At 68.8% G+C, this 111,939-nt stretch carries 118 protein-coding genes and 1 riboswitch (1 of these 119 cut by a window edge); of the genes, 28 read left to right on the plus strand and 90 right to left on the minus strand.

The window, feature by feature from the left end:
• Positions 1–127 precede the first annotated feature (127 nt).
• Positions 128–931, minus strand: a complete 804-nt coding sequence (locus ACQG07_RS03445) for a hypothetical protein (protein WP_426737152.1) — start codon at positions 929–931, stop codon at positions 128–130.
• A gap of 4 nt (positions 932–935) precedes the next feature.
• Complete coding sequence (locus ACQG07_RS03450; protein WP_138946570.1) at positions 936–1,547, minus strand: TetR/AcrR family transcriptional regulator; 612 nt, start codon at positions 1,545–1,547, stop codon at positions 936–938.
• A 106-nt stretch (positions 1,548–1,653) separates the two neighbouring features.
• Between ACQG07_RS03450 and ACQG07_RS03455 the strand changes: the two genes are divergently transcribed.
• A complete protein-coding gene (locus ACQG07_RS03455; protein WP_426737155.1) occupies positions 1,654–3,150 on the plus strand; it encodes an MFS transporter in 1,497 nt (498 codons plus the stop codon).
• 81 nt (positions 3,151–3,231) lie between these two features.
• On the opposite strand, the gene ACQG07_RS03460 is transcribed toward ACQG07_RS03455, so the two are convergent.
• A complete protein-coding gene (locus ACQG07_RS03460) occupies positions 3,232–3,588 on the minus strand; it encodes a DUF2200 domain-containing protein (protein WP_426737157.1) in 357 nt (118 codons plus the stop codon).
• A 117-nt stretch (positions 3,589–3,705) separates the two neighbouring features.
• Here ACQG07_RS03460 and ACQG07_RS03465 point away from each other — a divergent pair, with 117 nt between their 5' ends.
• The gene (locus ACQG07_RS03465; protein ID WP_426737159.1) at positions 3,706–4,809 is read left to right on the plus strand and encodes a CPBP family intramembrane glutamic endopeptidase; all 1,104 of its coding nucleotides are present in this window, start codon (positions 3,706–3,708) and stop codon (positions 4,807–4,809) included.
• Here ACQG07_RS03465 and ACQG07_RS03470 read toward each other — a convergent pair.
• Entirely contained in the window at positions 4,751–5,266 is a 516-nt protein-coding gene (locus tag ACQG07_RS03470) for a YbaK/EbsC family protein (protein WP_274499556.1), read from the minus strand. The genes ACQG07_RS03465 and ACQG07_RS03470 overlap by 59 nt on opposite strands.
• Positions 5,267–5,343: 77 nt before the next feature.
• The gene (locus tag ACQG07_RS03475) at positions 5,344–6,156 is read right to left on the minus strand and encodes a DeoR/GlpR family DNA-binding transcription regulator (RefSeq protein ID WP_426737162.1); all 813 of its coding nucleotides are present in this window, start codon (positions 6,154–6,156) and stop codon (positions 5,344–5,346) included.
• An 83-nt stretch (positions 6,157–6,239) separates the two neighbouring features.
• Here ACQG07_RS03475 and galT point away from each other — a divergent pair, with 83 nt between their 5' ends.
• From galT to ACQG07_RS03490, 3 genes are all read left to right on the plus strand, one after another.
• The gene (gene galT, locus ACQG07_RS03480; protein WP_426737163.1) at positions 6,240–7,391 is read left to right on the plus strand and encodes a galactose-1-phosphate uridylyltransferase; all 1,152 of its coding nucleotides are present in this window, start codon (positions 6,240–6,242) and stop codon (positions 7,389–7,391) included.
• Positions 7,388–8,548, plus strand: coding sequence for a galactokinase (gene galK / locus ACQG07_RS03485; RefSeq protein ID WP_274499554.1), 1,161 nt, complete (start codon positions 7,388–7,390; stop codon positions 8,546–8,548). Before galT ends, galK begins: the two co-directional genes overlap by 4 nt.
• Before the next feature lie 133 nt (positions 8,549–8,681).
• A complete protein-coding gene (locus ACQG07_RS03490; RefSeq protein ID WP_426737166.1) occupies positions 8,682–9,599 on the plus strand; it encodes a hypothetical protein in 918 nt (305 codons plus the stop codon).
• 26 nt (positions 9,600–9,625) lie between these two features.
• On the opposite strand, the gene ACQG07_RS03495 is transcribed toward ACQG07_RS03490, so the two are convergent.
• Together ACQG07_RS03495 and glyA are read right to left on the minus strand one after the other, a co-directional pair.
• Entirely contained in the window at positions 9,626–10,498 is an 873-nt protein-coding gene (locus ACQG07_RS03495) for a bifunctional methylenetetrahydrofolate dehydrogenase/methenyltetrahydrofolate cyclohydrolase (RefSeq protein ID WP_159878033.1), read from the minus strand.
• Between the two features lie 11 nt (positions 10,499–10,509).
• Complete coding sequence (gene glyA, locus ACQG07_RS03500) at positions 10,510–11,781, minus strand: serine hydroxymethyltransferase (protein ID WP_192004707.1); 1,272 nt, start codon at positions 11,779–11,781, stop codon at positions 10,510–10,512.
• Between the two features lie 42 nt (positions 11,782–11,823).
• Positions 11,824–11,942, minus strand: a riboswitch (ZMP/ZTP riboswitch).
• 158 nt (positions 11,943–12,100) lie between these two features.
• On the opposite strand from glyA, the gene ACQG07_RS03505 reads away from it, so the two are divergent.
• Positions 12,101–13,603, plus strand: coding sequence for a family 20 glycosylhydrolase (locus tag ACQG07_RS03505; protein ID WP_426737170.1), 1,503 nt, complete (start codon positions 12,101–12,103; stop codon positions 13,601–13,603).
• A 404-nt stretch (positions 13,604–14,007) separates the two neighbouring features.
• The gene (locus ACQG07_RS03510; protein WP_426737172.1) at positions 14,008–16,245 is read left to right on the plus strand and encodes a sigma-70 family RNA polymerase sigma factor; all 2,238 of its coding nucleotides are present in this window, start codon (positions 14,008–14,010) and stop codon (positions 16,243–16,245) included.
• Positions 16,246–16,284: 39 nt separating this feature from the next.
• Here ACQG07_RS03510 and ACQG07_RS03515 read toward each other — a convergent pair whose 3' ends face one another.
• Positions 16,285–17,511 (minus strand): MFS transporter, encoded by a 1,227-nt coding sequence (locus tag ACQG07_RS03515; RefSeq protein WP_426737174.1) that lies wholly within the window; start codon positions 17,509–17,511, stop codon positions 16,285–16,287.
• A 184-nt stretch (positions 17,512–17,695) separates the two neighbouring features.
• Here ACQG07_RS03515 and ACQG07_RS03520 point away from each other — a divergent pair, with 184 nt between their 5' ends.
• Genes ACQG07_RS03520 through ACQG07_RS03540 form a run of 5 tightly spaced genes read left to right on the plus strand, consistent with a single transcriptional unit; the run spans position 17,696 to position 21,918 of the window.
• Complete coding sequence (locus ACQG07_RS03520) at positions 17,696–18,088, plus strand: MerR family transcriptional regulator (protein WP_161578547.1); 393 nt, start codon at positions 17,696–17,698, stop codon at positions 18,086–18,088.
• A 27-nt stretch (positions 18,089–18,115) separates the two neighbouring features.
• Positions 18,116–19,012: a formyltetrahydrofolate deformylase gene (gene purU / locus ACQG07_RS03525; RefSeq protein WP_425313575.1), complete on the plus strand. Its 897-nt coding sequence runs from the start codon at positions 18,116–18,118 to the stop codon at positions 19,010–19,012.
• A 40-nt stretch (positions 19,013–19,052) separates the two neighbouring features.
• Positions 19,053–19,409 (plus strand): YrdB family protein, encoded by a 357-nt coding sequence (locus ACQG07_RS03530; RefSeq protein ID WP_234993927.1) that lies wholly within the window; start codon positions 19,053–19,055, stop codon positions 19,407–19,409.
• Positions 19,406–20,560 (plus strand): N-acetylglucosamine-6-phosphate deacetylase, encoded by a 1,155-nt coding sequence (gene nagA, locus ACQG07_RS03535; RefSeq protein ID WP_274499549.1) that lies wholly within the window; start codon positions 19,406–19,408, stop codon positions 20,558–20,560. Before ACQG07_RS03530 ends, nagA begins: the two co-directional genes overlap by 4 nt.
• Before the next feature lie 2 nt (positions 20,561–20,562).
• Entirely contained in the window at positions 20,563–21,918 is a 1,356-nt protein-coding gene (locus tag ACQG07_RS03540; RefSeq protein WP_079706244.1) for an FAD-binding oxidoreductase, read from the plus strand.
• Positions 21,919–22,090: 172 nt separating this feature from the next.
• Here the strand turns inward: ACQG07_RS03540 and ACQG07_RS03545 are convergent, their stop codons facing one another.
• The 6 genes from ACQG07_RS03545 to ACQG07_RS03570 all read right to left on the minus strand — a co-directional run bounded on the left by ACQG07_RS03545 (position 22,091) and on the right by ACQG07_RS03570 (position 27,668).
• Entirely contained in the window at positions 22,091–23,245 is a 1,155-nt protein-coding gene (locus tag ACQG07_RS03545) for a mannitol-1-phosphate 5-dehydrogenase (RefSeq protein ID WP_274499548.1), read from the minus strand.
• The gene (locus tag ACQG07_RS03550) at positions 23,245–23,679 is read right to left on the minus strand and encodes a PTS sugar transporter subunit IIA (protein ID WP_064296632.1); all 435 of its coding nucleotides are present in this window, start codon (positions 23,677–23,679) and stop codon (positions 23,245–23,247) included. The genes ACQG07_RS03545 and ACQG07_RS03550 overlap by 1 nt, the downstream gene beginning before the upstream one ends.
• 118 nt (positions 23,680–23,797) lie before the next feature.
• A complete protein-coding gene (locus tag ACQG07_RS03555; RefSeq protein WP_079705307.1) occupies positions 23,798–25,384 on the minus strand; it encodes a PTS mannitol transporter subunit IICB in 1,587 nt (528 codons plus the stop codon).
• Positions 25,381–27,060 (minus strand): phosphoenolpyruvate--protein phosphotransferase, encoded by a 1,680-nt coding sequence (ptsP, locus tag ACQG07_RS03560; protein WP_426737179.1) that lies wholly within the window; start codon positions 27,058–27,060, stop codon positions 25,381–25,383. The genes ACQG07_RS03555 and ptsP overlap by 4 nt, the downstream gene beginning before the upstream one ends.
• A 4-nt stretch (positions 27,061–27,064) precedes the next feature.
• Positions 27,065–27,340, minus strand: coding sequence for an HPr family phosphocarrier protein (locus ACQG07_RS03565; protein WP_064296634.1), 276 nt, complete (start codon positions 27,338–27,340; stop codon positions 27,065–27,067).
• A gap of 4 nt (positions 27,341–27,344) precedes the next feature.
• Positions 27,345–27,668 carry a PTS sugar transporter subunit IIB gene (locus ACQG07_RS03570; protein WP_124768857.1) on the minus strand — a complete coding sequence of 108 codons (324 nt, stop codon included), beginning with the start codon at positions 27,666–27,668 and terminating at the stop codon, positions 27,345–27,347.
• A gap of 124 nt (positions 27,669–27,792) precedes the next feature.
• Between ACQG07_RS03570 and ACQG07_RS03575 the strand changes: the two genes are divergently transcribed.
• Entirely contained in the window at positions 27,793–29,778 is a 1,986-nt protein-coding gene (locus ACQG07_RS03575; protein ID WP_354002407.1) for a BglG family transcription antiterminator, read from the plus strand.
• 76 nt (positions 29,779–29,854) lie between these two features.
• Here the strand turns inward: ACQG07_RS03575 and ACQG07_RS03580 are convergent, their stop codons facing one another.
• Complete coding sequence (locus ACQG07_RS03580) at positions 29,855–30,427, minus strand: helix-turn-helix domain-containing protein (RefSeq protein ID WP_426737182.1); 573 nt, start codon at positions 30,425–30,427, stop codon at positions 29,855–29,857.
• A 66-nt stretch (positions 30,428–30,493) separates the two neighbouring features.
• Here ACQG07_RS03580 and ACQG07_RS03585 point away from each other — a divergent pair, with 66 nt between their 5' ends.
• Positions 30,494–31,183, plus strand: a complete 690-nt coding sequence (locus ACQG07_RS03585) for an AzlC family ABC transporter permease (protein WP_426737185.1) — start codon at positions 30,494–30,496, stop codon at positions 31,181–31,183.
• Positions 31,180–31,503: an AzlD domain-containing protein gene (locus tag ACQG07_RS03590; RefSeq protein WP_124768854.1), complete on the plus strand. Its 324-nt coding sequence runs from the start codon at positions 31,180–31,182 to the stop codon at positions 31,501–31,503. The genes ACQG07_RS03585 and ACQG07_RS03590 overlap by 4 nt, the downstream gene beginning before the upstream one ends.
• Before the next feature lie 4 nt (positions 31,504–31,507).
• Here ACQG07_RS03590 and ACQG07_RS03595 read toward each other — a convergent pair whose 3' ends face one another.
• Together ACQG07_RS03595 and ACQG07_RS03600 are read right to left on the minus strand one after the other, a co-directional pair.
• Positions 31,508–32,287, minus strand: a complete 780-nt coding sequence (locus ACQG07_RS03595) for a glucosamine-6-phosphate deaminase (RefSeq protein ID WP_191940656.1) — start codon at positions 32,285–32,287, stop codon at positions 31,508–31,510.
• Positions 32,280–33,191: an ROK family protein gene (locus ACQG07_RS03600; protein ID WP_426737189.1), complete on the minus strand. Its 912-nt coding sequence runs from the start codon at positions 33,189–33,191 to the stop codon at positions 32,280–32,282. Before ACQG07_RS03600 ends, ACQG07_RS03595 begins: the two co-directional genes overlap by 8 nt.
• Before the next feature lie 259 nt (positions 33,192–33,450).
• Between ACQG07_RS03600 and ACQG07_RS03605 the strand changes: the two genes are divergently transcribed.
• A complete protein-coding gene (locus ACQG07_RS03605; RefSeq protein ID WP_064296639.1) occupies positions 33,451–33,864 on the plus strand; it encodes a hypothetical protein in 414 nt (137 codons plus the stop codon).
• A 68-nt stretch (positions 33,865–33,932) separates the two neighbouring features.
• Here the strand turns inward: ACQG07_RS03605 and ACQG07_RS03610 are convergent, their stop codons facing one another.
• The 4 genes from ACQG07_RS03610 to ACQG07_RS03625 all read right to left on the minus strand — a co-directional run bounded on the left by ACQG07_RS03610 (position 33,933) and on the right by ACQG07_RS03625 (position 38,498).
• The gene (locus ACQG07_RS03610; RefSeq protein WP_228501806.1) at positions 33,933–34,757 is read right to left on the minus strand and encodes a carbohydrate ABC transporter permease; all 825 of its coding nucleotides are present in this window, start codon (positions 34,755–34,757) and stop codon (positions 33,933–33,935) included.
• Between the two features lie 89 nt (positions 34,758–34,846).
• Positions 34,847–35,800, minus strand: coding sequence for a carbohydrate ABC transporter permease (locus tag ACQG07_RS03615; RefSeq protein ID WP_370582582.1), 954 nt, complete (start codon positions 35,798–35,800; stop codon positions 34,847–34,849).
• A complete protein-coding gene (locus ACQG07_RS03620; RefSeq protein WP_426737192.1) occupies positions 35,797–37,134 on the minus strand; it encodes an ABC transporter substrate-binding protein in 1,338 nt (445 codons plus the stop codon). The genes ACQG07_RS03615 and ACQG07_RS03620 overlap by 4 nt, the downstream gene beginning before the upstream one ends.
• Before the next feature lie 149 nt (positions 37,135–37,283).
• Positions 37,284–38,498, minus strand: a complete 1,215-nt coding sequence (locus ACQG07_RS03625; RefSeq protein ID WP_079705296.1) for an NADP-dependent isocitrate dehydrogenase — start codon at positions 38,496–38,498, stop codon at positions 37,284–37,286.
• A gap of 281 nt (positions 38,499–38,779) precedes the next feature.
• Here ACQG07_RS03625 and ACQG07_RS03630 point away from each other — a divergent pair, with 281 nt between their 5' ends.
• Entirely contained in the window at positions 38,780–39,232 is a 453-nt protein-coding gene (locus ACQG07_RS03630) for a GNAT family N-acetyltransferase (protein ID WP_079705295.1), read from the plus strand.
• A gap of 4 nt (positions 39,233–39,236) precedes the next feature.
• Positions 39,237–39,557, plus strand: a complete 321-nt coding sequence (locus ACQG07_RS03635) for an MGMT family protein (RefSeq protein ID WP_064296644.1) — start codon at positions 39,237–39,239, stop codon at positions 39,555–39,557.
• Between the two features lie 16 nt (positions 39,558–39,573).
• On the opposite strand, the gene ACQG07_RS03640 is transcribed toward ACQG07_RS03635, so the two are convergent.
• The 12 genes from ACQG07_RS03640 to sucC all read right to left on the minus strand — a co-directional run bounded on the left by ACQG07_RS03640 (position 39,574) and on the right by sucC (position 53,667).
• On the minus strand, positions 39,574–41,352 hold the full coding sequence (locus ACQG07_RS03640; protein ID WP_426737195.1) for a sensor histidine kinase: 1,779 nt from the start codon (positions 41,350–41,352) through the stop codon (positions 39,574–39,576).
• A complete protein-coding gene (locus ACQG07_RS03645; protein ID WP_426737197.1) occupies positions 41,345–42,022 on the minus strand; it encodes a LuxR C-terminal-related transcriptional regulator in 678 nt (225 codons plus the stop codon). Before ACQG07_RS03645 ends, ACQG07_RS03640 begins: the two co-directional genes overlap by 8 nt.
• 94 nt (positions 42,023–42,116) lie before the next feature.
• Positions 42,117–43,937, minus strand: a complete 1,821-nt coding sequence (locus ACQG07_RS03650; protein ID WP_426737198.1) for an ABC transporter ATP-binding protein — start codon at positions 43,935–43,937, stop codon at positions 42,117–42,119.
• Positions 43,934–45,766, minus strand: a complete 1,833-nt coding sequence (locus tag ACQG07_RS03655; RefSeq protein ID WP_426737200.1) for an ABC transporter ATP-binding protein — start codon at positions 45,764–45,766, stop codon at positions 43,934–43,936. The genes ACQG07_RS03650 and ACQG07_RS03655 overlap by 4 nt, the downstream gene beginning before the upstream one ends.
• Positions 45,767–45,925: 159 nt before the next feature.
• Complete coding sequence (locus tag ACQG07_RS03660; RefSeq protein ID WP_256377204.1) at positions 45,926–46,051, minus strand: hypothetical protein; 126 nt, start codon at positions 46,049–46,051, stop codon at positions 45,926–45,928.
• A gap of 180 nt (positions 46,052–46,231) precedes the next feature.
• Positions 46,232–46,546, minus strand: coding sequence for a hypothetical protein (locus ACQG07_RS03665; protein ID WP_426737343.1), 315 nt, complete (start codon positions 46,544–46,546; stop codon positions 46,232–46,234).
• 88 nt (positions 46,547–46,634) lie between these two features.
• A complete protein-coding gene (gene ddaH / locus ACQG07_RS03670) occupies positions 46,635–47,846 on the minus strand; it encodes a dimethylargininase (RefSeq protein WP_426737203.1) in 1,212 nt (403 codons plus the stop codon).
• 109 nt (positions 47,847–47,955) lie between these two features.
• On the minus strand, positions 47,956–49,563 hold the full coding sequence (purH, locus tag ACQG07_RS03675) for a bifunctional phosphoribosylaminoimidazolecarboxamide formyltransferase/IMP cyclohydrolase (RefSeq protein WP_159877997.1): 1,608 nt from the start codon (positions 49,561–49,563) through the stop codon (positions 47,956–47,958).
• Positions 49,560–50,186 carry a phosphoribosylglycinamide formyltransferase gene (purN, locus tag ACQG07_RS03680; protein ID WP_085510275.1) on the minus strand — a complete coding sequence of 209 codons (627 nt, stop codon included), beginning with the start codon at positions 50,184–50,186 and terminating at the stop codon, positions 49,560–49,562. The genes purH and purN overlap by 4 nt, the downstream gene beginning before the upstream one ends.
• Positions 50,187–50,195: 9 nt before the next feature.
• On the minus strand, positions 50,196–51,473 hold the full coding sequence (locus ACQG07_RS03685) for a cell division protein PerM (RefSeq protein WP_124768843.1): 1,278 nt from the start codon (positions 51,471–51,473) through the stop codon (positions 50,196–50,198).
• 125 nt (positions 51,474–51,598) lie between these two features.
• Entirely contained in the window at positions 51,599–52,489 is an 891-nt protein-coding gene (gene sucD / locus ACQG07_RS03690) for a succinate--CoA ligase subunit alpha (protein ID WP_064296653.1), read from the minus strand.
• A 14-nt stretch (positions 52,490–52,503) separates the two neighbouring features.
• A complete protein-coding gene (sucC, locus tag ACQG07_RS03695; protein WP_426737206.1) occupies positions 52,504–53,667 on the minus strand; it encodes an ADP-forming succinate--CoA ligase subunit beta in 1,164 nt (387 codons plus the stop codon).
• Between the two features lie 160 nt (positions 53,668–53,827).
• Here sucC and ACQG07_RS03700 point away from each other — a divergent pair, with 160 nt between their 5' ends.
• Both ACQG07_RS03700 and ACQG07_RS03705 read left to right on the plus strand, forming a co-directional pair.
• Positions 53,828–54,628 (plus strand): oxygenase MpaB family protein, encoded by an 801-nt coding sequence (locus ACQG07_RS03700; RefSeq protein WP_426737208.1) that lies wholly within the window; start codon positions 53,828–53,830, stop codon positions 54,626–54,628.
• Positions 54,629–54,732: 104 nt separating this feature from the next.
• On the plus strand, positions 54,733–56,307 hold the full coding sequence (locus ACQG07_RS03705; RefSeq protein WP_079705285.1) for a hypothetical protein: 1,575 nt from the start codon (positions 54,733–54,735) through the stop codon (positions 56,305–56,307).
• On the opposite strand, the gene ACQG07_RS03710 is transcribed toward ACQG07_RS03705, so the two are convergent.
• The 3 genes from ACQG07_RS03710 to ACQG07_RS03720 form a co-directional block, all read right to left on the minus strand.
• Positions 56,234–57,223: an SseB family protein gene (locus ACQG07_RS03710; RefSeq protein ID WP_411558013.1), complete on the minus strand. Its 990-nt coding sequence runs from the start codon at positions 57,221–57,223 to the stop codon at positions 56,234–56,236. The two genes, ACQG07_RS03705 and ACQG07_RS03710, sit on opposite strands and share 74 nt — an antisense overlap.
• 70 nt (positions 57,224–57,293) lie before the next feature.
• On the minus strand, positions 57,294–59,762 hold the full coding sequence (locus ACQG07_RS03715) for an ATP-dependent helicase (protein WP_426737211.1): 2,469 nt from the start codon (positions 59,760–59,762) through the stop codon (positions 57,294–57,296).
• 13 nt (positions 59,763–59,775) lie between these two features.
• Positions 59,776–60,855, minus strand: a complete 1,080-nt coding sequence (locus tag ACQG07_RS03720) for a glycerophosphodiester phosphodiesterase family protein (protein WP_229939848.1) — start codon at positions 60,853–60,855, stop codon at positions 59,776–59,778.
• A 194-nt stretch (positions 60,856–61,049) separates the two neighbouring features.
• Here ACQG07_RS03720 and ACQG07_RS03725 point away from each other — a divergent pair, with 194 nt between their 5' ends.
• Complete coding sequence (locus ACQG07_RS03725; RefSeq protein ID WP_426737214.1) at positions 61,050–61,907, plus strand: Bax inhibitor-1/YccA family protein; 858 nt, start codon at positions 61,050–61,052, stop codon at positions 61,905–61,907.
• A gap of 252 nt (positions 61,908–62,159) precedes the next feature.
• Here ACQG07_RS03725 and guaA read toward each other — a convergent pair whose 3' ends face one another.
• The 7 genes from guaA to ACQG07_RS03760 form a co-directional block, all read right to left on the minus strand.
• Positions 62,160–63,764 (minus strand): glutamine-hydrolyzing GMP synthase, encoded by a 1,605-nt coding sequence (gene guaA, locus ACQG07_RS03730; protein ID WP_426737216.1) that lies wholly within the window; start codon positions 63,762–63,764, stop codon positions 62,160–62,162.
• Positions 63,761–64,204 (minus strand): DUF3817 domain-containing protein, encoded by a 444-nt coding sequence (locus tag ACQG07_RS03735; protein WP_056778703.1) that lies wholly within the window; start codon positions 64,202–64,204, stop codon positions 63,761–63,763. Before ACQG07_RS03735 ends, guaA begins: the two co-directional genes overlap by 4 nt.
• Before the next feature lie 37 nt (positions 64,205–64,241).
• Positions 64,242–65,018: an SURF1 family protein gene (locus tag ACQG07_RS03740; RefSeq protein ID WP_426737218.1), complete on the minus strand. Its 777-nt coding sequence runs from the start codon at positions 65,016–65,018 to the stop codon at positions 64,242–64,244.
• Positions 65,019–65,082: 64 nt separating this feature from the next.
• Positions 65,083–66,459, minus strand: coding sequence for a cation:proton antiporter (locus ACQG07_RS03745; protein WP_079705280.1), 1,377 nt, complete (start codon positions 66,457–66,459; stop codon positions 65,083–65,085).
• 2 nt (positions 66,460–66,461) lie between these two features.
• Entirely contained in the window at positions 66,462–66,989 is a 528-nt protein-coding gene (locus tag ACQG07_RS03750) for a cation:proton antiporter regulatory subunit (protein WP_056008027.1), read from the minus strand.
• 109 nt (positions 66,990–67,098) lie between these two features.
• Positions 67,099–68,832, minus strand: a complete 1,734-nt coding sequence (locus ACQG07_RS03755) for a glycerol-3-phosphate dehydrogenase/oxidase (RefSeq protein ID WP_191940639.1) — start codon at positions 68,830–68,832, stop codon at positions 67,099–67,101.
• A 140-nt stretch (positions 68,833–68,972) separates the two neighbouring features.
• A complete protein-coding gene (locus tag ACQG07_RS03760) occupies positions 68,973–70,091 on the minus strand; it encodes a GuaB3 family IMP dehydrogenase-related protein (protein ID WP_064296664.1) in 1,119 nt (372 codons plus the stop codon).
• A 140-nt stretch (positions 70,092–70,231) separates the two neighbouring features.
• On the opposite strand from ACQG07_RS03760, the gene ACQG07_RS03765 reads away from it, so the two are divergent.
• A complete protein-coding gene (locus ACQG07_RS03765; protein WP_426737222.1) occupies positions 70,232–70,777 on the plus strand; it encodes a hypothetical protein in 546 nt (181 codons plus the stop codon).
• A gap of 279 nt (positions 70,778–71,056) precedes the next feature.
• Here ACQG07_RS03765 and guaB read toward each other — a convergent pair whose 3' ends face one another.
• The gene (gene guaB, locus ACQG07_RS03770) at positions 71,057–72,559 is read right to left on the minus strand and encodes an IMP dehydrogenase (RefSeq protein ID WP_079705279.1); all 1,503 of its coding nucleotides are present in this window, start codon (positions 72,557–72,559) and stop codon (positions 71,057–71,059) included.
• 315 nt (positions 72,560–72,874) lie between these two features.
• Here guaB and ACQG07_RS03775 point away from each other — a divergent pair, with 315 nt between their 5' ends.
• The 5 genes from ACQG07_RS03775 (at position 72,875) to ACQG07_RS03795 (ending at position 78,242) form a co-directional block, all read left to right on the plus strand.
• The gene (locus ACQG07_RS03775) at positions 72,875–74,092 is read left to right on the plus strand and encodes an ABC transporter permease subunit (RefSeq protein ID WP_426737346.1); all 1,218 of its coding nucleotides are present in this window, start codon (positions 72,875–72,877) and stop codon (positions 74,090–74,092) included.
• Positions 74,093–74,102: 10 nt separating this feature from the next.
• Positions 74,103–75,083, plus strand: a complete 981-nt coding sequence (locus ACQG07_RS03780) for a branched-chain amino acid ABC transporter permease (RefSeq protein ID WP_086474449.1) — start codon at positions 74,103–74,105, stop codon at positions 75,081–75,083.
• Positions 75,073–76,044, plus strand: coding sequence for an ABC transporter ATP-binding protein (locus tag ACQG07_RS03785; protein ID WP_064296668.1), 972 nt, complete (start codon positions 75,073–75,075; stop codon positions 76,042–76,044). The genes ACQG07_RS03780 and ACQG07_RS03785 overlap by 11 nt, the downstream gene beginning before the upstream one ends.
• A complete protein-coding gene (locus ACQG07_RS03790) occupies positions 76,041–76,817 on the plus strand; it encodes an ABC transporter ATP-binding protein (protein ID WP_064296669.1) in 777 nt (258 codons plus the stop codon). The genes ACQG07_RS03785 and ACQG07_RS03790 overlap by 4 nt, the downstream gene beginning before the upstream one ends.
• 480 nt (positions 76,818–77,297) lie before the next feature.
• Positions 77,298–78,242 (plus strand): hypothetical protein, encoded by a 945-nt coding sequence (locus tag ACQG07_RS03795; RefSeq protein ID WP_426737225.1) that lies wholly within the window; start codon positions 77,298–77,300, stop codon positions 78,240–78,242.
• A 336-nt stretch (positions 78,243–78,578) separates the two neighbouring features.
• On the opposite strand, the gene ACQG07_RS03800 is transcribed toward ACQG07_RS03795, so the two are convergent.
• From ACQG07_RS03800 to groES, 3 genes are all read right to left on the minus strand, one after another.
• A complete protein-coding gene (locus ACQG07_RS03800; RefSeq protein WP_079705276.1) occupies positions 78,579–79,856 on the minus strand; it encodes an ABC transporter substrate-binding protein in 1,278 nt (425 codons plus the stop codon).
• Between the two features lie 187 nt (positions 79,857–80,043).
• Positions 80,044–80,982, minus strand: coding sequence for an EamA family transporter RarD (gene rarD, locus ACQG07_RS03805; protein ID WP_426737348.1), 939 nt, complete (start codon positions 80,980–80,982; stop codon positions 80,044–80,046).
• 195 nt (positions 80,983–81,177) lie between these two features.
• Complete coding sequence (groES, locus tag ACQG07_RS03810) at positions 81,178–81,474, minus strand: co-chaperone GroES (protein WP_056008047.1); 297 nt, start codon at positions 81,472–81,474, stop codon at positions 81,178–81,180.
• A gap of 158 nt (positions 81,475–81,632) precedes the next feature.
• Here groES and ACQG07_RS03815 point away from each other — a divergent pair, with 158 nt between their 5' ends.
• On the plus strand, positions 81,633–82,838 hold the full coding sequence (locus tag ACQG07_RS03815; protein WP_426737228.1) for a class I SAM-dependent methyltransferase: 1,206 nt from the start codon (positions 81,633–81,635) through the stop codon (positions 82,836–82,838).
• A 39-nt stretch (positions 82,839–82,877) separates the two neighbouring features.
• On the opposite strand, the gene ACQG07_RS03820 is transcribed toward ACQG07_RS03815, so the two are convergent.
• The 43 genes from ACQG07_RS03820 to rplC all read right to left on the minus strand — a co-directional run.
• Positions 82,878–83,639, minus strand: coding sequence for a DUF4190 domain-containing protein (locus ACQG07_RS03820; protein ID WP_426737230.1), 762 nt, complete (start codon positions 83,637–83,639; stop codon positions 82,878–82,880).
• A gap of 93 nt (positions 83,640–83,732) precedes the next feature.
• Positions 83,733–84,791 carry a tRNA (adenosine(37)-N6)-threonylcarbamoyltransferase complex transferase subunit TsaD gene (gene tsaD / locus ACQG07_RS03825; RefSeq protein WP_426737232.1) on the minus strand — a complete coding sequence of 353 codons (1,059 nt, stop codon included), beginning with the start codon at positions 84,789–84,791 and terminating at the stop codon, positions 83,733–83,735.
• On the minus strand, positions 84,788–85,324 hold the full coding sequence (rimI, locus tag ACQG07_RS03830; RefSeq protein ID WP_426737234.1) for a ribosomal protein S18-alanine N-acetyltransferase: 537 nt from the start codon (positions 85,322–85,324) through the stop codon (positions 84,788–84,790). The genes tsaD and rimI overlap by 4 nt, the downstream gene beginning before the upstream one ends.
• A complete protein-coding gene (gene tsaB, locus ACQG07_RS03835; RefSeq protein ID WP_192004676.1) occupies positions 85,321–85,950 on the minus strand; it encodes a tRNA (adenosine(37)-N6)-threonylcarbamoyltransferase complex dimerization subunit type 1 TsaB in 630 nt (209 codons plus the stop codon). The genes rimI and tsaB overlap by 4 nt, the downstream gene beginning before the upstream one ends.
• Before the next feature lie 10 nt (positions 85,951–85,960).
• Complete coding sequence (gene tsaE / locus ACQG07_RS03840; protein ID WP_274499530.1) at positions 85,961–86,461, minus strand: tRNA (adenosine(37)-N6)-threonylcarbamoyltransferase complex ATPase subunit type 1 TsaE; 501 nt, start codon at positions 86,459–86,461, stop codon at positions 85,961–85,963.
• Positions 86,458–87,618, minus strand: coding sequence for an alanine racemase (alr, locus tag ACQG07_RS03845; RefSeq protein ID WP_426737237.1), 1,161 nt, complete (start codon positions 87,616–87,618; stop codon positions 86,458–86,460). The genes tsaE and alr overlap by 4 nt, the downstream gene beginning before the upstream one ends.
• Positions 87,615–87,971, minus strand: coding sequence for a holo-ACP synthase (locus ACQG07_RS03850; RefSeq protein WP_426737239.1), 357 nt, complete (start codon positions 87,969–87,971; stop codon positions 87,615–87,617). Before ACQG07_RS03850 ends, alr begins: the two co-directional genes overlap by 4 nt.
• 74 nt (positions 87,972–88,045) lie before the next feature.
• A complete protein-coding gene (gene glmS, locus ACQG07_RS03855; RefSeq protein WP_079706234.1) occupies positions 88,046–89,893 on the minus strand; it encodes a glutamine--fructose-6-phosphate transaminase (isomerizing) in 1,848 nt (615 codons plus the stop codon).
• A 126-nt stretch (positions 89,894–90,019) separates the two neighbouring features.
• Positions 90,020–90,973 (minus strand): type I pantothenate kinase, encoded by a 954-nt coding sequence (gene coaA / locus ACQG07_RS03860; RefSeq protein ID WP_064296681.1) that lies wholly within the window; start codon positions 90,971–90,973, stop codon positions 90,020–90,022.
• Between the two features lie 46 nt (positions 90,974–91,019).
• Complete coding sequence (glmM, locus tag ACQG07_RS03865) at positions 91,020–92,381, minus strand: phosphoglucosamine mutase (RefSeq protein WP_079705270.1); 1,362 nt, start codon at positions 92,379–92,381, stop codon at positions 91,020–91,022.
• 25 nt (positions 92,382–92,406) lie between these two features.
• A complete protein-coding gene (gene rpsI, locus ACQG07_RS03870; protein ID WP_064296683.1) occupies positions 92,407–92,892 on the minus strand; it encodes a 30S ribosomal protein S9 in 486 nt (161 codons plus the stop codon).
• Between the two features lie 28 nt (positions 92,893–92,920).
• Positions 92,921–93,367: a 50S ribosomal protein L13 gene (gene rplM / locus ACQG07_RS03875; RefSeq protein WP_071259493.1), complete on the minus strand. Its 447-nt coding sequence runs from the start codon at positions 93,365–93,367 to the stop codon at positions 92,921–92,923.
• A gap of 176 nt (positions 93,368–93,543) precedes the next feature.
• Complete coding sequence (truA, locus tag ACQG07_RS03880) at positions 93,544–94,488, minus strand: tRNA pseudouridine(38-40) synthase TruA (RefSeq protein WP_192004672.1); 945 nt, start codon at positions 94,486–94,488, stop codon at positions 93,544–93,546.
• Positions 94,478–95,491 (minus strand): GNAT family N-acetyltransferase, encoded by a 1,014-nt coding sequence (locus ACQG07_RS03885; protein WP_426737243.1) that lies wholly within the window; start codon positions 95,489–95,491, stop codon positions 94,478–94,480. The genes truA and ACQG07_RS03885 overlap by 11 nt, the downstream gene beginning before the upstream one ends.
• 94 nt (positions 95,492–95,585) lie before the next feature.
• Positions 95,586–96,143: a 50S ribosomal protein L17 gene (rplQ, locus tag ACQG07_RS03890; RefSeq protein WP_064296687.1), complete on the minus strand. Its 558-nt coding sequence runs from the start codon at positions 96,141–96,143 to the stop codon at positions 95,586–95,588.
• Positions 96,144–96,187: 44 nt separating this feature from the next.
• Complete coding sequence (locus ACQG07_RS03895; protein WP_056008091.1) at positions 96,188–97,180, minus strand: DNA-directed RNA polymerase subunit alpha; 993 nt, start codon at positions 97,178–97,180, stop codon at positions 96,188–96,190.
• A 157-nt stretch (positions 97,181–97,337) separates the two neighbouring features.
• Positions 97,338–97,736, minus strand: coding sequence for a 30S ribosomal protein S11 (gene rpsK, locus ACQG07_RS03900; protein WP_056008094.1), 399 nt, complete (start codon positions 97,734–97,736; stop codon positions 97,338–97,340).
• 41 nt (positions 97,737–97,777) lie between these two features.
• Positions 97,778–98,152 (minus strand): 30S ribosomal protein S13, encoded by a 375-nt coding sequence (gene rpsM, locus ACQG07_RS03905; RefSeq protein WP_064296688.1) that lies wholly within the window; start codon positions 98,150–98,152, stop codon positions 97,778–97,780.
• Between the two features lie 162 nt (positions 98,153–98,314).
• Entirely contained in the window at positions 98,315–98,428 is a 114-nt protein-coding gene (rpmJ, locus tag ACQG07_RS03910; RefSeq protein WP_021759549.1) for a 50S ribosomal protein L36, read from the minus strand.
• Between the two features lie 80 nt (positions 98,429–98,508).
• On the minus strand, positions 98,509–98,730 hold the full coding sequence (infA, locus tag ACQG07_RS03915; protein WP_017885304.1) for a translation initiation factor IF-1: 222 nt from the start codon (positions 98,728–98,730) through the stop codon (positions 98,509–98,511).
• Positions 98,731–98,879: 149 nt separating this feature from the next.
• Positions 98,880–99,764 carry an aminodeoxychorismate lyase gene (locus tag ACQG07_RS03920; RefSeq protein ID WP_426737249.1) on the minus strand — a complete coding sequence of 295 codons (885 nt, stop codon included), beginning with the start codon at positions 99,762–99,764 and terminating at the stop codon, positions 98,880–98,882.
• Between the two features lie 57 nt (positions 99,765–99,821).
• Positions 99,822–100,661, minus strand: a complete 840-nt coding sequence (gene map, locus ACQG07_RS03925; protein WP_426737251.1) for a type I methionyl aminopeptidase — start codon at positions 100,659–100,661, stop codon at positions 99,822–99,824.
• A 21-nt stretch (positions 100,662–100,682) separates the two neighbouring features.
• Complete coding sequence (locus tag ACQG07_RS03930) at positions 100,683–101,291, minus strand: adenylate kinase (RefSeq protein WP_192004669.1); 609 nt, start codon at positions 101,289–101,291, stop codon at positions 100,683–100,685.
• Positions 101,288–102,616 carry a preprotein translocase subunit SecY gene (secY, locus tag ACQG07_RS03935; protein WP_064296691.1) on the minus strand — a complete coding sequence of 443 codons (1,329 nt, stop codon included), beginning with the start codon at positions 102,614–102,616 and terminating at the stop codon, positions 101,288–101,290. Before secY ends, ACQG07_RS03930 begins: the two co-directional genes overlap by 4 nt.
• A gap of 93 nt (positions 102,617–102,709) precedes the next feature.
• The gene (rplO, locus tag ACQG07_RS03940) at positions 102,710–103,306 is read right to left on the minus strand and encodes a 50S ribosomal protein L15 (RefSeq protein WP_079705265.1); all 597 of its coding nucleotides are present in this window, start codon (positions 103,304–103,306) and stop codon (positions 102,710–102,712) included.
• Positions 103,306–103,488 carry a 50S ribosomal protein L30 gene (rpmD, locus tag ACQG07_RS03945; protein WP_079001710.1) on the minus strand — a complete coding sequence of 61 codons (183 nt, stop codon included), beginning with the start codon at positions 103,486–103,488 and terminating at the stop codon, positions 103,306–103,308. Before rpmD ends, rplO begins: the two co-directional genes overlap by 1 nt.
• Positions 103,488–104,156, minus strand: a complete 669-nt coding sequence (gene rpsE / locus ACQG07_RS03950; RefSeq protein WP_229939737.1) for a 30S ribosomal protein S5 — start codon at positions 104,154–104,156, stop codon at positions 103,488–103,490. The genes rpmD and rpsE overlap by 1 nt, the downstream gene beginning before the upstream one ends.
• Before the next feature lie 38 nt (positions 104,157–104,194).
• Positions 104,195–104,554 (minus strand): 50S ribosomal protein L18, encoded by a 360-nt coding sequence (gene rplR / locus ACQG07_RS03955; RefSeq protein ID WP_064296693.1) that lies wholly within the window; start codon positions 104,552–104,554, stop codon positions 104,195–104,197.
• Positions 104,555–104,556: 2 nt separating this feature from the next.
• Positions 104,557–105,093: a 50S ribosomal protein L6 gene (gene rplF / locus ACQG07_RS03960; protein ID WP_064296694.1), complete on the minus strand. Its 537-nt coding sequence runs from the start codon at positions 105,091–105,093 to the stop codon at positions 104,557–104,559.
• 6 nt (positions 105,094–105,099) lie between these two features.
• Entirely contained in the window at positions 105,100–105,498 is a 399-nt protein-coding gene (rpsH, locus tag ACQG07_RS03965) for a 30S ribosomal protein S8 (protein ID WP_064296695.1), read from the minus strand.
• 145 nt (positions 105,499–105,643) lie between these two features.
• On the minus strand, positions 105,644–106,228 hold the full coding sequence (gene rplE / locus ACQG07_RS03970; protein WP_056008119.1) for a 50S ribosomal protein L5: 585 nt from the start codon (positions 106,226–106,228) through the stop codon (positions 105,644–105,646).
• On the minus strand, positions 106,228–106,587 hold the full coding sequence (gene rplX, locus ACQG07_RS03975) for a 50S ribosomal protein L24 (RefSeq protein WP_056008121.1): 360 nt from the start codon (positions 106,585–106,587) through the stop codon (positions 106,228–106,230). The genes rplE and rplX overlap by 1 nt, the downstream gene beginning before the upstream one ends.
• A 3-nt stretch (positions 106,588–106,590) precedes the next feature.
• Complete coding sequence (rplN, locus tag ACQG07_RS03980) at positions 106,591–106,959, minus strand: 50S ribosomal protein L14 (RefSeq protein ID WP_064296696.1); 369 nt, start codon at positions 106,957–106,959, stop codon at positions 106,591–106,593.
• A 31-nt stretch (positions 106,960–106,990) separates the two neighbouring features.
• On the minus strand, positions 106,991–107,311 hold the full coding sequence (gene rpsQ / locus ACQG07_RS03985; protein ID WP_056008125.1) for a 30S ribosomal protein S17: 321 nt from the start codon (positions 107,309–107,311) through the stop codon (positions 106,991–106,993).
• A 2-nt stretch (positions 107,312–107,313) separates the two neighbouring features.
• A complete protein-coding gene (gene rpmC, locus ACQG07_RS03990; RefSeq protein ID WP_079705264.1) occupies positions 107,314–107,649 on the minus strand; it encodes a 50S ribosomal protein L29 in 336 nt (111 codons plus the stop codon).
• Positions 107,649–108,068, minus strand: a complete 420-nt coding sequence (gene rplP / locus ACQG07_RS03995; protein WP_056008131.1) for a 50S ribosomal protein L16 — start codon at positions 108,066–108,068, stop codon at positions 107,649–107,651. The genes rpmC and rplP overlap by 1 nt, the downstream gene beginning before the upstream one ends.
• Before the next feature lie 2 nt (positions 108,069–108,070).
• The gene (rpsC, locus tag ACQG07_RS04000; RefSeq protein WP_064296699.1) at positions 108,071–108,859 is read right to left on the minus strand and encodes a 30S ribosomal protein S3; all 789 of its coding nucleotides are present in this window, start codon (positions 108,857–108,859) and stop codon (positions 108,071–108,073) included.
• On the minus strand, positions 108,859–109,251 hold the full coding sequence (rplV, locus tag ACQG07_RS04005; RefSeq protein ID WP_056008137.1) for a 50S ribosomal protein L22: 393 nt from the start codon (positions 109,249–109,251) through the stop codon (positions 108,859–108,861). The genes rpsC and rplV overlap by 1 nt, the downstream gene beginning before the upstream one ends.
• A gap of 26 nt (positions 109,252–109,277) precedes the next feature.
• Entirely contained in the window at positions 109,278–109,559 is a 282-nt protein-coding gene (gene rpsS, locus ACQG07_RS04010; RefSeq protein WP_064296700.1) for a 30S ribosomal protein S19, read from the minus strand.
• Positions 109,560–109,571: 12 nt separating this feature from the next.
• Complete coding sequence (gene rplB, locus ACQG07_RS04015) at positions 109,572–110,411, minus strand: 50S ribosomal protein L2 (protein WP_064296701.1); 840 nt, start codon at positions 110,409–110,411, stop codon at positions 109,572–109,574.
• A gap of 28 nt (positions 110,412–110,439) precedes the next feature.
• Positions 110,440–110,739: a 50S ribosomal protein L23 gene (gene rplW / locus ACQG07_RS04020; protein ID WP_056008147.1), complete on the minus strand. Its 300-nt coding sequence runs from the start codon at positions 110,737–110,739 to the stop codon at positions 110,440–110,442.
• Positions 110,736–111,401, minus strand: coding sequence for a 50S ribosomal protein L4 (gene rplD / locus ACQG07_RS04025; protein WP_079705263.1), 666 nt, complete (start codon positions 111,399–111,401; stop codon positions 110,736–110,738). The genes rplW and rplD overlap by 4 nt, the downstream gene beginning before the upstream one ends.
• 4 nt (positions 111,402–111,405) lie before the next feature.
• Positions 111,406–111,939: the 3' portion of a 50S ribosomal protein L3 gene (rplC, locus tag ACQG07_RS04030; protein ID WP_056008154.1), read on the minus strand. It continues 120 nt past the right edge of the window; only the last 534 of its 654 coding nucleotides appear in the window; the start codon falls outside the window, past its right edge; its stop codon occupies positions 111,406–111,408.

Below are 111,939 nucleotides of genomic sequence, written 5' to 3' on the forward strand. Positions count from 1 at the left end.
CCGTGCCGCCGTCGGCACCGTGTCGTCTTCAGCGCGGTCTGCGTCCTGCGAAGTCTCGCATGGGCACGACCTGGCGGCGTCGGGGCGAACCCCTCACCGCGTGCTGGTCACTGCACGACGGAGAGCGTCAGCGCGCGAGCATCTCCGGGAGGCCCACCACCAACGCCTCGTCCGCGAGGCTCGCGTCGATCGAGACGAACGACAGGACCGTGATCGCGACCCCGAGACGCGCGGCTGCTTCGAGCTTGTGGTGGCCGTCGAGCACGAAGTGCACGAGACCCGCGTGGGCGTCGGCGCTGTCGAACGGCTGTGTCCGGTCCAGCACGGAGACCGCGAGCACGGTCGCCGCTCCCCCGGTGCGAAGCCGCTCCTCATACGAGGCCACGCGCTCGCGGTCGTTCCAAGCGGGCGGCACCATCGGCACCAGGAACTCGAAGAGGGTCTCGTGCTCGCCGGTCGTCCGGGTCGGGCCGCGGTAATAGCCGGTCGCCGGGTCCTCCGGCGCCCCGAGCGTGGGGTCGATCCCGCGGTGCGCGACCTGCTCCCGCGAGAAGTAGTCGTGATCGTCACCCGGAGCGACCAGGACGGACTCGATGGACAGCAGGAGCGGCAGATAGGTCCCCTCGGGGAGGATCGTCGACACGAGGCCACGTAATGACGGATCGTCGATCGCGGGCACGCCCTCGTCGAGGTGATCGTGCAGTGCGTCTGCGGCGAGCGCCCGAGCGCCCTCGTCCAGACGACGGAACAGCAGCGCGCAGGTTCCGCAGGGGAAGCTCAACTCGAACGCCTCCGCGCCATCGACGATGAGGTGGCGTCCGCCCGGCTCACGGAAGCCGGAGAAGCGCAGTGCGGCGTCGGGCGTCCCGAGGCGGACCGGCGCGGCGTGATCGAGCAGCCCGGTTCGAGATCGGGCGGATCCGTCGGTCATCGAGCTACTTCCGGACGGCCGGGATGATGACGCCGTCGATCACCGAGATGAGGAAGTCACGTGTCACCGGCTCCCGCAGCATGAGCACGCGATAGCTCACCATCGCCTGACTCACGAGGGACAGCGTCTCAACATCGGCGTCCGCGCGGATCTCACCGCGGTCGATCGCACGCTGCAACAGGAAGCGGTTGACCGCCATGCGCGGCTCCACGATCGCCGCATGGATGGACTCGGTGAGCTCCGGGGCATCCGAGATCATCGACATCACGCCGGCGAACACGCGCATCTTGCGCTCACCCTCGGCGATGGACGGCGCCTTGATCATCGCGACGAGGTCGCCGCGGAGTGAGCCGGTGTCGGGCAGCTTCGAGAAGTCGGGATCGATCTGCTTCATGCAGGCGACCGCGTCGATCACGAGTTCGGACTTCGACGCCCATCGGCGGTAGAGCGTCGCCTTGCCGGCCTTCGCCCGCGCGGCGACCATGTCGACCGTCATCCCGGCGTAGCCCGTGTCGGCGAGGACGTCGAGCGCGGCGTCGAGGATCTCAGCGTCCCGCGTGTGGTCGCGCTTCCGGCCGAGCTTCGGCGCTGCGGGTGGGGTCTCGAGCTGCGTCATCGCGGCTCACCTCCCTTTCGTCTCCGGGAACAGCATAGTTCAGGAACTCGAACGTTCTGGAACTATTCGGTTCCGAAACTACTCAGTTCCGTATAGAGTCCTCAGCATGACTTCGAATCTCGCCGCCGGAACCCCGGCAGTCTCCTCACGCCGCTGGTGGACGCTCGTCACCGTCGGCCTCGCGCAACTCATGGTAGTGCTCGACGCCACCGTCGTGAACATCGCGATGCCCGCCGCACAGGCCGACCTCGGGTTCTCCGACGGCGATCGCCAGTGGATCGTCACCGCCTACTCCCTCGCCTTCGGCAGCCTGCTGCTGCTCGGCGGACGCCTGTCCGACCTCATGGGCCGGAAGCGGGCCTTCATCATCGGGCTCGTCGGGTTCGCGATCGCCTCGGCCCTCGGAGGCGCAGCGGACTCGTTCGGCACCCTCGTCGCCGCGCGGGCACTCCAGGGCGTCTTCGCCGCCCTCCTCGCACCGACCGCGCTCGCGATGCTCACGACCACCTTCACGATCCCGAAGGAGCGCGCCCGCGCGTTCGGCGTCTTCGGTGCGATCGCCGGCGCAGGTGGCGCGGTCGGTCTCCTCCTCGGCGGATTCCTCACCGAGCAGTTCGACTGGCGCTGGAACCTGTACATCAACGTCGTGATCGCCGTGATCGCCATCGTCGGGGCGGTCCTCTTCATCACCACCCCGAAGACGACCGGCCCCCGCCCCAAGCTCGACGTTCCGGGCACCGTCCTCGTCTCGGGTGCGTTGTTCAGCCTCGTCTACGGCTTCGCCAATGCCGAGACCGACGGGTGGGACTCGCCGCTCAGCTGGGCCTTCCTCGCCGCCGCAGCCGTGCTCCTCGTCGTGTTCGTCCTCTGGCAGCGCCGGGCCGCGCACCCGCTCCTCCCGTTGTCGATCATCCTCGACCGCAACCGCGGTGCCGCGTTCATCTCGGTCATGATCGCCGGAGCCGGGATGTTCGGCATCTTCCTCTTCGTCACCTACTACCTGCAGGCCTCGCTCGGGTACTCACCACAGCAGACGGGCTTCGCCTTCCTCCCGATGATCGCGATGCTCGTGCTCGCCGCGCAGCTGGGGACCAACCTCCTCGTCCCCCGCTTCGGGCCGAAGGTCATGGTGCCGTTCGGCATGACGCTCGGTGCGATCGGCATGCTCCTCCTCACCCGACTCGACCTCGACAGCTCCTATGTCGGCAACGTCATGCCCGCGCTCATGGTGCTCGGCTTCGCGATGGGATCGATCATGCCCGCCTCGATGCAGACCGCGACGCTCGGTGTCGACCGGGCGTTCGCCGGGGTCGCGTCGGCGACGGTCAACACGAGCCAGCAAGTCGGCGGGTCGATCGGTGTGGCGCTGCTCAACACCCTGGCGGCGAGCGCCGCCACGGCCTACGTGACCGACAACGCGCCGCCCACCCCCGAGGTGCTCGCGCAGGCCGCGATCCAGAGCTACCAGACCGCCTACTTCTGGGGTGCCGGGTTCTTCGCGGTCGGCGCGGTGACGGCGGCACTGCTGTTCCGCCGACGCAACCAGGGACTCGCCCTGCACCACGCCCCGGAGGCGTCCGCAGAGCCGGTGCTCGCGCACTGATCCCACCGGGTTCCGAGCACACGGCCGTCGCGCACTCGCGCGGCGGCCGTCTGCGTCATGGGAGGGCCACGCGGTCGGCGGTCAGGCGGAGACGCGGAGGATCGACGTCATCTTCTTCCCCTTCGCGACCTCGTCCACGAGCTTGTCGAGCTGACGGACGCGCTGCATGAGGGGATCCTCGATCTCCTCGACGCGGATGCCACAGATGAGGCCCGTGATGAGCGACGCGTTGGGGTGCATCGCCGGCGCTCCGGCGAAGAAGGTCTCGAAGTCCGTGCCATCGGCGAGCACCCGTTCGATCGCGGCGTCGTCGTAGCCCGTGAGCCAGGTGATGACCTGGTCCACCTCGTCCTTCGTGTGACCCTTCCGCTCCGCCTTCGCGACGTAGAGCGGGTACACGCTGGCGAAGCTCGTCGTGAAGATGCGGTGTCCGGCCATACCGGTCAGTCTCCCACCGTCGAGCGTTCGGGACCAGGCCGATCGCGGGCTATCCGTCGCTCGTCGTCCATCGCTCGGGGGACGCGTCCTGCCGCGACGGCTGCCTACCCTGGCAGCATGACGAATCCCGGACAGCACCCGCAGACGCCTTCGCCATCGCCATCGCCATCACCCTCGACGGCACCGGCCTCGACGCCCGTCGATCGAGCCGTGCCCCAGCCGCAGCTCGCGACCTACGACCACGCCCTCCGCGCCGCACCGGCGTGGTGGCGCGGCGCCCTCGCCCTCCTCCTCCTCGTCGTCGGGTTCCTGATCCTCTCGATCGTTCTCGGCGGCATCGCGCTCATCGTGGACGTGGCCACCGGGGCCTACACACTCGACGACGTCGCGAACGGCCTCATGACGCTGACGCCGGTGACGATGCTCGCGAACAACCTGTCGCTCGCCGCGCTCATCCCGGTGTCGATGCTCATCCAGTGGGCGCTCTTCGGCGTCCGGCCGCGGTGGCTGTCCTCGGTGGAGGGTCGCTTCCGCTGGCGCTGGTTCGGGCGTCTCGCGCTCATCATCGTCCCGGTGTGGATCGTGTACGTCGGCGCCTCCGTCCTGCTCTCCCCGCTCGATCCCATCGTGGTCGACGGCACCATGATCGCGATGCTCGCCGTCGTGATCCTCACGACGCCGCTGCAGTCGGCCGGCGAGGAGTACGGTGCGCGCGGCCTCATCCAGCGTTCCGTCGGATCCTGGTTCAGTCGACCGATGACGGCGTTCCTCGTCGGCACGGTGGTCTCCGGCGCGGTCTTCGCCTCGGTGCACTTCGCCGGCGACCCCTGGCTCATCGCCTACTACTTCGTGTTCGGCGCCTCGATGTCCTTCGCCGCACGCGGGACCGGTGGCCTCGAGGCTCCGGTGCTCATCCATGCGACGAACAACGTCCTGCTCCTCGTCCCCACGGCCCTCATGTCGCAGACCGACCAGGTCTTCGAGCGAGGCGAGGGCGCTGGCGGACCGTTCATGCTCATCCCGATGGCGCTCTGCGTGGCCGCAGCCGTCGTGAGCACCTGGTGGGGGCGCAGGAACGGCGTGACCGCGGCGGCTCCGCTGCCGCCGAGCCGGGTGACGAAGCAGCGGGGGACGCCGCCGGCCGCCATGGCCGCTCCGGTGGCTACACCGACGCAGCTGCCGACGACCCCGCAGGATCCGTCGGCGGCTCCACCGCGATGACCTGCCCGCCGGTCACCCGCACGAGCTCCTCGAAGGTCGTCGGGAACACCGTGTGCGCATGGCCGGCTGCGGCCCAGACCTCCGGGTAGGCGGCGAGCGCCTCGTCCACGTAGGTGCGGATCGGTTCCGGGTGACCGACGGGCGCGACGCCACCGATCACCTGCCCCGTCGCCGCCTTGACGACGTCGGCGTCAGCACGCTTCAGCCGTCCACCGAGCCGCTCACCGACCCAGGCGGTGTCGACACGGTGGGCGCCGCTCGTGAGGATCAGCGTCGGCTCGCCGTCGAGCGAGAACACGAGGGAGTTCGCGATCGCCCCGACCTCGATCCCCAAGGCCTCCGCTGCGAGCGCGGCCGTGCGCGCAGCGTCGTCGAGCCAGGTGATCTCGCCCTGGGCCCCGCGATCACGCAGCGTCTGCTCGACGATGGACACGGCAGGATGCACTCGATCACTCATGCGACCATGCTGCCGCATCGGGCCGTCGGCGCGCGAGTGCCGGGACGCCGCGCGGGACGGCAGGACGCGGCGCGAGGTCAGTCGCCGAGTGGGACGAGCGTAACCCCGAGTCCCGCTTCTCGGAGGAGCGCGATGGTCTCGGGCGCGGCCCCGTCGTCGGTCAGGAGGGCGTCGAAGGCCTCCAGCCCGGCGATCCGGCCGAGCTGCCGCACCCCGAGCTTCGAGGCATCGGCGACCACGACCACCCGCTCGGCCGCGCGCACCATCCTGGCCTTCACCTCGGCTTCGGGCAGGTTGACGTTGGTCACGCCATGGCCGGCGTCGACACCATTGCACCCGATGAAGGCGAGATCAGCGTGGACCTGGCCGAGCAGCGACCCGGAGAGCGGATCGACGAGCGAATGCTGCAGCGGTCGGAGCGACCCACCCGTGACGATCACCGAGAACCTCGGGATCTCCGACTCGAGTTCGAGAGCGATGGTCAGACCGTTCGTGATGACCACGACGTCGGCGAGGTCGCGGCGAGCCTTGAGCGCGCGCGCGAGGGCGAGGCCGGTGCTGCCGACGTCGACGATCACGCTCTGACCGGAGCGCACCATCGCGGCCGCCGCCTCACCGATCCGCTGCTTCGCATGGGCCGAGGTCGCGGTCGCGAGTTCGATCGGCGACTCCACGGCGCCGCGTCCCTGCACGGGCATCGCACCTCCGTGCACGCGGACGGCGTCGCCCTGGTCGACGAGGGTGTCGAGGTCCGTCCGGGCGGTCACCCGGGAGACACCGAAGTCGTCGGAGATGTCGGCCACGCGCACGAAGCCGCGCTCGTCGAGGAGCTCGCGGATGCGGTCGCGTCGCAGTGGGGCGGGCAACTGCATCGGCTCGTCGTCGGACATGCTTGAATCTTCGCTGACTTGCCTATACTTTTCAAGGCGAAACGTTGTACGTTTCCTTTCGACAACCCGTTCTGAGGATCCCCATGACCCCACTCGACGACACCTTCGTCATCGACCCGGCGATCGCGAGCTCGACCCAGCGCCTCGCCGACGGTCGCGAACTCATCTACTTCGACGACGTCGACACGACGCTGCCCGCGGAGCGCCTGCCCGACGCACGCGAACTCGCGCCACGACCACCGACCGCGTCCATGCGCCAGGACCCGCTGACGGGTGAGTGGATCTCGATCGCCGCCGCCCGCCAGAACCGCGTGATGCTGCCACCCGCGAACCTCGACCCGCTCGCGCCCGCGAGTCCCTCGAACCCCTCCGAGATCCCCGACCAGTACGACGTCGCGGTCTTCGAGAACAAGTCGCCGTCCTTCGGACCGCTGCTCGAAGACGAGAACGCACCGGTCGATCTCGCCGACCTCGAGACGATCGGGATCGGCCGGACGCGCACCTCGGTCGGCCGCTGCGAGGTCGTGAGTTTCAGCCCGTCGAGCACCGGCTCCTTCGGTTCGCTGTCCCGCACCCGTGCGCGCACGGTCATCGAGGCGTGGGCCCGCCGGACGCACGCGCTGTCGCAGATCGACTCGATCCAGCAGGTGTTCCCCTTCGAGAACCGCGGGGAGCAGATCGGTGTCACCCTCCACCACCCGCACGGACAGATCTACTCCTACCCCTACGTGACCCCGCGCACGCAGCGACTCATCGCCGCGAGCGAGGCATACGGTCCCGGACTCTTCGCCGACATCCTCGCCGCCGAGCAGGCTGACGAGCGAGTCGTCCTCGCCGGCGAGCACTGGACGGCGTTCGTCCCGTTCGCGGCGCGCTGGCCTATCGAGGTGCACCTGCTCCCCCACCGGCACGTGCCCGACTTCGCCGCGACCTCGCTCGAGGAACGGGATGAACTCGCCGTCCTCTACCTGCGGCTGCTGCGCGGCGTCGACGCCCTGTACGACACCCCGACCCCGTACATCGCCGCCTGGCACCAGGCCCCGACCCGTGTCCACCGCGACGAGCTCCGACTCCACCTGCAGCTCACCTCCCCGCGTCGTGGAGCCGACCGCTTGAAGTACCTGGCCGGCTCCGAGGCGGCCATGGGCGCTTGGATCGGCGACGTCCCACCGGAGACCACCGCCACCGCCCTGCGCGCCGCGATCGCCGCAGCCGACGAGGAGAACCCCGTATGACCGACCTGCAGCGCACCGCCACGAGCGGATTCGAGAACGCCTTCGGCAGCGAGCCGCACGGCCTCTGGACCGCGCCCGGCCGCGTGAACATCATCGGCGAGCACACCGACTACAACGACGGCTTCGTGTTCCCGATGGCGATCGACCGCCGCACCGTCGCAGCCGTCCGGCGTCGCGACGACGACCGCATCCGCGTGTCGAGCAGCTTCTCACCCGAGATCGTCGAGGTCTCGGTGCGCGCGCTCGATCCCGACGCCTTGCACGGCTGGTCCGCCTACCCGCTCGGGGTCGCGTGGGCGCTCGGCCAGTTCGGCGCTCCCTTGCAGGAGGTGCCCGGGGTCGACATCTACATCGACTCCGACGTCCCGGTCGGGGCCGGCCTCTCCTCCTCCGCGGCCATCGAGGCCTCGGTCGCCGTCGCACTCACCGAGATCTGGCACCTCGACCACGACCGCCGGACGCTCGCGAAGATCTGCCAGCTCGCCGAGAACCGGGCGGTCGGTGCGCCGACCGGCATCATGGACCAGTCGGCGTCGCTCCTCGGCCAGCGTGACTGCGGCGTCTTCCTCGACTGCCGCTCGCTCGAGACCGACGTCATCCCCCTCGGCTTCGAGGAGCACGACCTCGAGCTGCTCGTCATCGACACGCGCGTCGAGCACGCCCACGTCTCGGGCGGGTACGCGGCACGTCGGGCGTCCTGCGAGGCGGGGGCCGCAGCGCTCGGCGCCGACTCGCTTCGCGACGTCACGGTCGGCGACCTCGACCGCGCTCGTGAGCTGCTCGACGACGAGACCTTCCGTCGCGTCCGTCACGTCGTGACGGAGAACCAGCGTGTCCTCGACACCGTCCGGACCCTGCGCGAGCACGGCCCGACGTCGATCGGCGAGCTGCTCGTGGCCTCGCACGCGTCGATGCGTGACGATTTCGAGATCTCGGTTCCGGAACTCGACCTGGCCGTCGAGACGTCGATGGCGGCCGGTGCGATCGGTTCGCGCATGACCGGTGGTGGCTTCGGGGGTGCGGCGATCGCCCTGGTCCCGGTCGCCCTGGCCTCGTCCGTGGCCGAGGCGGTCACGGCGGCCTTCGCCGAGGCATCCTTCACCGCCCCGACCATCTTCCCCGTCCGCCCCGCCGCCGGCGCCACCCGAGAATCCTGACCCTCCCCTCCCCTGCCCGCGAACTGTCACTTCCGGCTAGTCCCGGCCGCTCGGACTAGCGTCGAGTGACAGTTCGCGGGCAGGGTGTGGAGAACTTCCGACGCCGAAGCGCCGCAGTCGGCACCGTGGTGGGATGGTCCGCCGACGTCCCCTCCCCCTCGAACTCAGCAAGCAGCCGTTCTCCATGGCCGAAGCCGACGACCTCGGCGTGCCTCGATCGCGGCTACGAGCAGGCGACCTCGCCACGCCGCACCGAGGCGTCCGGGCACCGCTCGACCAGCCCACGGACATCGCCGGACGCTGTCACGCCTATGCCCCGCTCCTGCACGACGGGCAGTTCTTCAGCCACGTGAGCGCGGCGGCCTTGCACGGCCTCCCCGTGCCCACCTGGGAACACCAGGCACCACTCGATGTCGCCTCCATCGCGCCGGCACGCGCGCCTCGAGGAGCGGGCGTGCGCGGGCATCAACTCGACGGGGACCACTGGGAGGTCGTCGCCGTCGAAGGACTGCCGGTACTGACCGCCGTCGACGCCTGGTGTCAGCTCGGAACCCGGCTCCCCGTGGACGACCTGGTGGTCGCCGGCGACGTGCTGCTCCGCCGCAAGCGACCACTGGCCTCGGAGCAGCAGATCGTCCGCGGGCTGGCACGGATGAACGGCCGTCGCGGCGCGAAACGGCTGCGGCTCGCGTTCTCGATGATGCGGCCTCGGACGGATTCGCCGATGGAGACCGCCTTGCGCTTGCTGATCGTCCGCGCGGGCCTTCCGGAACCGCTCGTCAACGAGGTCATCTCAGACGCCCACGGACGGTTTCTGGCCTTGGGCGACCTGGTGTATCCCGAACAGCGGGTCCTCGTCGAATACGACGGCGGCACCCACTTCACGGATGAACGGCAGATCTTCCACGACATCGATCGCCCCGACCGAGTCATGGCAGCGGGCTGGCGGGTCATCCGGGTGAATCGCTCGCACCTGACGGACCCGTCGCCCATCCTCACCGCCCTGGCTCGCGAACTGTCACTTCCGGCTAGTCCCGGCCGCTCGGACTAGCGTCGAGTGACAGTTCGCGGGCTGGGTTAGGGGGTGGCCATGCGGACGACGTTGGCGAGGAGACCAACGCGGGTCATGGGGCCGACACCACCGGGGTTCGGACTGATCCACGAGGCGACCTCGGCCACGTCGGGGGCGACGTCGCCGACGACCCGGGACTTGCCGGTCTCGGGGTCGGTCTCGCGGCTCACACCGACGTCGAGGACGATCACGCCCGGCTTCACGGCATCGCGCGTGACGATCCCGGGGACACCCGCCGCGGCGACGATCACGTCGGCGGTGCGGAGGATGTCGTCGAGTCCGATCGTTCCCGTGTGCGTGAGCGTGACCGTCGCGTTGTATTCGCGACGGGTGAGCAGCGGGCCGATCGCGCGACCGACGGTGACCCCGCGGCCCACGACGACGACGTGCTTGCCCGCCCAGCTGATCCCATGGCGTTCCACCAGCTCGATGACGCCCTTCGGCGTGCACGGCAGCGGCGTGTGGATCGGGCGGTTCACGTTGAGCACGAGACGACCGAGGTTGGTCGGGTGGAGGCCGTCGGCGTCCTTCTCCGGGTCGATGCGCTCGAGAATGGCGTCGGTGTCGATGTGCTTCGGCAGCGGCAGCTGCACGATGTAGCCGGTGCAGCTCTCGTCGGCGTTGAGCTCGTCGAGGACGGCCTCGAGCTCCTCCTGCGAGACCGTCTCGGGCAGGTCGCGTCGGATCGACTCCATGCCGACCTCGGCGCAGTCGCGGTGCTTCCCGGCGACGTACCACTGCGAACCCGGGTCGGACCCGACGAGGACGGTGCCCAGCCCGACCGAGATGCCGCGCTCCTTGAGCGCGGCCACCTCGATCGCGAGTTCGGACTTGATGGCGGCGGCCGTGGCCTTACCGTCGAGGATCTGTGCGGTCATGCTCCCGCGCCCTACTGCTGGAGGCCGGGGTAGAGCGGGAAGCGCTCGGCGAGCGCCGTGACACGCTCCCGGAGGGCTCCGGCCTCGGCACCGTTGCGCAGCGCGAGAGCGATGATGTCGGCGACCTCGGCGAACTCGGTGTCGCCGAAGCCACGCGTCGCGAGTGCCGGGGTACCGATCCGCAGCCCGGAGGTGACCATCGGCGGGCGCGGGTCGAACGGCACCGAGTTGCGGTTGACCGTGATGCCGACCTCGTGGAGGAGGTCTTCGGCCTGCTGGCCGTCGAGCTCGGAGGTGCGGAGGTCGGCGAGCACGAGGTGCACGTCGGTGCCGCCGGTGAGGACGTCGATGCCGGCTGCCTTCGACGCCTCGGAGGTGAGCGCCTCGGCGAGGAGCTTGGCACCGCGGAGCGTGCGCTCCTGGCGGTCCTTGAACTCCGCCGTGGCGGCGAGCTTGAACGCCGTCGCCTTGGCGGCGATGACGTGCATGAGCGGTCCGCCCTGCTGGCCGGGGAACACGTTCGAGTTGAGCTTCTTGGCGAGCTCCATGTCGCGGCTCACGATGAAGCCGGAGCGCGGGCCGCCGATGGTCTTGTGCACGGTGGAGGACACGACGTCGGCGAACGGCACGGGCGACGGGTGGACCCCTGCGGCGACGAGGCCGGCGAAGTGCGCCATGTCGACCCAGAGCTTCGCGCCGACCTCGTCGGCGATCGCGCGGAACGCGGCGAAGTCGAGCTGGCGCGGGTAGGCGGACCAACCGGCGATGATGACCTGCGGCTTGTGCTCGAGTGCCTTGTCGCGGACGACGTCCATGTCGACGAGGAAGGTCTCGGGGTCGACGCCGTAGGAGACGGCGTTGTAGAGCTTGCCGGAGAAGTTGAGCTTCATGCCGTGGGTGAGGTGACCACCGTGGGCGAGCTCGAGACCGAGGATGGTGTCGCCGGGGGTGGCGATCGCCGAGAGGACCGCGGCGTTGGCCGTGGCGCCCGAGTGCGGCTGGACGTTCGCGTACTCGGCACCGAAGAGGCTCTTGGCCCGCTCGATCGCGAGGGACTCGGCGATGTCGACGAACTCGCAGCCGCCGTAGTAGCGACGACCCGGGTAGCCCTCGGCGTACTTGTTGGTGAGGACGCTGCCCTGCGACTGCAGGACGGAGACGGGCACGAAGTTCTCGCTCGCGATCATCTCGAGGGTGTTGCGCTGGCGACCGAGCTCCTGCTCGAGGACCGCTGCGATCTCGGGATCGACCTCGGAGAGTGGCGCGTTGAAGGTGTCGGACAAGACTGGCTCCCTTTTGTGACAGAACGGATGTCGGTGATGTGCCGTTTCGGCCCAGGCGTGCGGCCGAATCCGCCCTTGTCTTCAAGGTGCAGGGTCGCTCCCCGATGGTGAACCATCTGAGGCGGAGCGGAACTCCGTCTATACGCCAGTTGCGACTGCTAGCAGCATAGCAACGGGACGCCCGACGCGCACCGTCCTGTGGAGAGGTCGGGCAGCGGTGGGGGCCGGTGTGTCAGGATGGCCCGACGCTTGTTCACCCTCCGAACAAACCCGTTCCAGCCCCCACGATCCCGCGTCGCCGACGCCGAAGGAACCGCGCATGAGCCTGCTGCCCCGCCCCGTCTCGCAGACCACGGACGCCTCCGCTCCCCCGTTCCGGTTGTCGACGGAGTCGGTGATCCGTACCGACCCGTCGGTGGCGACCACGGCTCGGATCCTCGCCGACGCCCTGCGCACCTCGACGGGGTTCGCCCTCCCGGTCGAGACCACCGGCATGGAGCAGACCGTGGACTCCGCGGGCACGGACATCACGCTGTCGGTCGACCCCCGTCTGTCGACGACGACCGGGGCCTACCGATTGACCGCCGCGGTCTCCGGTGTCGAGATCGTCGGCACGGACGCCGACGGGGTCCACCACGGCACGCAGACGCTCAGGCAGCTCCTCCCGCCGGCCAACTGGGCACCGACGGCCGGCGCACAGGACTGGATCGTCTCCGCGACCGTCATCGACGACGCTCCACGCTTCGCATACCGCGGCGCGATGCTCGACGTCGCAAGGCACTTCTTCACGGTCGCGCAGGTGCAGCGGTTCATCGACCAGATCGCCGCACTCAAGCTCAACCACCTGCATCTGCATCTCACCGACGACCAGGGGTGGCGCCTCGAGATCGCCGGGTGGCCGGAGCTCACCGGGATCGGTGCGGCGACCGCCGTCGGTGGAGGCTCGGGCGGCTCGTACAGCGCCGACGACTACCGGGCGATCATCGAGTACGCCGCCGACCGCCGCGTCACGATCGTCCCCGAGATCGACGTCCCCGGACACACGAACGCGGTCCTCGCGGCGTATCCCGAACTCAACCCGGACGGCGTCGCCCGCCAGCCCTACACCGGCACGGAGGTCGGCTTCTCGAGCCTCGACATCCATGCCGAGTCCACCTACACGTTCCTCGAGGACGTGTTCACCCAGCTCGCCGCGATGACCCCGGGCCCCTACCTCCACCTGGGCGGCGATGAAGCGCTCGCCACCACTGAGGCGGACTTCCTCCACTTCGCCCGTCGGGTGTCCGAGTTGGTCGCCGCGACCGGGAAGACCGCCATCGCCTGGCACGAGTTCGGCGCGTCACGCGACCTCGCCCCCGGCACCATCGGCCAGTACTGGAACTACGTCTCCCCCGAGGACGGTCACGCCGACAAGCTGCGCTCGTTCGTGGATCAGGGCGGGCAGGTCATCATGTCTCCGGCGGACGCCGCCTACCTCGACATGCAGTACCCCGACGTCGCGACGGCCGGCCTCACCTGGGCGGACGGGCCCACGAGTGTCGAACGCTCCGCCGTCTGGGAGCCGACCGAGATCGTCGAAGGCGTCGGTGAGCCGGACATCCTCGGCGTCGAGGCCCCGCTCTGGACGGAGACCGTGGCCGACGTGCAGACACTCGAGTTCCTCGTCTTCCCCCGGGTCGCGTCCATCGCGGAGATCGGATGGTCGGAGCGACGCGCGCCGGACTGGAGCGGCTTCCGGGTCCGACTGGCCGAGCTTGCCCAGGGCTGGTCGGCCGCGGGCATCGCCTTCCACCGCTCCCCCGAGGTCAGCTGGCTCGACTGATCCGAGCGACGGTCGGAAAAGCGGCCGGGAGTGATGCTCGCCCCCGAGCACCACTCCCGGCCTGTCGACGGGTACGCACGAAGGCGCCCCCTCCCGTCGAGATCTGCAACGTTTCGGGTCCGTTGCCCGATGCACACCGGCCGTGGCGCGCATCGTGGCCGTCCGAGGACGACCCAGCAGGGTCCCCGTCGCCGGGAATCCTGCTCTTCATCCTGAGAGAGTGCCTCCCGAGCAGGTCATGACGCGGTTTCCCAGAACATCCGAAACGGATCTTCCTCGGCGCCAGCGGCTGTCCGCGAGACACCTCGTGCCAAGATGAGGAATCGGCGTCATGATCCCGCTTCACCCGACTCTCTTGAGCGGGCACGGTGCCCGGTAGTGCGCAGCTCGCAGACGGAGGCATCATGAGCCTGGACACATCCCCGGCTTCATCGCTCACCGAGCGATCGGATGCCGAGCTCATCGAGCGCACCCGAACGGGCTCGCAGGACGCCTACGCGGAGCTGTGGCGACGGCACTCGAACGCCGGACGGACCGTCGCCCGGTCCGTCACCTCGAGCCTCGATCCCGACGACCTCGTCTCGGAGTCCTTCGCACGCATCTATCAGGCGGTCCGCCGCGGGAAGGGACCCACCGGCGCCTTCCGCCCGTACCTGTTCACCACCATCCGGAACACGGCGGCCGCATGGGGCCGCTCGCGTCGGGAGACCTCGCTCGACACCCTGGACTCATTCGAGGACCCGGACACGAACGAGGCCTCCTCGATCGAGGCCCTCGATCGCAGCCTGAGTGCCCGAGCGTTCCGGAGCCTGCCGACCCGGTGGCAGGAGGTGCTCTGGTACACGGAGATCGAGGCGATGACGCCTGCGGAGGTCGCGCCGCTCCTCGGGATGAAGGCCAACTCGGTGGCCGCGCTCGCTTACCGAGCACGCGAGGGGCTGCGCGAAGCGTGGATCCAGGCGCACCTGCAGGCCGTCGACGACGATTCGGAGCACGCCTTCACGATCAGCAGGCTCGGATCGTACGCGCGCGGGAACCTCTCCGCGCGGGACACGGCCAAGGTCGAGTCGCACCTGGACGCCTGTCAGCGGTGCACCATCGTGGCCGCTGAGGCGAAGGAGGTCGGCTCGCGCATGGCGCTCGTCCTCCTCCCCCTCGTCGCAGGCGCCGCCGGTGCGGCCGGCTACACCGCGTGGTTGCAGACGAACGGTGCGTCGACGACCGCGGTCGCCGCGATGCCGGCCGGCGTCACCGGCGGGGTCGCACTGACGGCGCACCTGAGCACCTCGGTGGCGGCCTCAGGCGGAGCAGCGGCTTCCGGTGCAGCCGGTTCCAGTGGCGCCGCATCCGGTGTCGGCGTCGCGTCGGGTGCGGGCGTCGCGGGTGCTGCGACGGCAGGTCTCTCCGGTGGCATCATCGCCGCGATCGGCGTCGGCGTCGTCGCGGCGGTGACCGCCGCCGCGCTCGTCCTGGGTCCGGTGGTGTTCCCGCCCGCAGCCGACTCGGCGACCTCCGTCTCCGTCGGCGAGACCAGTGACCCCGCCGCCGTGCCGACACCGGGCGCGACTCCGACCACGGGTCCGACGACGTCGCCGTCCGCGCCGACGACCCCGACACCCTCGGGACCGATGCCCACTCCCTGGCCGACGCCCGGCACGGGCGCAACGCCGCCTCCGGTCGCCGAGCCGCAGGTCCCGTCGCCGACGGCGCCGCCCGTCGCCCCTCCCGTCGATCCCGTCGACCCGGTGGACCCCGTGGATCCGACCGACCCCGAGGAGCTCCCGGCGCCGACGATGGCCGCCGACACCGGTGGCGGCTTCCTGTGGCCCGCCTTCAGCGGCACCGCAGCGGCCGGCGCCACCGTCGACATCCTCGACGGCGACGTGGTCGTCGCGTCGACGGTCGTGCCGGCCTCCGCTCGGCGGGCGTCCGCGACAGCCCCTCCCGAGACCGGGACCTGGTCGACCGGCCCGGTCGACCTCGGCCGCACGGGCACCTTCGTCCTGACTGTCCGCCAGACCCTCGGCGACGAGGTCTCCGTGTCCGCCGAACCGGCCACCATGTCGATCAGCGGGCCGGCCGTCACCGGGCTCCGGACGGTGCTGTCGGTGCAGTTCCTCGATCCGACCGGCCCGCTCGTGATCGTCGGTGCTCCCAATGGCGCGGTCGGATACACGGTCGACGGTGGTGACGAGCAACGCGTCGCGCTCGACGCCGACGGTCGAGCGACGCTCACCGGCGCCGCCGTCGCCGTCGGGTTCCACGAGCTCAGCGTCTGGAGCGTCGACCCGTCCGACCCATCGCGCGTGGGACCTGCGACCTCCGTCGAGTACCTCTCGCTGACCGGACTCCTGAGTACCGACGCCGCCGTCGATCCGGCGACGGCCCCGCTCCCGGAAGCGGTTCTGGACACCGTACCGGAGGCGGTTCCCGCTCCGGCCCCGGTTCAGGCCGTCGTCGACCCGATCGCGAAGCAGACCCCGGCCGAAGCGGATCCGGCGACGGAGACGGACGTGCCGAGTCCGACCGAGCAGGATCCGGCGACGGAGACGCCGGTGGAGACCGCGCCCGACGTCACCGCGCCGACCGATGGCGCAGACACCTCACCGGCGCCGACGACGGACGAACCGGCTGTACCGTAAGCGGTCCCGCTCAGCGCGTCCGCATCGGCTCGTGCTCGATCAGACGGTCTCGCGCTTGCGGGTGCGCAGCACGTCCGCCGCGAGGAGCGCGGTCGCGACCACGGCCAGGCACACGTACACCCACGGCAGCACGCCGAGACCGATCTCGGCGAGGAGCAACGCGCCGAGCGCCGAACCGCCACCGATACCCGTGTTGAACGCCGTCGTGTAGAACGCGTTGGCGGTGTCGCGGATGCGCGGGCTCGCCGCGTGCAGGAGGCGCGTCTGCATGAGCGGCGGCAGCATGCCGAAGGCCGTCCCCCAGAGGAAGAACGCGACGAGCGCGCCCGGAAGCCACCCTGCCGAGAGGGCGAGGACGCTCACCATGGCCGCAGACACGGTCAGGGCGACGAACAGCCCCGTGGTCGCGCGCCTCGCGAAGACGCTGCCGGTGAGGATGAGGCCGATCGCGCCCGCGACGCCGTAGACGAGGAGGAGGATGCTGAGCTGGCCGGCCGGGACACCGACCTCGCCGATGAGGAACGGCGCGATGTACGTGTAGAACGCGTAATGGCCCGCCATGATGACGCCGACCGCGATGCAGACGATCGCGACCGGGACGATGCTCGGATCACGACCCGTGGCACCCGAGGCGGCCGCATGCGACTCCTCCCGACCGACGGGCGGCAGCTTCCACCACACGACGACGGCGCCGAGGAGCATGGCCGCGGCGAGCACGCCGAACGCGAGGCGCCAGCCGAGCGCGTGCCCGAGCGCGGTGCTGAGCGGGACGCCGAGGACGAAGGCGAGCGTGCCTCCGGCGATCGTCACGGACACGGCGCGGGCGAGCTGTTCCTTCGGGACCAGGTGACCGGCGTACGCGCCGACGACCGCCCAGAAGACGCCATGGGCGAGCCCGCCGAGCACGCGGGTGGCGACGAGGAGTTCGTAGTTCGGGGCGAGCGCGCCGAGACCGGTGCTCACGCCGAGGACGACGATGACGGCCACGAGCAGCGCGTGTCGCGGGACACGCCTGGTGAGGTGGATGAGCGCGGTGCTGGACAGCACCACCGTGAAGGCGAACACGCTGACGAGGAGCCCGATCTGCGACTCGGTCACGCCGAGCGAGGTGCTCATCTCCGGCAGGAGCCCGGTCGGGATCATCTCGCCGGTGACGGAGAGGAAGGTGCCTGCCGCGAGCGCGATCAGGCCGACCCAGGGGAACGGCGGTGACGACGGCTTGGAGGGTTCGGCGGCGCGCGCCGAGGAGGGCGAAGAGGAGGTCATCGGATTGCTCCAACGATGGCGTTCACTCGTCGGCTGACGTGGCGGACGAGTTCGTCTACGCGCTGATGTGCGCGCCCAGGGTCAACCGACATCCGGCGACCGCGGACGAGTCTACCCGAGGGCGGGAATGCGGAGAGCTCGATCCGACGTTGCAGCTGACGTGAAGGTGACAGAGAGGCCGCTCATGCGCATTGCAGAACTCGCTGAACGAACGGGTGTCCCGGCCACCCGGCTCCGCTCCTACGAGGAGGAGGGACTCCTGGTGGCCGTGCGTGCGTCGCACGCGCCCGACGAGTACGAACCGTCCGCGATCGACCACGTCGTCACGGTCGACAACCTGTTCGACGCGGGGCTCACGACCCGTCTCGTGCGCGTGGTCCTCGATCTCGACGACGCACGCACCTCGCGTGCCGTGCCCGACTGCTCCCGCGCGACGGCCGAGTCGCTCCACGCGCAGATCGCCTCGATCGACGCCCGCATCGACTGCCTGCGGCAGAGCCGCGAGACGGTGCGGTCGTACCTGCGGCAGTCCTCCCACGCCGACCTCGTCGACGAGCGGTCCGTCCCTGCGGCTTGAGCCGTCGGGTCCCGGTAACCTGAGTCGGTGACGAACTCGACCGATCCCTCCGCTGTGCCCTCGACCACGCACGAGCGCTCCGTCCACTGGGTGCTCTCGATCATCTGCGAGGACCGGCCCGGCATCGTGCACGCGATCAGCGGTGCGATCGTCGAGGCCGACGGCAACATCACCGAGAGCCAGCAGTTCTCGAGCGATGACACCGGGCGGTTCTTCATGCGGCTCCAGGTCGAGGCGGCGGTCTCGCGCGAGCGCTTCGAGGCGTCCATCGCACCGGTCGTCGAGCGATACGACCTCCAGTGGCGGCTCGACGTCGTCGGTCGTCCGCTCCGGACGCTCGTCCTGGCTTCGACGGCGGCACACTGCGTCAACGACCTCCTCTTCCGCCAGCGGGCCGGCCAGCTCCCGGTCGAGATCCCCCTCGTGCTCAGCAACCACGGTTCGCTCCGCGATCTCGCCTCCTTCTACGGCGTGCCCTTCGAGGCGCTGCCCGTGACGGACGCCGCATCGAAGGCGGCGTTCGAGGCCAGGGTCGTCGAGGCCGTCGAGGAACACGACATCGAGCTCGTCGTCCTCGCCAGGTACATGCAGATCCTCTCCCCCGAGCTCTGCGAGCGCCTCGCCGGTCGCGCCATCAACATCCACCACTCCTTCCTGCCCGGTTTCAAGGGCGCGAACCCGTACAAGCAGGCGCACGCGCGCGGCGTCAAGCTCATCGGTGCGACGGCGCACTTCGTGACGAGCGACCTCGACGAGGGACCGATCATCGAGCAGAACGTCGTCCGCGTGGACCACTCCCGCTCCCCCGCGGAGCTCGTCGCCATCGGTCAGGACGAGGAGAGCCGCACCCTCACCCAGGCGGTGAAGTGGTTCGCCGAGGACCGCGTCCTCCTCGACGGTGCGCGCACGATCATCTTCCGCTGACCCGGAGCGGGCTCGCGGCCACGCGCCGTAGAATCGTGTGGTGTCTGAACGAACTCCCGCCGACGTGAAGATCGGCCCCAACGAGATCCTGCGGTTCTTCCTCGAACTCTTCGCCTTCTTCTCGCTCGGCTTCTGGGGCGTCGCGGTGTGGCCGTTCCCGCTGAACGTGGTCGTCGGGATCGCCGCCCCGGTCGTGGCGATCATCCTCTGGGCGCTGTTCCTCTCACCGCGCGCCGTGATCCGCATCGACCTCTACGGCCAGGCGGTCGTCGAGCTCCTCATCTTCGCGGCGGCGGCGCTCGCCTGGTTGCACCTCGGGCAGCCGATCATCGCGACCGTCTTCGCCGTGGTCGCCGTCGCCAGTGGTGTCGTCCGCGGACGGAAGCAGCTCGCATGACCGAGCTCCTGATCCACTCCGCCACCAAGGTCGACGTCGACGGCCACCAGGACGCCTTCTGGCTGCACGCGGTCGGCGGCGTCATCCGCTCCACCGGCACCGGCGACGACTGGCGGTCCATCCCCGTCGGCGACGACGCATCCGTCCTCGACGCACACGGCGGCCACCTCACGCCGGGGTTCATCGACCTCCACGTCCACGGTGGCGGCGGGTCGTCCTTCGACGACGGACGCGACGCCATCGGACGCGCACTCGCGGTGCACCGGGCACACGGGACCACGAGGACACTCATCAGCCTCGTCTCGAACCCGGTCGACGCCCTCGTCGCGAGCCTCGAGGGGATCGCCGACCTCGTCGCCGAGGATCCCCTGGTCCTCGGAGCCCACCTCGAAGGTCCGTTCCTCTCACCTGCCAAGAAGGGCGCGCACGACCCCGGTGCCCTCATCGACCCGAGCCCGGCGGTCGTCGAACGCCTCATCGACGCGAGCCGCGGCACGCTGCGGCAGATCACGATCGCCCCTGAGCTGCCGAACGCCCTCGAGGCGATCCAGGTCCTCGTCGAGGCCGGCGTCATCGTCGCCGTGGGTCACACCGACGCCGACGAGGCACTGACGAAGACGGCGTTCGATCTCGGTGCCCGACTCGTCACCCACGTGTTCAACGCGATGAACGGGATCCACCACCGTGCGCCCGGACCGATCATCGCCTCCTTCGCCGACGAGCGGGTCACGGTCGAGCTCATCCTCGATGGCGAACACGTGCACCCCGACGTCGCCAAGCTCGCCTTCGAGCAGGCCCCGGGCCGCGTCGCACTCATCACCGACGCGATGGCCGCAGCCGGCTCTTCCGACGGCCGTTACCTCCTGGGCGCGCTCGAAGTCCAGGTGACGGACGGTCTGGCGCGGCTCGTGGAAGGCGACTCGATCGCCGGCTCCACGCTGACGCTCGACCGGGCGCTCCGACTCGCCGTCGCGAGCGGTGTGGCGGCGGACGCGGCGGTCGGTGCCCTCACGAGCACCCCGGCCCGTGTCCTCGGCCTCGCCGACCGCTTCGGTCGACTGGCCCCGGGATACGCCGCGGACGCCGTCCTCCTCGACCACCAGTGGAACGTCCAGGCGGTCTGGGCCGACGGATCAGCCCTGCCACGATGACGATGCAGACCGTCCTCGACGCCCTCCGTGACGCCCTCGGCGACGCGGTCTCGACGACGGACGCCGTCCTGGCGGACGCACGGTCCGATAAATCGGGTCACGTGTCCGACGCCCCACCGATCGCCGTGGTCTCCGCGCGCTCCATCGAAGACGTCCAGACGGTGATGCGCATCGCCACCGCGACCGGGACGCCGGTCGTGACGCGCGGCGCCGGTACCGGATTGGCCGGCGGCGCGCTCGGCGGCGCGGGCGAGATCGTCCTGTCGACGCTCGAGATGCAGCGCGTCCTGGAGATCAACGAACCCGACCTCCTCGCGGTGGTCGAGCCGGGCATCATCAACGGCGCCTTCAACGACCTCCTGCTCGCCCGTGGACTCTGGTTCGCGCCCGACCCGGCGAGCCGCGCGATCTCGACCGTGGGTGGGAACATCGCGACCGGTGCCGGCGGCCTGCTGTGCGCCAAGTACGGCGTGACGCGCGACGCCGTCCTCGCCCTCAAAGTGGTCCTGGCCGACGGACGACTCATCAGCGTCGGGCACCGGAGCGTGAAGGGGGTCACCGGCCTCGACCTCACGAGTCTCATGGTCGGCTCCGAGGGCGTCCTCGGCGTCATCGTCGAGGCGACCGTCCGCATCCGGCGCGTGACGCCGGGCACCGTCGCGACCATCGCCGGGTACTTCCCGAGCGTGGTCTCGGCAGCAGAGGCCACCGCCGCCGTCACCGCGTCCGGTGTCCAGCCGTCGATCATGGAACTGCTCGACCCCGTCGCGCTCGTCGCCGTGCACCGCTACCTGCAGCTGCCGACCCCGACCAGCGGCGAGGCGCACGTCGTGATCCAGACCGACGGCCCGAACGCCGAGGCGGAGGCCGCTGCAATCCTCGAGGTGCTCCACGCCGGCGGCGGGCGTGCCGAGATGTCCACCGACCACGCGACGGGTGAGCACCTGTTGGCCGTCCGCCGCGCCCTGCATCCCTCGCTCGAGCAGTTCGGCACCCCGCTCATCGAAGACGTGTCGGTCCCCCGCAGTCAGTTGGCGGCGATGTTCACGGCGATCGGCGAGATCGAGCGCCGGTACGGCATCTCCATCCCCACGGTCGCGCACGCGGGCGACGGGAACCTCCACCCGAACTTCGTCTTCGAGGGTGTCGAGGTACCAGACCTCATCTGGCAGGCCGCCGACGACCTCTTCACCACCGCACTGCGGCTCGGCGGCACCCTCACCGGCGAGCACGGCATCGGCCTGCTCAAGAAGCGCTGGCTCGGCGACGAGCTCGGCGAAGATCAGCTCGCGCTCCAGCACGGGATCAAGCGGCTCTTCGACCCGGAGAACCTCCTCAACCCGGGCAAGATGTTCTGAGGCCCTTCGACGGGCTCAGGGACCGGAACGGGGCGCGCCGGGACCGGGGTGAGGCGCGCTCAGGGGCCGAAGACGGGCGGCCGGAGGCAGGCTCAGGGACCGGAACAGGCTGCGGGAACGGCGACAGGCCCAGGGTCCGGACGGATCCGGTCCCTGAGCCTGTCGAAGGGTGTTACGCGAGCGATGCCTGTCGGGCGACGACCTGCGCGAGCACCGCGGGAGCCAGCGGGTGCTCGGGAGCGAGGCCGGTGACCTCCTCGACGAAGGTGCCCGGCGCGAGCTCGTGGAGCTTCGCCTGCAGGTGGACACTCTGCTCGTCGTCGGCGACGTCGAACTCGAGCGCGGCACCGACGGCCGAGACGAGGGCGTCGTGGGCCATGCCGCGCTCCGCCAGCTCTGCGGCGGGTCCGATGAACCGCTCGGTCCGGCTCAGCTTGCGCAGCGGCTGCCGACCGACGCGCTCCACGGTGTCGGGCAGGTGCACGTTCGCGAAGCGACGGAGGATCGTCTCGCGGTACTCGCGTTGCGCGTCGACGTCGAGCCCGTGCTTGGCGACGAGCAGCGCGGAGGTCTCCTCCAGCACCGCACCGACGGCTACGGCGATGGACGGCTCGGCGAGTGCTTCGGCGATGGTCCCGATACCGGCGCGCGCACCGAAGTAGGCGACGGAGGCGTGGCCGGTGTTCACGGTGAAGAGCTTCCGCTCGATGTACGGCGCGAGCTCCTCGACGAAGTGGGCACCGGGGATCGACGGCAGCGAGCCGTTGAACGCCGGGGTCTCGATCGCCCACTCGTAGAAGGTCTCGACGGTCACGTCGATGCCCTGCCCGGCGGGCTGGCCCGGGACGATGCGGTCCACGGCCGTGTTCGCGAACACGGCCCGGGTCGACAGCGACGCCCAGGCCTCGTCGCCGACCGCCTGGCGCACCTCGGTGGCGAGGAGGTCGGTGGCGTTGATCGCGTTCTCGCAGGCCATGACGGCGAGCGGAGCGGCGTCGGCCGGACGGGCGGCGATCCCACGCGCGATGACCGGAGCGACGAAGCGCAGGATGGTCGGCCCGACGGCGGTGGTCACCACGTCGGCGGTGGCGATCTCCTGGACGAGGGCCTCCTCGTCGGTGGCGCTGTTGATCGCACGGAACCCGGTGACGACCGTGTCCTTCGCGCCGTCGCCCACCTCGTGCACCGTGTAGCTGTCGGCCGCGGCGATCGCATCGATGAGCTCGGCGTTGACGTCCGCGAAGACGACCTCGTAGCCACCCTCGTGGAGGAGCAGGCCGACGAAGCCGCGCCCGATGTTGCCGGCGCCGAAGTGGACGGCTCGCATCACTCGTTGACCTCGCTCAGGAGCGCGTAGAGCTCCTCAGGCGTCTCGGCTGCGAGCAGCTTGGCGACCTCGTCGTCCTCGGAGAAGATGATGGCGATCTTGGAGAGGATCTCCATGTGCCCGCCGTCCTTGCCGGCGATGCCGACGACGAAGCGGACCTCGTCGCCGTCCCAGTCGATGGGGGTCTCGTAGCGGGTGAACGACAGGGCGGAATCGCGGACCGCCTCCTTCGCGTCGTTCGTCCCGTGCGGGATGGCGAGGAGGTTGCCCATGTAGGTCGACACGGACTGCTCGCGGGCGAGCATGGCCTCGAAGTACTCGTCGGTCACGGCGCCGGCCGCTTCGAGGGCGTCGGCAGCGCGGCGGATGGCCTCCTCCTGCGTCACCGTCCCGGTGACGATGGTGATCCGATCCTGGGTCAGTACCTGCGACATGTCTTCCTCTGCATTCGTCGTGCGGGGCTCCGCCGGTGCGGTCCGGAGCCGGATGAAGGGCGGTGGATGGAGCCCCGGGGCGCACGCCCTTCGCGTGCGCCCCGGGATCGTTCCGTTGCTAGTGTGCTCCCTCTCCGCGGAGCAACTCCACCACTTCGTCGTACTTCGGAGAGTTCATGAAGTTGTCGACCGACATGTGCACGGCACTCGGGGTCTTCTCCTTCGCGCGCTCCGTCAGCTCGCGCTGGGTGATGACGAGGTCGACGTCGTCGGCGAGGTTCGCGATCGCCTTGTTGGTGACGGTGATCTCGTCGATGCCGGCCTTCTTGATCTTGTTGCGGAGCACCGAGGCGCCCATCGCACTCGAACCCATACCGGCGTCGCAGGCGAAGACGATGTTGCGGATCGGGCCGCGCTCGAGCGTCGTGACGACGCCCTCGTCGACGACGTCCGCACCGGCTGCGGCGCTTCCGGCGGAGAGGTTGCCGAGCACGCTCGACTTCTTGCCCTTGGCGGCTTCGGTCGCGGCGACGGCGGCCGAGAGGTCACCGGCGTTCTCGTTCTCGAGGTCGCGCTTCCGGCTGGCCCGCAGGATGATCGCGGAGATCCCGAACGAGACGGCTGCTGCGACGATGACCGACAGGATCACGCCGAAGTAGCTGTCGGGTGCGGTCTGGATGAGCACGGCGATGATGCTGCCGGGCGAGGCAGGGGCGCGAAGACCCGTGTTGAACGCGACGTTCGTCGCCACACCGGCCATGCCGCCACCGATCGCGGCCAGGACCAGCATCGGCTTCATGAGCACGTACGGGAAGTAGATCTCGTGGATGCCACCGAAGAACTGGATGATGACCGCGCCAGGGGCCGACGCCTTCGCGAGACCGATGCCGAAGAAGCAGAACGCGAGCAGGATGCCGAGGCCCGGGCCGGGGTTCGCCTCGAGAAGGAACAGGATCGACTTGCCGGTCTCCTCGGACTGCTGGACACCGAGCGGGGTCAGCACACCGTGGTTGATGGCGTTGTTGAGGAAGAGGATCTTGCCGGGCTCGATGAAGATGCTCGCGATCGGCAGGAGCGAGTTGGCGACGAGCCAGTCGACGATGCCCTCGAGGAAGCTGCTGAGCGCGGTGACGATCGGTGCGATACCGAAGAAGCCGCCGATGGCGAGGATGGCTCCGAGGATACCCGCGGAGAAGTTGTTGACCAGCATCTCGAAGCCGGCCTTGATCTTGCCGTCCCAGATCCGGTCCACCTGCTTCATGAGCCATGCGGCGAGCGGGCCCATGATCATCGCACCGATGAACATCGGGATCGCGCTGCCGACGATGACACCCATGGTCGCGATGGACGCGACGACGCCGCCACGCTCACCGTAGATCATGCGGCCACCGGTGTTCGCGATGAGCAGCGGGAGCAGGTACGTGATCATCGGGCCGACGAGGCCGACGTACTGCGGGAAGGTCGTGCCGTCGTCGGCCTGCGCGAGCGCCGTCGCGGCACCCTGCCAACCGATGAGGTCGGCGTTGCCGAAGCCGCCGAGGATCCCGTTCGGGAACCAGCCGGTCGCGATGAAGAAGGCGGTGATGAGGCCCCAGGCGATGAAGGCCGCGATGTTCGGCATGACCATGCCGGAGAGGAAGGTGCCGAATCGCTGAACGCCGACTCGTGCACCTCCCGGCTTCTTGGGAGTAGACGTCGTTGTCATGATGATGTTGCCTCTTTCATTTCGGGAGTCGTTGCAGCGGTGGCCGCTGCCCTGGCTTCGGCCGCACCGTCGGCGGCCAGTGCTGCTGCCGCGATGCGCTGGGCATCGTCGAGCGTGTACTGCTGGAGGGAATGACGGACGTCGGCGAGCGCCGACGGTGACATGGACAGGGTGGTGGCGCCGAGTCCGACGAGGACGACGGCGAGGAGCGGGTCGGCGGCTGCTTCGCCGCAGATGCCGACCGGCTTGCCGTGGTGCTGGCCGGCTTCGCCGACGAGCTGCACGAGACGGAGGACCGCCGGGTGCCACGGGTCCTGGAACGCGCCGACGGAACCGAGCAGGCGGTCCGCGGCGAGCGTGTACTGCGTGAGGTCGTTGGTCCCGATCGACGCGAATCCGGCGTGGGCGAGGACGCGGTCGGCGAGGAGGGCGCTCGACGGCACCTCCACCATGACGCCGGGCGTCTTCAGACCGTACTCGGCGGCGATCGCCATGAAGTACTTCGTCTCCTCGACGGTCGACACCATCGGGGCCATGACCCACAGGTCGGCGTTCGTCGCCGCATCGGCTTGGGCGAGCGCCGTGAGCTGCTCGCGCAGGATGTCCTCGCTCGCCCGCAACGCACGGAGGCCGCGGAGTCCGAGCGCCGGGTTGTCCTCGTGCGCGTCGTTCAGGAACGCCAACGGCTTGTCGGCGCCGGCGTCGAGGACGCGCACGACGACCTTCTGGCCGGGGAAGGCGTTCAGGAGCTTCTCGTAGTGCGCCCGCTGCTGCTCGACCGTCGGTGCGAGCGCCTGGTCGAGGAAGAGAAACTCGGTGCGGAAGAGGCCGACGCCCTCGGCGCCGAGCTCCGCGGCGGCGTCGGCGTGCTCGGCCGAGCCCAGGTTCGCGAGCAGCGGCACGGGGGTGCCGTCGGCCAGTGCACCGGGGACGACCGGTGCGTTCACGAGCGCGAGTCGGTCGGCGATGCGCTGCTCCGTGGCGGCGACGAGCTCGGGGGTCGGATCGACCGTGACCTCACCGGTTGCCGCGTCGACGACGAGCGTCGTGTCGTCGGTCAGTTCGGCTGCTCCGACGACGCCGACGATCGCGACGATCGACTTCTCGCGGGCGAGGATCGCCGTGTGCGAAGTCGGGCCGCCGTCGCTCGTGACGAGGCCCAGGACCAGGTCGAGGTCGAGGAGAGCGGTGTCGGCCGGCGCGAGGTCGCGGGCGACGAGGATGAACGGGTGGCCGGGCGAGGGGACGCCGGGGGCCGGCACGCCCATGAGGTCGGCGATGACCCGCTGCGACACGTCGTCGAGGTCGGCGGCGCGCTCCCCGAGGTAGCCGCCCATCGCAGCGAGCTGGTCGCGGAACGAGGCGAAGGCCGCGTAGACGGCCCACTCGGCGGTCTTGCCGTCCGCGAGCCGCGTGGCGATCTCCTCGGCGAGGGTCGGGTCCTCCGCCATCATCGCCTGGGCCTCGAGGACGTCGCGAGCGGCACCACCGGCGGCGGCGCCTCGGGCCTCGAGCTCACGGGCGACCGCGGCGAGGGAGGTGTTCGCGCGCTCGGTCTCGGTCGCGAGGTCGAGGGTGCTGGCGACGTCGGCGGGGGCGGGGAGCGGGTCGGCCATGCGGGCCACCGGGCCGACGGCGACGCCCTGGCCGATACCGATGCCCTGGAACGCGGTCATCGGACTACTGCTCGTCATGGTCGGTCACCAGGAGCTCGGAGAGCGTGTCGAGGGTGCCCTCGGCTGCGGCGCCCTCGCCGTCGACGGACAGGGTCACGTAGTCGCCGTGCTCGACGGCGAGCGCGATCACGCCGAGGATGCTCGCCGCGTTGACGGGCTTGCCGCTGCCCTTCGCGATCGTCACCGGGACCCCGGCGTCCTTCGCAGCCTGCGTGAACAGCTTCGCGGGCCTGGCATGCAGGCCGTGCGACGAGCCGATGCGGACGGTTCGAGTTGCCATGGGGTTACCTCCTGGTTGGTGATTGGATCGAGAGGACGAGTTCGAGGGCTCGCGCGCCGCCTTCGACGCCGAAGACGTCGCCAGGCAGGACGGCGACCGCGGTGCCGGTGGGCTCGGCCGCTGCGCGCAGCGCGGCCTCGTGGTCGGCGAGGTGGGCGCCGACGAGCAGGACGTCGACACCGTCGAGGGCGATCGTGCCGCTGAGGACCTGCGATTCGGCACCGGCCGCGACGGAGACGTCGACCGATCGGTCGGCTGCTGCGCGACGCAGGCGTTGGGCCATGAACGTGCTCGACGCACCCGCGCCGCAAATCACCAGGATCTTCATCGAACCTTCTCCAGAACCGCCGATTGCCTACCAACCCATCATTCCGTCGCGCCCCTCGCGGCTCCACCAGAAGCTCTTCCGCCGGGGCGGAAAGGTCGTCGAACGCGCGGAAGCAGCCGGGAAGGTGGTTGACTCGGTGGAGCGGTTCGCCCGGACCGCGCGACGGCCGACCGACGGAGAGGGCATCGTGGCACGCGAGAAACACGACCGCATGCTCGGCTACCTCGCGGGACGGGACGGTTGGACGACGGCCACGGAGGTCGCGGAGGTGCTCGGCGTCACACCGCGCAGCGTCCGCAGCTACGTCACGGCGGTCAACACGCGCACCGCGCCGCACGATGTCGTCGAGTCCGGGCCGAACGGGTATCGGCTGAACGCCGACGGCTATGCGGTCTACCGGCGACGAGCCGCATCGGCGTTCGAATCGGAGACCCCGCGGGATCGGCTGTACGGGCTCGTCCGGCTGCTCATCAGCGCCCCCTCGGGAATCGACGTGCACGAGACGGCACAGCGGCTCCACGTCAGCGAGTCGACCGTCGAGGGCGACCTGGGCCGGGTCCGCGCCATGCTCGCCGACACCGCCCTCACGCTCGACCGTTCCGGATCGACGGTGACGATGGCCGGCGGCGAGACCGAACGACGGCGCCTCCTCAGCCGCATGTTCCGCGACGAGACCGACCGCGGCATCGTCGAACTCGAGGCGCTCCAACGCGCGTTCGCGCCGAACGAGTTCAGCCCGTTCAAGGGCGAGCTGCTCGAGGCGTTGACCGCGCGCGGGTACTACGTGAACGAGTACGGCATTGCGAACGTCCTGCTCCACATCGCGATCGCCATCGACCGGGTCACGAAGGACCGTCCGGCGGAACCCGCAGACCATGCTCCGCGCACCCCGGAGGTCGAGGCGGTCGCTGAGGATCTGGCGCGGCTCGTCGACGCCCACTTCCACGTCGCGCTCGGCGAGGGCGACCTCGTCTACCTCAGCTACCTGCTCGTGACGCGGGTGGTCACGCCGGGCAGCGGGGCTCCCGCCGAGGTCCTCGTCGACGACTACGTCAACCAGGACGACCTCGCTGCCGTCCGTCAGGCCGTCGACCGTGCCGGCCGCGAGTACCTCGTCGACCTCTCCGACGAGGACTTCATCGTCCGGCTCACCCTCCACGTCCAGAACCTCATCCGTCGTGCGCAGGACCAGTCCTACTCCCGCAATCCACTGACCCGCTCGATCAAGACCTCGTACCCGATGATCTACGAGCTCGCGGTCTTCATCGCCAGCCAACTGCAGCGGCACGGCTCGATCATCATCAACGACGACGAGATCGCCTACATCGCGATGCACGTCGGCGCCCAGCTCGAGCAGAAGGCCCGCAAGGAGGCCCTCCTCGGCTCCACGATCGTCTCCGCCGGCTACTACGACATGCACGAGGTACTGCGCCGACGCGTCGAATCGCAGCTGGGGGACGTCCTCGACGTCCGATCCGTCATCACCCGCACCGATGTCGACTGGGCCGCCATCGACACCGACCTCGTGCTCACGACGATCGAGCCACCGGCCCCTGCCGACGGCATCGTCGTCATCCAACCGTTCCTCACCGCGGCCGACGTTGAGCGCGTCCGCACCGCGGTCAGCCGCGTCCGTCGATCGTCCCGCTTGTCGGAGATCACCGACGAACTGCTGCAGTACTTCCACCCGGACCTCTTCCTCCGGAACGCGCATGCCGAGGACGAGGAGGGCATGATCCGCCTGCTCGGCGAGCGCATGATCGCCCGGGGGATCATCGACGAGAGCTACCTCACCGCGGCGATCGAGCGGGAGCGCATGTCGTCGACGGCGTTCACCGACACCCTGGCCGTGCCGCACGCCATGGCCATGACCGCGCACTCGACGGCCATCGCGATCGCCGTGAACGAGACGCCGATGGAGTGGGGCGGAGCGCGCGTGAGCGTCGTCGCACTCGTGGCGTTCAGCGAATCGGGTCGTGCCGCGTTCCAGACGGTGTTCGACCAGTTCGTCGAGGTGTTCTCGGAGCGCTCGAGCGTCGCCCGGATCATCCGCCGTTCCGAGGACTTCGCCGGCTTCATCGACGAGCTCGTGCACGTCATCGACGGCTGAGCACCCGTCGCGCGGTCTCGGTCACCGAGCGGTCCCGGTCACCGAGCGGTCCCTGTCACCGAGCTTGTCGAGGTGCTCAGACGTGCTCGGTGACCACCACCGCGGTCGTACCCGGCTCGAGTGCCTCGAAGACGTGCGGCACGTCCCCGGCGTGGGCGAGGTAGTCCCCCGGTCCGAGTTCGACCTCCTCGCCGACGGGTCCGATGGACGCGCGGCCGGTGCTGAGGATCCAGTGTTCGACGACGCCCGGCATGTGCGGCTCCGAACGCCTCGGCTCCCCCGGTTCGACGACGATGCGGTAGATGTCGCGTCGGGCGTTCGGCGGGCACGCGGACAGCACCGTCGCGACGTAATCCGCCCCGGACGCGGCGAGGGTCGGCCCCTCACCGGCACGGATCACCTGGACCGGTCGCCGCACCGGCTCGACCAGGCGGGCGAACGGGACGTCGAGGGTGACGCTGAGCGCCCAGAGGGTCTCGAGACTCGGGTTCCCGAGCCCCGCCTCCAGCTGCGAGAGGGTCGACTTCGCGATCCCGGCTCGACGGGCCACCTCCGCGAGTGACAGGCCGGTGCGCTGCCGCTCGCGGGTCAGCGCCGCCGCGACCGCAGCGTGCGGTGCTCCGTCGTCGGATGGTTCGAGCTGCGGCATGCGTTCGCTCCAGAGTGTTACGCGTTCGATTTGACGAACGCTTGATCGACGTTCAATATAGTGTACGTGCGTTCGATACGGGGTCACCTCGGCCGGCCGACCACGCGGGCCATCGCGCTGGTCTGCATCGCCGACGGGCTGGTCGGCATCTCCTACGGAGCCGTCGCCGTGCACTCGGGCATCCAGCCCTGGGTTGTGCTGGCGCTCGCCTTGCTCGTCCTCGCCGGCGCATCGGAGATCCTGTTCGTCGGAATCGTCGCGGCCGGCGGGAGTCCGCTCACCGCGGCCCTGGCAGGGTTGCTCGTGAACGCCCGTCACCTGCCGTTCGGCCTCGCGATCCACGAGGTCGTCGGTACGGGCTGGCGTCGCGTGCTCGGGACGCACCTCCTCAACGACGAGTCCGTCGTCTTCGCGCTCGACCAGGACACCCTGGAGCGGAAGCGCGCCGCGTTCTGGGCGTGTGGCCTCGGCATCCTCCTCTGCTGGCCGGCGGGCGCGGCACTCGGAGCCTTCGCCGGCACGGTGATCGAGGACACGGACGCCTTCGGACTCGACGTCATGTTCCCCGCCGTCCTGCTCGCCCTCATCTTCCCCGCCCTCCGCGAGCGCCGGACGCGCCGAGCCGCACTCGTCGGCGCGGTCGTCGCCGTCGCCGCGACGCCGTTCCTCCCGGCGGGGATCCCCGTCCTGTTGTCGCTCGTCGGTCTCCTGTTCGGCTTCGGCCGGAAGCAGCCGAAGCCGGAGGTCACCGCATGAACCAGTCGATGCTCGTGCTGGTCGGGATCGTGATCCTCGCGGTGGGCACCTACACGTTCCGCCTGGCCGGGCCACTCCTGCGGACCCGCACCGAGGTCTCGGAACGGGTCGAGACGCTGCTCGCGGACGCCGCCATCGTCCTGCTCATGGCGGTCCTCACGACCACGGCCCTGACCCAGGACCAGCAGTTCGCGGGATTCGCGCGACTCTCGGGCGTCCTGGTGGCCGGCGTCCTCGCGTGGAGGAACGCGCCGTTCGTCGTCATCGTCCTCGTGGCAGCCCTCACCACGGCGCTCCTCCGCCTGGCGGGCGTCGCCTGAGCCGTCAGATGCCCTGCCAGGCGGGCTTGTTTGCGTACGCGTAGCGGTAGTAGTCGGCGTGCTGCAGCTCGGACGCCGCCGCTTCGTCGAGGACCACCGTGGCACGCGGGTGCAGCTGCACGGCCGAACCGGGGAGGTTCGCGGAGAGCGGTCCCTCGAGCGCGGCGGCGATCGCAGCGGCCTTCCCCGCACCGAAGGCGAGGAGGACGAGGTGTCTCGCGCGGAGGATAGTGCCGAGTCCCTGGGTGATGCAGTGCATGGGTACGTCGTCGATCGAGTCGAAGAACCGTGCGTTGTCTCGGCGGGTCTGCTCCGTCAGGGTCTTCACGCGGGTGAGCGAGGCGAACGACGAGCCCGGCTCGTTGAACCCGATGTGGCCGTCGGTGCCGATGCCGAGGATCTGCAGGTCGACGCCGCCGGCGGCCTGGATCGCCGCTTCGTAGTCGGCGCCGGCGTGCTGGATGGTCTCCGCCGCACCGTTCGGCACCTGGATGCGCTCGGGCGCGAGGCCGAGCGGCTCGACGACCTCACGCGTGATGACGGAACGGTACGACTCGGGGTGCCCGGCCGGCAGGCCGACGTACTCGTCGAGGGCGAACCCGCGCACCTGCGAGAGGTCGAGGCCCTGCGAGCGTGCGGCGAGCGCCTCATAGACGGGGAGCGGTGTCGAACCCGTCGCCAGTCCGAGGACGGCGTCTGGACGCTCCTCGATCAGGGCGACGATCGCCTCCGCGACGAGGGCGCCTGCGGCACCGCTGTCCCCCACGATCACGACTTCAGCCATGCGACGATTCTCCTCTTCCTACGAGCGCTGCGCCGATGGCCGCGACGGGGGATCCCGTCGGCACGAGGCGCACGCGCTGTTCCAGTTGCAATGATGCGACGAATCGAGACCCGGCGGCGGATTCGGCCAGAGCCTCGAGGATGACGGCGAGCAGTCGCTCGCCGAGAGCGGTGAGTCCTCCTCCGAGGACGATGTCGTCGGCGTCGACGGTGAGGGTCAGGATGCGGACGGCCGCGGCCGCTCCGTGACCGAGGCGTGCGCGGAGCGCGATGGCCCGCGGGTCACCGGCGTCGGCATGGTCGAAGAGGTCGAGCACCGGCAGCGCCACGTCGGCTCCCCAGGCGGCGGAGACCGCACCACCGGCGGCCATGGTCTCGACGCACCCGCGCTGTCCGCACCCGCAGCGGTCGCCGAGCGGATCGACCGACAGATGCCCGACCTCGCCGGCGACCCCGCTCGAGCCCTGCCAAAGCCGGCCGTCCGTGACAATGCCGGCGGCGACGCCCGTGCCCAGATTGAGGTAGGCCATCGTGCCGGAACCGTCGAGCAGCTGCCAGGCGCCGAGCGCGGCCGCCTTCACATCGTTCTCCACGGCGACGGGGACCCCGAGTCGCTGGGCGAGGATCGCACCGAGCTCGAGTTCCTCCACGTCGAGGTTGACGGCGTGGGTCACGCGGCCGGTGCCCGGGACGATGAGGCCGGGGATACCGACGCCGACCGACGTGAACGCGTCGATCGGACGCGCGACGGCGTCGGAGAGCCGGCTGACGGCCTCGACGGCGGTTTCGACGACCGCTTCCGGACCGCGTCCGGTGACCAGCCTGAGCCGGTGCAGGAGCGCGCCGTCATCCGTCACGACGACGGCGTCGGTCTTCGTGCCGCCGATGTCGAGTCCCACCCTCACGCGGTTCGTCTCCGGAGGGCGTCGTGGCGCGTCTGCATGCTGTGGTTCCTTCGATCCGTGGTGCGACCCGCTCGCACCACCGGTTTGTTCGCCAAGCTTACAAATAAACGGGGCTCGCGTCCATGCCGACGACGACCGCACACGATGATCGGGCCGCGCACGCCTGCGGGTGGCGGGCTCCACCGGGTACCCTGGAGACCGACCCGCAGCGCGCGGGCGGGCCCGCCACGGGCACCGAACACGGGGGAATCACACCACCATGAAGAAGAACGCAGCAGCATTCCTCGGCGCGATCGCCGTCTCGGGCCTGCTCCTCACCGGCTGTGCCGGCGGCGCCCAGAGCAAAGAAGATGCGTGCAAGCTCATCCAGTCCGAGGTGACGGAGTCGGCTTCGCAGCTGCAGTCGGGCCTGAGCTCGCTGTCCTCCGACCCTGAGGCGGCCGTCACCCAGCTCGACGACTTCTCCGGAACGTTCAAGGCGGCGGCCGACAAGGTCACCAACGACGAGGTGAAGACCGCGGCGAACGACTCGGTGAAGGCGCTCAACGACTTCATCGACGTCGCGAAGACGGCTGTCGACGACCCGCAGAACGTCGACCAGACCGGGCTCACCGATTCACTCACGAAGCTCCAGGACGAGTTCACGACGCTCGGCAACACCTGCAGCCTCTAGCTCGACACGACTGACGACGGGCCCCGGATCGGCTGATCCGGGGCCCGTCGCCGTCTCCGGGCCGACGGCTACTTCACGGATCCCTCGGTGAGCCCGCCACGCCAGAAGCGTTGCAGCACGATCATCGCGATCGCCAACGGGATGATCGACAACAGCGCGCCGCCGGTCGTCAGCTCGTAGAACTCCGGCAGGCGGTCGACCTGGCTCCGCCAGTTGTTGAGGCCCAGCGTGATCGGGTACAGCGTGCTGTCGGACAGCATGACGAGCGGCAGGAAGTAGTTGTTCCAGATGCCGACCAGCTGGAAGAGGAAGACGGTCACGAGCGCGGGCGTGAGGATCTTCAGCCCCACGGTGTGGAAGATCCGCAGCTCGCTCGCGCCGTCGATCCGTGCCGCCTCGATGAGCGAGTCGTCGATCGTCGCGTCGGCGTAGATCCGGCAGAGGAACAACCCGAACGGCGAGACGAGCGACGGCAGGAGCACCGACCAGTACGTGTTCGCGAGCCCCATCTGACTGAAGAGCAGGAACAGCGGGAGCGCGGTGGCCGTCCCCGGCACGAGGACCCCACCGAGGATGGCGCCGAAGACGAGGTTGCGCCCGCGGAACCGGTACTTCGCGAGCGCGTATCCCCCTGCGGCGGCGAGGTACGTCGCGATGAGTGCTCCCACGCCCGCGTACAGCACCGAGTTGCCGAACCAGCGGACGAAGATGCCGCCGTCGTAGGTGAGCACCTCGTGGAGGTTCGACCACAATGAGAACTCGGAGCCGAGGAGGAAGCCGTTGCTGCCGAACAGATCCTCGGTGCTCTTGGTCGCAGCGATCACCACCCAGTACACCGGCACCAGGAAGTAGACCGCGACGACGACGAGGATGCCCGTCACGAGCACCCGCATCGCCCTGGATCCACCCGGCCGACCCTGCTGATCGCTCAGCCGCTGGGCTCGCTTCGACGAGGTCGCGGTCGTGATGCTCCGGGTCTCGCTCATGATGCCCTCCTCGACGTCAGACGCAGGAAGATGAACGACAGCGCGAACGCGACAACGGCGATGAGCACCGCCTGCGCTGCGGCGACGTTGTAGTCGTTGTAGGCGAACGCGGTCGTGTAGGCGCTGAGGTTCGGCGTGTACTCGTTGTCGATCGCGGGCGACACGGTCTGCAGCACCTGGGGCTCGGCGAAGAGCTGGAGCGTGCCGATGATGGAGAACACGGTCGTGAGGATGAGCGCCGGCCGGATGAGCGGGAGCTGGATGCTCATCGCGACGCGGAACGGGCCGGCGCCGTCGACCTTCGCGGCTTCGTACACCTCGCCGGGGATGGCCTTCAACTGGGCGACGATGATCATCATGTTGTAGCCGGTGTAGGTCCACGTCACGATGTTGGCGATGGACCAGAGCACGGTGCCTGCGCCGAGGAAGTCGAGCTCGATCCCCATCGCCCCGGCGATGTCGATGATCGGGCTGAGTCCCGGGACGTAGAGGAACGACCAGAGGATCGTCGCGATCACGCCGGGGATGCCGTAGGGCAGGAAGTACACGGCCCGGAAGAAGCCCGGCCATTTCGCGGAGGCGGACTCGAGGAGGAGCGCCAGCAGGGTGCACAGGGCGATCATGACCGTGACCTGCACGACGCCGAAGAGGAGCATCCGGCCGATCGAGGCGATGAAGTTGCCGTTCTCCAGGGCCTGGGCGTAGTTGGAGAACCACGCGAACTCGGTCGTGACACCTTCCTCGCCGAAGACGCCCTTCCGTGACACCCGGAGGAAGCTGCTGCCGATCGCGACGATGATCGGCAGGATGAAGGTGAGGACGAAGAGCGCCAGGAACGGTCCGAGGAGCACCCACGGAGCCGCGACCGAGGTCCGGCGTCGTCGTTGCGCTCCCGACCGCGACGGGTCGTCCGCCACACCGCGCGCCGGGCGTTCCGTGACGGCGCTCACGACGCCGCCTCGATCCGGAGGCCCTTGTTTCGGAAGGCGGTGATGACGTCGCGCTGTCCCTGGACCACGGCGTCCACGAGGGTGCCGCCCGAGGCCTTGGCCCGGAACCCGTCGGCGAGGATGTTGAAGGTCTGCTGGGTCAGTGGCCACCACTGCCACTCGTTGTTCTGTTCCTTGGCCGCCGGCACGAAGACCTCCTCGTTGTAGTTCTGGCCACCGAAGAACTCGCTCGGTTGCTGCCGGCGCGCGCCGATGTAGGCGTCGTTCGGCGACCACCCGATGCCTGAGTACTCGATCATGGCGTCGATGCCGGCGTCGCTCGTGGTCATCCACACGGCGAACTCGAGCGCCTCCCTCGGGTGGGCGCTGTTCGCGAGGACGGCAGCCGTGGACCCGCCCTGGAAGGTCGAGCCGTACCCCTCACTTCCCCACCGGGGCAACGGCGCGACCCGCCACTTGCCCTCGGCCCCCGAGACGCCCTGCAGGAGGGCGTCTCCCCAGCTGGCTCCGGCGAGCGACGCGATCGAGTCCTTCGCCGCAGCGGCGAACCAGGCCGGTGAGAATTGACTGTAGGAGGTGGTCATGACGCCCTCGTCGATGGCCCGGTCGAAGAATCTGGCCGTCTCCAGGGTCGCGTCGTCCGTCATGTCCACGATCCACCGGTCGCCGTCGACACGGAACCAGGACGCGCCGGCCTGGGTCGCCATGGCCGCGAACCACGAGGCGTCGTCGAGGGCGAAGCAATCCAGGTACATGTCGGCCTCGCGCACAGCCCCCGCCACCTGGAACCACTCGTCCCAGGTGGCCGGGGGCTTCGCGCCCACCCGGTCGAGCAGGTCCGGGCGGTAGTAGAGCGCCATCGGACCGGAGTCCTGTGGGATCCCGTAGACCCCGTCGACGTAGGAGACCTGGTTCCAGAGGGTCTCGTTGTACCGCGACGCGACCTCGTCCGCGCCGTAGCGCCGGAGGTCGACCAACCCGTTCACGAGCAGGAACTCGGGGAGCGTCCGCATCTCGACCTGCGCGAGGTCCGGACCACCACCCGCGGCGAGCGCCGAGTAGAGCTTCTGATACCCGCCGTCGTTGCCTCCGGGGATCCACACGGCCTCGACCTGCACATTCGGGTGGTCGGCGTTCCAGACGTCCGCGACCTTCTGGAGGTCCTTCAACCAGGCCCAGTACGTGAGCGTGATCCGTTCGCCGGCGGCGGCCGGGGCGATCGTCGGACCGGTGTTCGGCGACACCGTCCCCGGGGTGGAACAGCCCGCCAGGAGCGCGGTCGCACCACCCGCTGCAGCCCAGGCGAGCAACTGTCTTCTCGTCATCGGTGACATCGATGGTCCTCACTTCGTCGTCGAGGTGGTCCATCGACGCTAACACGACCGTCCGGACCGACGTCGAGACCCGAACGGCGGACGGGGCCCGGGAGCGTGTGCTCCCGGACCCCGTCCGTGTGGTGCTGGTGTCGGTCAGGCCGACGTCATCAGGCCAGGCGTGCCTTGAGGTTCGCCGAGATGGTCTCGAGGAACTCCTCGGTCGTCTGGTAGGCCTGGTCGGGGCCGACGAGGAGCGCGAGGTCCTTCGTCATGGCGCCGGACTCGACCGTCTTGATGACGACGTCCTCGAGGGTCGCCGCGAACTCGATGAGCTCCTGGTTGCCATCGAGCACGCCTCGGTGCTGCAGGCCACGGGTCCACGCGAAGATCGAGGCGATCGGGTTCGTCGACGTGGGCTTGCCCTGCTGGTGCTGGCGGTAGTGGCGCGTGACGGTGCCGTGTGCGGCCTCCGCCTCCACGATCTTGCCGTCGGGCGTGGCCAGCACGCTCGTCATGAGACCGAGCGAGCCGAAGCCCTGCGCCACGGTGTCGGACTGCACGTCGCCGTCGTAGTTCTTGCAGGCCCAGACGTAACCGCCCTCCCACTTCATGGCCGAGGCGACCATGTCGTCGATGAGTCGGTGCTCGTAGGTGATGCCGGCAGCCTCGAACTGCTCCTTGAACTCCGCGTCGAAGATCTCCTGGAAGATGTCCTTGAACCGGCCGTCGTAGGCCTTGAGGATGGTGTTCTTCGTTGAGAGGTACACCGGGTAGTTGCGGTTCAGGCCGTAGTTGAGGCTGGCACGCGCGAAGTCGCGGATCGACGCGTCGAGGTTGTACTGCACCTGCGCGATGCCGTCGCCGGGCGACTGGAAGACCTCGAACTTCTGCGGCTCCGAGCCGTCGTCGGGCGTGAACTCGACCGTGAGCTTGCCCTCGCCCTTGAACAGGAAGTCGGTCGCGCGGTACTGGTCGCCGAACGCGTGGCGGCCGATGATGATCGGCTTGTTCCACCCGGGCACGAGACGCGGGATGTTCGAGATGATGATGGGCTCGCGGAAGATGACGCCGCCGAGGATGTTGCGGATGGTGCCGTTCGGGCTCCGCCACATCTTCTTGAGACCGAACTCCTCGACACGGGCCTCGTCGGGGGTGATGGTCGCGCACTTGACGCCGACGCCGTGCTTCTGGATGGCGTGCGCGGCGTCGATCGTGATCTGGTCGTCCGTCTCGTCACGCTTCTCGATGCCGAGGTCGTAGTACTCGAGGTTCACATCGAGGTAGGGGTGGATGAGCGAGTCCTTGATGAACTGCCAGATGATGCGAGTCATCTCATCGCCGTCGAGTTCGACGACGGTGCCTTCGACCTTGATCTTCGACACTGGTTGTCCTTTCTGATGCCGCCCTGAGCCGAGCGGCCTACGGAGGTGCGCACGCGGTGGAGTGCTCCGCATGGCATGGAGGAGACCGCATCCGAAAGGTGGACGGCACGGCCACGCCCTAGCTTACAAGACCCGCCAGGTCTCTTGACATCGAGACAGTTGCGGATGGCCTGGTTCCGTCCCCGACCCCAGCTGTGGTTCGGCCGTGGAAGTCGGCGGTCACCGCGTGTCGCCCGGGGGCCGGACTATCCGCGGTCGGCTCGACCGGTTAGCCTAAGGACATGGCTGAGCTGCGTCTGGAAGAACTGTCCGCATCGACGATCGTGGCGGTCAACGCGCTCACCATGAAACCCGGGCAGGAGCAGTTCATCGCCCCGGTGTCCTACGCGGTCGCCGCCGCGGTCGTGAACCCCGCCACCTCCTGGCAGCGCGTCATCCTCGACGGCGACGAGGTCGTCGGCTTCATCTCCGCCAACTTCGACCACGAGTCGACGCAGGAGGAGTTCCGCTCCGCCCTGTGGCGCATCAACGTCGACGCCGACGACCAGGGCCGGGGCGTCGGCCGGTTCGCGGTGGCCTCGCTCATCGAGGAGGCCAAGCAGCGTGACTTCGACCACGTCAACGTCATCTACGAGCCCGGTGATCTCGGTCCCGAGGCGTTCTTCCTCCGCGTCGGGTTCACCCCCGTCGGCGAGACCCAGTACGGCGAGACCATCGGCAGCATCAGTCTCTGAGGCCGTGAGCGGGTCGTCACCGACGGACTCGGCTGAGGCGTTCGCCGAGGCCGTACTGGCCGTCGTCGCCGACATCCCCGAGGGTTGCGCCTTGAGCTACGGCCAGGTCGCGTCGATCATCGGGTCGAAGTCGGCTCGTGGCGTCGGTCGCGTGATGGCGCAGTACGGGCATGCCGTGCCTTGGTGGCGAGTCGTCCGGTCGGGCGGTCTCCCTCCGACGGGGCACGAGGATCGCGCGCTCGAGCACTACGAGGCCGAAGGCACACCGATCGTCCCGATGAGCGGCGGGCGATACCGCCTGGGCCGCGAGGCGCTGCTGTACTGACCGGATTCGCGCCCGATCAGCCGGGAAGGTGGATCGAGACGACCGTCCCGGCACCGACCGGGCTCTCGACGCGCATCGTCCCGCCCACGGCGTCGACCCGGTCCGCGAGGCCGCGCAACCCACTCCCCCGCGCAGGATCGGCACCGCCGACCCCGTCGTCCGCAACGACGACCCGGAGCCCGCCGTCGGGGTCGTCGGAGACGACCACCTCGCAGCTGGACGCCCCGGAGTACTTCGTAACGTTGGCCAGGCACTCCGAGACGACGTAATAGACGGTCGCCTCGATGAGTTGCCCGGGCCGCTCGCGCAGCTCGACGGTGACCCTGGTGACGACGGTGCACCGGCGCCCGAGTTCGGCGATCGCCGGCACCAGTCCCCCCTCGGCCAGGAGCGCCGGATGCAGTCCTCGGGCGAGCTCGCGGAGCTCCTTGATGGCGCTCGCGAGCTGATCGATGGTGGTCTCGAGGCCGTCGGCCAGGGCGAGTTGGCCGTCGGCGCGTGCCGCGTCGCTCGCCATCCGGAGTCGCAGGGCGACGGAGAACAGCTGCTGCTGCGAGCCGTCGTGCAGGTCTCGCTCCGCCCGCCGTCGCGCTTCGTCGGCCGCCTGCACGATGCGCAACCGCGATCGGCTCACCTCCCGCAACGAGTGGCGGAGTTCAGCGGTGAGTCGTTCGTTGTCGATCATGATGCGCAGCGACGCCGACACCGACCGGAGCAACTGCGGGTTGTCGAGCAGTGCCGCGTCGTGCTCGATGTACACGAGCGGCGCGTCCGCATCGCCGACGCTCGACATCGCCCGACCGCGTGGGTCCCGGTCGGTGGTCCGCTGCGATCCCGGCCAGACGAGCCGGGCGGTGCGGTCGCCGAGGACGGTCTTCACCGCACCGTCCCAGCGGTCGTGGCCGGTCTCGCTCAGCTGTCCGGTCTGCACCAGGTCGACGGCCCTGGCGCGGATCGTCCGCATCCGGATGAGACCCGTCGCGTACGCCGCGGGAACGAGCACCACCGAGAACGCGTTGAGGTCCTCGACGAAAAGCCGGAGGTGCTCCGGCCATCCCCCGAGGCGGACGAGGGACCACGCCACCCCGATGACGAGCCACAACACGAACGCGACCGGCATGATGAAGGCCACCTGTCTGGCCGCTCCGCTGCTCCGCGCCCATCGCAGCAGCACGACACCCGCGACGACGACCGCGAAGGCCCCCATGACACCCGCATGGACCCGACCGAGCACGTCGGCCACGTCTCCGGTGGCGAGGACGGCATACCGACTCCGCTCGTGGCTCGCGTCGAGCACGTGGTTCGGCGTCACCAGGAGCGTCACGATCGCATAGGTGACGAGGTAGACCGATGCGGTGATGACGAGCCGCTGATCGAAGCCGCGCCGCAGCCGCCCGGCGGGGAAGGCCAGCGCGAGCCACACCAGCGCGACCCCCGGGAGCACGGAGATCGACATGAGGAGCGGCCAGAGCCAGCCCGCGTCTACACCGTACGCCCACATGTAGGCCGTCTCGGCCAGTGCGTACCCGACGATCACCCACCCCGGAGTGGCCGTCGGAGCCAGCCACCAGATCAGCCCCGCCGCCACCAGCGCCGCGAGGTGGCCCACCAACCAGGGCAGACCGTTGCCGTCGGCGACGCCCGGCTGGACGACGCCGAACACGACCGACAGGACGCACACGAGCGCGGCGGCGAGCAGGATGCCGAGTCGCAGCGGCCACGGCAGTCGACCGCGGCCGGCCGGCGCCGGGATCGGCAGCGATGTCGCCCGTCCGTGTGGGCGACCGTCAGCCATCCGTGTGTTCCAGCCATCGCACGACCGCGAGGACGCGGCGGTGGTCCGCCGGAGAGTCCTCGAGTCCGAGCTTGGCCAGGATGCGGCTGATGTGTGCTTCGACGGTCTTCAGACTGACGACCAGCGCCTTCGCGATGCCGGAGTTCGACCGCCCCTCGGCCATGAGGGTGAGGACTTCACGTTCCCGCTCCGTGAGGTGGTCAAGACCGTCCGACCGGGTCCGCTCCGCGACGAGGAGGGAGACGACCTCGGGATCCACGACGGACTCACCCGCCGCCACGCGCTCCACGGCGTCGACGAGCGTCCCGGAGTCGGCGACGCGATCCTTCAGCAGGTAACCGGTGCCACCACCGGAGCCGAGCGCGCGGACCGCGTAGGACGGCACGGCGTAGGTGCTCAGCAAAAGCACCCCGGCGGCGAAGCCCGACGCCCGCAACTGCTCGAGGGCGACGATGCCCTCGTCGGTGTGGGTGGGCGGCATCCGGATGTCGAGCACGACGGCGTCGAGCTGCAGCCCCGCGTCGATGCGATCGACCAGGTCGATCGCCGAGCCGAACGAGCCGACCACGTCGTGACCACCCGCCTTGAGGATCTGCGCGACACCCTCACGGAGGAGCACCGCGTCGTCCGCGACGGCGACACGCAGCGAACGCGGTTCCAGACTGGTCATCCGCTCATTGTGGCAGGTCGACGAGACGAGGTGTAGTGCCCACGGGGTCACTCCGTCACCGGAGGACCCCGTGGACACGCCTGCGCGGTCCGGGTCAGCCGACCGAAGACCGCCAGGCGGCGTGCATCGCGGCGAACCGACCCGTCCCGCCGATGAGCTCCGCGGGCGCGCCGTCCTCGATCACCCGGCCATGCTCCATCACGAGCACCCGGTCGGCGATCGCGACGGTCGACAACCGGTGCGCGATGATGATCGCGGTACGGTCCGCGAGCAGGGTCTGCAGCGCCTCCTGGACGAGTCGCTCGCTCGGGATGTCGAGCGAAGCGGTCGCTTCATCGAGGATCAGCACGGCCGGATCCGCGAGGAACGCCCGTGCGAACGACAGGAGCTGCCGCTGGCCGGCCGAGACCCGACCACCGCGCTTGTTCACGTCGGTGTCGTAGCCGTTCGGCAGCGCCTCGATGAAGGTGTGCGCGCCGACGGCCTTCGCTGCGGCGGTGATCTCCTCGATCGTCGCGTCGGGCTTGCCCAACGCGATGTTGTCGGCGACCGAGCCGGAGAACAGGTACGCCTCCTGCGTCACCATGACGATCGCCCGACGGAGGTCCTTCGGGTGCAGGTCGCGCAGGTCGATGCCGTCGAGGCGCACCGCACCGTCGGTCGGGTCGTAGAACCGACTGATGAGCTTCGCGAGCGTCGATTTGCCCGCACCGGTCGTGCCGACGAGCGCGATGGTCTGCCCTGCGGGGATCTCGAGGTCGAACGTCGGGAGCACCAGCCGGTCGGCGGCGTACGCGAACGTCACGTCGTCGAAGGTGATCCGTCCCTGCGACGTCCACAGGTCGACCGGCGCGACCGGGTCGGGCACCCCGGGACGCTCCTCGAGCACGCCGGAGATCTTCTCGAGTGCCGCCGCGGCCGACTGGTAGGAGTTGTAGAACATCGCCATCTCCTCCATCGGGTCGAAGAACCGGCGCGTGTAGAGGAGCGCCGCGAGCAGCGCTCCGATCGCGAGCTGTCCGTCCGCGACGCGGAACCCGCCGACGAGGAGCACCACGGCGACGGAGACGTTGCCGATGAACACCAGTCCGGGATCGAACACCCCGAACAGCTGGATGACCCGGGCGTTGGTGTCGCGGTACTGCTCCACGAGCTCGCCGAACGCGCGCTCGTTCCGCCGCTCCTTCCGGAACGCCTTCACGGCGCGGATGCCGGTCATCGCCTCCACGAAGAACACGATGAGCTTCGCCGACCGGACCCGCGACTCGCGGAACATCCGCTGCGAGCGTAGCTGGAACCAACGCGTGAGCACGAACAGCGGGATGAGCGACCCGAGCAGCACCAGCCCGCTGACCCAGTCCACGAGGACGAGGGCCACGGCCGTGAACCCCATGTACAGCACGCCGGACACGAGCTGGTTGATGCCGGAGTCGAGCAGCTCGCGGATGGAGTCGAGGTCGCTCGTCTGCCGGGAGATGATGCGACCCGAGGTGTAGCTCTCATGGAAGTCGAGGCTGAGCCGCTGTGTCTGCAGGAACACGCGCTTCCGCAGGTCGATCAGGATCGCCTGGCTGATCCGAGCGGCGAGCACGGTGTACCAGGAGATCAGCGTCGCACCGGCGGCGCCGGTCAGCAGGTACGCGCCGACCACGAGGAAGGCCGGCATCCAGTCGGCGCGTTCCAGGACGGCCGGGAGGGCCCGGTCGATGCCGATGGCGATCAGCGCGGGCCCGGCGACCTGGGCGGCGGTCGACACCACGACGATGGTCATGGCGGCGATCACGCGCAGACGCAGGGGCGCGAGCAGCGATCCGAGCAGGCGCAGCGAACGGCGCCGGATGTGCGCGGACTCGTCACGGGTGAGGTCGTCGCGCTCCTCACCCTCCACTCCGTGGACGGTCGTCGGCGGGGTCACAGGTTCACCTCCTGGCGGTTGGACTCTCGTTCGTCGTCTTCCAGACTCGAGATCACGTAGCGGTAATGGGCGTTGTGCTGCAACAGCTCACTATGGCGACCCACGGCGGTGATGCGACCGTCCTCCAGGAGGGCGACGCGGTCCGCCAGGGTGACGGTGCTCGGCCGGTGGGCGACGATCAGGGCCGTGGTGGAGGCGAGCACTCGGCGGAGTGCCGCCTCGACGAGCGCCTCGGTGTCGACGTCGAGCGCCGACAACGGATCGTCCAGCACGAGCACCTCCGGCCGCGCGGCCACCGCACGCGCGAGTGCGAGCCGCTGACGCTGCCCACCGGACAGGCTGAGCCCCTCTTCACCGACCAACGTCTCCACACCGTTCGGCAGTTCGTCGACGAACCCGGCCTGGGCGATGTCGAGCGCCTCGTGCAGGATCCGATCGGCCTCCGCGGAGTCGAGGTCGATGTCGTCCCGCCCGAGGAGGACGTTCTCCTTGACACTCGCCGAGAAGAGGGTCGCATCCTCGAACGCCATGGCGATGTGCCGGCGCAGGTCCTCCCGGGTGAGCGCGCGGATGTCGACCCCGTCGAGCAGGATCCGCCCGCCCGTGACGTCGTACAGGCGGGTGGTCAGTGCCGTGATGGTCGACTTCCCGGAGCCCGTCAGACCGACGAGTGCCATGGTCTCCCCCGGCTCGAGCCGGAGGTCGACGCCGTTCACCACGTCCGCGTAGCGGTCGGGTGCGTCCTGGTAGCGGAAGTGCACGTCCTCGAACACGAGCTCACCACGCGGTTCACGGATGCGCTCGGGGTGTTCGGGGTCGGTGATCGTGTTGACCGAGTCGATGACCTCGAAATACCGGTCGGTCGCCGTACGGGTGTCGAAGGTCATCGCGAGCAGGAAGCCGATCGACTCGATCGGGAACCGCAGGATCGTGGCCGTCGCGAAGAAGGCGAACAGCTGACCGACGGTGAGTTCGCCGATCGACGCGAGCCAGACCCCCGCCAACAGGCAGAGCGCGAAGGCGACGTCGGGCAACAGGACCAGCCAGAACCAGATCCCCGCGATGGCCTTCGCCTTCTCGATCTCGGTGCCCCGCAGGTCCTCGGCGCGCGACGCGAAGCTCCGCAGGGCGTGCTTGCCTCGACCGAACGCCTTGAGCACCCGGATGCCGTGGACGGACTCCTCGACGGCGGTCGCCAGGTCACCGGCCTGGTCCTGGCTGCGCCGGGCGATCACCGAGTACCGCCCCTCGAAGGTGAACCCGAACACCCACACGGGGATGGCGAGCGCGATGAAGATGAGTCCGAGCAGCCAGTTCCAGGTGAACAGGATGACCGCACCGATGACGATCGTGACACCGTTGACGATCAGGAGCACGAAGCCGAACGAGATCCACCGGCGGATGAGTCCGAGGTCGCTGACGGCGCGCGAGAGCAGCTGCCCGCTCTGCCAGCGGTCGTGGAAGGTCACGGGGAGGTCCTGCAGCTTGGCGAACAGCGCATTGCGCATCCGCGCCTCGACGTGCGTCCCAGGAGTCAGGACGAACCAGCGGCGCAGCGCGATCATGACCGCCTCGAGGACACCGAGCGCGAGGACCACGAGCACCGCCGGCCAGATCTGCGAGGAGTCGCCGGTCGAGAGCGGGCCGTCGACGAGGGCCTGCAGCACGAGCGGGATCGCGAGCGCCACCAGGCCGGCGACGAGCGCGGCGACCATGCCGAGCACGATCCGCGGCATGGCCGTCTTCGCGAACGGGTAGATCCGCATCAGGGCACGGAAGGTGCTCTGACGCGGTTGGACAGGACGGCGTTCATCGCCGAGCGGAGTCATTGCGAGGATTCCTTGCGAGAGTGTCGGTGACGTCGATCACCGACGGAATGATGGTCGTGGAACGGCCGGACGGCGAGGTCGCTGTGCGAGGTCGCAGCATCCGGTGACGGGCCCGGACGAGGCCGGACGGATGGTGAGGTGGACTGCCTGGCGCTCGTGCTAAGCGTCGGCGTCCGCGGCGGCGTCGCGTCCGGCTGGCGCCGGGACGGCCACCGGGCGGCGGCTCGAGGCGGAGCGTGCACGATCGACCGTCGGCGCGAGCGCGGTGTGGTTCGAGAGCGTCATGGCATCCTCCTCATCCTGTGGGGCGAGAGCCGCGGGCCGGGTGCACAGGTCGCACTCGAACGCGGACGGCGACCGATCACGGTGAACGAGGTTCGGCGCAGCAGACCAGACTATGGGAATCGGCCGTCAGGCTGCAAGGGATCCATGCGGTTGCACGCACCGGACCGGGTGCGCTCGTCGTCAGGAGGTCGGTTCGTCGACGATGCCGACGAAGGCTCCGATGCCGTCGACCTCGCGCCGACGGGCACCCTCAGGCACCGGAGGCAGCTGGTCGGCGCCGTGCCAGGAGCAGCTCACCATCGAGAACTCCGGCCACCACTTCTTCGGGCGGAGCGTCTCACTGGTGCCGCAGATCGTGCACCGCAACTCCACCCAGACCGGCCGTTTTCCGGTCCGGTTCGCGCGTGACTGCACGTACCAGGCCGGCGGGTCGGCCAGGAACGCCGCCAACTGGTCCGCCGACCAGAACGGCGGGATCCCGTGGTGCCTGGCCATCTCGAGCGGGATGTCCAGTCGCTGCGCGACGGTCCTCCGGCTCAGATCCCGACCCCCGCGCGCTCCAGCCTGCTGCTCCACGATCGACTCAGCTGACCCGCACGGACAGGCAGGTCACGCAGCCCTCGAGCTTCTCGAACTCGCTGATGTCCACCTGGACCACGGTGTAGCCGCGGTCCTCGAGCAGCGCGGCCGTCTTGGGAGCGGCTGCGGAGATGAGTACGGTGTCCTCCGCGAGTTCGACCACCGCGACGCCCTCGCGCTCGGGCACGACGAGGTGGCGACCGAAGAAGGACGGGTCCTCGACGAGGTCGGGGTGGACGAGCACGGTCCCGTCGGGGAGCGCGGTGACGGTCGACTTCAGGTGGAGGGCGGTCGTGACGGGGACCGCCACGACGTCGAACCCGAGCGGCGCGAGGATGGCTCGGAGCTGCCGGACGCCTTCGGCGTTGGTGCGGCCGCTGCGACCGACGTAGACGGTCGTGCCGACCCGGAGGACGTCGCCGCCCTCGAGGGTGCCTTCGCCCTCGATGCGGTGGATCCGGAGGCCGAGCTCACGGGCGGTGGTCTCGGCTGCGACGACCTCGGGGCGACGGCTCTCGGCGCCCGGTCGGGTCACCACGGCGACGTCGCCGATCACGATGACGGCGTCCTCGATGAAGACGGAGTCGGCGAGCTGGTCGGCCCAGGAGACCTCGGTGGTGTCCCAGCCGGCGGCGTCGAACGCTGCGACGTACGCGTCCCACTGCTTGTCGGCGAGTTCGGTGTCGATCGGCGTGCGCTCCAGGTGCGTCACGAGGCCTTCAGCAAGGTTGGAGGCGGGCATCCGCACGAGTGCGAGGCGGCGTCCGTCGTCGAGCACGGCGTCCTGCGTGCGGACGACCATCCAGTACACGGGGTATCCGATGAAGGCCGCGGAGAGCGCGACGACGACCACGAAGACGAGGTTGAGGCTGATGAGCGTCGCGACGATGCTGCCGAGCACGGTGCTGTCGATGGGCTGCCCCGTCGTCGCCACCTGGACGATGAGCCCGAGGAGCGCTCCGATGACGGCGAGGGCGGCGCCGCCCAGCAGGGCGAGGAGTCGGTACCGGTAGAGGCCGACGACGCCCACGATCAGCAGCAGCACGAAGGTGATGATCGTGCTCTCGAAGAAGTACGGACTCGCCTGGGCGAAGATCGTCCCGGCGAACTGGTAGCCGACGAACGTGACGAACATGACCCCCAGGAAGCCCACGACGATGGTCGCGACGGCGGCGGCGGCGGATGCGATGAGCTTGCGGCTCCAGGTGGCAATCATTCGACAACCGTAGCTCAACGACACAGCGGCGTCGGGCCACGAGGGTCCGACGCCGCTGGGAGATCACCACGAGCCTGCCCAGAACCCCCACAGGGGCGGGCGGCACGGCCTAGTGGAAGAAGTGACGCTCCCCCGTGAAGTACATGGTCACGCCGGCGGCTTCGGCCGCAGCAATGACCTCTTCGTCGCGGACGGAACCACCGGGCTGCACGACCGCGCGCACACCGGCGTCGAGCAGGACCTGCAGGCCGTCGGCGAACGGGAAGAAGGCGTCCGAGGCCGCGACGGAACCCGCGGCACGGTCACCGGCTCGGCTCACGGCGAGGTGGCAGGAGTCGACGCGGTTGACCTGCCCCATGCCGACGCCCACGCTCGCGCTCCCCTTGGCGAGCAGGATGCCGTTGGACTTCACCGAGCGGCACGCCTTCCACGCGAAGATGAGGTCGAGCAGGGTGTCGTCGTCGGCGGGTTCGCCAGTGACGAGCGTCCAGCCCTTGGCGGTGTCCTGGGGGTCGTCGGCGAAGCGGTCCGCGTCCTGGTAGAGCAGGCCACCGGAGATCTGCCGGACCTCGCGGTCCTCGCGCACGAAGTCCTCCGGCAGCTGCAGGAGCCGCAGGTTCTTCTTCGTCTTGAGCACCTCGAGCGCGGCGTCCTCGAAGCCCGGGGCGACGAGCACCTCGGTGAAGATCTCCTTGACCGTCTCGGCCATGCCGAGGGTCACGACGCGGTTGGCCGCGATGACGCCGCCGAAGGCGGAGACCGGGTCGCACTCGTGCGCCCGACGGTGGGCCGAGGCGATCGGGTCGGGTGCCTTCGGGTTCGCGAAGGCGATACCGCACGGGTTCGCGTGCTTGATGATCGCGACGGCGGGGTTGGCGAAGTCGTAGGCCGCGCGGACTGCCGCGTCGGCGTCGACGTAGTTGTTGTACGACATCTCCTTGCCGTGCAACTGCGTCGCCTGGGCGATCCCGGCACCGCCCGGACGGACGTACAGCGCCGCGGCCTGGTGCGAGTTCTCGCCGTAGCGCAGCACCGCCTCGCGACGACCGGTGACGGTCAGCGTGCTGGGGAAGGCCTCGGCTGCGGTCGTCTCCGTGCTCGCGAACCACGCGGACACAGCCGCGTCGTAGGAGGCGGTGTGGTCGAAGGCCTGCGCGGCGAGCGAGCGACGCTGAGCGAGCGTGGTGCCGCCGGCGGCGACGGCCTCGGTGATCAGCCCGTAGCGCTCGGGAGAGACCACGATCGCGACGTTGGCGTGGTTCTTCGCCGAGGCGCGCACCATCGCCGGTCCACCGATGTCGATCTGCTCGACGACGTCGTCACCGGCTGCGCCGCTCGCGACCGTCTCGACGAAGGGGTACAGGTTCACGACGACGAGCTGGAACGGCTCGATGCCGAGCTCGGCGAGCTGGGCCTCGTGGGATTCGAGCCGCAGGTCGGCGAGGAGTCCGGCGTGCACCGAGGGGTGCAGGGTCTTGACCCGACCGTCGAGCGACTCGGGGAATCCGGTGACCTCGGACACATCGGTCACCGTGTGGCCCGCACCGCGGATGGTCGCCGCGGTGGACCCGGTGGAGACGATCTCGACGCCCGCTGCGGCGAGTGCGCCGGCGAGCTCGAGCAGCCCGGTCTTGTCGCTGACCGAGATCAGCGCCCGGCGGACGGGGACGAGGTCGCGTTCGCGGTAGAGGCTGTGGTCGTGGCTGGGACCGCTCATGACTGGGGTGCTCCTTCTGCTGGCGGGCGGGACGCCGTGGAGAGCGCCTCGAGGTCGATGGTTCCGGTGGCGAGGTCGCGGACGGCCTGGACGAGGAGTCGACGCTCCACCGGCTTGATCCGCTCGTGGAGGCTGTGCTCCGTGTCTTCGGGCAGGACGGGGACGCGCTCCTGCGAGATGATCGGTCCCGCGTCCACGCCGTTGTCGACGACGATGATCGATGCCCCGGTCTGCGAGGCGCCTGCCGCCAGGGCGTCCCGGACGCCGTGCGCACCCGGGAACTCGGGGAGGTACGCGGGGTGCGTGTTGATGATACGCGGCGAGAGGGCGTCGACGACGACGGGTGGCAGGAGGCGCATGAGGCCGCTGAGCACGAGGACGTCCGGGTTCCAGACCCGGATCTGTTCGAGGAGCGCCGCGCCCCACTCCGCCCGCGAGTCGAAGGACGAGTAGGGGACGGTGAACGACGGGATGCCGAACTCCTCGGCGTGAGCGAGTCCGTCAGCCTCCCGATCGGCACCGACGGCGATGACGCGAGCGGGGAAATCCGCGTCGCGTGAGGCTTCGAGGAGGGCGCGGAGATTGGATCCGCCACCGGAGATCAGCACGACGAGTGACAGCACCAGAGCATCCTATCGGTCGCGGGCACCCCGGCCGCTCGGCTGGGCGTGCAGCTCCGGGAGGCGGTCCTCCTCGGCGAGATGCGTCGGACCGGCCGCCATGCCGACCACGGCTGCGATCCCGACCGTCAGGGTGGTCCACAGGCCCGTCGCCCAACCGTTCGGGCCGACCTCGATGAGGCGGCCTGGGCCTGCCGCGCCCGCCGAGAGGGCGGCGAGCACCCCGACGATGATGCCCGCTGTGACCCCGACGCCGAGACCGACGACCGCCAGCCGTGCGAGCCCGCCACGCCCGTCGAGGTCGACGAGCAGACGACGGCGCAGCACCACGGCAGCGGCGAATCCGATGACGACCGGGACCACGAGGACCGCGAACCCGAGCGGGCTCTCCCCAGTGGGGATGGCGCCGAGGACCGGCACGGCCGGCATGGGCCCGACGAGCGTGCCGATCGGTGAGATCGCCGTGCCGCTCCCGATGGCGAAGCCCGCGCCGGTGATCCAGCTCATGGCCCAGATCACAAGGTTCGGCAGATACAGGAGTTCGGCGCCGGTGACGATGGCACCGCCCAGGACGCCGAACTGCGCGCTCTCATGCAGGGAGATGATGGCGCCGTAGCCGACGGCGATGAGGATGGCGGTCAGGACCGCGGAGACCGCCACGAGTCCGGTGGCGGCGAGTGCTCCACCACGCAGCGCCGCGACGACCATCGACCAGGTCCCGTCCGGCATCCGGTCCCGCATCGCGCGGAGTCCGTCGAGGATCGGATCGGCCGCGTCCTGCTCTCGGAACCGGACCCACAGCGCGGCGACCACGACCCCGCCTGCGAAGCGCACGGTCGGCGCGAGGGTCCCCTGGACGATCGAGGGACGCACCGCCGGGTGGAGGGCGGTGAGGGTCACGAGGAACGAGAGCAGGGCGAACACGAGCACCGACAGCACGACGGCACCCTGCCACCAGGTGCTGCGTGCCGCGCGCGCCCCTGTGCGCAGGCCGAACAGGACCGTGCCGATCGTGAAGGCGAGGGGCGCCAGGGAGACGAGGAACGGTTCCATCCCGGCAGGCAGGCCGAGCTGCGTGACGAGGGCCGTGTCGAGGGTGATGCGCATGCTCGAGCCGTTGCCGAGCGCCCAGATGTCGACGGCCCCCCGCCAGAGCGCGGCGGGGTCGACGTCCAACTGGAAGTGCAGGGCCCACAGGGCGAGGAGTGGGACGAGTGCGACACCGATGCCGATGGCCACGGCGAGGGTGGCATCGAGGGCGGCGAGGAGGGCGACGGTCAGACGGTTCATGCGCCTTCGACCCTACCTGGAGCCGCGCGTGCGGACGGTCAGGCACACGGCGTGCGTGGGCCGAAACGCCACGACGCGACGCCCGATCCGGGCGTCGCGTCGTGGTCGCAGTCGAGCTGCGGGTGTTACAGCGACGCGATGATCTCGCGCATGAGGTCGGCGGTCTCGCTCGGCGTCTTGCCGACCTTGACGCCGGCGGCCTCGAGGGCCTCCTTCTTCGCCTGCGCGGTACCTGCGGAGCCCGAGACGATCGCGCCGGCGTGGCCCATCGTCTTGCCCTCGGGCGCGGTGAAGCCCGCGACGTAGCCGACGACCGGCTTCGTGACGTTCGCCTTGATGAAGTCGGCCGCGCGCTCCTCGGCGTCGCCACCGATCTCGCCGATCATGACGATGGCCTTGGTCTCGGGGTCGGCCTCGAACGCGGCGAGCGCGTCGATGTGCGTCGTGCCGATGATCGGGTCGCCGCCGATGCCGATCGCCGTCGAGAAGCCGATCTCGCGCAGCTCGTACATCATCTGGTACGTGAGGGTGCCCGACTTCGACACGAGGCCGATCGGTCCCTTGCCGGCGATGTTCGCGGGCGTGATGCCCACGAGCGACTCCCCCGGCGTGATGATGCCGGGGCAGTTCGGGCCGATGATGCGGGTCTTCGAGCCCTTCGACTGGGCGTAGGCCCAGAACTCGGCGGAGTCGCCGACCGGCACACCCTCGGTGATGATGACGAGCAGCGGGATCTCGGCGTCGATGGCCTCGATGACCGCGTCCTTGGTGAATGCCGGGGGCACGAAGGCGATCGACACGTCTGCGCCGGTCTCCTTGATGGCCTCGGCGACCGTGCCGAACACGGGCAGCTCGACGCCGCCGTCGTGGGTCACGGTCGTGCCGGCCTTGCGGGCGTTGACGCCACCGACGACCTGGGTGCCGGCCTTCAGCATGAGCGCCGTGTGCTTGGTGCCCTCGCCGCCGGTGATGCCCTGGACGATGACCTTGGAGTCCTTGTTGAGGAAGATTGACATGCTTGTGCGATCCCTTACTTCGAAGCCAGCTCGGCGGCCTTGTCGGCGCCTTCGTCCATGGTTGCGGCGAGCGTGATGAGCGGGTGCGCGGCGGCGGCGAGGATCTCGCGGCCCTCCGCGACCTTGTTGCCGTCGAGGCGGACCACGAGCGGCTTCGTCGCTGCGTCACCGAGGATCTCGAGCGCCTTCACGATGCCGTTCGCGACCGCGTCGCAGGCGGTGATGCCACCGAAGACGTTGACGAACACGCTCTTCACCTGGGCGTCGCCGAGGATGACGTCGAGGCCTGCTGCCATGACCTCGGCCGAGGCGCCGCCGCCGATGTCGAGGAAGTTGGCCGGCTTCACGCCGCCGTGCTGCTCGCCCGCGTAGGCGACGACGTCGAGCGTGGACATGACGAGTCCAGCGCCGTTGCCGATGATGCCGACCTCGCCGTCGAGCTTGACGTAGTTGAGGTCGTTCTCCTTGGCCTTGAGCTCCAGGGGGTCCTCGGCTGCGGTGTCTTCGAGTTCGGCGTGGTTCGGGTGACGGAAGGCGGCGTTCTCGTCGAGCGAGACCTTGCCGTCGAGGGCGACGATGCGCCCCTCTTCCGTGAGGACGAGCGGGTTGACCTCGACGAGCGTCGCGTCCTCACCCTTGTAGACGTCGTAGAGCTTCACGAAGACGTCGGAGACCTGGTCGACGAGCTCCTCGGGGAAGTTCGCAGCCTTCGCGATCTCGACCGCGGCCGCCTTGTCGACACCGGTGAGCGGGTTCACCTCGATGCGCGCGAGCGCCTCGGGCTTCTCGACCGCGAGCTGCTCGATCTCCATGCCGCCCTCGACGCTCGTGAGCGACAGGTAGGAGCGGTTGGCGCGGTCGAGCAGCACCGAGAAGTAGAACTCCTGAGCGATGCGTGCGCCGGCCGCGACCATCACGCGCTTGACGACGTGACCCTTGATGTCGAGCCCGAGGATGGCCTTCGCCGCCTCGTAGGCCTCGTCGGGGGTCTTGGCGACCTTGACGCCGCCGGCCTTGCCACGACCTCCGACCTTCACCTGCGCCTTGACGACGACCACGCCGCCGAGACGCTCAGCCGCGGCCCGCGCCTCGTCCGGGGTGTCGGCGATGATGCCGGCGAGGACCGGCACCTCGTACTGCTCGAACAGGTCTCGTGCCTGATACTCGTAAAGATCCACGTGTCATTCCCATCCGCGCTTCGCGCGTTCTGCTGTGATTGTCGTGGCGATTTTCGGCCGCGCGTTATCTCGGCGGCGAGAGAAAAAGGGCCAGTGACGACTCTACCCCCAGCGCTGCGCCGCAACCGGACGTTCACAGTGAACGACTAAGGTCGGGTCCATGACCGGCATGGCGGACCTCGCTCGCGAGGGCATCCTCGTCGCCGGCGCCGGGCGGGCCATCCTGCTGCAGATCGCGGACCCCTCGGTCGCCGCCGGGGTGGCCCGGCACAGCGACTTCGGTTCCCGTCCGCTCGACCGGCTGCACGCCACCCTCACCTTCGTCTACGCGCTCGCCCTCGGCACACCGGACGAGCAGCGCAGCGCGGCCCGGCGGGTGAACCACGCCCATGGACCGGTGCGCAGCCGACCCGGTGAGGCGGCTCCCGGGTACTCGGCCTTCGACCACGACGCGCAGCTCTGGGTCGCGGCCACGCTGTACGACACCGCCGTCCAGGTCTACGAGCTCGTGTTCGGCCCGCTCGACGAGGAGTCGCGGGAGCGCCTGCACCGTGAGTACGCGATCGTGGGGACGAGCCTGCAGCTCCCGCCCGACCGTTGGCCTCCGACCCGGGCCGCGTTCGATGAGTACTTCGCAGCCCGTGTCGCGCGCCTCCACGTCACCGCGGAGGCGCGTGCCGTCTCGATCGAGCTCCTGACCGCTCGCGCGGCGCCGCTCCCCGTCCGGTGCCTGCTCCCGCTCGTCCGGCTCGTGACGGCGGGACTGCTGCCCGACGGCCTGCGGAGCGCCTACGGGTTCCGTTGGACGCCGCGGCAGCAGCGTCGCTTCGCACGTCGGGTAGCCATCGCCCGAGCCGTCTGGCCGCGTCTTCCGCGGCGACTGCGCGCGGCACCCTCCGCCTGGTACCTCCATGCAATGCGAGAGCGCGAACGCACGGAGGCGGCGCGCCACCGCGGCTGACGACGTTCCAGCACCGCCCTCCACAGCCCGCTGGCGGAGCCGTCCCGTCCACATTCGGATTCCCGCCCGGCTGACCGAGGTGCCGCGGTTCGCACGATGGGGGCATGACAACACACCACCTCCCCCAGACCGGCCGCCTCCTCGGCGGCAGACCGCGGATCCTCGGGCTCCTGGCAGCCGTCCCGATCCTGCTCACGCTCGTCCTCGGCATCGTCCTCGGCGGCGCGACCGCATCCTCCGCACTGACCGCCACCGGCGCCGCCTACGGTCACCGCGACGCGTCGAACGGCCGCTGGCTCGGCTCGTGGGCCTTCGACGACGGGACGGTCGGGTTCTGCATCAACCTCGACCTCCCGATCCCGCCGGGTCACGCCTACGAGCACGTCGACGGATCATCGCTCGGGTGGTTCACCCCCGAGGACGCCGCCCGCCTGGCCTACCTGTCGCGGCACTGGGGCGCCAGCCAGGACGCCGACGAGGCAGCTGCAGGCCAGCTCGCCACCTGGATCATCACCGGCCTGAACGGGTGGACGCCGGCGCAGATCGCCGCTCGGGCAGGAGCGAGCGCCGACCGCGTGCTCTCCCGGGCCCATCAGATGCTCGCCGAGGCCGACGGTCCCGGCGGCGCGAGTCGGGGAGCGAGCGCCACCATGTCCATCGAACGCGGCGAGGACGGATTCGACCTCGTCCGAACCGAACTCGCCGTCGACTTCATCTCCTCCGGCGTCACCACCCTGCCACCGGGCACCCACACCGGGACGGTGACCCTCGACGGCGCGACCTTCGAGGACGGCACATCCGAGCGGGCCGTCGGGAACGGTGAGAGCCTGCGGATCCTGCCGAGCACCGATGCCGCGGTCGTGGCCTTCTCAGCGAACGCCACGTTCGGTGAGCTGCCCTACGGGGCCGGCCTCACGATCGCTCGGAGCGCCGCCAACGTGCAGAGCGTCCTCATCGCCCGCCCCATCACGGTCGCCGCCGGAGCGAGCGCCGACCGCGAGCGTCCCACTCCACTCCCCTTCCAGCCGGTCGTCGTCACCACCACCTCGCACGCGACGGCGACACCGGGAACCGAGGTCACCGACCGGCTGTCGGTCGGGATCGCTACCGACACCGGCCTCGCAGCGGAGTGGGGCCTCATCGGGCCGGAGGGCGGACCGTACACGCCGATCCCGGTGACCGTCCGAAGCCAGTTGCTCGGTCCGTTCGCGGAGCGCCCGGTCGAGGCACCGGAGGTCCCGCTCGGAGCACCGGTGGTCTGCGAGGTCGAGACGCTCGTGGATGCAGGCCCCGGCGAGTACACGACGCCGTCCTGCGTCCTCCCCGAGGACGGCTACTACGTCTGGGTCGAACGCATCGAGCCGAGCGACACCCTGCCGGAGAACGGCGGCACGATGATCCGCCCCTGGCGATCCGCCTTCGGGGTCGCCTCGGAGATCACCCTCGCCTCGACGCCGACCGTGCCCGAAGCGCGCCTCGCCGAGACCGGCGCCGACGACCGCTCCCTGCTCCTCGCCGGCACTGCGGCGATCGGAGCGCTCGCGCTCGGCGGCATCCTGCTCGCTCTCCGTCGGCGGATCACTCCGAGTGGAGCGGGTGCGGCGCTCAGCGCACGTCGAGGAGGGGTGCGAGCTGGGCGCGGTCGACGTCCAGCCACGGCGCCGCAGGGTTCACGATGATCCCGGTGATGCCCTCGTCGCTGCGGAGCGCGGCCGCGAGTTCCGCTGCGGTGACCGGGTACGCGTCATCCCCTCGTCCCAGTGCGGCGATCTCGATGGGCGAGGTGAAGACCTCCAGCAGTCGACGGTCGCCGAGGCGGGTCTCCGCGATGCCGACGGTCTTGCGGTTACCGTCCTCGTCGACCTCGGCGCGACCGGCTACGAACCCGCCGTGCGCGGCGAGTGCGGCGACCAGCCGCTGGAGGGCATCGGGTTCTCGCGGCTGGGCGAGCGCCTGCTTCGCGAGGTCGTTGTTCCGGCCGTCCCCGAACAGACGCACGATCAGCGTCTTCGGGACGACCGCACTCGCCTTGCCGTCGGCGGGGTTCAGGACGATGCCGGCGTACCCGTCGCCGGTCGCCTGACGGAGTGCCCAGACGGCGTCCACCGCGACCCCGGTGACCGGCCCGTCCGCCGTCCGCGTCTTCTCGAGCTCACGCGACGAGGTGAAGGCGAGGAGGTAGACGGCGCCCTCCGGGTCGCGGTGGACGCCGAGCGGGATGCGCCCGGCAGCCTTGTCCTCCTCCGAGACACCGTCGAGGCTCGTGGACAACAGCAGCTTGCCCTGGATGCTCTGGCGCAGGACGTGCATCATCGCCCGTTCATCGCCACCCTCCGCCAGCGCTGTGAGCGCCTGCGCGAGGTCGACGTTGGAGTCAGGCTCGACGGGAGCGGGCGCCGGGGCCGCAGCAGGCACGGAGACAGGCGCCTCCGGTGTCCGAGCGGCTGCGTTGACCGTCGTGACCGAGATCGACACCTGCGGCACGGTCTCCGGGGCTTCCGCGGCCGGATCCACCTCATCCTCAGGTGCCGATGTCTCGGCCTCCACGGCTGCAGATCGGGCATCGGACGCGTTGCGCTTGGAGAACAGACCCATGATGCATCAGCCTAGATGCTGGATTCCGCTCAGGGAACCGGCCGGACCGACGGTGCGCGCCTCAGCGCAGTCAGTCGAGCTTCTCGATGGGCGCGATCTTGATCAGCAGCTTCTTCGCTCCGGCTGACTCGAACTGGACATGGGCGATGCGCTTCGCGCCTTCACCGGTCACCGCGTTCACCCGGCCCGGTCCGAAGTCGGCGTGGGAGATGCGGTCGCCGGGAACGAGCTCGAGGTCGCCGTTGTCGCGGACCTTCGCGGTGATGCGATTGGCCCAGGCCGTCTCCGGCTTGCTCGAACCGCCGGAGAACCGCGTGTCGCCCGCTGAGGCGCCCTCAGGGAGCGAGCGGACCGACCAGCGGTCGCTCGAGGGGGCACGGCGGGCGTTCAGGGCACGCGACTGCGTGCCACCACGACCGTTGACGTTGCCGGGCGACTGACGCCACTCGATCAGTTCGGCCGGGATCTCCTGCAGGTAGCGGCTGGGCATGGCGACGGCCGTCTCGCCGTACTGGGCACGCGTCATCGCCAGCGAGAGGTACAGGCGCTTGCGGGCGCGCGTGATGCCGACGTAGAACAGGCGTCGCTCCTCGGCCGGGCCACCCGGCTCGTTCGCCGACATCCGGTGCGGGAGGAGGTCTTCCTCGATGCCGGTCAGGAAGACCGCGTCGTACTCGAGGCCCTTCGCCGTGTGCAGGGTCATGAGCGACACGCTGCCCGTCGCGTCGTCGAGGTCGTCGGCCGCGGCGACGAGCGAGACCTCGGTCAGGAAGTCGACGATGCCGCCGTCGGGGTTGTTCTTGGCGAACTCCTTGGTGACGGCGATGAGCTCGTCGACGTTCTCGGCGCGTGCCTCATCCTGCGGGTCGCGACTGTTGCGCAGCGAGTCGAGGTAGCCGCTCTTCGTCATGAGGAGCGACAGGACGTCGCCGACGGCGGTCGCGGACGCCGTCGGGCGGTCGGCCGCGGCGGCGTCGTCGAGCGCGGCCTGCGCTTCGTCGAGGAGCGCCGACAGCTGCAGGATCGCGCTCGTGACCTTCGGCCCGAGCCCGAGGGCGTCGGCGCGCCGCATGGCCTCGCGGAAGGTGACGCCGTTGTTCTCGGCGAAGCTCGCGAGCGCCGTCTCCGTCGCCGGCCCGATGCCACGCTTGGGCGTGTTCAGGATGCGCCGCAGCGCCATGATGTCGGCCGGGTTCGCGACCGACACGAGGTAGGCGAGGGCGTCCTTGATCTCGGCGCGTTCATAGAACTTGGTTCCGCCCATGATCCGGTACGGGAGGGCCGCACGGATGAAGATCTCCTCGAGCGCACGCGTTTGGGCGTTCGTCCGGTAGAACACCGCGATGTCGCTGTAGGCCGTTCCCGCGTTCCGGAGCTTCTCGATCTCGTCGGCGATGAACTGCGCCTCGTCGTGCCCGGAGTACCCGGTGAAGCCGACGATCTTCTCCCCGTCGCCGACGGCCGTCCAGAGCTTCTTGTCCTTGCGGTCGAAGTTGTTGGAGATGACCGCGTTCGCCGCCGAGAGGATGTTCTGCGTGGAGCGGTAGTTCTGCTCGAGCAGCACCACCTTGGCACCCGGGAAGTCGCGCTCGAACTCGGTGATGTTCCGGATGTCGGCCCCGCGGAACGCGTAGATCGACTGGTCCGAGTCACCGACGACGGTGAGCGAGGCACCCTCGGTGCGGGTGGTGGCGAGCTGATCCGTGCCGGCCTCAGGCGCGCGGGTGAGCTCCCGGATGAGCGAGTACTGGGCGTGGTTGGTGTCCTGGTACTCGTCGACGAGGATGTGGCGGAACCGTTGCTGGTACTGCGCCGCGACGTGCGGGAACGCCCGGAAGAGGAACACCGTCTGGCTGATGAGGTCGTCGAAGTCGAAGGCGTTCGCGTCGGCCAGCGCGCGCGTGTACTTCCGGAAGACCTGCAGGAACACGAGTTCCTGCGGGTCGTTCGTGTTGATCGTGCGGGAGTACGACTCGACGTCCGACAGCTCGTTCTTGAGCTTCGAGATCTTCGCCGAGGTGTTCGACGGCGTGAAGCCGTATGCGTCGGCCTCGAGCTCCTTGATGATGCGCTTCAGGAGGGCACGTTGGTCGCCGCTGTCGTAGATCGTGAAGTTCTTGGTGAAGCCGAAGTGCTCGGCCTCGCGGCGGAGGATGCGGACGCAGGCGGAGTGGAAGGTGGAGATCCACATGCCCTGAGCGGCCTGGCCGACCAGCGCCTGCACCCGCTCGCGCATCTCGGCGGCGGCCTTGTTGGTGAAGGTGATCGCGAGGATCTGGCTCGGCCAGGCCTCCCGCTGCTCGAGCAGCAGCGCAACGCGGCGGGTGAGCACGCTCGTCTTGCCGGACCCGGCACCGGCGACGATGAGCAGGGCCTGGCCCCGGTACTCCACCGCGATCCGTTGCTGTGGGTTGAGCCCCTCCAGCAGCCGACTCCCGCCGGCACGCTCGCCGGAGGACGACTCGGGAACGGTTGCCGTGGGCCAGCCGACGATCACCGGTTGCACGGCGTCGGCGTTCGAAGAAGGAGAGCTCGCCATATCGCCTGCAAGTCTAGGCGCTGCCTCCGACATCGCTCGGCCGAGCACCGCCGTCGCGGTGATCCGCACGGTCGCCAGCCGCCGACCGCGCGGCGACACCGAGGTCGGCCTGGTCGACGAAGCAGCCGTCGACCCCTGAGGAGAGCACCAGGACGAACTCCTCGAGCCAGCGGCCGACCGCCGCCGGATCGGACCCGTCCCGGAAGGGTGGCGCGAGGAACCGGTTCTCGGGGCGGAGCGTCCAGGTGTAGACGCGTAGGCCCGCCGCGTGGGCACGCTCCACGAGGTCCGTCGGGTGGGCGCCGTCGTCGTCGCCCAGGTCGATGAGCATCGCCTTGTCGACACTGATGGCGTCGACCTCGAGGGCGAGTGCAGCGAGTCCGGCGTCGGTCATCGCGTCGGCGTAGGACGGGGCCGAATCCCCCAGCCGGGCGACGAGATCGCTCGGCCTGCCGGACCGCTCGATGAGGTACGCGAACTCCGCCTGCACCCGACGGGCCTGCAACGCCATGAGGACCGACTGCTCGAACGACTCGATGATGAGCGGCTCGGCATCGGGATCGGTGCCGAAACCCAGGGCGGCGAGTTCCTCGGCGAGGAGCCGATCGAGCGGGAGGCCGATCGACGCGAAGTAGTCGGCGTGCTTCACCTCGGCCACGATGCCGACGGGTCGTCGGTGCGCTTCGGCCGCGCTGCGCACGACCGCGACGAGGTCGGCGAACCGCAGGATGCCCTCGGTACCGTCGAATCCCGCACTCACCGTCCGTACCTCGGGGATCCGCTCACGTGCGGTCAGGGTCGACAGCTCGGCCCAGGTGAAGTCCTCGGTGAACCACCCGGTCAGCTCGTGGCCGTCGACGCGTTTCGTCGTCCGTCGGTCGGCGAACTCCGCTCGGGCGGCGACGTCGGTCGTCCCGGAGATCTCGTTCTCGTGTCGGACCACGAGGACGCCGTCCTTCGACGCGACGAGATCGGGCTCGACGGCGTCCGCACCGAGCGCGACGGCCAAGCGGTAGGAGGACTCGGTGTGCTCCGGGCGGTAACCGGGAGCCCCGCGGTGTCCGATGACGAGCGGGTTGGGCAGGGAGTCGATGCGCACGCCATCAGCCTAGGACGACGCTCCGGCGTGCGCGCAGGGTGCCGGCTGTCAGCCCACCGCGAACATCGGCGTCCGTTCGGGGTTTTCCACGCGCGACCCGGCTGATTCAAAGGGAACTCGGATACTCTGGGTGTCAGCAGCGCCGCTTGGCGCGACACAGCCTCCACGACTGAGAGTAGGAATCAGCCATGGCCCTCGACAATCCCGCGTTCTCGAAGAACCCGGCATTCGCGAAGCAGGGAGGCGGGACGCTGCAGGCAGCTCAAGCAGCGAACCCCTCGCTGACCGCCGAACAGCTTCGCAAGATGTACGAGCAGCCCACCGCACCGGCGGGCGTCGGCACCGCCGACCGCATGACGATCGAGAACACGCTCGTCAAGACCCTCGGCTCGTTCGCCGTCCTCGTCGTGTTCGCCGTCATCTCCTGGATGTGGACGACCTCCCTCCTGCAGGCAGGTAGCGGCTACGCCCTCCCGATGATCATCGGCATGATCGGTGGCCTCGGCCTCGGTCTCGTGAACTCCTTCAAGAAGGAGCCGGTCCCAGCGCTCATCCTCGGGTACGCGGTCTTCCAGGGACTCTTCGTCGGCGGCATCTCGCGCGTCTTCGAGGCGAACCCGTCCTGGTCCGGCGTCGTCGTCCAGGCGGTCCTCGCGACCCTCGCCGTCGTCGGCGTGACCCTCGCCCTCTTCGCCAGCGGCAAGGTCCGCGCCTCGAAGAAGCTGACCAAGGTCTTCCTCGTCGCCATCATCGGCTACGGCGTCTTCCAGCTCCTCAACCTCGTGCTCATGTTCACGGGCGTGCTGAACAACCCGTTCGGCCTCTACGGCGCGACGATCTTCGGCATCCCGCTCGGGATCGTCATCGGCATCTTCGCGGTGCTGATGGGTGCGTACTCGCTGGTGCTCGACTTCGACTTCATCCAGCGTGGCGTGCAGAACCGCGCTCCCGCCAAGTACGGCTGGACCGGCGCCTTCGGCATCATGGTCACGGTCATCTGGATCTACGTCGAGATCCTGCGTCTGCTGGCCATCTCCCGCAACTAGGAGCGCACGCACTGCAAGGCCCGTCCCGTTCGCGGGGCGGGCCTTCGTCGTTCGAGGAACCGGCCGTTCGAGGTACTGCCCTTCGACAGGCTCAGGGACCGAACCCCTCGGACCGAGGCACCATCCCCGGTCCCTGAGCCACCCACCCCGGTCCCTGAGCCACCCCACCGCGGTCCCTGAGCTTGTCGAAGGGCGCGGACGACGGAAGGCCGCCCCGCGAACGGGACGGCCTTCCGATGACTCAGGGAGCGATCACTCCCACTCGATGGTCCCCGGCGGCTTCGACGTGACGTCGAGCACGACGCGGTTGACGTCCTTCACCTCATTGGTGATGCGGTTGCTGATGCGCGCGAGGACGTCGTACGGCAGGCGGGTCCAGTCGGCGGTCATGGCGTCTTCAGACGAGACCGGTCGCAGCACGATCGGGTGGCCGTAGGTGCGGCCGTCGCCCTGCACGCCCACGGAACGGACGTCCGCCAGCAGGACCACGGGGCACTGCCAGATCTCCTGGTCGAGCCCGGCCGCGGTCAGTTCCTCGCGGACGATCGCGTCGGCGTCGCGGAGGAGGTCGAGACGCTCGGCCGTGACCTCACCGACGATGCGGATACCGAGTCCGGGACCGGGGAACGGCTGACGGCCGACGATCTCCTCCGGGAGGCCCAGCTCGCGACCGATCGCCCGGACCTCGTCCTTGAACAGGGTGCGCAGGGGCTCGACGAGTTCGAACTGGAGGTCTTCCGGCAAGCCGCCGACGTTGTGGTGGCTCTTGATGTTGGCCGTACCGGATCCGCCGCCGGACTCGACGACGTCGGGGTACAGCGTGCCCTGGACGAGGAAGCGGATGGGCTCACCCTCGCTCTGGGCCTCCTTGACGAGGTCGATCTCGGCCTGTTCGAAGGACCGGATGAACTCGCGGCCGATGATCTTGCGCTTCTGCTCCGGGTCGCTGACGCCGGCGAGCGCCGACAGGAACTGCTCGCGGGCGTCGACCGTGACCAGCCGGACACCGGTCGAGGCGACGAAGTCCTCCTCGACCTGACGTCGCTCGTCCTTCCGGAGCAGGCCGTGGTCGACGAAGATGCAGACGAGCTGGTCGCCGACGGCCTTGTGCACGAGCGCCGCGGCGACGGCCGAGTCGACACCGCCGGAGAGTCCGCAGATGACCTTGGCGTCGCCCACCTGGGCGCGGATGCGGTCGACCTGTTCGGCGATGACGTTGCCGCTGTTCCAGTCGGCCGGGATGCCCGCCGCCCGGTGGAGGAAGTTCTCGAGCACCTGCTGGCCGTAAGCGGAGTGCTTGACCTCGGGGTGCCACTGGACGCCGTAGAGGCCGCGTTCCGCGTTCGCGAAGGCGGCGACCGGGGTCGAGGCGGTCGAGGCGAGGACCTCGAAGCCCTCGGGGGCCTTGGAGACGGAGTCGCCGTGGCTCATCCAGACGTTCTGCTCGGTCGGGACGCCGTGCAGGAGGGTGCCAGGGACGTCGACGACGCTGGTCGCGTCGGTGGCGCCGTACTCCCGGAGACCGGTGTGCGCGACCTCTCCACCGAGCTGCTTGGCCATGACCTGGAAGCCGTAGCAGATGCCGAACGTCGGGACGCCGAGCTCGAGGATGCCCTCGTCGAGCGACGGGGCGCCCGGCTCGTACACGCTGGACGGGCCACCGGACAAGACGATCCCGACGGGGTTCTTGGCGGCGACCTGGGCGGCGGACACGGTGTGCGGCACGATCTCGGAGTACACGCCGGCTTCGCGGACGCGACGCGCGATCAGCTGCGCGTACTGCGCACCGAAGTCGACGACGAGGACCGGTCGGGCGGCGGTCTGCTCCGCTGCGGCTGCGGGGGTGGTTTCACTCACTGCATGGACTCCACGGGTTCGGCGGCCGCTGCTGCTTCGCGGCCGGAGAGGTAGCCCTTCACTTCCCGCGGGATGCGGCTCTCGAAGAAGAAGGACAGGAACGGGATGATGCCGCCGAGCGCGAGCCAGAGCAGACGCAGGACGTTCCACCGCATGAGGCTCCAGAGCCGGAACGCGGCGAACAGGTACACGACGTAGAACCAGCCGTGGATGATCAGGATGCCCGTGCTGAGGTTGACCGCGGTGGCGGTGCCGGAGGGCACGAAGGCGAGGAAGCCGTAAGCACCGCCGAGCTCGAGCTCGAGGCCGAACGCGTACTTCATGAGCATCTCGGCGCAGAGCGACAGGAGCAGCACACCGGTGATGGGGGCGGCCACCTGGTAGAACTTCAGCGCGCCTCGGATCGCGGGAAACGTCGACGGTTTCGGCTGGAGGGGCATGCCCCCATCTTACCCGCGGCCGCCAGGCGACCGGACATCACGGACGGAGCGCTGCGGCCTCCTCCTCGGCGTCCTCGAGCTCCTCGATCTCGCGCTCCCAGGCGTCCTTGGCGAGCCGGAACCAGAGGAACACGGCGAAGCACGCGAAGACGACCCACTCGGCCGCGTAGAAGATGTTCAACCAGTTGAGCTGGATCTCCTGGCTGGGCGCGGGCGACGAGATGGGCTCGAGTCCCTCGACGGCGACGTCGTCCACGACGAACGCGCTGAACACCCGCAGGCCGTCGGCGTCGTTCCAGCGGTTCAGCAGTGCGGCGACCGACATGTTGTCGAGGTCGGTCGGTGCGGCCTCCGCTGCCGGCTCCTCCGGGCCCTCCGGCGGGTTCAGCCGCCCTTCGAGCTCGACGGCGCCGGTGGGGGCGTCAGCGTTCAACGCCTCGGCGACGCGGTCGGCGGTCTCGCGGTCCTTCGTCCAGCCGAGCGCGACCGCGAGACCGGCCTGGTCCGGGCGGTCCGTCGCGAGGTGGCCCGTCACCCAGTACCCGAGCGTGCCGTCGTTCACCCGGTTGCCCACCACGAGGTAGTCCTCCGGCACCCAGGTTCCCGACACGCTCACCCGCTGACCGGCGTCGGCCTCTCGGATCCCGACACCCGGTTCGAGGACGTCCGCGAGCGGCCTGACCGACTCGGTCTCGGTCGGCACCACCTGCCCGGATTCGATGGCGCGTGCGAGCTGCCACTGCCCGAGCGCGGCGAACGCGCCCGCGACGGCGAGACAGAGGACGAGGACGCCGATCCACCGGGGACGCAGCATGACGGAGCGGAGCGTCGGACGGACCTGTCCGTGGTTGTCGGGGCCTGGTGCCGACGGGGCGGTGCTAGTAATCGGGCTCTCGCTTTCGTGCTGGTGGTTCCTGGTCGTTCATCGCCTGTTCGACGAGTCGGTCGATGGCCGCCTGATCGGTGTCGGCGGGCGTCGTGTCCTGGTCGTCGCCCGCACCCTCGACGAGCGCTATGGCCTCCTCCGCTGTCGTGTCGACCTGCTCAGCTCGGCGCGCCTTCCGGCGACGCGGACGCAGGATGACGGCGCCGATCTGCTCGGAGCGCCCGGCGACGATCGGGCCCATCACGGCCATGATGAGCACGTAGAGCCCGGCGAACGGCTGGATGAGCGGATTCAGCCCCGCGCTCAGCGAGAGCGTCGCGAGGATGAGGGCGAACTCGCCGCGATTCTGCAGGATGACCGCGGCGTTGATCCCAGCTTGCGGCCCGAGTCCGTTGAGCCAGGCGACGAACTGACCGGCCAGGACGTTGAGGACCACCGTCATGAGGACGGCGAGGAGCACCGGGACGAGGACGCTGCCGAACTTCGTCGCGTCGAGCGCGAGCCCGAAGTTCAGGAAGAAGAACGCACCGAACACGTCGCGGAGCGGGATCGCGATCTGCTCGATCTTGTTGCGGAACCGGGTGGCACCGAGGACCAGGCCGATGAGGAACGCGCCGATCGCGTCCGTGACTCCCAGGAGCTCGCCGATGCCGCCGAACGCGACCGCGAGGCCGAAGAACAGGATCGTGAAGAGCTCGTCGTCCTTGGTGCGGAACAGCCGCGACACGAACCGTCCGCCGAATCGGGCGATCGCGAACATCACGAGGATGAACGTGAAGGCGATCGCGAGTTTCCCGATGACGGGCCAGACCTCCGTCTCGCCGCTCAGCACGACACCGACGATCGCGAGGTAGATGGCGATGAAGATGTCCTCCACCACGGTGACGCCCAGGATCATGGGCGTCTCGTCGTTCGTCAGCCGTTTGAGCTCGATGAGGAGCTTCGTGACGATCGCGCTCGAGCTCGTCGCCGTGATGCCGGCGATGATGAGCGCCTCCCGTGTGCCCCACCCGACCAGGAACCCGAACACGAGCCCGGCGGCCATGTTGACGAGGATGTAGGAGCCGCCGGAGACGATGAGCTTTCCGGCGTTGCCGAAGAACTCGTCCTGATCGAACTCCAGGCCGAGGTTGAACAGCAGGAGCACGAGGCCGAAGACGGCGATGAGTTCGATCTGCGCGCTGGCGAAGTCGAGCGGGAACCAGCCCGTGTACGGACTCGCGAGCAGGCCGACGAGCATGTAGACGGGGATCGACGGGAGGCCGATCAGCTTGCCGAGGCGGCCGAGGATGTAGGCGATGACGAACAGGACGCCGAGGATGAGCAGATCCTGGCCGAGGTGGGGGTTGTCGGTCGCGGCGTGCAGCATGCCTACCCTCCGGGCGGAGCGTCGACGGCGACCTTCTTGACGGCGCCCGAACGGAAGTAGGCGAAGGCCTTGGCGACCTTCTCGGGACTGCCCGCGACGACGAGGGTGTCTCCCGGGAAGACCCGGAAGTCCGCAGCAGGGGCCGGGTTGGCGGAGTCGCCGCGCACGACGGCGACGACGGTCAGCCCGACCATGCCCTTCTCGGCGGGGTTGCCGAGCGGCTGCCCGGCGATGTGGTCTTCGTAGTCGACGGTGAACCAGTCGATGCTGAGTCCGGGGATCTGGTCGAGCGCGCTGAGCGACTCGGTGATCTGCGTGCCACCGAGGAGTTCGGCCAGCGTGTGCGCCTCGTCCTCGTTGAGCCGGAGCGACACCTTGCCGGCATCGGCACCGTCCTCGTGATCGGCGAAGGTGATGAGGTCGCTGTGGCCGGACCGGTGGGCGATGACGCCGACCTTGCCGCCGTCGTCCGTGACGAAGGTGTGGAGCACACCGACCCCGGGAAGTTTGACCCGCCGAACATCCACCATGGCTGTACTCCTCAGGCTTGTTGTGGCAGTCCTCCTAGTCTATCCGCCACACCTGGCCCGCTCGCCCGAGGCGCCCGCAGCCGTTGCGCTGCGGGCGATCACCGCCGGTTCAGGCCCCTGGGACGATGTCCGGTGCCTCCAGGCGCACGCGGTCGGCGGCCTCGTCGTTCGGCTGCTCCTGCGAGGCCCGCTCCGCTGCGACGCGCGTGAGGTAGTAGGAGACCTCCTTCTCGATGCGCTCCTCGTCCCACCCCAGGACTCCACCCATGAGCTTCGCCGCGACCGGGGCCGCCGAGACACCGCGGTCCCAGGCCTCGATGGAGATGCGCGTCCGACGGGCGAGGACGTCGTCGAGGTGGAGGGCACCCTCGTGGGAGGCCGCGTAGACGACTTCCGCCCCGATGTAGTCGTCCGCCCCCGGCAGCGCTTCGGCGAGCGTCGGGTCCTCCTTGATGAGGTCGAGCAGTTCGTCCGTCAGCACGCCGTAGCGGTTCAGCAGGTGCTCGATGCGAGCAGTGTGCACCCCGAAGGCCCGCGCGATCTTGCCACGCTTGTTCCAGGCCGCCTGGTACCCCTCGGCTCCGAGCAGTGCGATGTTCTCCGTCGCGCTGGCCGGGATCTTGCCGTCGAGTGCGTCCACCGCGGCGTCGATCGCGTCCTTCGCCATGACCCGGTAGGTGGTCCACTTGCCGCCGGCGATGACCACGAGACCGGGCACGGAGTGCGCGACGAGGTGCTCGCGAGAGAGCTTCGACGTCTGCTCCGATTCGCCGGCCAGCAGCGGACGGAGGCCGGCGTAGACGCCCTCGACGTCCTCTCGGGTCAGCGGCACGGCGAGGATCGTGTTGACGTGGTCGAGCAGGTAGTCGATGTCGGCCGCCGTCGCCGCCGGGTGCGCCTTGTCGAGGTGCCAGTCCGTGTCGGTCGTGCCGATGAGCCAGTGCCGGCCCCAGGGGATGACGAAGAGGACGCTCTTCTCCGTGCGGAGCAGGAGGCCCATGTTCGACTGGAAGCGGTCGCGCGGGACGACGAGGTGGATGCCCTTCGACGCGCGGACCTTGAACTGGCCCCGCTCCCCCACCATCGACTGCGTGTCGTCAGTCCACACCCCGGTCGCGTTGACGACCTGCTTGGCACGGATCTCGAAGCGCTCGTCGGTCTGCAGGTCGTGCGCCTTGACACCCACGACGCGCTGTCCGACCTTGACGAACCCCTCGACCCGTACGCGGCTCGCGACGTGCGCGCCATAGGCCGACGCCGTCCGTGCGAGGGACGAGACGTAGCGGGCGTCGTCGACCTGGGCGTCGTAGTAGGTGAGTCCACCCACGAACGCGTCCGACTTGAGGCTCGGGATCGAGGTCAGGACCTGACGCTTGGACAGGTGCCGGTGGTGCGGGACGCCGGGCGGACGGCCACCGCTCCAGCTGAAGAGGTCGTAGAGCAGCATGCCGGCGCCGATGTAGAGGCGCTCGAAGACCGGCTTGTTGAGCGGGTACAGGAACCGGACCGGCTTCACCAGGTGCGGCGCGATGCGCTGCAGCAGCAACCCGCGCTCGATGAGCGCCTCCCGGACGAGTCGGAAGTCGAGTTGTTCGAGGTAACGGATACCGCCGTGCACGAGCTTCGAGGACCGGCTCGAGGTGCCGCTCGCCCAGTCACGCGCCTCGAGCAGACCGGTGCTCAAACCGCGCGTGACGGCGTCGAGCGCAGCACCGGTGCCCACGATGCCACCACCGACGACGAGGATGTCGAGCTCTTTCGACTTCAACGCTTCGATCGCGGCGTCGCGCTCCTCCATCCCCAGTTTGGTGGAACGTGACACGTTGTTGTGGGTGGTGGCCATCGTCGAACTCCGCTCGCTGGAACCGCCCTCGCGATGATCCTGCCGGAGGCAGGTGCTCGTCCACGAGGCTCTGCCTCAGAGGCTAGTCGGCGCGATGCGACCCGACAACCGCTTGCGGAAGCGACTCGCTTCCGGCAGGGCTAGGCGCCCTGGTATGGCGCGACGACGACCTCGACCCGCTGGAACTCCTTGAGGTCGGAGTAGCCGGTGGTGGCCATCGAGCGACGGAGCGCGCCGATGAGGTTGGCCGTGCCGTCCGACTTCGGCGACGGGCCGTACAGGATCTCCTCGAGGGTCGCGACGGTGCCGACCTCGACACGGCGACCGCGCGGCAGGTGCAGGTGGTGCGCCTCGGCACCCCAGTGCCAGCCACCGCCGGGTGCGTCCGTGGCGCGGGCCAATGCGGTCCCGAGCATGACGGCGTCGGCACCCATCGCGACGGCCTTGACGATGTCGCCCGAGGTTCCGAGACCGCCGTCGGCGATGACGTGCACGTAGCGGCCGCCGGACTCGTCGAGGTAGTCGCGACGCGCACCGGCGACGTCGGCCACGGCGGTCGCCATCGGGGCGTGGATGCCGAGCGAGGCCCGCGTGGTGGAGGCCGCACCGCCACCGAAGCCGACGAGCACACCGGCCGCCCCGGTCCGCATGAGGTGCAGGGCCGCGGTGTAGGTGGCCGCGCCGCCGACGATCACGGGGACGTCGAGCTCGTAGATGAACTTCTTGAGGTTGAGCGGCTCCTGGTTCTTGGAGACGTGCTCGGCGGACACGGTGGTGCCGCGGATGACGAAGAGGTCGACCCCTGCGGCGACGACGGTCTCGTAGAGCTCCTGCGTGCGCTGCGGCGAGAGGGCTGCGGCAACGGTGACTCCGGCCGCGCGGATCTCGGCGAGCCGGGCGGTGACGAGTTCGGGCTTGATGGGCTCCGAGTAGATCTCCTGCATGCGCGCGGTCGCTCGGCCGACCGGCAACGACCGGATCTCGGCGAGCAGCGGCTCGGGGTCTTCGTACCGCGTCCAGAGGCCCTCGAGGTCGAGGACGCCGACGCCGCCGAGCTGGCCCATCATGATCGCGGTCGTCGGCGAGACGACGGAGTCCATCGGTGCTGCGAGCACCGGGATCTCGAACTGGTAGGCGTCGATCGACCAGGACACCGAGACGTCCTGTGGGTCGCGGGTCCGCCGCGACGGGACGACGGCGATGTCGTCGAACGCGTAGGCGCGCCGTGCGCGCTTTGACCGGCCGATCTCAATATCCATGCTCACCGCACCAGCCTACCGGTCGCCTGGTGGACGAACACCGGATCCCGTCAAAACTCTGGACGTTTGATTCAGAAATATCTATATTAACGACCAGGTTCGCACCACGGCGCACCAATCAGAGAAGGGGATACCAAGTCATGCTCACCACTTCACGGGCCTTCAGTCTCGGAACAATCCTGGCGGTCGTCATCGCTCTCGCTGCGCCGGCAACAGCCAACGCTGCTCCTCCACCTGTTACCGCGACGCCCCTGAGCACAGCAGCTCAGCACGAGATCACTCCCGAACAGCTTCGACTGGCCGTCGAGGAGTTGAAGGCAGCACAAGTCCCGTTCACCACACAGCAGGTCGGTGAGGACACGATCGAGACATTCGTATTCGAGAACGGGTTCAGCTTCTCGGTGGGACAAGGCCCTTCCGAGACGCGTCTCGGCGGAGGGCAGGACTCCGGTGGGATCTATGTCCTGTTCAATGCCTTCGACCAAGGCCTCATCATCGGTGGAGGCGCGATGGCCCTTCAAGGAGCGTTGTGCCTCCTCCCAGGGGTCGGCGCCGCGCTGTGCGTCGTCTTCGGAGCCATCCTGTTAGTCGCATCCACCGCTCTCGCGACGAACGGCATCTGCCAAGGAGGACGAGAGATGAAGATCTACATCGGCGGCAACCAAGGCCGCTGCGTCTACGTATGAGCCCTGAGACCCACAACGTTCCTCCTAAGCGACCTCTTCGCGTCCGCCAATCAGTCCTCGCCAGCACCATTGTCGGGATCGTCATCTGTGGCACGACGGCGGTCCGTTTGGGATTCGGCCTCGATGGCTACCTGCTATACGCCCTGTGGATCGGAGGCTTCGCCCTGGTCATGTGGGCGACGCTAACCGCTCTGAACAAACGTCGGATGCGCTGACCACACCTACGCCGACGGTCCGGCAGGCGCAAGCCTGCCGGACCGTCGGCGTTCGTGCGGGTGCCTACTTGCGGTAGTTGGGCGCCTCGACGACGATCTGCACGTCGTGCGGGTGCGACTCCTTGAGGCCCGCCGAGGTGATGCGGACGAACTTGCCCTTGGCCTTCAGCTCGCCGATGTTGCGCGCGCCCACGTAGAACATGGACTGACGCAGCCCGCCGATGAGCTGGTACGCGACGGCCGACACCGGGCCGCGGTAGGGCACCTGGCCCTCGATGCCCTCGGGGATCAGCTTGTCGTCGCTCGGCACGTCGGCCTGGAAGTAGCGGTCCTTCGAGTACGAGGTCTTCTCGCCTCGCGTCTGCATGGCTCCGAGCGATCCCATACCGCGGTAGTTCTTGAACTGCTTGCCGCCCACGAACACGAGGTCGCCGGGGCTCTCGTCGGTGCCGGCGAGGAGCGAGCCGAGCATGACGGTGTCGGCACCCGCGACGAGTGCCTTGGCGATGTCGCCCGAGTACTGCAGACCGCCGTCGGCGATGACCGGGACGTTCGCCTCGCGCGCCGCGAGCGACGCCTCGTAGACGGCCGTGACCTGCGGGACACCGACACCGGCGACGACGCGCGTGGTGCAGATGGAACCCGGACCGACGCCGACCTTGATCGCGTCAGCACCGGCCTCGATGAGGGCCTGCGCGCCGGAGCGGGTCGCGACGTTGCCGCCGATGACGTCGACACCGGCGAACGCCGGGTCGGCCTTGAGCTTGCGGATGATGTCGAGCACGCCGGCACTCTCACCGTTGGCAGTGTCTACCACGATGACGTCGACGCCGGCGTCGAGCAGCTGGCCCGCACGGGACCAGGCGTCGCCGAAGAAGCCGATGGCCGCACCGACCCGCAGACGACCCGTGTCGTCCTTCGTGGCCAGCGGGTACTTCTCGCTCTTGTCGAAGTCCTTGACGGTGATGAGGCCCTTGAGCTTGCCCGCCTCGTCGACGAGGGGCAGCTTCTCGATGCGGTGCTGCGCGAGGAGCGCCATCACCGCGTTGCGGTCGGTGCCGACGGGAGCGGTCACGAGACCGGTGCTCGTCATGACCTCGCTGACGCGGGTCGTGGCCTTCTCGAACGGCGACACGAAGCGCATGTCGCGGTTCGTGATGATGCCGACGAGCACACCCTTGTCGTCGACGACCGGGAGGCCCGAGATGCGGAACTGGCCGCACAGTTCGTCGACCTCGGCGACGGTGGCGTCGGCCGTGGTGGTGATCGGGTTCGTGATCATGCCCGACTCGCTCCGCTTCACGCGGTCGACCTGTTCGGCCTGGTCGGAGATCGACAGGTTGCGGTGCAGGATGCCGATGCCGCCCTCGCGAGCCATCGCGATCGCCATGCGGGCCTCGGTCACGGTGTCCATCGCGCTCGACAGCAGCGGCGTGTTCACGGTGATCCGCTTCGTCAGGCGGGACGAGGTCTCCGCCTCGCTCGGGATGACGTCGGTGTGCCCGGGCAGCAGCAGCACATCGTCATACGTGAGTCCTACGAATCCGAACGGATCAGGCTGGTCCATTTATCCCTCTCATAGCCACGAACACACCGGAGAAACGCAGACCTGCCGGTATCACCATCGTAACCGAGCAGGGCCTACCCCTATTCCACGATCCCGACAAATCGATGCGGAGAAATACGCACGGGCGAAACATGTAGGCAATAATCAGGTTCTATCGTCGAACAGCGTTGTCCGACGCAGGAGAACGGTCCACGGAAGTGGCCCGGCACTGGAGGTGCAGTGAAGTTCGCTGGAACGACCCGAAACCCGAGACTGGCACGGAGATTCGTGCTCCTCATCGCCCTGTTGTTCGGGGCCATCACCCTCACGTCCGTCATGAGCGCCGTCCCGGCTCATGCTGACGAGGTGGGCGAGGAGTACGACTTCTACTTCGCTGGGAACGTCAAGTACGACGACAAACCACTCGAAGGCGTGAACATCACGGTCGACGGCAACGGCTACAAGGCCGATGTCGACACCGACGCCGACGGCAAGTGGAAGATCGGCGTCCCCGAGAAAGGTACGTACAAGGTAACGCTCGACGAGGAGACCCTCCCGAAGGGCGTCATCGTCGCCGAGGGCGGCTCGACCATCGAGGCCAAGTTCGGCCTCACCCAATCGAAGTCCGTGAACTTCTTCCTCGGCGAGGGCGTCCGCGTCACCGTCAGCTTCTGGGATCAACTCGCAGAACGACTCGTCAACGGCCTGAACTTCGGGCTCATGCTGGCCCTGGCTGCCATCGGAGCCTCCCTGGTGTTCGGCACCACCGGACTCAGCAACTTCGCCCACGCGGAGATGGTGACCTTCGGCGCGATCATGGCGCTCGTGTTCGGGGTGTTCCTGCAATGGCCGATCTGGCTGGCCATCATCATCGCCCTCGCCCTGAGCGCCGCGTTCGGCTTCGCGCTCGACGCCGGCATCTGGAGACCCTTGAGGCGCAAGGGCGTCGGCATCGTGCAGGTGATGATCGTCTCGATCGGCCTGTCGCTGGCGCTCCGCTACGTCTTCCTCTACTTCGTCGGCGGCGGGACGTTCCAGCTGCCCGGTTCGGGAGAGCAGAACATCAAGCTGTTCGGCACGGTCTCGCTCAGCGTCACCGACATGATCAGCATGGCGGTCAGCGTCGTGGTGCTCCTCGGCGTGGCCTGGTGGCTCATCAAGACGAAGACCGGCAAGGCGACGCGAGCCATCTCAGACAACCCGAGCCTCGCAGCGGCCAGCGGCATCGACGTCGACCGCGTGGTCCGCATCGTCTGGATCCTCGCAGCGACCCTCGCCGGCCTCTCCGGCATCCTGTGGGCGTACTTCCGACCGGGCATCAAGTGGGACATGGGAGCGCAGCTGCTCCTCCTCATCTTCGCGGCCATCACGCTCGGCGGGCTCGGAACCGCCTTCGGCGCCATGGTCGGCGCCCTCATCATCGGCATCCTCGTCGAGGTCTCGACGCTCTGGATCCCGTCTGACATCAAGTACGTCGGCGCCCTCGTGGTGCTCATCGCGGTGCTCCTCGTGAGACCGCAGGGCATCCTCGGCCGTCGCGAGAGAATCGGTTAGGGGCACGCGCATGGACTGGGGAAGCATTCTCTCGAACACGCTCGCTTGGGTCATCAGCCCGGAGACGATCGCGTACGCGCTCGCAGCACTCGGCTTGGCCGTGCACTTCGGCTACGGCGGTCTGTTGAACTTCGGTATGGCGGGGTTCATGGCGCTCGGCGCCTACGGCTACGCCATCTCGATCCTGAGCTTCAACCTCCCGTGGTGGGCGGGCATCATCGTCGGCTGTCTGGCCTCGGTGGTCTTCGCCTTCATCCTCGGCATCCCGACCCTGCGGCTGCGGGCGGACTATCTGGCCATCGTCACCATCGCGGCGGCCGAGATCGTCCGACTCCTCTTCACCACGCAGGTCTTCGACGAGTTCACCAACTCGGCCGATGGACTCGGCAACTACCACGAGGGCTTCCGCGCAGCGAACCCGATCCCGGAGGGCATCTACGGCTTCGGCCCGTGGGAGCTCAACGCGAACCAGTGGTGGGTCCGCATCTTCGGCATCCTGCTGCTCGCCGTCGCCGCACTCCTCGTGTTCCTCCTCATGCGCAGCCCGTGGGGCCGTGTGCTGAAGGGCATCCGCGAGGACGAGGACGCCGTGCGCGCCCTCGGCAAGAACGTGTTCGCCTACAAGATGCAGGCGCTCGTCGTCGGTGGTGTCTTCGGCGCACTCGGCGGGGTGGTGCTGGCACTCCCCTCCGCGGTCGTGCCGAGCGTGTACGTCACGAGTCTCACGTTCTTCATCTGGACGATCCTCCTCCTCGGAGGGGCCGCGACGGTCTTCGGGCCGCTGCTCGGCTCGGTGATCTTCTGGGTGATCATGGCGTTCCTCTCGAACGTCCTCCCGGCGCTCGTGAAGGCGGACGTCCTGCCGTTCATGAGCTCGACGCAGGCGTCGACGCTCCGCTACGTGCTGGTCGGTGTCGCGCTCATGCTGATCGTCATCTTCAGGCCGCAAGGCATCCTCGGAAACAAGAAGGAGCTGACCTTTGTCAAGTAACAGCTCACCCACCTCGCGACCGGTCAAAACCACCGGCCTCCACGTCGGCGAGATCGTCCCGGGCGTCAAGAAAGTCGACCCGATTCTCATCGCGGACCAGGTCACCCGGACCTTCGGCGGCCTGCAGGCGGTGAACGTCGAGCACCTCGAGGTGCCCCGCAACGCGATCACCGCCCTCATCGGCCCGAACGGTGCGGGTAAGACCACGCTGTTCAACCTGCTGACCGGCTTCGACAAGCCGAACACCGGGACGTGGAACTTCGACGGCAAGAGCCTCGGGGGCGTCCCGGCGTTCAAGGTCGCCCGTATGGGTCAGGTCCGGACCTTCCAGCTGACGAAGGCGCTCGGCCTGCTCACGGTGCTCGAGAACATGAAGCTCGGCGCGACCGGCCAGACCGGGGAGGGCATCTTCTCCAGCCTCGTGAAGCCGCTCTGGCGGAAGCAGGAGGAGGACCTCGAGGTCAAGGCGATGGACCTCCTGCGCCGCTTCAAGCTCGACACCAAGCGTGACGACTACGCGGCCAGCCTGTCCGGTGGACAGCGGAAGCTCCTGGAGATGGCGCGGGCGCTCATGAGCGATCCGAAGCTCGTCATGCTCGATGAGCCGATGGCCGGCGTCAACCCGGCGCTCACGCAGTCCCTGCTCGACCACATCCTGGCGTTGAAGGACGAAGGCATGACCGTGCTGTTCGTCGAGCACGACATGCAGATGGTCCGGCACATCGCCGACTGGGTGGTCGTCATGGCCGAGGGTCGCGTCGTCGCCGAGGGCCCGCCCGACACCGTCATGGAGGATCCCGCCGTCATCGACGCCTACCTCGGGAGCCACCAGGACGTCGACCTCGGGGTCGTGACCGGCAGGATCGCCGGAGAGGACAGCGCTGCGGCCGAGGAGCTGCTCGCCGAGATCGAGGACGAACGGCTCGCGGCTGGTGCCGAGCCCGAGGAGGAGCGGAAATGAGCGACGTGAAGGGTGCGCCGGTCGGCGGCACCGCGGTCAAGACCGCCGAGATGGTCGTGGAGGTCACCGATCTGACCGCCGGGTACCTCCCCGGCGTGAACATCCTGAACAGTGCCAACCTGACCGCCCGAAAGGGCGAGCTCATCGGCATCATCGGACCGAACGGTGCGGGCAAGTCGACGCTGTTGAAGGCGATCTTCGGACAGGTCAAGGTGCGCAGCGGACAGGTGCTGCTGAACGGCGAGGACATCACGGGGCTCCGGGCGAACAAGCTCGTGGCCCGCGGCGTCGGGTTCGTCCCGCAGACGAACAACGTGTTCCCGAGCCTCACCATCGAGGACAACCTCAAGATGGGGCTGTTCCAGAAGCCGAAGCAGTACAACGAACGCCTCGAGTTCGTCACCGGGATCTTCAGCGAACTCGGCAAGCGGCTCAAGCAGCGCGCCGGTTCACTGTCGGGTGGTGAGCGCCAGATGGTCGCGATGTCGCGGGCCCTCATGATGGATCCGCACGTGCTGCTCCTCGACGAGCCGTCCGCGGGATTGTCGCCGGTGCGCCAGGACGACGCGTTCATCCGGGTCTCGGACATCAACAAGGCCGGCGTCACCACGATCATGGTGGAGCAGAACGCACGTCGCTGTCTGCAGATCTGCGACCGCGGGTACGTGCTCGACCAGGGTCGTGACGCCTACACCGGGACGGGCCGCGAGCTCCTCTCGGATGACAAGGTGATCGGCCTCTACCTGGGCACGCTCGGCCAGGACGAGGACTGATCAGGGCGATCCCCACTCGCGGGTCGGCGGGTACTTCGGTACCCTCGAACATGCTCGTCCCGGCCGCGTGCCGAGCGACGGGCCAGAAGCCACCGGATCCCGACCGGTGAACGAACCACAACTCCTCCCTCCCCCGAGGGGCACCGTCGTACCAAGACGGCCTCCTGAGACGGGGACGGAGGAGTTGTGCATTCCCCCTCCTCCGCCTTTCGCCAGCGCGGTGCGCTGACGCGAGCGCGGTCCTGGCGCGTGAGCGCGGGTCTCCGGAGGTGCGCGCTCACGCACTGGACCCGCGCTCGCGCCGAATCCCCGCCCCCGCGGCACAGCGACCCGCGCTGAGGCCAACGACCCACGCTGCCGTCAGCGCACCGCGCTGGGTACTACTCCACCCTCGCTCCACCGGAGGCTGGATGGGAGCAGTTCTCCACATCGCTTCCACGACACGAGGTGACGGCGGAGGCGAACGGGCACGGTGAGGCGATGGAATCCTTCGATCTCAACCTGCTCCTCCGCCCGAACGGACTCCTCCTCGTCCGCGACGCACGTCGGGTCGGTGCCGAGCGCCTGGTGAGCGCCGCCCACCGCGACGGCGACCTGGTGCGTCTGCGGAAGGGCATCTACGTCCCTGAACCGATATGGAGTTCCCTGTCCCCCGATGACCGCTACCGGGTCCGGATCGATGCGGCGGCCGTCGCGCTCCGCAAGGACGCTCTGTTCAGCCACTACTCGGCGGCGCGGTTGTGGGGGCTTCCGATCGTGGGTCCGTGGCCTCCCGAGGTGCACACGCTGACGAGCGGTGACCGCGGAGGGCGTTCGGCCCCCGGCATCATCCGTCACACGACGCAGGGCTCCGTCGCCCGACGGATGCGGTACGGGCTCGCGGTCACGGACCCGGCACGGACCGTCGTCGATCTCGCTCGGATCGCCCGCCTCGAGGACGCCGTCGCCGTCGCCGACGCTGCCCTCCGGCTCAAGCTCACCGACGAGACGGCGCTCCGCTCGCTCGCACGAGACCTGCCGGGCCGTCGGGGAGGACGGCAGGTGCGCTTTGCGATCGAATTCGCGGACCCCCTCGCCGCGAACGGTGGCGAATCGAAGATGCGGGTCGTGATCGCGCAGCTCGGTTTCGCCCTGCCGGTGCTCCAGCAGGCGTTCTCCGACGCGGACGGACCAGTCGGTGTGGTCGATGCGGTCTGGCCGGACGAGCGCATCATCCTCGAACTCGACGGCCGGCAGAAGTATGTGCGGGAGGAGTTCACGCAAGGACGGGACGTGGCCGACATCGTCCTGGCGGAGAAGCATCGGGAGGATCGGCTGCGCGCGCTCGGCTACACGGTCGTCCGCGCCACCTGGGAGGACCTCGTCCATCCGAGCCGGCTCGCCGCGAAGCTCGAACGCGCGGGACTGCAACGCGCGTTCCGTTGACTCGGGCGCCCAACTGGTCGCTGTCAGCGCGGTGCGCCGACGTGACCGCGCCGCACCCTCCGTCAGCGCGGTGCGCTGGCAGGCGACCCGTCGCCAGCGCGGTGCGTCGGCGTGAGCGCGCCCCGCTGTGCCGCATGGGCTCGGAATCGGCGTGAGCGCGACCCAGGCGCGTGGGCGCGGGTCTCTGGAGACCCGCGCCCACGCGCTGGACCCGCGCTCGCGTCAGCGCACCGCGCTGGCGCCACCACACACGGCACACCACACGCGGGGTGCATCGGGGGCCGGGCACGACGAAGGCCCCGGATCGCTCCGGGGCCTCGTCAGTCGCGTGGGCGACTAGTTGGTGCGGGTGTACTTGTTGTCGTCACCGTACTGGTAGATACCGATGGTCGCCTCGGTCGGGTCACCGTTCTCATCGAACGTGATCGGACCGGAGTTGCCGTCGTAGTCGATCTTCTTGCCGTCGGCGATGGCCTTGGCGCCCTCTTCGAAGGTGGTCACCTTCTCGCCCTTGTCCTTGCCACCGGACACGGACTGGAGCTGGGCCGCCATGTCGGCACCCTCGGTCGAACCGGCCTGCAGCGCCGCGAGGGCGAGCAGGATGACGGCGTCGTAGGATTCAGCCGCGTAGCTGTAGTCCTTCAGCGGCTCGCCGCCCTCGTCCTTCACGAACGCCTGGAGGCGGTCGGTGAAGTCACCGAGCTTCGCGGTGTCGAGACCGGGCAGCGTGCCCTTGGCGCCCGTCAGGGTGCCCGGAGCGAAGTCCGCGCTGTAGTCGGCGAGGTTGCCGTCGACGAAGTAGAGCTTGTCGGAGGGGAAGCCGGCGAGACCGGGGACGATCGTCTTGGTCTCCTCGAACGCGATGATCGCGATCGCGTCGGGGTTCTCCGCCTTGACCGCGCTGATCTGCGCGTCGAACGAGGTGTCACCGGTGTTGTACGACTGCTCGGCGACCACTTCACCGCCGGCGCTCTCGAACGCTTCCTTGGTGAACTTCGCGAGGCCGGTGCCGTAGGAGTCGTTCAGGTAGATGATGCCGAGGGTGGCGTTGCCGTCCTCCGCGATCAGGTTCCCGAGGACCTCGCCCTGCAGCACGTCGGACGGCGCCGTCCGCCAGTAGAGACCGTTGTCGTCCCACGTCGTGAAGTCCGCGGAGGTGTTCGCCGGGGAGAACTGGATGACGCCTGCGCCGGTGACTTCGTCGATGAAGAGCTTCGACACACCCGAGGACGCTGCACCGATGATGGCCGTGACGCCCTCGGAGAGCAGACGGGGGACCTCGGTCGCGTACGCCTTGTTGTCGGAGTCACCCGAGTCGCCGAGCGTCAGGTCGATCTTGATGCCGAGGTCGGCGTCGTTGACCTCCTTGACCGCGAGACCGACACCGGCCTCCTCGGGCGGGCCGAGGAACGCGAGGTTACCGGTCTGCGGCAACGCCGTGCCGAGCTTCAGGGTCAGGTCGCCAGCAGGCTTGCTGCTGCTGCCGCTGTCGCCGCTACCACTTGAGGCGCAACCGCTCAGAACCAGCGCGCTGGCTCCGATCAGTGCGATACCACCGAGAACGATGGAACGTGGGCGGGAGCGAGCGGCCGTGGCCTTCGAAAAGACGCTCATGGTACTCCTTGCTTGTCAGAAGAGTGGCAGCTCCAGGGGCTGCCGTTGAGTCAAGTTATCCGCTGCACGTGCGCTGGACAATGTCGTTGACGTTACAAGCGTGTAACACGACCAAATCGTTACCTCAGGAGGGCCAGTTTCGCGCTTTTCCTGCAGTGGTCGCGCGATCAGCGCTGGAATCCGCTGTTCAGACCCTCATCGAGCGGCGCCGTTCGGCCCCGGCGGCCCGACGACCCCGGGAGGAGGCGACGAGCATGTCGACGGTGAGGGTCGCGAGCGCCAGCCACACGAGACCGAAGCCCAACCAGCGCTCCGGCGGCATCGCCTCGTGCAGGACCGCAACACCGACGACGAACTGGATGATCGGTGCGAAGTACTGGATGAAACCCATCCAGGTGAGCGGGAGGCGGCGGGCCGCCGCCGCGAACAGCAGGAGCGGGACGGCGGTGATGACGCCGGCGCCGACGAGCAGCAGGGCGTGCCCGACGCCCGCGGTGCCGATGGTCAGCCCACCGGTCACGCCGACCGCGATGAGCTGGGCGATCGCGACCGGCATCAGCCACACGGTCTCGAGCGTCAACCCGGACACGGCGTCGACCGAGCCGCCCACCAGTTTCTTGATGTAACCGTAGAGGCCGAACGAGAAGGCCAGGATGAGGGCGATCCAGGGGACGCTGCCGTGCCCGATCGCGAGGACCAGGACCGCGATCACGCTCACGACCACCGCGGCCCACTGGGCCGGACGCAGCCGCTCGCGGAGGAAGAAGACGCCGAGGAAGACGGTCACGATCGGGTTGATGAAGTACCCGAGCGACGCCTCGACCACTTGGCCGTTGAGCGCACCGTAGACGTAGGTCTGCCAGTTGACGTAGATGAGCGCTCCGGCGAGGCCCATGGTCAGGACGATGCGGCGCTGGCGGAGGATGCCGAACAGTCGACGCCAGGAACGGGTCGCCAGGATGAGGACGGCGCAGAAGACGAGGGAGAAGAGGATCCGCCACGCCACCACCTCGAAGGCGCCGGCCGGTGCGAGGGCGATGAAGTAGAGCGGGAGCGCTCCCCAGAGGCAGTAGGCGGCGACCGCCGAGAGCAGTCCGGACCGGCTCCCCTGCTGGGGTACGGCCACGCTCGCACGTCGATCCCCTCCCCCGTCGACGGTGACGGTGTGGATGTCGACGTCGGCTGGATCGCTGGGGTTCTGCACTGGTCCAGGCTAGACCCGCGACTCCCCGCGACACCCTCCGGAAACGGACACAGCCCGAACGGCGAATGCCATTCGGGCTGTTGAGCGGCCTGAGCCGCCGGATCCGTGCGCTGGTGACTAGCGGACGACGACTGCGAGGACGTCGCGCGCGGACAGGACGAGGTAGTCCTCACCGGCGTACTTGACCTCGGTGCCACCGTACTTGGAGTAGATCACCTTGTCGCCGACGGCGACGTCGAGCGGGACACGGTTGCCGTTGTCGTCGATGCGACCGGGTCCGACCGCCACGACCTCGCCCTCCTGGGGCTTCTCCTTGGCGGTGTCGGGGATGACCAGACCGGAAGCGGTGGTCTGCTCTGCCTCGACCTGCTTGATGACGATGCGATCCTCGAGCGGCTTGATGGAGACCGACACGGTTGACCTCTTTCTTGAAACGAAGACGTGGTTAGCACTCACACTGCGAGAGTGCTGATTCCAGTGTAGGCATCTTCTGGCACTCATGCAATGCGAGTGCCAATCAGCGGCTGCTACCGTTGCCGGATGCATCCAGCTCCGCCCGAGGCCCGCTGACCATGGACCGTTCGGAACTCGTCGAACTCCTCACGGCCGACGGCCTCAGGCTCCTCGACTCCCTGCCGCCCTACCCGACGAAGGACGAGGCCGTCCGCCTGGTCGGGCGCCTGCGCAAGGACGGCCACTCCCCCGAGCTGGTCGCGGCGGTCCTCACGCAGTCGCGGCTCAGGCAGAAGGCCGTCGGGAAGTTCGGACCGTTCGCCGGCCGCATGCTGTTCACCGAGGCCGGGCTCGAACAGGCCACGCGCCTTCCCGTCGCCGCATTGCACGCCGGGCGGTTCGCCCGGGCCGGCCTCACACGCGTCGCCGACCTCGGCAGCGGCATCGGCGCCGACTCGATGGCCATGGCCTCGCTCGACCTGGAGGTCACGGCGGTCGACATCGACGAGGTCACCGCGGCCATCGCCAGCTACAACCTCGCTCCGTTCCCCACGGCGACCGTGCGGAACGCCGCCGCCGAGGACGTCTCCCTCGACGACTTCGACGCGGTCTGGTTCGATCCCGCGCGGCGCACCGCAGGACACGCCGACACCGCGCGGCTGTCGAGTGCCGCCGACTACACCCCGTCCCTCGACCTGGTCTTCGGTGCGGCGACCCGCCTTCCCACCGGCGTCAAGCTCGGGCCCGGATTCGACCGCTCCCTCATCCCCGACGACGCCGAGGCGCAGTGGGTGTCGGTCGACGGACAGCTCGTCGAGATGGCGCTCTGGTTCGGCCCGCTGGCCCGTCCGGATGTCCGACGGTCCGCGCTCCTCCTCGCGGACGGCGTCCACCACGAGTTGCACGCCGAGGCCGACGCCGACGACGCCCCAGTGCGGGAGCTCGGCGACTACGTGCACGAACCCGACGGATCCGTGATCCGGGCCCGACTCATCGGCGACCTCGCCATCCGGTTGGAGGCCGGCATGCTCGGCCAGGGCATCGCCTACCTGACCTCCGACACCGCGACGAGCTCGCCGTTCGCCACGACCTTCCGGGTGCTCGAACGGCTGCCGATGGACGAGAAGGTCCTCAAGCGCACGATGCGTGATCGCGGGATCGGCGTCCTCGAGATCAAGAAACGCGGCGTCGACGTCGACCCCGCGGCGTTCCGGAAGCGCCTCGCGCTGAAGGGCGACGGCTCTGCCACGATCATCCTCACGAGGATCGCCGGCAAACACAGTGCGCTGCTCGTCGAACGGGTGACGCCGGCCGCCGACGCCTGACCCGACGGCGTCCGTCGGGCCGCAGCGCCCCGAGGAGGATCAGGTCGAAACGTACCCGATGATCACGACGACGCTGTAGACGAGCCAGCCGACCGAGCAGGCGAGGCCGACGAACCCGGTCACGAGGCCGGTGAGGGCGCGACCTCGGCCCTGCGGCTCGCGACGCCTGGCTCCGAACCCGAGCACGATCGCGGCGATCGACAGGGGAAAGCCCCAACCGACGAAGACCGACACGACGAGCCCGACGACACCGGTGATGAGCGACCAGGTGCTCCGCGAGGTCCCGGTCGACGCAGCAGGGGTCTGCGTCTGCGACTGCTGGTACGCGGCGTAGCCACCCTGGCTCGGCGCCTGGTAGACCGCCGTCGGCACCGTCTGGAGATAGGTCGCATGATCGCCCTGCCAACCCGCCGGAGGGGCCGAGGGGGATGAGCCCTGCTGGGCAGGGCGCGTCGGTGGCGTGACGGGCGCGCCGGCGCCGCGCTGCCAATCCGTGGGCGGCGGGGAGGCCTGACCCTGAGGCTGGTACGGCTGTTGGGCCTGGGGCTGAGGCGGGTACGGCTGCTGCCGGCCCTGGGGCTGAGGCTGATACGGCTGCTGCTGGCCCTGCGGCGCGACGCCGGCCTGCTGGGAGGGCTGTGGCGGCTGGTACGGCGACCAGGGCTGCTGGGGCTGGGGCTGCTGCCCCCACGGCTGCTGCGGCTGCCCGTTCGGCTGCTCGGCCTGCGGCGGGCGTGACTGCCCGTCCGCCGCACCGTCCTGGTGCTGAGGTCGTCCGTCGGGGTGCTCGTGCTGATCCATCGCCGCTCCTTCGATCCGTGACCGGGTACCGGCCCATCCTATGCGCCGACGTCCGCGCACCCGGTCGAGTGCCGGACACGGCTGGTCGAGCGGTCAGTGCACCTGGATCTCGGTGACCGGCAGGGTCGAGTCGGCGCCGAAGTCGAGCGACGACGGCTCGTGTCCGGCGGAGATGAGCTGCGCGGCGAGCGCGGCGATCATCGCGCCGTTGTCGGTGCACAGCTGCAACGGCGGGATGCGGAGTTCGATCCCGGCCGAGGCGGTGCGTTCGGCTGCCACCTCGCGGAGCCGTGCGTTCGCGATGACACCGCCCCCCAGCAGCAGGCGGGGCACACCGAGCTCGGTACACGCCTTGACCGCCTTCGAGACGAGCACGTCGACGACGGCCTCGCGGAAGCTGGCGGCGACGTCCGCGACGGGGACCGGCTCCCCCGCGTCCTGCTTCGCCTCGACCCAGCGCGCCACGGCCGTCTTCAGGCCGGAGAAGGAGAAGTCGTAGCGATGCCGCTCCATGTCCTTCGGCAGGCTGAGTCCGCGGGGGAAGCGGATCGCCTTCGGGTCGCCGCCGACGGCCGCCCGGTCGATCTGCGGCCCGCCCGGGTACGGCAGACCCAGGATACGCGCGACCTTGTCGAAGGCCTCGCCCGCCGCGTCGTCGATGGTCTCGCCGAGCAGTTCGACATCCGACACGAGGTCCCGCACGAGGAGCAGCGAGGTGTGCCCGCCGGATACGAGCAGGGCGATCGTCGGGTACTCGATCGTCCCGTCGTCGGAGTCGAGGACGTCCGCGCCGACGTGACCGACGAGGTGGTTCACGGCGTACAGCGGTTTGCCGAGGGACACGGCGAGCGCCTTCGCTGCGCCGACGCCGACCATGAGTGCGCCGGACAGGCCGGGGCCACTCGTCACCGCGACCGCGTCGAGGTCGGCCAACGCGATGCCGGCCTCGGCGAGCGCCGCCGTGAGCGTGGGCTCGAGGGCCTCGAGGTGGGCGCGTGCGGCGACCTCCGGGACGACGCCGCCGTACCGTGCGTGCTCGTCCATGCTCGAGGCGATGGTGTTCGCCAGCAGGTGGTGTCCGCGGACGATGCCGATCCCGGTCTCGTCGCAGCTCGTCTCGATGCCGAGGACGAGCGGTTCTGCACGGTTCACGCGATGCTCCCGGGGTGCTGGTCGGTCGGGTCGAGCGGGGACTGCCCGTGGGCGGGCATAGGTGGCCTCGGCTGGACCGTGAGTCGCATGACGATGGCGTCGACGTCGTCCGGCTGGTAGTAGCCGGGGCGGACGCCGAGTTCCTCGAAGCCGAGACTCCGGTACAGTGCGATCGCCACGGGGTTGTCGGCCCTGACCTCGAGGAACACCTGGGTGACGTCCTGCTGCCGGGCCTGCTCGATGAGCGCCTGCATGAGGAGTCGTCCGAGCCCTCGTCCTCTGGCGTGCCCGGCGACGGCGATGGTCTGGATGTCGGCGTCATCGGACCGGGACGGTGCGAAGAGACCGCCGTAGCCGGCGAGTGTCGCGTCGTCGGCGTCGACCTCCGTCGCGACGAGGTAGTAGCCGTGCGGCGACGACAGTTCGGCGCGCATCATGTCCGCCGACCACGCGTCGTTCACGAAAACGGCGTGCTCGAGCTCCATGATCGCGTCGAGGTCGGCGACACCGGCGCGGCGCAGCGACCAGCTCACGCCGTCACCCGCTTGGCGCCCGCTGACATCGTGACGTCGGGCGAGCGGAGGTACAACGGCTCCTCCCCCGCGAATCCACCATCGGTGGCGAGGAGTGCGGCGGCGACCTGTCCCAGTGCCCCGGCGGGGACGACCAGCGCGTCGAGGCGCGCGGATTCGGAGGTCGGCAGCTCGTCGGGTTTCGCCAGGGCCGGCCCTTGCACGCGGACCGGGAGGCCGGCTGCGTCGAGTCCGGCGTAGCTGGTCCAGTAGCGTTCGCGACGGCGGGCATCCGTGACCACGAGGAGCGTGGCGTCGGCTGCGGCGGAACCGGAACGGTAGGCGTCGAGCGCGATCGCGTCGTGGCTCACCACGGGGTGCACCGGGAGGCCTGCGCCGATCCCGAAGCTGCGGGCCGCGGCGATCCCGATCCGGAGTCCGGTGAACGGCCCTGGTCCCATACCCGCGACCAGCCCGGTCAGCGTGGCGACCTCGATCCCGGCGTCGTCGAGGCATCCGGCGATGAGCGTCCCGATGACCTCGGCGTGCCGCATCGGGTCGTCGGAGGACCGTTCGGCCAGCACCTCGCCACCCAGGGTGACGACGGCGACGCTCGAACCCGCGGATGTATCGATCGCCAACAGCACGTCGTCCAGCCTACCCGGCGTCGATGGCGGGGTGCCGCGAGAGCGTGAGGGTCCGGCGCTCGATCGGCTCCTCACCGGCGTCGTCCGTCGCGGGCTCGTCGCCGGCTCCGGTCGGACGCTCGATGACGAGCTCGAACCACGTGGGGACCACGCCGTCGAGTAACCCGGCTCCCCACTCCACGACGACGACGGACCGGGCGAAGTCGATGTCGAGGTCGTCGAGTTCGAGCGCCGAGCCGAGCCGGTAGGCGTCCACGTGGACGAGCGGCGGACCGCCGACGAGGCTCGGGTGCGTCCTGGCGAGCACGAAGGTGGGGCTGGTGACGGGGCCGCGGACGCCGAGTCCCTCGCCGATCCCTCGCGTGAGGGTCGTCTTGCCCGCTCCGAGCGGCCCGGTCAGGACCAGGAGCTGCCCGGCACGCAGTTCGGCGCCGAGCCGGACGCCGTACGCGTGCATCTCTTCGGGCGTCGCCACCTCGACGGTGCCCGGGGTGAGGACGTGATCGGTCATGACCGCTCCCCGGTCGTCCGGACCACGCGCGGCCCGATGCGGGTGACGAGTTCGTAGTTGATGGTGCCGGCGGCCTCCGCCCACTCCTCGACGCGCGGCGCGCCGGACGCCGGATCGCCGAAGAGCACGGCGTCGTCACCCACCGCGGCCGCGTCGTCGCCGACGTCGACGACGAACTGGTCCATCGCGATCCGCCCGGACACCTGGTAGCGGCGTCCGTTGATCATGACCGGACCGGCGTTCGACGCGCTCCGCGGCACACCGTCGGCGTATCCGAGCGGGATGAGGGCGAGCGTCGTCGCCGTGCTGGTCCGGTAGCTGTAGTCGTAGGACACCCCGGCGCCCGGTTCGACCCGACGCACGGCGGCGACCGTCGCCCGGAGGGTCATGACGGGCCGGAGGCCGAAGGCGTCGGCCGAGCGGCCGGCGTCGTCGGTGGGTTCGAAGGGCGAGAGACCGTACACGGCGAGTCCGAGGCGGACGGCGTCGTAGCGGAGGGACGGCTCGCCGAGCGCTGCCGCCGACGCGGCGAGGTGCAGACTCCGCGGAGCGAGACCGGCCTCCGTGGCGAGGGCCACACCGCGCTCGAAGCGGACGGCGGCGGCCCGGTCGTCGTCGGTGGAGGTGTTGGAGACGTGCGAGAACAGCCCGTCGACCCGGACGAGCCCGGCGGCCTCGGCTGCTGCTGCGGCCTGGAAGAGCTCCGGCCAGTCGGCTTCGGCCGCACCGTTCCGGCTGAGCCCGGTCTCGAGTTTGAACTGGACGACCGGCACGACGGACGGCCGATCCCGAGCGGCCTCGATCACGCGGTCGAGCTGCGCGACTGACGACAGACCGAGGTCGATCCCGGCGTCGAGTGCGGCGCCGAAGGCGGCCTGCGGGCCGTGCAGCCAGGCGAGGATCGGTGCCGTGATCCCGGCGGCACGCAGCGCGACGCCCTCCGTGATGTCGGCGACGCCCAAGCGATCGGCCCCGGCCTCGACCGCCGCGCGGGCGATCGCCTCGGCACCGTGCCCGTAGGCGTCGGCCTTGACGACGACGATGAGTTCACCGACGCCGGTCAGCTCGCGCAGACGACGGACGTTGTGGCGCAGGGCGTCCAGGTCGATGATCGCCTCGCGGGTCGGTCGCTCGTCGTGCTCGGACACGGGCGTCATCCCTCCCGCTCCGCGACGACGAACGCGACGGCGACCCCGGCGTCGTGGGTCATGGTCAGGTGCATGCTCGTGATCCCCCGCTCGGCCACGACACCAGCCGTGACGCCGGACAGCGCGAAGTCGGGCTTCCCCTCCGGGCCGTTCACGATCGCCATCTCCTGCCACCGGAGACCGTCCGAGGAACCCAGTGCTTTGATGAGCGCCTCCTTGGCGGCGAACCGTCCGGCGAGGGACCGCAGCGGGAGGTCGCGTTCCGACGGGACGAAGAGCCTGGCCAGCAGGTTCGGGGTGCGCGTGATCGCCCGTTCGAACCGTGCGAGGTCGACCAGGTCCACCCCGATGCCGATGATCATCCCTCTACTCTACGGCCGTCCTGCGCGGCCCGGTGGCCCGCTCGACGGGCCACCTCGGACCCCGCGGACCGCCCCTACTCGACCGTGACGGACTTCGCGAGGTTGCGCGGCTGGTCGACGTCGAGGCCCTTCGCCGTCGCGAGCTCCATCGCGAAGATGTGCAGCGGGATGACGGCGAGCAGGGGCTCGAACAGCGGACCGGCGAGCGGGATCGGGATGACCTCGTCGGCCGAGGGCAGGACGGCGGCGTCGCCCTGCTCCGCGATCGCGATGACCCGGGCACCACGTGCGCGGATCTCCTCGATGGTCGAGATGACCTTCGGGTGCAGGATCGCCGAGCCACGTGGGCTCGGGACGACGACGAAGACGGGCTGGCCCGGCTCGATCAGGGCGATCGGGCCGTGCTTGAGCTCGCCACCGGCGAAGCCTTCAGCGTGGATGTACGCGAGCTCCTTGAGCTTCAGCGCACCCTCGAGCGCGATCGGGTACCCGACGTGGCGACCGAGGAAGAGCACCGCGCGGGAGTCGGCCATCCAGTGGGCGAGCTGCGCGATCTTCTCGGAGGCGCCGAGGATGCTGGCGATCTTGTCGGGCACGGCCTGCAGCTCCTCGACCTGCGACGCCAGGAACTGCGGAGTCTGGGTGCCGCGGACCCGCGCGAGGTGCAGCCCGAACAGGTACAGCGCCGTGATCTGAGCGGTGAACGCCTTCGTGGACGCGACCGCGACCTCGGGCCCCGCGTGCGTGTACACCACGGCGTCCGACTCGCGCGCGATCGTGGCGCCCTGGGTGTTGCAGATCGACAGCGTCTTCGCGCCGGACTCGCTCGCGAAACGCACCGCCATGAGCGTGTCCATGGTCTCGCCCGACTGGCTCACCGAGATGACGAGCGTGCGCGCGTCGATGACCGGGTCGCGGTAGCGGAACTCGTGGCTCAGCTCGACGGTGACCGGGATCCCGGCCCAGCGCTCGATCGCGTAGGTGCCGACCGTGCCCGCGTAGGCGGCGGTGCCACACGCGATGATCACGATGCGGTTGATGTCGAGGAAGAGCTCGTCGAGACCGGCGAGTTCGGGGATGACGACCTGGCCGCCCTCGACCCGTCCGCGGATCGTGTTCGCGACCGCGTCGGGCTCCTCGCTGATCTCCTTCGCCATGAAGCTCGACCAGCCGCCCTTGTCGGCCGCCGAAGCGTCCCACTGGATCTCGAACGGCTCGGTCACGACGTGGTTGCCGGAGAAGTCGGTGACCGTCACGTCGTCAGGCGTGATGACGACCATCTGGTCCTGACCGATCGCGACCGCGCGCTGGGTGTACTGCACGAACGCGGCGACGTCCGACCCGAGGAAGTTCTCGCCGTCGCCGAGCCCGATGACGAGCGGCGAGTTCCGACGTGCACCGATGACGACGCCGGGCAGGTCCTGGTGCATGGCGAGCAGCGTGAAGGCGCCGTCCAGGCGAGCGACGACACGACGGAAGGCCTCGGTGAGGTCGCCAGTGGAACGGTACTCGCGGCCGATGAGCACGGCGGCGATCTCGGTGTCGGTGTCGCTCTCGAAGGTGAAGCCGTCCGCGAGGAGCTCCGCGCGCAGTTCGGCGAAGTTCTCGATGATGCCGTTGTGGATGAGCGCGAGGCGTCCTTCGTCACCGAGGTGCGGGTGCGCGTTGCGGTCCGTCGGTCCACCGTGGGTCGCCCAACGGGTGTGACCGATACCGGTCGAGCCCGGCGCGATGGGGTTCGCGGCGAGGTCCTCGGTGAGGACGGCCAGCTTCCCGGCGCGCTTCCGGGTGTTCAGCGAACCCGTCGCGTCGAGCACGGCGATCCCGGCGGAGTCGTACCCCCGGTACTCGAGCCGCTTGAGTCCGCCCATGAGGACGTCCACCGTCTTGTCGTTCCCGACGTACCCTACGATTCCACACATGTAGAGCAGCATAATCGGGCGATTTTGCGAGGATCCTGCACCAACCTCGAGGTGCCGGCGCTCAGCCTCGGAGCAGGACGGTCTTGCCGAGATCCACCGGTTCCCGGGCCCTTCCCCTGCCGCTGCTCAGAGCTTGCGGAGCAGCACCGAGGACACCGTGTGATCGGAGTCCTTCCGCAGCACGAGCTTGGCGCGTGAGCGGGTCGGGCGGATGTTGTCGATGAGGTTCGGCTCGTTGATCGAGCGCCAGAACCCACGCGCCTGATCGGCCGCCTCCTCATCGGAGAGCTCGGCGAACACGTTGAAGAAGGAGTTCGGGTTCGAGAACGCGCCCCGCTTGAGCGCCATGAAGCGGTCGACGTACCAGGACTCGATGTCCCGCGTCCGTGCGTCGACGTAGATGCTGAAGTCGAACAGGTCGCTGATCGCGAGTCCGCTCGCCGTCGCAGCCGGCTGCAGCACGTTCAAGCCTTCGACGATCAGGACGTCGGGGCGCCGGACGACGACCTGCGCCGTCGGGATGATGTCGTAACGCAGGTGCGAGTAGAACGGTGCCCGCACCTCGGCGGCACCGCTCTTCACCGCGGTGATGAACCGCAGCAGCGCGCGCCGGTCGTAGGACTCGGGGAAGCCCTTGCGATCCATGATGCCGCGCCGCTGGAGCTCCTCGTTCGGGTAGAGGAAGCCGTCGGTCGTCACGAGTTCGACGTGAGGGGTGTCCGGCCAGCGCGACAGCAGTTCGCGCAGCAGCCGCGCGATCGTCGACTTGCCGACGGCCACGGAACCCGCCACACCGATCACGAACGGCGTCCGGAGCGCCTGGTCGCCGAGGAACCGGCTCGTCGCTCGCCCGAGGTCCTGGGTGCCCTTCGCGTACAGGCTCAGCAGCCGGCTGAGCGGCACGTAGACCTCCTCGACCTCCCGCATGTCGAGACGGTCGCCGAGGCCACGGATCTGCACGACCTCGGTCTCGCTGAGCGGTGTGGCCGTCTCCGGAGCGAGTCGCGCCCATTCGGCACGGTCGATCTCCACGTAGGGCGTCGGCTGCCCGGAGGCACCGCCCGTCGTCGTCGAAGTCATGCGATCACTCTTCCACAGCTGAGGTGCCGACCCGCCGCCGGGCGACTCAGATGGCGAGTCGCTCGCGGACGACGTCGGCGAGGCGGTGCGCCAGGCGATCGGCGGTCGGCTGGTCGGCCGCCTCGACCATGACCCGGACGAGCTGCTCGGTGCCGGACGGTCGCAACAGCACGCGTCCGTCGTCTCCGAGCTCGGCTTCGGCAGCCTGTACGGCAGCGTCGACGACCTCGTCGCCGACGAGGCGCGTGCGGTCGACACCCGTGACGTTGACGAGGATCTGCGGGTACACCTGCATCACCGCGGCGAGCTCCGCCAGCGTCTTCCCGGTGCGCGCCATCTCGGCCACGATGTGCAGGCCGGTGAGGATGCCGTCGCCGGTGGTCGCGTAGTCGGCCATGATCACGTGGCCCGACTGCTCACCGCCGAGCGAATAGGCGTTCGCGTTCATCGCCTCGAGGACGTAGCGGTCGCCGACCCCGGTCTGGACGACGTTGATGCCGTGCTCGCGCATCGCGACGTGCAGGCCGAGGTTGCTCATCACCGTGGCGACGAGCGTGTCGTCCTTGAGCTTGCCGCGCTCCTGCATCGAGACGGCGAGGATGGCCATGATCTGGTCGCCGTCGACGACCTTGCCCGCAGCGTCGACCGCGAGGCAACGGTCGGCGTCGCCGTCGTGTGCGATGCCGAGGTCGGCACCGTGCTCGAGGACCGCCTTGGACAGGAGGTCGAGGTGCGTGGAGCCGACGCCGTCGTTGATGTTCATGCCGTCGGGGTCGTTGCCGATGATCGTGACCTTGGCCCCGGCGTCGCGGAAGGTCTCCGGCGACACTCCCGCGGCCGCGCCGTGCGCGCAGTCGAGGACGACATGGATGCCGTCCAGGCGGTTCGGGAGGCTGCCGAGCAGGTGGAGGACGTAGCGGTCCTCGGCGTCGGCGAAGCGGATGATCCGGCCGACGTCTGCGCCGGTCGGGCTGAGCTTGGGGCGGTCGAGGTACTCCTCGATCCGGCGTTCCACGGCGTCGGGCAGCTTCGTGCCGCCTCGCGCGAAGATCTTGATCCCGTTGTCGGGCGCGGGGTTGTGCGAGGCGGAGATCATCACACCGAAGTCGGCGTCGATGTCGGCGATGAGGAACGCCGTCGCGGGCGTGGGCAGCACGCCTGCCTCGAGCACGTCGACGCCCGAGGACGCCAGGCCCGCCGCGACGGCGGCGGACAGGAACTCGCCGGAGATACGTGGGTCGCGTGCGAGCACGGCGACCGGACGCTTCCCGGCGGCACGGCGGGCCTCAGCACTACGGCCTTGCCCAAGCACCACTGCGGTGGCTTGGGCAAGGCCGAGAGCGAGGTCTGCCGTCAGGTCGGCGTTCGCGAGTCCGCGTACGCCGTCGGTACCAAACAGCTGAGGCATCGAGCTTCGCTTGTCTTGAGAGCGCTTAGCGCTTCGAGAACTGCGGAGCCTTACGGGCCTTCTTGAGTCCGGCCTTCTTGCGCTCCTTGACGCGAGCGTCACGGGAGAGGAAGCCGGCCTTCTTCAGGGTGGCGCGGTTGTTCTCCTCGTCGATCTGGTTCAGCGAGCGAGCGATGCCGAGGCGCAGCGCGCCGGCCTGGCCCGAGGGGCCACCACCGGAGATGCGTGCGATGACGTCGTAGCCGCCGGCCAGGTCGAGGACGGTGAACGGGTCGTTGATGAGCTGCTGGTGCAGCTTGTTCGGGAAGTAGTCCTCGAGCGTGCGGCCGTTGACCGTGATGGTGCCGCTGCCGGGGACGAGGCGCACGCGGGCGATGGCCTGCTTGCGACGGCCGACGGCTGCGCCGGGGACGCTCAGCACGGCGCGAGGCGCGGTGACTGCTGCTTCGGGAGCCGACTCGGTGGAGTAGCTCTGCGGGGTCTCTTCGATGGAATCTGCGATGTTCGCCACTGTGTAATCCTTTTTTCTTGTCCGGTGCTTACTGGGCGACCTGGTCGAGCGTGAACGGCTTGGGCTGCTGAGCGGCGTGCGGGTGCTCGCTGCCCGTGTAGACCTTGAGCTTCTTGAGCTGGTCGCGGCCGAGCGTGTTCTTCGGCAGCATGCCGCGGATCGCCTTCTCGACGGCGCGGATCGGGTTCTTCTCGAGGAGCTCGGCGTAGGTGACGGCCGAGAGCCCGCCCGGGTAACCGGAGTGGCGGTAGGCCTTCTTCTGCAGGAGCTTGGCGCCGGTGAGGGCCACCTTGTCGGCGTTGATGATGATGACGAAGTCGCCACCGTCCATGTGAGGGGAGAAGGTCGCCTTGTGCTTGCCGCGCAGGAGCGCTGCAGCGTGGCTGGCCAGGCGGCCGAGGACCACGTCGGTGGCGTCGATGACGACCCAGTCGTGCGTGATCTCACTGGCCTTCGGGGAATACGTGCGCGTCACAATAGTGCTGCTTTCTGGTCGGAGTTGGTCGTTCGTGAATCCCGCTCCTGTTGGGTGTTCCGAACGGAACGCCCGAGGTGGAGGGCTCAACTTCGGGTACCGCGCCGCAGAAGGCGCAGGCACCAACGGGAGAGTCTACGCGACGACGTCCCGGCGGTCAATTCCCACCGGGAACCTCACTCGGCGCTCGCCTCCACCTGCTCGTGGCTCCGCCGCTGACGGGTCTCGGCGGCCCGCGCGTGCAGCAGCCCCGGCTCGGGGTAACCGATCTCGACGAGGGTGAGTCCGCGCGCCGGCATCACCCGGAAATCGATCTCCCGCCGCCCGCCGTCGCGGAGCCGGACGACCTCCTCGAGCGACATGCGCCCCTCCCCCACGGCGACGCAAGCGCCGACGAGCGCCCGCACCATGCTGTGGCAGAACGCGTCGGCGGTGAGGCTAGCCACGAGCACGCCCGCCTCGTCCCGCTCCCAGCTGAAGGACTGCAGGGTTCGGATGGTCGTCGCGCGTGGTCTCGGTTTGCAGTACGCCTGGAAGTCGTGGAGCCCGACGAGCGAGGTGGCCGCCCGGTGGAGCAGCTCCACGTCGAGCGACGCCGTCGTCCAGCTCGTCGTCCGCCGGAGGATCGGGTCTTTGCGGACGTCGGCGTCCGCGAGGCGGTAGCGATAGTGACGCCAGACCGCCGAGAAGCGCGCGTCGAAGCCCTCCGACGCCGGTTCCGCCGTGTGGATCACGACGTCGCGGTCCATCCCGAGCACGCCGTTCAGTCGACGCACGAGGAGGGAGCTCGCGGTCTCGTTCCGCGGCGTACCGTCGTGGAACTCGGCGTGGCGCCCCTGCAATCGCGTGATCTTCGCGAGCTGCGGCTCGGTGAGGTCGAGGTGCGCCACCTGACCGGCCGCGTGCACCCCGGCATCCGTCCGTCCGGCCACCACGAACCGCGGCATCGGCGGGACGGTCTTGCCGAGCACGCGATACAGCGCCTCCTCCAGGACCCCCTCGACCGTCCGGAGCCCCGGCTGCTTCGCCCATCCGGCGAAGTCCGTGCCGTCGTACGCGATGGCGAGCCGGAACCGCTGGGTCGGGAGGACCTCCGCTGCCGCGACCTGCTCAGCGCTCACGGACGTACGCCAGATCACGCGTCGTCGCGACGAAGCCCTGTCGTTCGTACAACCCGAGTGCACCCGTGGGGCTGGCCGTGTCGACCTCCAGGGTCGCCCGCTCGAGGCCGGCTGCCTGGATCCGGCGAAGCGCGGTGGCCAGCAGAGCCGGTGCGAGTCGTCGGCCACGCCAGTCGCGCACGGTCCCGACGAGGGCGATGTACGCGCTGGTGAACCCCTGCGCGGACCAGCTGTCCTCGTCCACCTCGGCCAGCGTGAAGCCGACGACCCGTCCGTCGTCGTCGATCGCGACCACCGAGAGGTCGTCGCGGAAGTGGGATCCGCCGACGAACTGCGCCCACATCGCCGGGACCGTCTCCAGGCTGCCCCAGTGGTCCCGGAACGAGTCGTTCCGAGCCTCCCTCGTGCGTTCGGCCACGTCCGGGTGGTACGCCTCGAGTCGGACACCGTCGGGCACGTCGATCTCGTCGACGGGCGCGGAGAGATCGCGTTCCATGATCGTGAAGTACCGCGCCACGGCGAAGCCGAACCGCTCCAACAGGCGCGCCGCCCCCGGGTTCCGTTCGTCGACGTAGGCACGGGACGAAGCTGGAGCACCCGTCTCGACGGAGGCCAGCTGCTGCACGGACCGTTCCAGTGACCACGCGAGCAGCGCTCGGCCGATCCCCCGCTCACGCCGCGCGGGATGCACGCCGCCGAAGACGTACGAATACACGGACACGTCTCGCGAGGGCGACAGGATCACCATCGCGTAGGCGACCAGCGTGCCGTCGGCGGCGATCGCCAGCAGGCTGTCCGGAGCCATGTCGATCCACGCGTGGTCGAACTGGTCCGCGATCTCGTCGCGGCTCGTCACCCGGTGGGGGTTGTCGAACGGATCCATGGCACGGCACAGCGCCACGATGTCGTCGATGTCCGCGCGGACCGCCGGACGCCAGTGATCGACGTCGGGGTGCTGTGGCAGGGCCGGCCGGCCGGCCGGAACGGCGGGAGTGGTACTCATGTCTCCAGCCTAGGACACCGTGGAAGCGCCGCCAGGAACGACGGAACCCCGCCCTCCACGTGGAGAGCGGGGTTCCGTTCGTGTGTCGCTGAACCTACTTGGCGTCCTTCGCGGGAGCCTCGTCGGTGGTCTCGCCGGCGTCGACGGACTCGCCGTCGGTCTCGGTCGCCTCGACGGCTTCCGTCGCCTCTGCGTCAGCTTCGACCTCGGCGGGGGTCTCCTCGGCCGGAGCCTCGTCGACCGGCGCTGCGGCGTGCTTCGCGGACTGCTTGGCCGGCTTCGCCTTCGGCGTGACGGGCTCGAGGACGAGCTCGATCACGGCCATCGGAGCGTTGTCGCCCTTGCGGTAACCGGTCTTGATGATGCGCGTGTAGCCACCCTGACGGTCGGCGACGAGGGGCGCGATCTCCGTGAAGAGCTCGTGGACGACGCTCTTGTCGGTGATCGTCGCAAGCACCCGACGGCGGGCGTGCAGGTCGCCGCGCTTCGCGAAGGTGATCAGGCGCTCAGCGAGCGGACGCAGGCGCTTCGCCTTGGTCTCGGTGGTCTGGATGCGCTTGTGGGTGAACAGCGCAGCAGCGAGGTTGGCGAGCAGCAGACGCTCGTGGGCAGGTCCGCCTCCGAGGCGGGGTCCCTTGGTGGGAGTAGGCATTCTTGTCTCTCTTCAGGTTGGAAAGTCGTCAGGTGGATCGCGTGCTAGGAGACGGTCTCGTCGTCGTAGCCGCTGTAGAAGTGGGCGCCGTCGAACCCGGGAACCGAGTCCTTCAGGGAGAGGCCCATTTCGGTGAGCTTGTCGCGAACTTCATCCACCGACTTCTGTCCGAAGTTGCGGATGTTCATGAGCTGCGTCTCCGACAGCGCGACGAGCTCGCTGACGTTGTTGATGCCCTCGCGCTTGAGGCAGTTGTACGAGCGCACGGAGAGGTCGAGGTCCTCGATCGGGATCGAGAGCTCGCCCGGCAGCACGGCGTCGACCGGCGCGGGGCCGATCTCGATGCCCTCTGCGGCGGTGTTGAGCTCGCGAGCCAGGCCGAACAGCTCGGTCAGCGTACGACCGGCCGACGCGATGGCGTCGCGCGGCGTGATGGCCGGCTTCGACTCGACGTCGACGACCAGGCGGTCGAAGTCGGTGCGCTCACCGGCACGAGTCGCCTCGACGCGGTAGGTCACCTTGAGGACGGGCGAGTAGATCGAGTCGACGGGGATCTGACCGGCTTCGCTGAACTCGTTGCGGTTCTGCGTGGCCGACACGTAGCCGCGGCCACGCTCGATCGTGAGCTCGAGCTCGAACTTCGCCTTGTCGTTGAGGGTCGCGATGACGAGGTCCGGGTTGTGGACCTCGACGCCGGCCGGAGCCGAGATGTCGGCTGCGGTGACCTGGCCTGCGCCGGTCTTGCGGAGGTACGCCGTGATCGGCTCGTCGTGCTCACTGGAGACGACGAGGCCCTTAATGTTCAGGATGATCTCGGTGACGTCTTCCTTGACACCGGGGATCGTGCTGAACTCGTGCAGCACGCCGTCGATGCGGATGCTGGTGACGGCTGCTCCCGGAATGGACGACAGCAGGGTGCGACGGAGCGAGTTCCCGAGGGTGTACCCGAAGCCTGGCTCGAGCGGCTCGATGATGAACCGGCTGCGGAACTCCGAGATGGATTCTTCGGTGAGCGTAGGGCGCTGTGCGATGAGCACTATGGATTCCTTTCGGCTAAGTGTCCGCTATATGACACTTGCGTTGGCGAGGTAGTGAATGGTGTTCGCTGGCCCTGGTCACCAGGACCATGCCGTGATCCGTCCGCGGCGATCAGACGATCGCTACGGACGGATCACGGCCGGTGAACCGAAGGAATTAGACGCGGCGACGCTTCGGGGGGCGGCAGCCGTTGTGTGCCTGAGGCGTGACGTCGTTGATCGAGCCGACCTCGAGGCCTGCGGCCTGGAGGGAACGGATCGCGGTCTCGCGGCCGGAGCCGGGTCCCTTGACGAAGACGTCGACCTTCTTCATGCCGTGCTCCTGCGCCTGACGCGCAGCCGACTCGGCGGCGAGCTGTGCGGCGAACGGGGTCGACTTGCGCGAACCCTTGAAGCCGACGCCACCGGACGAAGCCCAGCTGATGACCGCGCCCGAGGGGTCGGTGATCGAGACGATCGTGTTGTTGAACGTCGACTTGATGTGGGCCTGGCCCACGGCGATGTTCTTCTTTTCCTTCTTACGCGGCTTCCGAACGGCCGACTTTGGTGCTGCCATGAATATCTCCTGAGTCCTATGACGAGGCGACTAGGCGGGGCCTAGCGAGCCTTCTTCTTGCCGGCGACGGTGCGCTTCGGGCCCTTGCGGGTGCGCGCGTTGGTCTTGGTGCGCTGGCCGCGGACCGGAAGTCCACGACGGTGACGGATGCCCTGGTAGGACCCGATCTCCACCTTGCGGCGGATGTCGGCGGCGACCTCACGGCGGAGGTCACCCTCGACCTTGAAGGTGCCCTCGATGTAATCGCGCAGGGCGATCAGCTGGTCATCGGTGAGATCCTTCACGCGGATGTCTCCGCTGATGCCGGTGTCGGCGAGGGTCTTGAGTGACCGCGTGCGGCCAACACCGTAGATGTACGTCAGTGCAACTTCCACGCGCTTGTCGCGTGGGATGTCTACGCCGGCGAGACGTGCCATGGTGGCTTCTCCTAGGAGTTGTGGAGGTGTGGAGCAGTTCCGGTGCTCGGGCCTCCGACCCGAGGTGTCACCCGCGGCGCACGATGTGCTGCGGGATCTGGAACTGCCGTTAGAGGGGTGGTGCTGTGGTGCTCAGGGCTGCGTGCTGCAGATCCTCTGAGATCAACCCTGGCGCTGCTTGTGGCGCGGGTTCTCGCAGATGACCATGACGCGGCCGTTGCGACGGATGACCTTGCACTTGTCGCAGATCTTCTTGACGCTGGGCTTGACCTTCATAGTTCTCTCTTTTCGCTGTCATCGTGCCGGGCCCACCACCGGATGGTGGCGGCGCGTCCGGCCGTTACTTACAGCGCGACCTACTTGTAGCGGTAGACGATCCGACCACGGGTCAGGTCGTAGGGGGTCAGTTCCACGATCACGCGGTCCTCTGGGAGGATGCGGATGTAGTGCTGACGCATTTTGCCCGAAATGTGGGCAAGTACCTTGTGTCCGTTGGTCAGCTCAACGCGGAACATCGCGTTGGGCAGAGCCTCGACCACTTGGCCCTCGATCTCGATGACGCCGTCTTTTTTGGCCATAGCCTCACTGTCGCTCAGGTTGAGTCGCACTGGTCGTGCGGATGGATTGCGGTGCGGATGTCGGCTCGCCGAAGGCATGCAGAAAGCACCAAAGATCGATTCTATGCTATGTTTCCGGGTTTCGCCAACTCGACGTCGGCCAGGGCCCGTCAGTCGGTGCGGGAGCGCAGCGCGTCGTTGATCTGCGCCGTGAGACCGGCGTCTATCGGCAGCGGGCGTCCGTCCACGGCACGCACCGGCGCGGCCAGTCGGACGCTGGAGAGCAGCCATGCCGCCTCCGCGTCGAGCACGTCCTCCGGTGTCAGCATCCGGTACTCGTGCGGGAGCCCCTGCTCCTCGAGATGGGCCCAGAGCGCGAGCTGCGTGGTGCCGGGCAGGATCCCACTCGACGGAGGCGGTGTCACGAAACTGCCGCCGATCCGCACGACCACGGTGGAGGTGGGGCCCTCGAGGACGAAGCCGTCGCTGCTGACGAAGAGCACGTCGTCCGCTCCACGTCGGCGCGCCTCACGGAGCGCGGCCATGTTGACCGCGTACGACAGCGTCTTGGCGCCGGCGAGCAGCCACGGCGAACGCTCCTGCACGTCGCTCGCGAGACCGCGGTCGAGCAGGACGACCTCGATGCCGTTCTCACGCTCGGGGAAGCCGTCAGCCGGCGTCGCCGAGATCCACGCGGTCGGGCGCCCGCCACTCCCCCGCGTCACGACGAGTCGGACGGCGCTCTGATCGACGTCGGGGAGTTCCGCGATCGCGCGCGAGATCGCGAGGCGCCACTGTGCGTGGTTCGGCGCGGGCAGATCGAGGATGGCCGCCGACTCGGTCAGCCGATCGAGATGCGCGTCGACCGACTGCGGGTGCCGGCCGACGACACCGATCGTCTCGAAGATCCCGTCCCCCCGCGCGGGGCCCAGATCGAAGACGCTCAAGACGCCGGACCCGTCGCCGGCCGGCGTGATCGTGGCCGCGAGGTCGGCGTCGTCGATGACGGTGTCCGCTGGGAGGACGTCGAGAAGGAACACGATCGGCACGCTCATGCCGAGCAACTCTACCGGGACGGACGAGGTCGGGACGGCGACCGGGCTGACGCTCGGTCAGGCGGGACGGACCGGGGTGACGCCGAACGCGGCGAGAGCCTCGGCGCCGCCGTCGTGAGCGGTCAGGACCCAGATGCCGTCGCGGTGCACGGCGACGCTGTGCTCCCAGTGCGCAGCCGAACCACCGTCGAGCGTGGCGACGGTCCATTCGTCGTCGCGGACGAAGGTGTCGGGGCTCCCGGCGACCACCATCGGTTCGATGGCCACCACGAGTCCGGGCTTCACTTCGGGGCCACGCTGGCGGACCCGGTAGTTGAACACCGGCGGCGCCTCGTGCATCGTGCGTCCGATGCCGTGCCCCACGTAGTCGGTGAGGATCCCGTAGGGCTTCCCCTCGGGCGAGTGGTCCTCGACGTACTCCTCGATCGCGGCACCGACCTGGTTGAGGTGTCGGGCGGTCGCGAGCTCGGCGATCCCGGCCCACAGCGAACCCTCCGTCACCGCCGAGAGCCGCTCGCGCTCGGTGACGAGCTCCGGGCGCGTGGGATCCGGCAGCACGATGGTCATCGCGGAGTCGCCGTTCCAGCCGTCGATCGCGGCGCCGCTGTCGATCGACACGATGTCGCCCGCCTGCAGCACGCGTGACCCGGGGATGCCGTGGACCACGTCCTCGTTGACCGAGGTGCAGACCGTGTGCCGATAGCCGGGGACGAGCTTGAAGTTGGAGTGCCCGCCGGCCGCGACGATGGCCGCCTCGGCAGCCGCATCGAGTTGCAGCGTCGTCACCCCGGGGGCGACGAGCGCGCGCACCGCATCGAGCGAGGCCGCTGTGGCCAGCCCCGGCGCGAGCATCGCGCGGATCTGGTCAGGGGTCTTGTAGATCGACTTCCGGAACACCGTGGTGGACGTGTCCGTGCGTCAGACGGCCGGGACGATGATGCCGCGGGCGGCGAGGGCGGCATCGATCCGCGCGGTGACCTCGTCGACCTCACCGAGGCCGTCGACCGCCACGACGAGCCCGCGAGCGGTGAAGACCTCGATCAGCGGCGCGGTCTCGTGTGCGTAGAGGTCGAGCCGGTGGCGGATGACCTCCTCCGTGTCGTCGGTGCGACCCTGCTCGGCGGCACGCTTGAGGAGTCGAGCGACGACCTCTTCTGTGTCGGCCTGCAGCTGCACGACAGCGTTGAGGCTCGCGTCGTTCTCCGCGAGCAGCGCGTCGAGCGCGACCACCTGGTCGGTGGTCCGCGGATACCCGTCGAGCAAGAACCCCTCGACGGCGTCGGGCTGGTGGAGCCGGTCGCGGACGATCTCGTTCGTCAACGAGTCGGGAACGTACCCGCCCTCGCTCACGATCGCCTGGACCTGCTTCCCGAGCGCCGTACCCTCCTTGATGTTCGCGCGGAAGATGTCGCCCGTCGAGATCGCGGGGATGTCGAAGCGCTCCGCGAGGAAGGCCGCCTGGGTGCCCTTGCCGGATCCCGGAGGACCGACGATGAGCAGACGGGGCTTGCCGGCTGCCGCGCTCAACGCAGGAGCCCTTCGTAGTGACGCTGCTGGAGCTGCGAGTCGATCTGCTTGACCGTCTCGAGCCCGACACCGACGATGATGAGGATCGATGCGCCGCCGAACGGGAAGTTGGCGTTCGCGCCCACCAACGCCAGGGCGATGAGCGGCAGGAGCGCGATCAACCCCAGGTAGATCGATCCGGGCAGGGTCACGCGGGTAAGCACGTAGTCGAGGTATTCGGCCGTCGGGCGTCCGGCACGGATGCCGGGGATGAACCCGCCGTACTTCTTCATGTTGTCGGCGACCTCTTCGGGGTTGAAGGTGATCGCGACGTAGAAGTAGGTGAAGCCGACGATGAGCAGGAAGTACATGAGCATGTACAGCGGGTGGTCACCCTTGGTGAGGTACTGCTGGATCCACAGGACCCAGGGTGCCGGTGTGCCGGTCGTCGGCTGGTTGAACTGCGCGATGAGGGCCGGCAGGTACAGGATCGACGACGCGAAGATGACGGGCACCACACCGGCCATGTTGACCTTGATGGGGATGTACGTGTTGTTGCCGCCGTACGTCCTGCGTCCGACCATCCGCTTCGCGTACTGCACCGGGATGCGACGTTGCGACTGCTCGACGAAGACGACGAGTCCGACGATCACGAGGCCGACGGCGAGCACGAGGAGGAAGACCTCCGGGCCCTTCGCGGTCCAGATGGCGGCCAGCGAGCCCGGGAAGGTGGCTGCGATCGAGGTGAAGATGAGGAGCGACATGCCGTTGCCGACGCCGCGCTCGGTGACGAGCTCGGCCATCCACATGACGAGGCCGGTGCCCGCGGTCATGGTGACGACCATGAGGAGCATGCCGTACCAGGTGCCGCCCTGGGCGGTGATGAGGTCGGCGCAGACGCCGCCCTGGTTGCCGAACAGTGCACCGCTCTTGGCGACCGTGATGAGCGTCGTCGACTGGAGGATGCCGAGGAAGATCGTGAGGTAACGCGTGTACTGCGTCAGCTTGCCCTGGCCGGCCTGGCCTTCTTTGTGCAGCGTCTCGAAGTGCGGGATGACCACGCGGAGGAGCTGGACGATGATCGACGCGGTGATGTAAGGCATGATGCCCAGCGCGAAGATGGAGAGTTGGAGGAGCGCGCCACCGCTGAAGAGGTTGACGAGCTCGTAGAGGCCTGATGCGCCGGCGGCCTGCTGGTTCGCGAGGCACTGCTGCACGTTCGGGAAGTTCACGAACGGAGCGGGGATGAAGGACCCCAGCCGGTAGATGGCGATGATCCCGAGCGTGAACCCGATCTTGCGACGAAGATCCGGGGTCCGGAAGATCCGGCCGATGGCGCTGAACAAAAGGGGCCTCCTGTGAGATGTTGCGGGGTCGGCCCGGGTGACCGGCATGATGCCGGCCACCCGAGTGAGCTCCTGTGCGGAGCCGGCCGAGGGCTACTTGACGCTGCCCCCGGCTGCCACGATCTTCTGCTCAGCTGAGCCGGAGACCTTGTCAACCGCGACATTCAGCTTAACCGAGATGTCACCGTTTCCGAGAACCTTGACCTTCTCGTTCTTCCGGACGGCACCCTTGGCGACGAGGTCGACCGTGGTGACGTCGCCACCCTTCGGGTACAGCTCGGCGAGCTTCTCCAGGTTCACGACCTGGTACTCGACGCGGAAGGGGTTCTTGAAGCCACGGAGCTTCGGGGTGCGCATGTGCAGCGGCATCTGCCCACCCTCGAAGCCGACCTTGACGTTGTAACGCGCCTTCGTACCCTTGGTACCGCGACCCGCGGTCTTACCCTTGGACGCCTCACCACGGCCCACGCGCATCCGGGACTTCTTGGCACCGGCGGCGGGACGGAGGTGGTGCACCTTCAGGACCTGCTCGCGCTTCTCAGCGGGCTCGTCCTTCGCGGGCTTCTTGGCTGCAGCAGCCTTGGGTGCCGCCTTCGCCTTGGGCTCGGCCTTCGCGGCAGCCGTCTTCGGAGCTGCCTTGGCAGCGGCCTTGGGGGCCTTCTCCTCAGTGGTTTCGTTCTTCTCAGCCATTAGTCGATCTCCTCAACCTGTACGAGGTGAGCAACAGTGTTCACGTAGCCGCGGTTCTGCGCGTTGTCCGGGCGGACGACGACAGCACCGATGCGACGGAGACCCAGGCTGCGAAGCGTGTCGCGCTGGTTCTGCTTCTCACTAATTCTGCCCTTGATCTGGGTGATCCTCAGCTGGGCCATCAGGCACCTACCTTCGCAGCAGCGGCCGCCTGAACGGCCTCTGCCTCTGCACGGAGCAGGCGGGCCGGAGCGACCTGGTCGAACTCGAGACCACGACGGGCTGCGACGGCACGAGGTTCCTCGAGCTGCTTCAGCGCCGTGACGGTCGCGTGGACGATGTTGATCGTGTTGGACGAACCGAGCGACTTGCTCAGCACGTCGTGGATCCCGGCGCACTCGAGGACGGCGCGGACGGGACCACCGGCGATGACACCGGTACCAGCGGCGGCGGGGCGCAGGAGCACCACACCGGCTGCTGCCTCACCCTGGGTGGGGTGCGGGATGGTCGAGCCGACGCGCGGGACGCGGAAGAAGTTCTTCTTCGCCTCTTCGACGCCCTTCGCGATCGCGAGCGGGACTTCGCGAGCCTTGCCGTAGCCGACGCCGACCATGCCGTTGCCGTCACCGACGACCACGAGGGCGGTGAAGCTGAAGCGACGACCACCCTTCACGACCTTCGAGACACGGTTGATGGTCACGACGCGCTCCAGGAACTGGCTCTTGTCGCTGTCGCGGCTACCGCGGTCGCGGTTGGGGTTGCGCTCGCGGCCTCCGCGGCGCGCCTCGCGCGGCTCGCGGTCGCCGGTGGGCGCCGTCGATGCCGCGGTCTCGACCGGGGCCTCGGCCACGGTCGCCACAGGCTCTTGCTGCTGCTTGTTGTCTTCGCTCACAGGTTCAATCCGCCCTCTCGAGCACCATCGGCAATTGCTGCCACGCGACCTGCGTAGCGGTTGCCTCCACGGTCAAATACGACATCGTCGATGCCGGCTGCCTTGGCACGCTCGGCGATGAGTTCGCCGACCTTGCGCGACTTGGCGGTCTTGTCGCCGTCGAACGTCCGGAGGGTGTCCTCCATGGTCGAGGCGGAGACGAGGGTGTGACCCTTCGTGTCATCGACAACCTGCACGAACACGTGACGGGCTGAACGGTTGACGACGAGGCGCGGACGGACCGCGGTACCCTCGACCTTCTTGCGCAGACGCGTGTGGCGACGGCCACGTGCGGCAGTCTTCGTTGGACGAGCCATGGTTACTTACCAGCCTTTCCGGCCTTGCGACGCACGATCTCGCCGGCGTAGCGCACACCCTTGCCCTTGTACGGCTCGGGCTTGCGGATCTTACGGATGTTGGCGGCGACCTCGCCGACGGCCTGCTTGTCGATACCGGCGACCGTGAGCTTGTTGTTGCCCTCGACGGTCAGCGTGATGCCGACCGGCGGCTCGACGGTGACGGGGTGCGAGAAGCCGAGCGCGAACTCGACGGCGCTGCCCTTCTGAGCGACGCGGTAACCGGTACCGACGACCTCGAGGCCCTTGGTGTAGCCCTGGGTGACGCCGATGATCTGGTTCGCGATGAGCGTGCGGGTCAGGCCGTGGAGCGAGCGCGAGTTGCGCTCGTCGTCGGGACGCGTGACGAGCAGCTGTGCGTCTTCGAGCTTGACCTCGATGGGGCTCGCGACGGTGAGCTGAAGCTCACCCTTCGGGCCCTTGACGGTGACGTTCTGACCGGCGACGTCGATGGTGACGCCTGCCGGGATGTCGATGGGGAGTCTTCCAATACGAGACATGACTGGCTACCACACGTAGGCGAGGACTTCCCCACCCACGCCCTTCTTCTCGGCCTGGCGGTCCGTGAGGAGGCCGCTGGAGGTGGACAGGATGACGACGCCGAGGCCGCCGAGGACCTTGGGGATCTCGTTCGACTTCGCGTAGACGCGGAGGCCGGGCTTCGAGACGCGCTTGATGCCGGCGATGGAGCGCTCGCGGTTCGGGCCGAACTTGAGGCTCAGCGAGAGCGTCTGTCCGACGGCCGCGTCAGCGACCTCCCAGCCGGAGATGTAGCCCTCGGACTTGAGGATCTCGGCGATGTTCACCTTGAGCTTGGAGTGCGGCATCGACACGGTGTCGTGGTGCGCCGAGTTCGCATTGCGCAGTCTGGTCAGCATGTCTGCGACCGGATCTGTCATGGTCATATCGAGTGTTTCCTTTGTTCACCAGGTTTCGACATCCTGTGCAAGGGTGCCGACCTGTGGTGGTTGAACCGTTCTGGGCAGGAGTGCCCCGAACGGGCGGAAGCCCGGTCCTCGACATACACCGAGGACCGGGCAGAAGCTCAGCCTACTTGGACTCAGCCGCCTTGAACGGGAAGCCGAGCGCCTTGAGCAGCGCGCGACCCTCGTCGTCGTTCTTGGCCGTGGTCACGACAGTGATGTCGAAGCCGCGGACACGATCGATCTTGTCCTGGTCGATCTCGTGGAACATCGACTGCTCCTGGAGACCGAAGGTGTAGTTGCCGTTGCCGTCGAACTGCTTGTCCGAGAGGCCGCGGAAGTCGCGGATACGCGGAAGAGCGAGGCTCAGCAGGCGGTCGAGGAACTCCCAAGCGCGGTCGCCACGAAGCGTGACGTGAGCGCCGATGGGCTGACCCTCGCGCAGCTTGAACTGCGCGATGGACTTGCGTGCCTTGGTGACCTGCGGCTTCTGGCCGGTGATCTTGGTGAGGTCCGAAACAGCGCCGTCGATGACCTTGCTGTCGCGAGCGGCCTCGCCCACACCGGTGTTGACGACGACCTTCACGAGTCCGGGCACCTGGTGCACGTTCGTGAAGCCGAAGTCCTTCTGCAGCTGCGGAAGGATCTCAGCGCGGTACTTCTGCTTGAGACGGGGCTGGATTTTGCCAGTCGCCACTTCTGTGTCGGTCATTACAGGTCCTTACCTGACTTCTTGGCGTAACGAACGCGGACCGTCTTGGTGACGCCGTCCTTCGTGACTTCCTCGTTGCGGTGGCCGACCTTGGTCGGGCCCTTGGTCTCCGGGTCGACGAGCGCGACGTTGGAGATGTGGATCGAAGCCTCGACGGTCTCGATGCCGCCGGTCTTGGTTCCACGCTGGGTCTGGCCGACACGGGAGTGCTTCGTGACGTAGTTGACGCCCTCCACGATCACCCGGTTCTTGTCCGCCAGGACCTCGATGACGCGACCCTGCTTGCCGCGGTAACCACCGCGGTCCTGCTTCGGGCCGGAGACGACCTGAACCAGGTCGCCCTTCTTGATCTTTGCCATGACTTAGATAACCTCCGGCGCCAACGAGACGATCTTCATGAACTTCTTGTCACGAAGCTCGCGACCGACCGGTCCGAAGATGCGGGTACCACGGGGGTCCCCGTCAGCCTTCAGGATGACAGCGGCGTTCTCGTCGAACTTGATGTACGAACCGTCGGAACGACGGGTCTGCTTGCGGGTGCGGACGATGACCGCCTTGACGACGTCGCCCTTCTTGACGTTGCCACCGGGGATCGCGTCCTTGACGGTCGCGACGATGGTGTCACCGAGGCCCGCGTAGCGGCGGCCGGAGCCACCGAGCACGCGAATGGTCAGGAGCTCCTTGGCGCCGGTGTTGTCGGCGACCTTGACTCGTGATTCTTGCTGAAGCATTGTTCGCTTTCCTCTCAGTAAGCCGCGAGGCCTACTTGGCCTTCTCGAGAATCTCGACCAGACGCCAGCGCTTGGTGGCGCTGGTGGGGCGGGTCTCGCTGATCAGGACGAGGTCGCCGATGCCGGCGGAGTTCGCCTCGTCGTGAGCCTTGACCTTGGAGGTGCGGCGGATGACCTTGCCGTAGAGCGGGTGCTTCACGCGGTCCTCGACCTCGACGACGATGGTCTTCTCCATCTTGTCGCTGGTCACCAGACCACGGCGGGTCTTGCGGTAGCCACGAGCAGCGGCGTCCTTGACGTCGTGCTCGGCCGACTCGTGACCCTCGGGGGCCTTGTCAGTAGCGGTAGCCATGTCTAGGCCTCCTTCGTGGTCTCGGCGTCGGCTGCAGCGGTGTCCTCGGACTTCGGTGCGGCCTTGGCCTTCTTGGTCTTCTTCTCAGCCTTGGCCTCGACGACCTCGACGGTCGGCGTGGCACGGATGCCGAGCTCGCGCTCACGGATGACCGTGTAGATGCGAGCGATGTCGCGCTTCACGGCGCGCAGGCGGCCGTGGTTCTCGAGCTGCCCCGTGGCCGACTGGAAGCGCAGGTTGAACAGCTCTTCCTTGGCCTTGCGGAGCTCCTCGAGGAGGCGCTGGTCTTCAAAGGTGTCGAGCTCGACGGGGGTGAGCTCCTTGGATCCGATCGCCATTATGCGTCGCCCTCCTCGCGCTTGATGATGCGTGCCTTGAGGGGCAGCTTGTGGATTGCACGGGTGAGCGCTTCGCGGGCCAGGGTCTCATCGACTCCGGCGACCTCGAACAGCACACGACCCGGCTTGACGTTCGCGACCCACCACTCGGGCGAACCCTTACCGGAACCCATGCGGGTTTCGGCGGGCTTCTTGGTCAGCGGACGGTCGGGGTAGATGTTGATCCACACCTTTCCGCCACGCTTGATGTGACGCGTCATGGCGATACGAGCGGACTCGATCTGACGGTTGGTCACGTAAGCGGGCGTCAGGGCCTGGATACCGTACTCACCGAACGACACCTTGGTGCCACCGGTCGCCTGGCCGGAACGGCCGGGGTGGTGCTGCTTCCGGTGCTTGACTTTGCGTGGGATCAACATGGTTATGCCTCAACTCCTGCGGCGGCGGGCGCCTCAGCAGCTGCCTTGGGGGCGCTGCTCGGACCGGCGTTCCGACGGGGGCGGTCGCCACCGTCGCGACGTTCCGGACGCGTCGACTTCTGGTTGGCCTGCTCGCGAGCAAGCTCCTTGTTGGTGATGTCGCCCTTGTAGATCCAGACCTTGACGCCGATGCGGCCGAACGTGGTCTTCGCCTCGTAGAAGCCGTAGTCGATGTTCGCGCGGAGCGTGTGCAGCGGCACACGACCTTCGCGGTAGAACTCGGAACGGCTCATCTCGGCGCCGCCGAGGCGGCCGGACACCTGGATGCGGACACCCTTGACGGTGGACGTGCGCTGAGCGCCCTGCAGGCCCTTACGCATCGCGCGGCGGAAGGCCACACGTGCGGAGAGCTGCTCGGCGATGCCCTGCGCGACGAGCTGAGCGTCGGCCTCGGGGTTCTTGACCTCGAGGATGTTCAGCTGGATCTGCTTCTTCGTGAGCTTCTCGAGGTCGGCGCGGATGCGCTCGGCCTCGGCGCCACGGCGACCGATCACGATGCCCGGACGGGCGGTGTGGATGTCGACGCGGACGCGGTCACGGGTGCGCTCGATCTCGATGCGGCTGACACCAGCGCGGTCGAGCGAGGTCGCCAGCAGACGGCGGATCTTGACGTCTTCCGCGACGAAGTCGCTGTAACGCTGACCCTTCTTCGTGCTGTCGGAGAACCAACGCGACACGTGGTCGGTCGTGATTCCCAGACGGAAGCCGTATGGATTGACTTTCTGACCCATTACTTGCTCACCTTCTTGGCCTTGGCAGCGCCGGCAGTCTCATCAGGCGTCGAGAGCTCGACGGTGATGTGGCTGGTGCGCTTGAGGATGCGGAACGCGCGGCCCTGTGCGCGGGGACGGAAACGCTTGAGGGTTGCACCCTCATCGACGTACGCCTTCGCGATGTACAGGTCCTGCTCGTCAAGGAACACGTTGTCCTTGTCGGCCGTGACGCGAGCGTTCGCGATGGCCGAGGCAACGAGCTTGTAGATGGGCTCGCTGGCGCTCTGTGGTGCGAACTTCAGGATGGCCAAGGCCTCCTGAGCCTGCTTGCCACGGATGAGCGCGACGACACGACGGGCCTTCTGGGGGGTGACGCGGATGTGTCGCACGCGGGCGATCGACTCCACCATTTCTCTTCCTCCTTCACGTCACCGCGTTAGCGGCGACGGCCCTTCTTGTCGTCCTTCACGTGTCCACGGAAGGTGCGGGTGGGCGCGAACTCGCCGAGCTTGTGCCCGACCATCGTCTCGGTGACGAACACCGGGATGTGCTTGCGACCGTCGTGGACGGCGATGGTGTGACCCAGCATCGCCGGGATGATCATCGATCGACGCGACCAGGTCTTGATCACGTTCTTGTTGTTGGCCTCGTTCGCCGTGACGACCTTGCGGAGCAGGTGGTCGTCGACGAAGGGGCCCTTCTTGAGACTGCGTGGCATCTTCTCTTACTCCTACTTACGCTTCTTGCCGGCGGTACGACGACGAACGATGAGCTTGTCGCTTTCCTTGTTGGGGTGGCGCGTGCGGCCTTCCTTCTGGCCCCACGGGCTGACCGGGTGACGTCCACCGGAGGTCTTGCCCTCACCACCACCGTGCGGGTGGTCGATCGGGTTCATCGCGACACCACGGACGGTCGGGCGGACGCCCAGCCAGCGCTTACGGCCGGCCTTACCCCAGTTGATGTTCGACTGCTCGGCGTTGCCGACTTCACCGATGGTGGCGCGGCAGCGCAGGTCGACGTTGCGGATCTCACCGGACGGCAGACGGAGCTGCGCGTACGGGCCGTCCTTCGCGACGAGACGCACCGATGCACCCGCGGAGCGGGCCATCTTCGCGCCGCCGCCGGGACGGAGCTCGATCGCGTGGATGACCGTACCGGTGGGGATGTTCTTCAGCGGCAGGTTGTTCCCGGGCTTGATGTCCGCGCCGGCACCCGACTCGACTACGTCGCCCTGGCTGAGCTTGTTCGGAGCGAGGATGTACCGCTTGGTGCCGTCCACGAAGTGGAGCAGCGCGATACGCGCGGTGCGGTTGGGGTCGTACTCGATGTGAGCGACCTTGGCGTTGACGCCGTCCTTGTCGTTGCGACGGAAGTCGATCAGACGGTACTGGCGCTTGTGGCCACCACCGATGTGACGCGTCGTGATGCGGCCCTGGTTGTTGCGACCACCGGTCTTCGACAACGGACGAAGCAGCGACTTCTCCGGCGTGGTGCGGGTGATCTCCGCGAAGTCCGCGACAGACGAACCGCGACGACCAGGAGTCGTGGGCTTGTACTTACGAATAGCCATTTCTTATTCCTCTTCGTTCCCGGCCGTCTTAGCCAACAGCCGTGAAGATGTCGATGGAACCCGACTTGAGCGACACGATGGCGCGCTTGGTGTCCTTGCGCTTGCCGGTGCCGAACTTGGTGCGACGGGTCTTGCCCTGACGGGTGAGGGTGTTGATCGAAGCGACCTCGACACCGAAGATCTTCTCGATGGCGAGCTTGATCTCGGTCTTGTTCGAGCGCGGGTCGACGAGGAAGGTGTACTTGCCCTCGTCGATCAGGCTGTAGCTCTTCTCGGAGACGACCGGCGCGAAGATGACGTCGCGGGGGTCCTTGTTGATCGCGGTCATGCCGAGACCTCCTCGGTTGCGGCCGTGTTGCCGGTCTTGCTGGCGACGAATGCCTCGAAGGCGGCCTTGGTGAAGACGATGTCGTCGGAGACGAGCACGTCGTATGCGTTCAGCTGGTCGTACGACAGCACGTGCACGTTCTGCAGGTTGCGGACGCTGCGGAGGCTGACCTCGTCGTCGCGCTGGAGGACGATCAGGACGTGCTTCGAGGAAGCGACGTTCGTCAGGTACTCGGACACGGCCTTCGTCGACGGCTTCTCACCGATCGAGAGGGAGTCGACGACGTGCAGGCGGCTGCCGCGTGCGCGGTCGGAGATGGCGCCGAGGAGAGCCGCGGCGATCATCTTCTTGGGGGTGCGCTGTGCGTAGTTGCGGGGCACTGGACCGTGGACGATGCCACCGCCGGTCATCTGAGGTGCACGGATGGAGCCCTGACGAGCGTTACCCGTACCCTTCTGCTTGAACGGCTTGCGGCCGGCACCGGACACTTCGCCGCGGCGCTTGGTCTTGTGCGTCCCCTGGCGGGCGGCAGCGAGCTGCGCGACGACCACCTGGTGGATGAGCGGGATGTTGGTCTGAACGTCGAACACCTCGGCAGGAAGGTCGACGGTGCCGGCCTTCTTGAGCTTGGTGTCGAGCACGTCGAGAGTAGCGATAGCCATGGAACTACGCTCCCTTCACTGCGGTGCGGACGAATACGATGCGGCCACGAGCGCCGGGAACGGCACCCTTGACGAGCAGCAGGCCCTTCTCGGCGTCGATGGCGTGAACGCGGAGGTTCAGCACGGTGACGCGCTCGCCACCCATACGACCGGCCATGCGCATGCCCTTGAAGACACGGCTCGGGGTCGAGGAGGCGCCGATGGAGCCCGGCTTGCGGTGGTTGCGGTGAGCACCGTGAGATGCGCCCGTTCCCTTGAAGTTGTGACGCTTCATGACACCGGCGAAACCCTTACCCTTCGAAGTGCCGACGACGTCGACCTTCTGGCCGGCCTCGAAGACACCGTCGACGGTGAGCTCCTGGCCGAGCGAGTACTCGGATGCGTCGGCGGTGCGGACCTCGGTGAGGTGACGACGCGGCGTCACGCCGGCCTTGTCGAAGTGACCCGCGTCAGGCTTGCTGACCTTGCGGGGATCGATCTGGCCGTACGCGATCTGCACGGCGTCGTAGCCGTCGACCTCGGGGGTGCGAACCTGCGT

It is taken from the genome of Plantibacter sp. 2H11-2, from assembly GCF_050031945.1.
Taxonomy (GTDB): Bacteria; Actinomycetota; Actinomycetes; order Actinomycetales; family Microbacteriaceae; genus Plantibacter; species Plantibacter auratus.

Bases quoted from the DNA above. Each gene is read 5' to 3' on its own strand.
- ACQG07_RS03445 (WP_426737152.1), bottom strand. From the start codon at position 931: ATGACCGACGGATCCGCCCGATCTCGAACCGGGCTGCTCGATCACGCC.
- ACQG07_RS03450 (WP_138946570.1), bottom strand. From the start codon at position 1,547: ATGACGCAGCTCGAGACCCCACCCGCAGCGCCGAAGCTCGGCCGGAAG.
- ACQG07_RS03455 (WP_426737155.1), top strand. From the start codon at position 1,654: ATGACTTCGAATCTCGCCGCCGGAACCCCGGCAGTCTCCTCACGCCGC.
- ACQG07_RS03460 (WP_426737157.1), bottom strand. From the start codon at position 3,588: ATGGCCGGACACCGCATCTTCACGACGAGCTTCGCCAGCGTGTACCCG.
- ACQG07_RS03465 (WP_426737159.1), top strand. From the start codon at position 3,706: ATGACGAATCCCGGACAGCACCCGCAGACGCCTTCGCCATCGCCATCG.
- ACQG07_RS03470 (WP_274499556.1), bottom strand. From the start codon at position 5,266: ATGAGTGATCGAGTGCATCCTGCCGTGTCCATCGTCGAGCAGACGCTG.
- ACQG07_RS03475 (WP_426737162.1), bottom strand. From the start codon at position 6,156: ATGTCCGACGACGAGCCGATGCAGTTGCCCGCCCCACTGCGACGCGAC.
- galT (WP_426737163.1), top strand. From the start codon at position 6,240: ATGACCCCACTCGACGACACCTTCGTCATCGACCCGGCGATCGCGAGC.
- galK (WP_274499554.1), top strand. From the start codon at position 7,388: ATGACCGACCTGCAGCGCACCGCCACGAGCGGATTCGAGAACGCCTTC.
- ACQG07_RS03490 (WP_426737166.1), top strand. From the start codon at position 8,682: ATGGTCCGCCGACGTCCCCTCCCCCTCGAACTCAGCAAGCAGCCGTTC.
- ACQG07_RS03495 (WP_159878033.1), bottom strand. From the start codon at position 10,498: ATGACCGCACAGATCCTCGACGGTAAGGCCACGGCCGCCGCCATCAAG.
- ACQG07_RS03505 (WP_426737170.1), top strand. From the start codon at position 12,101: ATGAGCCTGCTGCCCCGCCCCGTCTCGCAGACCACGGACGCCTCCGCT.
- ACQG07_RS03510 (WP_426737172.1), top strand. From the start codon at position 14,008: ATGAGCCTGGACACATCCCCGGCTTCATCGCTCACCGAGCGATCGGAT.
- ACQG07_RS03515 (WP_426737174.1), bottom strand. From the start codon at position 17,511: ATGACCTCCTCTTCGCCCTCCTCGGCGCGCGCCGCCGAACCCTCCAAG.
- ACQG07_RS03520 (WP_161578547.1), top strand. From the start codon at position 17,696: ATGCGCATTGCAGAACTCGCTGAACGAACGGGTGTCCCGGCCACCCGG.
- nagA (WP_274499549.1), top strand. From the start codon at position 19,406: ATGACCGAGCTCCTGATCCACTCCGCCACCAAGGTCGACGTCGACGGC.
- ACQG07_RS03540 (WP_079706244.1), top strand. From the start codon at position 20,563: ATGCAGACCGTCCTCGACGCCCTCCGTGACGCCCTCGGCGACGCGGTC.
- ACQG07_RS03545 (WP_274499548.1), bottom strand. From the start codon at position 23,245: ATGCGAGCCGTCCACTTCGGCGCCGGCAACATCGGGCGCGGCTTCGTC.
- ACQG07_RS03550 (WP_064296632.1), bottom strand. From the start codon at position 23,679: ATGTCGCAGGTACTGACCCAGGATCGGATCACCATCGTCACCGGGACG.
- ACQG07_RS03555 (WP_079705307.1), bottom strand. From the start codon at position 25,384: ATGACAACGACGTCTACTCCCAAGAAGCCGGGAGGTGCACGAGTCGGC.
- ptsP (WP_426737179.1), bottom strand. From the start codon at position 27,060: ATGACCGCGTTCCAGGGCATCGGTATCGGCCAGGGCGTCGCCGTCGGC.
- ACQG07_RS03565 (WP_064296634.1), bottom strand. From the start codon at position 27,340: ATGGCAACTCGAACCGTCCGCATCGGCTCGTCGCACGGCCTGCATGCC.
- ACQG07_RS03570 (WP_124768857.1), bottom strand. From the start codon at position 27,668: ATGAAGATCCTGGTGATTTGCGGCGCGGGTGCGTCGAGCACGTTCATG.
- ACQG07_RS03580 (WP_426737182.1), bottom strand. From the start codon at position 30,427: ATGCCGCAGCTCGAACCATCCGACGACGGAGCACCGCACGCTGCGGTC.
- ACQG07_RS03590 (WP_124768854.1), top strand. From the start codon at position 31,180: ATGAACCAGTCGATGCTCGTGCTGGTCGGGATCGTGATCCTCGCGGTG.
- ACQG07_RS03595 (WP_191940656.1), bottom strand. From the start codon at position 32,287: ATGGCTGAAGTCGTGATCGTGGGGGACAGCGGTGCCGCAGGCGCCCTC.
- ACQG07_RS03605 (WP_064296639.1), top strand. From the start codon at position 33,451: ATGAAGAAGAACGCAGCAGCATTCCTCGGCGCGATCGCCGTCTCGGGC.
- ACQG07_RS03610 (WP_228501806.1), bottom strand. From the start codon at position 34,757: ATGCGGGTGCTCGTGACGGGCATCCTCGTCGTCGTCGCGGTCTACTTC.
- ACQG07_RS03620 (WP_426737192.1), bottom strand. From the start codon at position 37,134: ATGTCACCGATGACGAGAAGACAGTTGCTCGCCTGGGCTGCAGCGGGT.
- ACQG07_RS03630 (WP_079705295.1), top strand. From the start codon at position 38,780: ATGGCTGAGCTGCGTCTGGAAGAACTGTCCGCATCGACGATCGTGGCG.
- ACQG07_RS03640 (WP_426737195.1), bottom strand. From the start codon at position 41,352: ATGGCTGACGGTCGCCCACACGGACGGGCGACATCGCTGCCGATCCCG.
- ACQG07_RS03645 (WP_426737197.1), bottom strand. From the start codon at position 42,022: ATGACCAGTCTGGAACCGCGTTCGCTGCGTGTCGCCGTCGCGGACGAC.
- ACQG07_RS03655 (WP_426737200.1), bottom strand. From the start codon at position 45,766: ATGACTCCGCTCGGCGATGAACGCCGTCCTGTCCAACCGCGTCAGAGC.
- ACQG07_RS03660 (WP_256377204.1), bottom strand. From the start codon at position 46,051: ATGACGCTCTCGAACCACACCGCGCTCGCGCCGACGGTCGATCGTGCA.
- ACQG07_RS03665 (WP_426737343.1), bottom strand. From the start codon at position 46,546: ATGGCCAGGCACCACGGGATCCCGCCGTTCTGGTCGGCGGACCAGTTG.
- ddaH (WP_426737203.1), bottom strand. From the start codon at position 47,846: ATGATTGCCACCTGGAGCCGCAAGCTCATCGCATCCGCCGCCGCCGCC.
- purH (WP_159877997.1), bottom strand. From the start codon at position 49,563: ATGAGCGGTCCCAGCCACGACCACAGCCTCTACCGCGAACGCGACCTC.
- ACQG07_RS03685 (WP_124768843.1), bottom strand. From the start codon at position 51,473: ATGAACCGTCTGACCGTCGCCCTCCTCGCCGCCCTCGATGCCACCCTC.
- sucD (WP_064296653.1), bottom strand. From the start codon at position 52,489: ATGTCAATCTTCCTCAACAAGGACTCCAAGGTCATCGTCCAGGGCATC.
- ACQG07_RS03700 (WP_426737208.1), top strand. From the start codon at position 53,828: ATGACCGGCATGGCGGACCTCGCTCGCGAGGGCATCCTCGTCGCCGGC.
- ACQG07_RS03705 (WP_079705285.1), top strand. From the start codon at position 54,733: ATGACAACACACCACCTCCCCCAGACCGGCCGCCTCCTCGGCGGCAGA.
- ACQG07_RS03710 (WP_411558013.1), bottom strand. From the start codon at position 57,223: ATGGGTCTGTTCTCCAAGCGCAACGCGTCCGATGCCCGATCTGCAGCC.
- ACQG07_RS03715 (WP_426737211.1), bottom strand. From the start codon at position 59,762: ATGGCGAGCTCTCCTTCTTCGAACGCCGACGCCGTGCAACCGGTGATC.
- ACQG07_RS03725 (WP_426737214.1), top strand. From the start codon at position 61,050: ATGGCCCTCGACAATCCCGCGTTCTCGAAGAACCCGGCATTCGCGAAG.
- ACQG07_RS03735 (WP_056778703.1), bottom strand. From the start codon at position 64,204: ATGCCCCTCCAGCCGAAACCGTCGACGTTTCCCGCGATCCGAGGCGCG.
- ACQG07_RS03740 (WP_426737218.1), bottom strand. From the start codon at position 65,018: ATGCTGCGTCCCCGGTGGATCGGCGTCCTCGTCCTCTGTCTCGCCGTC.
- ACQG07_RS03745 (WP_079705280.1), bottom strand. From the start codon at position 66,459: ATGCTGCACGCCGCGACCGACAACCCCCACCTCGGCCAGGATCTGCTC.
- ACQG07_RS03750 (WP_056008027.1), bottom strand. From the start codon at position 66,989: ATGGTGGATGTTCGGCGGGTCAAACTTCCCGGGGTCGGTGTGCTCCAC.
- ACQG07_RS03755 (WP_191940639.1), bottom strand. From the start codon at position 68,832: ATGGCCACCACCCACAACAACGTGTCACGTTCCACCAAACTGGGGATG.
- ACQG07_RS03760 (WP_064296664.1), bottom strand. From the start codon at position 70,091: ATGGATATTGAGATCGGCCGGTCAAAGCGCGCACGGCGCGCCTACGCG.
- ACQG07_RS03765 (WP_426737222.1), top strand. From the start codon at position 70,232: ATGCTCACCACTTCACGGGCCTTCAGTCTCGGAACAATCCTGGCGGTC.
- guaB (WP_079705279.1), bottom strand. From the start codon at position 72,559: ATGGACCAGCCTGATCCGTTCGGATTCGTAGGACTCACGTATGACGAT.
- ACQG07_RS03775 (WP_426737346.1), top strand. From the start codon at position 72,875: ATGAGCGCCGTCCCGGCTCATGCTGACGAGGTGGGCGAGGAGTACGAC.
- ACQG07_RS03780 (WP_086474449.1), top strand. From the start codon at position 74,103: ATGGACTGGGGAAGCATTCTCTCGAACACGCTCGCTTGGGTCATCAGC.
- ACQG07_RS03790 (WP_064296669.1), top strand. From the start codon at position 76,041: ATGAGCGACGTGAAGGGTGCGCCGGTCGGCGGCACCGCGGTCAAGACC.
- ACQG07_RS03795 (WP_426737225.1), top strand. From the start codon at position 77,298: ATGGAATCCTTCGATCTCAACCTGCTCCTCCGCCCGAACGGACTCCTC.
- ACQG07_RS03800 (WP_079705276.1), bottom strand. From the start codon at position 79,856: ATGAGCGTCTTTTCGAAGGCCACGGCCGCTCGCTCCCGCCCACGTTCC.
- ACQG07_RS03815 (WP_426737228.1), top strand. From the start codon at position 81,633: ATGGACCGTTCGGAACTCGTCGAACTCCTCACGGCCGACGGCCTCAGG.
- ACQG07_RS03820 (WP_426737230.1), bottom strand. From the start codon at position 83,639: ATGGATCAGCACGAGCACCCCGACGGACGACCTCAGCACCAGGACGGT.
- tsaE (WP_274499530.1), bottom strand. From the start codon at position 86,461: ATGACCGATCACGTCCTCACCCCGGGCACCGTCGAGGTGGCGACGCCC.
- alr (WP_426737237.1), bottom strand. From the start codon at position 87,618: ATGACGCCCGTGTCCGAGCACGACGAGCGACCGACCCGCGAGGCGATC.
- ACQG07_RS03850 (WP_426737239.1), bottom strand. From the start codon at position 87,971: ATGATCATCGGCATCGGGGTGGACCTGGTCGACCTCGCACGGTTCGAA.
- glmS (WP_079706234.1), bottom strand. From the start codon at position 89,893: ATGTGTGGAATCGTAGGGTACGTCGGGAACGACAAGACGGTGGACGTC.
- coaA (WP_064296681.1), bottom strand. From the start codon at position 90,973: ATGACTTCGACGACGACGGGCGGTGCCTCCGGGCAGCCGACGCCCTAC.
- glmM (WP_079705270.1), bottom strand. From the start codon at position 92,381: ATGCCTCAGCTGTTTGGTACCGACGGCGTACGCGGACTCGCGAACGCC.
- ACQG07_RS03885 (WP_426737243.1), bottom strand. From the start codon at position 95,491: ATGAGTACCACTCCCGCCGTTCCGGCCGGCCGGCCGGCCCTGCCACAG.
- rplQ (WP_064296687.1), bottom strand. From the start codon at position 96,143: ATGCCTACTCCCACCAAGGGACCCCGCCTCGGAGGCGGACCTGCCCAC.
- rpsK (WP_056008094.1), bottom strand. From the start codon at position 97,736: ATGGCAGCACCAAAGTCGGCCGTTCGGAAGCCGCGTAAGAAGGAAAAG.
- rpsM (WP_064296688.1), bottom strand. From the start codon at position 98,152: ATGGCACGTCTCGCCGGCGTAGACATCCCACGCGACAAGCGCGTGGAA.
- rpmJ (WP_021759549.1), bottom strand. From the start codon at position 98,428: ATGAAGGTCAAGCCCAGCGTCAAGAAGATCTGCGACAAGTGCAAGGTC.
- infA (WP_017885304.1), bottom strand. From the start codon at position 98,730: ATGGCCAAAAAAGACGGCGTCATCGAGATCGAGGGCCAAGTGGTCGAG.
- ACQG07_RS03920 (WP_426737249.1), bottom strand. From the start codon at position 99,764: ATGAGCGTGCCGATCGTGTTCCTTCTCGACGTCCTCCCAGCGGACACC.
- rplO (WP_079705265.1), bottom strand. From the start codon at position 103,306: ATGGCTGAGAAGAACGAAACCACTGAGGAGAAGGCCCCCAAGGCCGCT.
- rpmD (WP_079001710.1), bottom strand. From the start codon at position 103,488: ATGGCCCAGCTGAGGATCACCCAGATCAAGGGCAGAATTAGTGAGAAG.
- rplR (WP_064296693.1), bottom strand. From the start codon at position 104,554: ATGGCTCGTCCAACGAAGACTGCCGCACGTGGCCGTCGCCACACGCGT.
- rplF (WP_064296694.1), bottom strand. From the start codon at position 105,093: ATGTCTCGTATTGGAAGACTCCCCATCGACATCCCGGCAGGCGTCACC.
- rpsH (WP_064296695.1), bottom strand. From the start codon at position 105,498: ATGACCATGACAGATCCGGTCGCAGACATGCTGACCAGACTGCGCAAT.
- rplE (WP_056008119.1), bottom strand. From the start codon at position 106,228: ATGACCGACACAGAAGTGGCGACTGGCAAAATCCAGCCCCGTCTCAAG.
- rplX (WP_056008121.1), bottom strand. From the start codon at position 106,587: ATGGCAAAGATCAAGAAGGGCGACCTGGTTCAGGTCGTCTCCGGCCCG.
- rplN (WP_064296696.1), bottom strand. From the start codon at position 106,959: ATGCTTCAGCAAGAATCACGAGTCAAGGTCGCCGACAACACCGGCGCC.
- rpsQ (WP_056008125.1), bottom strand. From the start codon at position 107,311: ATGGCTACCGCTACTGACAAGGCCCCCGAGGGTCACGAGTCGGCCGAG.
- rpmC (WP_079705264.1), bottom strand. From the start codon at position 107,649: ATGGCGATCGGATCCAAGGAGCTCACCCCCGTCGAGCTCGACACCTTT.
- rplP (WP_056008131.1), bottom strand. From the start codon at position 108,068: ATGTTGATCCCACGCAAAGTCAAGCACCGGAAGCAGCACCACCCCGGC.
- rpsC (WP_064296699.1), bottom strand. From the start codon at position 108,859: ATGGGTCAGAAAGTCAATCCATACGGCTTCCGTCTGGGAATCACGACC.
- rplV (WP_056008137.1), bottom strand. From the start codon at position 109,251: ATGGTGGAGTCGATCGCCCGCGTGCGACACATCCGCGTCACCCCCCAG.
- rpsS (WP_064296700.1), bottom strand. From the start codon at position 109,559: ATGCCACGCAGTCTCAAGAAGGGCCCCTTCGTCGACGACCACCTGCTC.
- rplB (WP_064296701.1), bottom strand. From the start codon at position 110,411: ATGGCTATTCGTAAGTACAAGCCCACGACTCCTGGTCGTCGCGGTTCG.
- rplW (WP_056008147.1), bottom strand. From the start codon at position 110,739: ATGACCGCGATCAACAAGGACCCCCGCGACGTCATCTTCGCGCCGGTC.
- rplD (WP_079705263.1), bottom strand. From the start codon at position 111,401: ATGGCTATCGCTACTCTCGACGTGCTCGACACCAAGCTCAAGAAGGCC.